The organism is Providencia sp. PROV073, assembly GCF_033688125.1.
Taxonomy (GTDB): Bacteria; Pseudomonadota; Gammaproteobacteria; order Enterobacterales; family Enterobacteriaceae; genus Providencia; species Providencia hangzhouensis.
In genome coordinates, this window is the sequence record NZ_CP096353.1 from 1 (window position 1) to 115,343 (window position 115,343).

Below are 115,343 nucleotides of genomic sequence, written 5' to 3' on the forward strand. Positions count from 1 at the left end.
TCTTCAAGAGATCTAAAAATATTTTTTGATCATACAGAATATTTACCGTAAATCGTCTAAAGTTATCCCCAGCATGTGGAAAAATGACAGCAAATTAAGATAACCCGGTCTATTTCTTCTTTATAACGGGTGCCTTATCACATTTACCTGTGGATAAAAAGCATAAAAACTGTGTAAAAGAATGGAGATCTCTGACTAATTTTGCGGTATGATCGCAGGTCTATTTCTGATCTAACGATCGGCAATATGCAGTAAGTAAGAGTTAATCTAAAACATTTTTGGGTCATGCTACTACATGCTATTAAACTACATGCGATTAAAAGTAAGCCCGAGAAATTTCTTTGTTTACATCCGTACTTCTTGTTCCATTGACCTTGTTTAGGGGAGTCCAACGTGTCACTTTCGCTTTGGCAGCAATGTCTTGCCCGATTGCAGGATGAACTACCTGCCACAGAATTCAGTATGTGGATACGCCCCCTTCAAGCTGAATTAAACGACAATACACTGGCACTTTATGCCCCAAATCGTTTCGTTCTCGACTGGGTTAGAGACAAGTACATCAATAATATCAATGAATTATTGAATGACTTTTGTGGAACTGACGCGCCTGCACTACACTTTGAGGTAGGCAACAAACCGATTACAGTCGCACCGGCAGCAACACAAGCTCGTACTGCTCAACAAGTACCTGCGTTTGCCGTTCCGTCAGCCCCAATTAAACCGAGTTGGGACAACTCAGCCAAAGTACAACCAGAAGTTGCTTATCGTTCAAATGTAAACCCTAAGCACACTTTTGATAACTTTGTTGAAGGTAAATCGAACCAATTGGCTCGCGCCGCAGCGAGGCAAGTGGCAGAAAATCCAGGTGGGGCCTACAACCCATTATTTCTTTATGGTGGGACAGGTTTAGGTAAAACCCACTTATTACATGCTGTCGGCAATAGTATTATGCAGCATAAAGCCAACGCTCGCGTGGTTTATATGCATTCAGAACGTTTTGTTCAAGATATGGTCAAAGCTCTACAGAACAACGCAATTGAAGAATTTAAACGTTATTACCGTTCTGTAGATGCATTGCTTATTGACGATATCCAGTTTTTTGCTAACAAAGAGCGCTCGCAAGAAGAGTTTTTCCATACTTTTAATGCGCTACTTGAAGGTAATCAACAAATTATTTTGACCTCCGACCGTTACCCAAAAGAAATTAACGGTGTGGAAGATCGCTTAAAATCGCGTTTTGGCTGGGGTTTAACCGTGGCAATCGAGCCTCCTGAGTTAGAGACTCGCGTGGCGATTTTAATGAAAAAAGCAGATGAAAATGAGATTCAACTTCCGGGTGAAGTGGCCTTTTTCATCGCCAAGCGCCTTCGTTCGAACGTTCGTGAGTTAGAAGGGGCGTTAAATCGTGTCATTGCCAACGCAAACTTTACTGGCCGCGCGATTACTATCGATTTTGTCAGAGAAGCACTGCGTGACCTATTAGCACTACAAGAAAAACTGGTAACTATTGATAATATTCAAAAAACAGTTGCTGAATATTATAAAATTAAAGTAGCAGATTTACTGTCTAAACGCCGTTCCCGTTCTGTCGCACGTCCGCGTCAAATGGCAATGGCACTGGCGAAAGAGCTGACTAACCATAGTTTACCTGAAATCGGGGATGCCTTTGGCGGCCGTGACCATACCACGGTGTTACATGCTTGTCGTAAAATTGAACAATTACGGGAAGAAAGCCATGACATCAAAGAAGATTTTTCTAATTTAATCAGAACATTATCATCTTAATTGCTATGAAATTTACAATAGAACGCGAGCAGTTATTAAAACCGTTACAACAGGTTAGTGGTCCTTTAGGTGGGCGTCCAACTCTGCCTATTTTAGGTAACCTTTTATTACAGGTAAAAGAAGGTACCCTCCAACTCACTGGAACCGACCTTGAAATGGAGATGATGGCCAATGTTGCCCTAACTGGGGAACATGAAATTGGCGCAACAACCGTGCCCGCACGCAAGTTTTTTGATATCTGGCGTGGGTTACCTGAAGGTTCTGAAATTCATGTAGAGCTGAATGATGACAGACTGCTCGTCCGTTCTGGGCGTAGCCGCTTTTCATTATCCACGTTGCCAGCCGCTGACTTTCCAAACTTGGATGACTGGCAAAGCGAAGTGGAATTTTCTCTTCCGCAATCAATACTGAAACGTTTAATTGAAGCCACTCAGTTTTCAATGGCGCACCAAGATGTCCGCTATTACCTCAACGGCATGCTATTTGAAACCGAAGATCAAATGCTCAGAACCGTTTCAACCGATGGGCACAGGCTCGCCGTGTGCGCGATGGATATTGGTCAATCGCTACCCTCTCATTCAGTGATAGTGCCTCGTAAAGGGGTAATTGAGTTAATGCGTTTGTTAGATGGCGGTGATACTCCTCTACAGCTGCAAATCGGCAGTAATAATATTCGCGCTCACGTGGGGGACTTTATCTTTACCTCTAAATTGGTTGATGGCCGTTTTCCTGATTACCGCCGAGTACTACCGAAAAACCCAGATAAAACCTTAGAAGCACGCTGTGATTTACTTAAACAAGCATTTTCGCGTGCGGCTATTTTATCAAATGAAAAATTCCGTGGTGTCCGTCTATATTTCAGTGAAAACCAATTACGCATCACTGCCAATAACCCAGAGCAAGAAGAAGCTGAAGAAATTGTTGATGTAAGCTACCAAGGTACTGAAATGGAAATTGGCTTTAACGTCAGCTACATCTTAGATGTCTTAAATGCGCTAAAAAGTGAAAATGTGCAACTTCTGTTAACCGACGCCGTTTCCAGTGTGCAGATTGAAGACGCTGATAGTAAAGCAGCCGTGTATGTTGTCATGCCAATGCGCTTGTAATCGGTATTTATGATCCTTTCGCGTTTATTGATCCGTGATTTTCGAAATATTGAAAACGCGGATCTCTCCCTTGCTAATGGGTTCAATTTTTTAATTGGCCCCAATGGGAGCGGAAAAACTAGCATATTGGAAGCCATATATACACTCGGTCATGGTCGTGCATTTCGCAGCATTCAAGCGAACCGGGTTATTCGTCATGAGCAAGAACAATTCATTCTTCATGGTAAACTTAGCCATTTAGATGAACAGCGAAAAGACCTTTCATTAGGTTTAAGCAAAAACCGTGATGGTGACAGTAAAGTTCGAATAGACGGTACTGATGGCCATAAAATTGCAGAACTAGCAAAATTATTGCCAATGCAATTGATTACCCCAGAAGGGTTTACCTTGCTAAACGGTGGCCCTAAATATCGACGGGCTTTTATTGATTGGGGTTGTTTTCACAATGACCCACTGTTTTTTTCAGTATGGTCAGATTTAAAACGGTTATTAAAGCAACGTAATGCCGCTTTACGACAAGTTACCCGTTATGAGCAAATTCGTCATTGGGATAAACAACTGGCACCGCTTTCTGAGCAAATAAGCCAATGGCGCCATGACTATATTGCAGGTATTGCCGAAAATATTGAGCAAACTTGCCAACAATTTTTACCCGAATTTTCACTCTCGGTATCCTTCCAACGTGGTTGGGATAAAGAAATTGATTATTCAGAACAATTAGAGCGCCAATTTGAGCGTGATAGAGCGCTAACCTATACCGCTTCAGGGCCACATAAAGCGGATTTGCGTATACGAGCAAATGGAACCCCTGTTGAAGATATGCTTTCGCGGGGGCAATTGAAGCTACTTATGTGTGCATTAAGGTTAGCGCAGGGTGAATTTTTCACCCATCAGAGCGGGCAACGATGCCTGTATCTACTGGATGATTTTGCTTCTGAACTTGATGCAGGCCGTCGCCAATTGCTGGCAGCCCGCCTCAAAGCTACACAAGCGCAAGTGTTTGTCAGTGCCATTACACCTGAGCAAGTTAATGATATGATAGATGCAAATAGCAAGATGTTTAGTGTAGAACATGGCAAAATAGAAGTTCAACCTCAGGAATAGAAAGAGCAGGAAACGTTGATGTCGAATACATATGACTCCTCAAGTATCAAGGTATTAAAAGGACTGGATGCGGTGCGTAAGCGCCCGGGCATGTATATCGGTGATACAGACGATGGAACAGGTCTTCATCACATGGTTTTCGAGGTTGTCGACAACGCTATCGACGAAGCCCTCGCAGGCTTTTGTGATGATATCGTGATCACTATCCATGCCGATAACTCTATCTCCGTACAGGATGATGGACGTGGTATCCCTACAGGTATCCACGAAGAAGAAGGCGTCTCAGCCGCAGAGGTTATCATGACCGTTCTGCACGCTGGCGGAAAATTTGATGACAACTCCTATAAAGTCTCCGGCGGTTTGCACGGTGTTGGGGTTTCCGTTGTTAACGCCTTATCTGAAAAATTAGAATTAGTTATCCGCCGTGATGGCAAAGTTCATGAGCAAATCTACAAACACGGTGAGCCTCAAGGGCCTCTGACTGTAGTCGGCGAAACCGACCAAACAGGAACACGCGTTCGTTTTTGGCCAAGCATGGACACCTTCAAAGGTGTGACTGAATTTGAATACGACGTCTTAGCAAAACGCTTACGTGAGTTATCATTCCTAAACTCAGGTGTTTCTATTAAGCTCGTCGATAAACGCGATGGCAAAGAAGACCATTTCCATTATGAAGGCGGTATTAAAGCCTTTGTTGAGTATTTAAGCCGTAACAAAACCCCTATCCACCCTTCTGTCTTTTATTTTTCAACTGAAAAAGACGGTATTGGCGTCGAAGTTTCAATGCAGTGGAATGATGGTTTCCAAGAAAACGTATACTGCTTCACCAATAACATTCCTCAGCGTGATGGGGGAACTCACCTCGCTGGTTTCCGTGCAGCAATGACGCGTACATTGAATAACTACATGGAAAAAGAAGGCTACCAGAAGAAAAGCAAAGTCAACGCAACTGGTGACGATGCACGTGAAGGCCTGATTGCCGTTATTTCAGTGAAAGTTCCAGACCCTAAATTCTCATCACAAACCAAAGAAAAATTAGTCTCTTCCGAAGTGAAAACTGCGGTTGAAACGATGATGAATGAGAAATTAGTTGAGTATTTACTGGAAAACCCAAACGACGCGAAAATCGTTGTGGGTAAAATCATCGATGCAGCACGCGCACGTGAAGCAGCACGTAAAGCCCGCGAAATGACTCGCCGTAAAGGCGCGTTAGACTTAGCTGGCTTGCCAGGTAAACTGGCTGACTGCCAAGAACGTGACCCTGCGCTATCTGAACTGTACCTTGTGGAAGGGGACTCCGCGGGCGGCTCTGCAAAACAAGGCCGTAACCGTAAGAACCAAGCCATTTTGCCACTGAAAGGTAAAATTCTAAACGTAGAGAAAGCGCGTTTCGATAAAATGCTTTCTTCACAAGAAGTTGCAACCCTGATTACGGCATTAGGTTGTGGTATTGGTCGCGATGAATATAACCCAGACAAACTGCGTTATCACAGCATCATTATCATGACGGATGCGGACGTCGATGGTTCGCACATTCGTACGTTACTGTTGACCTTCTTCTACCGCCAAATGCCTGAAATTGTTGAACGTGGTCATATCTTTATCGCTCAACCACCTCTGTATAAAGTGAAACGTGGTAAACAAGAGCAATACATTAAAGATGACGATGCGATGGACGATTACCTGATTTCTATCGCCCTTGATGGTGCTGAACTGCATTTAAGTGCCGAAGCTCCAGCAATGAAAGGCGAAGAACTGGAAAAACTGGTTGTCGAATATAATGCCGCACACCGTATTATTCGTCGTCTTGAGCGCCTTTACCCTCAAGCCCTACTTAACAGCTTGGTTTATCAGTCAACCTTGACTGAAGATGATTTAAAAGTCAGCGAAAAAGTGGAAGAATGGGCTAAAACTCTGGTTAAGCGCTTAGAAGATAACGAGCAATTCGGTAGCACATATAGTTATACCATTAACGAAAACCGTGAACGTCAATTATTCGAACCAACTATTCGTATTCGCACCCATGGTGTTGATACCGACTATAATCTCGATTTTGATTTTGTTCATGGCAGTGAATACCGCCGTATCACTCATTTAGGTGACTTAATCAGTGGCTTAATTGAAGAAGGTGCTTACATCAAGCGTGGTGAACGCCGTCAAGATATCAGTAACTTCGAAGAAGCTTTGGCTTGGTTAACACGTGAGTCACGTCGCGGCCTATACGTACAGCGTTATAAAGGTCTTGGTGAAATGAACCCTGAGCAACTTTGGGAAACTACCATGAACCCTGAGACGCGCCGTATGATGCGTGTAACGGTGAAAGATGCAATTGCAACCGACTTACTATTCACCACATTAATGGGTGATGCTGTTGAGCCGCGCCGTGCATTTATCGAAGAGAATGCATTAAAAGCAGCAAATATTGATATTTAACTATTCTGCTAATTAAACGTTATTCAATAACCCCAAACGAAAGTTTGGGGTTATTTTTTATGATTTTTTTTATAGCTATTATTTTATTTTTACCATTTAATCAAACCAATAATAAAATAATAGAAAAACAAAACCAATCAATAAAAAGCCTCTTCGTAAAAAACAAAACAATTAAAAATAAAACTTATCACTTTAATTAATAACGTTTTTTTATTTTTAAAACTGTCATAAAAGATAAATATATTATAAATAAACTCCGCCAAATGAAATTTTTACCAATAGCATCGGCGGAGTTATAATGAGAAAAATTTTTATTTCAGCATCAATGACCTTATTGCCATTCATATTCACCAATACTCTAACAGCAAAAACGAATCTTTTAGAATTAGAGAAAAATATTATCGATACAAGAAATGCATGGCTTGAAGATATAAAGCACAATATTATTAATGATACACCTAAAGAAGGTAGCGAAGTTGCTGAGCGAGATAGGCTGATTAGCAACGAATACATCAGTATTACAGGTGAAAGGAAAAATTTAGCACTCGCGGATAAATCCCAAAACTCAGGTTATTTGTTTAATAGTTATCAAACCATCCTGTTTGGCGAACATGATATTAACCTAAGAAACCATAGCCAATACAAAGAAATCAATTTATTACATGACACAAGTACTCGTGCTTATGATAAAAAAAAGCAGCGTACTCGGTCAGTCGATTTTATTCTTAAAGACCATTTTAAACGCGGTCGCCCTTATCAAGTGCTGAATGATGAAGGCCATTATATTGCGGGCTACTCACAAATACAGGGCTCATCTTACCCTAGTGGCCATACGTGGAATGGTTTTAAACAAGCTGCCGTATTAGCGATGATTTTCCCTGAAAAAGGCAGTGAAACGTTCAACCGAGCGATTGAATACGGTGAAAGCCGCGTGATTGTTGGCGCACACTTCGCCACCGATACCATCGCTTCCCGTGTAGGTAATTATTATTTATTATCACAGCTACTATCCGATGAAAAAAACACCAAATTCATTGTTGAATCGGCAAAAAATATTCGTAATGACATTTCATCATCATGTTCAAATAACATACAAAATTGCCTAACCGTTTCTTCCCCTATTACCAATGACCACATTGGTTATTATGGAAAAAAAGAAATACAAGATACACCAATGATCGCCCCTAAAAATATCCCTAAAACGGCGGGTTATTTACTTCGATTACGTTTCCCTTACTTGAATAATGCACAATGGAATAATATTTTAGCCAGCACGGCATATCCAAGCCAGTCAATTGCGGGTTGGAATATCAAAGAAAATGATCCGAACTCTTATTGGGGATTAATTAACCTACCTACGGCTTATCATGGCCCCGCTTATTTATATGAAAACTTTATCGTCAACCAAAACACTAATGACTTTGATATTGCTAATTTTGGAAAGTTAGATGAATGGACAAACAATATACAAGGCACAGGAAAGTTAACGAAACAGGGCCAAGGAACATTAGTATTATCTGGTAACAATACCTTCGCAGGCTTTACAGTAAACCAAGGCCATTTAGTCTTAACGGGTGAAAATAAATACTCGCAAAAATCCCATATTAATGGCGGAACCGTCACCCTGAAAAAAACCTTAAACTCTTCATTAGATATCAATAAAGGCGCGCTGGTCCTAGATAACGGCAAAATCGGAGCTTCCGTCAATATTAACCACCACGGTTTACTAACGGGCAATGGAAGCATTCATCAATTAACCGCCAACCAAGGCGCTGTTGTTGCACCAGGCCATTCAGTTGGCACAATTAATATTGTTGATTCCGTGAGTTTTGCACCAGATAGCCATTATTTGGTTGAAATCAATCCAGCAGGTAAAAACGATAAGATCATCAGCCAAGGCTCAGCTTCATTAAAGGGCGGGACCGTCAGTGTCACTCTTGAAAATCAAAATAGCCCGCTTTCTAAGCAAGATATCAACCAACTATTTGATACACAATATACGATATTAACTGCTCAAAAAGGGATTGATGGCCAATTTGATGCCGTTGTACCTAATTACCAGTTTATTGGAACGACGCTAAATTACTCCCCCAAAGAAGTCACACTTAAAATAGGGCGTAATAACACGGCATTTTCCAGCACGGCAGCAACACAAAACCAAATCGCAGTGGCTGAAGCCATTGAAACACTTCCTACGCACCATGCGCTTTATGAACAAACGTTGAAAAGCCAAACAAAACAACAAGCTCAAACGATATTTAGCAATGTCACAGGCCAAATATACGCTGACGTATTATCCAATCAAATAAATAATAGCCGTCAGATTAAAGAAACACTACTTGAGCAAGCTCGCTTATCTGAATCATGGGGTAGCGAAAACAAAAGCAATGTGTGGGTCAAAATGCTCTATGATTGGGATAAAACGACCGACGATAACAATGCCACTGGGTATAAATCATCAAATTATGGTTTATTGCTTGGGGCAAATCGACGTTTTATTAATGAAAAAATGACATTAGGTATCGCCGCAGGTTTTAGCCAAAGTGACTTATCTAACCACTTTGACCACGCTAACAGTAATAACTACCATGCCGCCATTTATGGTAGCGCTTTATGGCAACCTATCGCGGTTCGTGCAGGGCTCGGTCACACTTCACATCTCATTCATACCGAACGCTCAATCAGTGATGGTACAAGTCACTCATCGAGCTATTATACCAATACACATCAAGCATTTATGGAGCTGGCCTATCCAATTAACTCAAAAGGGATAAATATTGAGCCATTTACCAATCTCACTTATATCAGCGCAATGAATCATGCTATTAATGAGAACATCAACAGCACATCACTACAGGCACGTAAACAGCGCATCAATACGGTGTTATCAACCCTTGGGCTACGCCTTGATAACCAATGGAAATTGAGTAAAACATCAAATATAGGTTTACACGGTGAGCTTAACTGGCAATGTCAATATGGGAATTTAAATAGAGGAATAAAATTGAATTTTACCGATACCGCGAGCTCATTTACAACACATAGTGTTCCTGCATCACGCCATGGTGTCGCATTAAAAGTCGGTACCGATATCAATATAAAAGAAAATACTAAGCTATCAATTAATTATAATAAATTTTTATCAAAAAATTATCACGATAACAATATTGATGCCAAAATTGCGGTAACTTTCTAACTCAATACTTTACCTCCCCTCGCAACTTGTGGGGGGCAGGTCATGACTAAACATCACGAGATTTTACAGTTTTTTACGCCACTATTTTGATTATCTTATCTTTTTTTATGTTATAAACAAACAACGCCCTAAGTTAATTAGATGTTAATTAACTATTTTTTAATTGTCTCTATAACCTCAGGTAAGGTCAAAAATACGTAAAATAACACTATGATACGCCAACTTATTATTTCAATTTATGCATTATTGATATCTATCACCCCTGTATTTTTCAGTGGAGATGCCAGCATTATGGCTGACATTGCCATCGTCATTTCAGGAGCGCTGATAATACTGTTATGTGCCGGTATTTATCGCTTTTTGCTTGGCAAAATTTTCACGGTGTTTGTTTCACTCCTGTGGGCTCTCAATTTATCTGTTTCATTCTTCTTTTATCAAAAACACGATATCCGCTTTTCTTCTTCGATTGCAGAAACTTTTATCAATACCAATAGCAGTGAAACCGTAGGAATGCTTTCCTATAACATTGGTTATGTTATTTTTTATTTATTTGTTTTTTCTGCTTATTTAGCATGTATTCATCAATGTGCAAAATACATGAATCGTCGTATAACAACGACAAGTATGGCTCTACTTTGTGGCTATCTATTAGCTATTCCAACCTATTACGCCTCATTACTAAGCAAGCCTGATAGCGCGTTATTGATCACAGAAAAATACTTCTTAAATACCCCTTTCTACAATGCGGCGGCTTTAGTCAAAAATTTGTATGAAAACCGGGGCATAAAAAAAATATCATCACAAAAGGTCGCATTTAACTACCAGAAAAAAGCGTCTGAAACTGAAATCTATGTGCTTGTCATTGGTGAGTCATTGCGCCGTGATCATATGGGTTTTTACGGCTATCAGTATGATACAACGCCTAACTTAAATAAGCGCAAATCACAAATATTGGCGTTTCAACAAGCTTATTCCCCTGCACCTGTGACTATCTTGTCAGTCCCTATTTCACTATCTAATATTCGCTTTGAGCAAATGCAGGATAAATCACACTATTCGGACAATATCATTTCATTAGCCAATCATGCGGGCTTTAAAACCTATTGGGTCAGCAACCAGGGAAAAACCAATAAACGTACCAGTATCATTTCTGCTATTGCTTCTATGTCACAAAAGAAAACGTGGAACGAATTTGTCGGCTACGATGAAGAGCTGCAAGATGACTTCAATAACGCGATCAATGACCCTACTGATAAGAAAAAACTCATTGTGTTACATACTTATGGCAGCCATGAACCTGCCTGTAACCGCTTTCCTGAAGATGAGCTAAAAACATTTAGTGGCCAAGACGATGACGATTGCTATGACAGTTCAATTGCTTATACCGATAAATTTATCGAAAGCCTAATGCAACAACTCGAAGGGAAACCTGCGACTTTGATGTACTATTCAGACCACGCATTACAACGCCTAGACAGCGATAACAATATTCACTACCACCATGGCGTTAACAACCCAAGAAAAGAAGCCTATGAAATCCCCTTGCTGATTTGGTACAGTCAAAGCGCCAGTAAACCAAGTATCAGCCCAGAAAATTTACAGTCTCCCTATTCTACTGCGAATAATTATTGGCTAATCAGTGATTGGCTTAATATACAACAAGGTTCACAGCAAGCTTGCTTATCACCTTTACGTGAATGTTATCAACCCAATAAAAATATTCAGGTAATCGATGGCAATCGAAATATTTTATCCATTAGCCAATTACCTTCTGAGACGATAGATCCACAATAAAACTCGATATTTTGCGAATATTTGCCCATAGTTAACAAATATGAATCCTGCTTACCTATCGAGGTTTTAATGTTCGATTTAGTTTTTTTACGTGAATTACTGGTGTCTAGTGTTCACGTACTCCAGTTACTTTTAGAAGCAATTTCAGTCATCTGCGTGGTGATTGGGTTAATCAAGACCCTAATCGTGTGGATGAAAACCCAAAAAGCACGTACCGCTCGCTATTGTTTTGGTGATTGGTTAGCGACTGCATTGGAGTTCCAACTCGCTGCGGATATTTTAGCAACGACCGTCGACCCTGATTTAGATAGCCTCATCAAATTAGGTATTATTGCCGTGATCCGAACATTCTTGAACTACTTCTTGGCAAAAGAGTTAGAACACCAGCCACCGCAGAATGAACCTGATCGTCAGTAATTTAGGTACAAAAAAACCTGCATATTGAATTATGCAGGTTTATCGAATATGACTTATCGCTGTGCCGCGCTTATAATAAAATTCTTAGCATGCGGCGAAGAGGCTCAGCAGCTCCCCACAATAATTGGTCACCAACCGTAAAGGCAGATAAGTATTCAGGGCCCATATTCAGTTTACGCAAGCGACCAACAGGGGTGCTAAGCGTACCAGTGACTGCCGCTGGAGTTAACTCACGCATAGTGATTTCGCGGTCATTAGGAACCACTTTCACCCAATCATTATGTGATGCAAGCAATTGCTCAACTTCATTCAACGGAACATCTTTTTTCAGCTTCAATGTGAAAGCTTGGCTATGACAGCGCAGCGCACCAATACGTACACATAAACCATCAACTGGAATAATGTTATTACCTGTTGCAAGAATTTTGTTCGTTTCCGCTTGGCCTTTCCATTCTTCACGGCTTTGACCGTTTTCTAATGCTTTATCAATCCATGGGATCAGGCTGCCCGCTAATGGTACACCGAACGCATCCGTTGGCATTGTGCCACTACGAGTGAAATCTGTGACTTTTTTCTCAATATCTAAAATAGCAGAAGCTGGGTCTTGGAGTTCTTTAGCGACCTGAGTATGTAAAGACCCCATTTGTGCCAGAAGCTCACGCATATTACGAGCCCCTGCCCCTGATGCCGCTTGATAAGTTGCAACAGATGCCCATTCCACTAAATTATTAGTGAACAACCCACCTAAAGACATCAACATCAGGCTTACCGTACAGTTACCACCAACAAAGGTCTTAATGCCTTTATTTAACCCATCTTGGATATGTTGGTTATTCACTGGGTCAAGAATAATGATCGCGTCATCTTTCATACGTAATGAAGACGCCGCATCAATCCAGTAACCATTCCAACCAGACTCACGAAGTTTAGGATAAACTTCATTAGTGTAATCACCACCTTGGCAGCTAATAATAATATCCAGCGCTTTTAATGCATCAATATCAAAGGCATCCTGTAAAACACCACGATGACCACCGTAAACAGGTGCTTCGGCACCATGTTGTGATGTGGTAAAGAAAACAGGATGAATCGCATCAAAATCACGTTCTTCTACCATTCTCTGCATCAATACTGAGCCGACCATTCCTCGCCAGCCAACAAACCCTACATTTTTCATTTTTACTCACCCTGTTCGTTTAAATTTTTACCAAGAAATTTCTAGTTTCGACTCCACAAAGTAAATACCGTCATTGTTATCATTCATTCAGTATTCACAAAAATTGAAGCTAGAAATTTTTCGGATGTATTAAACCTGACAAAATATGCATCTATGTGCAAGTGAATTTCATCACTAATAATAAGAAGATTAGTAATCATGCTAATAATCGAGGGAATCAGTGGACAAAAAAACAAATAAAAAAAGCCACGGCAGAGAGCAATAATCTGCAATGGCTAAGCAAATAGAATATAAAGCGATACAGGAAATTTTATAATTATATTTAAATTCAATAGTTAACGTTTTTTCTTACAGCCTTGAACCGCTTTAAAGCGCGGGTTTGTTTTACAAATGACATACACCCGCCCACGACGGCGAACAATTTGGCAATCTGGATGACGGGTTTTTGCCGTTTTTAATGAACTCAGTACTTTCATCTTTATTTACCCTCTGACTGTAAAAAACGACCAAAGCGTTTCTGGAACTGTGCCGTTTTACCTTCCTGAGAAATCATTTTCTGTTTACCGGTATAAAACGGATGTGACTGAGAAGAGACATCAAGCGTGACATATGGAAATATTTCACCCTCATACTCGATTGTTTTTTCAGTTTTTATTGTTGAACCTACTTTAAAATAGGCGTCTGCACTTGTGTCATGGAAAACCACGGTGCGGTATTGTGGATGGATCCCCTGTTTCATAATAACCACCTAGATGTAATGTTATAATATAACAATAACGCATTTAAAATAGTGGTGCAATTATTTTTTATTCAAAAAGGTTCAAAAAGGCTAAAAGTTAAGAAAAGGTGCCATATACAAAATAAAAACCAAAACAGTAATTTATCCTCTGATGAACTTTTGTATAATTAGATCAGTAGATTCCATCATTTATTATTTATCAAATAGATACGTTATCTTTTTAATAAATAAACCATTAGGGGAAGATGAAAATGTATTACGGCTTTGACATGGGCGGGACAAAAATTGAGCTTGCCGTCTTTGACAACGAATTAAATCAGGTCTGGCAAAAGCGTGTTCCTACCCCCAAAGATGACTACCAAACGCTCTTAAATACGTTTCTCGAACTCACACTCGAAGCAGATGAAAAATTTAATTGCCAAGGAAAAGTTGGTGTTGGCGTCCCCGGTATCGTAAACCATGCTGAAGGAACCGTATTTACAACCAATGTCCCTACTGCACAATACAAACCTTTAATTCATGATCTTGCTAATATATTACAACGCCCAGTAAAAGTGGAAAATGATGCAAATTGCTTTGCATTATCAGAAGCTTGGGACCCTGATTTCAAACGCTACCCTACCGTCCTTGGTTTAATTTTAGGGACTGGTGTGGGCGGTGGGTTTATTATAAATGGCAAAGTTTTATCCGGTAAAAATGGAATCGCTGGAGAAATTGGCCATATGAACCTCAGCGTTCGTGGAGCCAAGCTGTTAGGGGAAAAAGTTCCTGAAATAACTTGCGGCTGTGGCCAAACTGCTTGTTTTGAAACCTACCTATCAGGCCCAGGCTTTGAGCGTATTTATTCCTCATTCACCAATGAAAAACGTTCCGCTATCGAAATTATCGAACAATATAAACAAGGTGATATTCAAGCAAAAGAACATGTTAACCGCTATATGTCATTACTTGCGATGTTTATGGGGCAAATTGTCACTGTTTTTGACCCCGATTTAGTGGTTATTGGCGGAGGTTTGTCACAGTTTGAAGAAATCTATAAACAACTACCAGAAGTGCTTCCACAATACCTTTATGGCATCGCAACACTACCTGCAATTGAAAAAGCACGTTATGGTGACTCTGGAGGTGCACGAGGTGCGGCATTCCTGAACTTGATAGACTAATCTTACTTTTTTGCGCTTCATAGATGCTTTAAACAGTGAAGCGCAAATTTATCACCTTAATCAACTCTATTCTCCCCATTTTGTACTTTAAACCCCCATTCTTTGTTTGAGAATGATTATCATCAACTTAACGATTAATGGTAAAATTCTCTCCTATCAATGCCCTGTTATTATCAATAAGACTTTAGGAATAACTTCACCAAATAAAACTGGATAAACAACCAGTATTATAAGAAACTCCCAAAAAATAAAAGTGCTTATAGACTAGTCTGATACTGCTATTAATTAAAAAATATATTATTAAGTTAAATTATTTTATGGTGATAAATTAAACAAACGTTACTTTTCACGTAAACTCAATAATGTATTAATAATAAAGAGAAAACCCTATGAGTTTGTTTTTCCATAACAGTTTGATGTTCCCAACAATTATCTTTAGTGGTTTGCTAATCATTGTTTTATTTTATTGGTTATGTGCCGCTTTTGGTTTATTGGATATCGACGTATTTAATATTGATACCGAATTTGATGCCGGTATTGATGCAACCGGTTTTGCTGGCTGGTTAACTAAGCTTGGCTTAGCAGGGATCCCTGTCACCATTATTGTCACGTTATTTACTCTTTTTGGCTGGATAATCAGTTATTTCAGCGTACATATCTTTATTCGCTTCATTGATACTGACTTATTACGCTATCTCGTCAGCTTCGCCGTTTTTGCGATCACCCTATTTATCTCTCTTCATTTAACTGCTTTGTGCTTAAAACCTGTGCGCAAAAAACTAATAAGCCTCAATAAACCAAAAACAGTACAACAGCTTATTGGTAAATACGCCACCGTGCGGTCAGGAGCGGTAACTGAACAAAATGGCGAGGCACTATTAGAAGATGGTGGAGCGGGGTTAATTCTACAAATACGCGCCCCATCCTCAGAACAGTTAAAACGCGGTGATCGTGTTGTCATCATTAGCTATGACGCAGCATCGCACAGTTATCAAGTTGTCAGTGAAAATGAATTTCGCCACGGATAACTTCTCTTTTTAAAAATAAATATCTTGCTTGCATAATCGAAATGACGTCATCGTCAGAACCAATGGAGAATCAATATGGACTTGGCTGCACTAATGCCCTTTTTAACAATTATCGGGGGGATCATCCTAGTTATTTTAGGGTTCTTTGGGTTATTCAAAGCCTTCTATATCAAAGTCCCACAAGGTACTGCTTTGATTGTCAATGACATGTCATCACAGCCTAAAGTGCATTTTACAGGGGCATTAGTTTACCCTGTCATCTACAAAAAAGAATTCATGCGTATTTCTTTGCTAACACTTGAAGTTGATCGCCGCGGTAAAGATGGCTTGATTTGTCATGATAACTTACGTGCTGATATCACCGTTGCTTTCTATTTGCGAGTGAATGAAACGACGGAAGACGTGCTGAAAGTTGCAAAAGCTATCGGTGTTGACCGTGCATCAGACCATCAAGCGGTCAGCACGTTATTCAGTGCAAAATTCTCTGAAGCTTTAAAAACAGTAGGTAAGCAACTGGATTTAGCCACTTTATTTGAAAACCGACAAGACTTCCGTGACCGCATTGTTGATGTGATAGGAAAGGACCTTAACGGCTACGCCCTTGAAGATGTGGCGATTGATTATCTAGAACAAACACCTAAATCAGCCTTAGACCCAAATAATATCTTTGACTCCGAAGGTATTCGTAAAATTACTGAAATCACCGCAATTCACAATATTGAGACCAACCAAAAAGAGCGTGACCAAGAGCTCGCAATTCAAAAGAAAAACGTTGAAACCCGCGAAGCAAGTTTAGCTTTAGAGCGCCAACAAGCCGATGCCGAAGCTCGCCAAAAACGTGAAATTGATAATATTCGTGCCCGTGAACAAGCTGAAACTTTACGTGTTCAAGAAGAAGAACGCCTTAAAGCAGAGCAAGCGCGTATTCAAACCCAGCAAGAAATTGAAATCCGTGAAGAAAACCGCATGCGTGAAGTTGAAGTCGCTCAACAAAACCGTACTCGTGCTGTAGCTATCGAAGAAGAGCGAGTGAGCCGCGCACGTGAGCTTGAAATTGTTGCCCGTGAAAGAGAAGTTGAATTACAGCGCATAGAAAAAGAAAAAGCACTCGAAGAAGAACGCAAAAATATCTCCAATGTTATACGTGAACGTGTAGTAGTTGAAAAAACCGTGGCACAGGAAGAGGAACGAATCAAAGAAGTTCGTGAAGTCTCTGAAGCTGAACGTATGCGCCAAGTCACAGTGATTAATGCACAAGCAGAAGCGGAAGAATCGTTAGTTCGCCAAGTGAAAAAAGCCGAAGCCGATGAAGCCAGTGCTAAGCACCGTGCAGAAGAAATAAGCACCATGGCACAAGCAGAATTAGAAGCATCAGCAAAACAAGCTGAAGCCAAAAAACGCTTAGCTGAAGGGGTTGAAGCCGAACATGCGGCATTAGGTTTAGCAGAAGCTCGAGTTCGCCAAGCAACCGCAGAGGCAGAAGAAAAAGAAGGTCTTGTTCTTGCCAACATTACAGCTGAGAAATTGTTAGCGGAAGCACGTGGGCTGAAAGAAAAAGGCTTAACAGAAGCTCAGGTAATGGAAGCCAAAGCCAAAGCAGAACAACAACAAGGATTTGCTGAAGCGAAAATCCTTGAAGAGAAATTAGCCGCTCAAGCTCGTGGTGAAGAACAACAAGCCAATGCCAAAGAAAAACTAGGCTTGGCTGATGCGAAAGTACTGGAAGAAAAACTGGCAGCACAAGCTCGAGGAGAAGGCCAATTAGGTTCAGCACAAGCAGAAGTTATCCGCCAACGCTTGAAAGCTGAAGCCGATGGTTTAACTGACAAATTTAAATCTATGGATCATCTCAGCGATACCGCTCGCTCTCATGAAGAGTTTCGTATGCGCCTTGAGAAAGAATTTGAACAAGCCATGGCATCTATCGACGCCAATAAAGAAATTGCCCGGGAGCAAGCTGATGTATTGGCTGCAGCGCTTAGCAAAACCAATATTGAAATTGTGGGCGGTGATGGCAGCTTCTTCAACACCTTCTCTAAAGCACTAAGCCTCGGAAAAGCCGTTGATGGTTTTATGGATAAAAGCAGTTTCGCAAAAGAAAATGTTGAAAAACTCATTAATCGTAGCAAAGAAGACAAAAAAGTTGATATTGCCGCATTATTGAAAAACCCCGAAGTTCAAGATCTTATAAACGGTTTTATGGCAGCTAAAGGGGCTAATCAGCCAGCAAAAACGGTTATATCAAAACCGATTCCACCAACAGATGACCAACTGTAAACCTTTAGCACATTGGGGTAGTGAACCTACCCCTATTGTTTTTCATTTTTATTGTCTTAGTTAAGGGAATTCGCTGCGCAATGTCAGATATTCAGGATACGGATCGCGAACAAGAAATACTCGATAGTGCTGTTGCAGAAGGTGGTGCTTATGAAATATTACGCAAACGCCTGACCGACCAAGGGCAACAACTTCATCAAAAAGCCGCTCAACTCAATGAAATGCGGTTGGATGAATTCGGCCAGAGCCAAATGGATATCATTGGCCGCATTCGCATTCGTACTGAAAATAATTGCCAAGCAAGGGACATTGTCCGCGTTGGCGAGTGGCTTTTATTTGGCTATAACGTATTCCTCGGCCTAAAAAAAGAAACGCACCTCGAAGATGTATTTTCACTATATCGGTTAATTGAAAACGACAATGAGTTTGATGTTGAAGCAGTCCCTTATGAAGATACCTTCTTGAGTGATAATCGCTTTGTTCAAGATTTTACTGAACTCTATACCTATTATAAGAACACACAGTTACTGCAACTTGTTGAACGGGACGGCAAACTTCTTGCTAGTTTTCAAATTGGCGATCGCATCACGGACGTGCGAGTTTTTCGCTGGTCAATCTCCAGCGACAAACGCAAAATTGAGTATATTGATAACCGGGGTGAACGCGATATCGCCCTCCCACCAGCCTATGACTTTGAATGGCAAAAAACCACGCGAGAAGACACCGTTAACGGCCGATACCCTCACATCAATATTCTTGACACCGTATTCATTGAAACTATCGGCGGTGATTTAACCATCAAGTGTGAAAATAACACTGAAGATGGTTTGGGGATTTACCGAGAAGCGGTTCTTGATAAAAACCAATCACTAGACGACGCCCAAATTGAATACGCACAAACTGGCAGTTTAATTATCTTAAAAGTTTTACCTTATCGGGAAGAAACTTGGCGTTATTTAGTTTACAACACGCTATCTCAATCTGTACAACGTATTGATGCCATTGGGCAAGCGTGCGTCCAGTTACCAGAAGATCACGGTATTATTTTCCCTGGCGGCTACTACTTACAAAATGGTGATTATAAAACGTTTGAACAGCCTATGGGTGGAATGCGTTTTCGCCGTTTACGTCGTTCCCCAAATGGAGAGGATGTTCTATATGTTTTCTATTCACCAAATCAAGGTCGTATTGCCCTATTCAATTACAATTTAATTGAACGAACACTTTCAATTCCACTCATTGGGCATGGTTATGCCATGCTGGAAGATGGAAAAATGGTGTTATTTGAGGGCGAAGGGGAAGAAGCGACTCGCGTTCACCCAATGCAAGTTTGGCAGACCCCATTTTACTCAGAAGAGTTTGCCGACAAACAGCCTACTCGTAGCGGTTTTTTAGGCCGTATAGGCAATGCAGACTTAGTTCGTGGTATTTCTGAAATATTGCATGTATCCAAAGAAATAGAAGGCAGCCAAATTTCTATTGCTCGCTACGAACAACTCAGCCAACGAGCAAAAAATTTACTGGATATTTATTACTGGTTTGGTGATGAGCAATGCCTTGGTATTGGTAAATTGCTTAAAGAAATCACTCAAACAAGTGAACTCGTCCTTGATGAATATGAAAAGGTCGAAAGCATACGGCAGCAATCTGCCAAATCAATGAATGAAGCCATCAGCCACCAAAAATCACTGCTTTCATTAACATTGCCTGAAAGTTGGGCTGATATTCAACAATTTGTTGATGGCTTAAATGCCCTGAGTGCTCAACGCGGTCACTTGATTTCACTGCGTGAATTTCGCTATATGGATTTAGAAAGACTTAGCGAAATGGAAAGCGAAATAGAGAAAAATCAACAATATGTATCACAAGAAACCGCTGTTTTTCTTGCTAGTGATAAAGCGTTACAGCCCTTTAAAACACAATTAACTGTTTTCGAAGAACAAATAGAAAAAGCCCAAAACAGTGCCCAGCTAGACATTCCCATGAAAGATATGGAAAAAATGTCTGCTGACTTAGATATGCTTTCAAACCTAATGGCATCACTAAGCTTCAACGATGTTACACAACAAACCCACATTATTGATGCTATTTCGCAAATCTATGCTCAGCTAAACCAATCTCGAGCTCGCTTACAACAAAAACGAAAATCACAAAGCAGTGTGGAAACAGTCGCTCAATTTGGCGCACAATTTCGCCTATTCAGCCAAGGCATAACCAATGCACTGTCTCTTGCCACCGACCCTGAACGTTGTGATGATCAGCTATCAAGATTACTCGTTCAGTTAGAAGAGCTCGAAAGCCAATTTAGCAGCCATGATGAATTTCTTGATGATATCTTAGCTAAGCGTGAAGAATTACTCGAAACCTTTGAGTCTCATAAACAAGTTCTTATTGATGACCGCCAGCGCCGCGCACAAAATTTAGTCACTGCTGCAGACCGTCTACTAGACAGCCTGCAACGACGAACAACTCGTTTACAGTCTCAAGATGAACTCAATGCTTTCTTTGCCTCAGACCCTCTGGCGCTTAAAACCCGTGAAATTATTGAAAAATTAAGAGAGATTAACGACAACGTTAAAGCTGATGATATTGACGCACGACTGAAATCTTCTCGGGACCAAGCCATTCGAGTTTTGCGTGATAAAACAGATATTTTTGAAGATGGTGGAAATGTCATTAAGCTCGGTCGTCACCGGTTCAGTGTAAATACCCAAGAGCTCGACCTCACCATTTTACCGAAAAATGAACAACTATGGGTTTATCTCACCGGGACAGATTTCCAAGAACCCATAGAAAATGAACAACTATCACAGCTAAAACCTTATTGGAGCGCCTCATTAGAGTCTGAATCTGATACGGTTTACCGCGCGGAATATCTTGCTTATTCAATTATCTATGCAGCAACAAAACGCCAAGAAGGGCTAAATTTTGATATCCTAAAAAACGCATTAACATCAACGGAAAAACTTGAAAAAATTGTCCGTGATTTTGCGAGCCCACGTTATAAAGAAGGTTATGAAAAAGGTATTCATGACCACGATGCTGTTGCTTTACTGAAAAAACTACTGCCAATCGGTGAAAGTGCTGATCTATTACGGTATAGCCCAACAGCCCGTGCTATCGCAGCTATTTATTGGCAACAAGTTCAAAATGACGATTTTCCTGCACTATGGCCTGAACGTGCAAGAACAGCCATGAATATTCACCAATTATTCCATAATGACAATGCATTACTTGACCTACAAGCCGAAATCGAAGCGGGAATTAGCTTGTTTTTACAAGATAACCCCATTCAATGCCAAGCTTATGAGCAGACTCAAGCCGCCGAATATCTTAGCTTTGCACTTGCAAGAACCCCGATAGAACTCGTCTATAGCAAATATGCAAGAGAATTAGTTTTAGCACTCCAGAGCCGCTTAGAAGAAGCCCATATGTGGGGAGATTTTAATCGCTCACAACAAAATTTAGGGGCTCGCTATGCCCAGCGCTGGTCATTAGTTCAAAACTGGTTACAAGGGCTGTGCTCAACCCCTGAATTTTCTCACCTTGTTCCATACATACCCGGTGCTATTGCCATTATTATCTTAGATAAAGCGGCTTCCGCTCGCTTTAGTGAAGCTGACCTTTACTTTAAAGTTAACGGGTTACTTGGCGAACATGCGACCATTGAAAACCAAACTCTATCACTGAGTTTAGATAACTACTTCAGCCGTATGCGAGGGCAACGGAAACGTTTTATCCCCGAATTTCGTCAGTATCAAGCACTACGCCAACAAATTGTTACTGAAGAGCGTAGCCGTTTAAAACTGCATGAATATAAAGCAAAACCATTAAGCTCTTTTGTGCGTAATAAACTGATAAACGACGTCTATTTGCCTATCATAGGCGACAACATGGCAAAACAAATTGGAGCTTTAGGGGAAGGTAAACGCACTGACCTCATGGGGCTACTCTTAATGATCTCACCACCTGGGTACGGTAAAACTACCTTAATGGAATATGCCGCTGACCGTTTAGGGTTAATTTTTATGAAGGTCAACGGCCCTGCACTTGGCCATGATGTACTTTCTCTAGACCCTGAACAAGCGCCTAATGCAACGGCAAGACAAGAGCTAGAAAAACTCAATTTAGCTTTAGAAATGGGTAATAATGTGATGTTATACGTTGATGATATTCAGCACACTCACCCTGAGTTTTTGCAAAAATTTATTTCCTTATGTGATGGAACAAGACGTATTGAAGGCGTTTGGAAAGGCAAAACCAAAACTTATGATATGCGGGGTAAAAAATTCTGTGTCGTTATGGCAGGTAACCCCTATACCGAGTCAGGGGAAGTTTTCCGAATCCCTGATATGCTTGCAAACCGCGCTGATATTTATAACCTTGGTGAGGTATTAGGTGGTATGGATGAAGCATTTGCCCTGAGCTATATCGAAAACAGCCTGACATCAAACCCAGTATTAGCCCCTCTTGCATTACGAGACCTGAACGACCTGTACTTATTTGCTGATAAAGCGATGGGTAAATCTGTCTCTACCAACACTTTAAGTTACCCGTACTCTGATGCAGAAATTAATGAAATCACATCGGTAATCAGTAAATTAATCAAGTTACGAGATGTTGTATTGAAAGTAAATCAACACTATATCGCCAGTGCAGCACAATCCGATAAATACCGGACAGAACCCGCATTTCGCTTGCAAGGTAGTTACCGTAATATGAATAAGCTCAGCGAAAAAGTCTCTTCCGTTATGAATAATGATGAACTTGAAAGATTACTAGATGACCATTACTTGGGTGAGGCACAGCTACTCACAACCGGCGCAGAAGAAAACTTACTCAAACTCGCTGAACTACGTGGCACATTAACAGAAAAAAATGCTGCTCGTTGGCAACAAATCAAGAAAGACTTTATGCGTAATAAATCTTTAGGTGGTGATAATACAGATATTGGTGATCGGGTTGTTGGTCAGCTAGCGTCGCTTGTTGAAAGTGTACAAGCGCTGGGTAACCACTAATGAACTATTTACAAGGGCATCCTCGCGTTAAACTATTAGCCTGCATTGTCGCAATTTTTATTGCGGTGCAGCTTATTAATAGCTTAATGGCTGGGGGGTTAACTTCATTCGGGATTAAACCTCGCACTATGACCGGGCTCATCGGTATATTCTTTGCCCCATTTATCCATGGTAATTGGGGGCACTTATTCAGTAATTTACCGCCATTTATCATACTAAGTGCCCTATTACTACACCGTACTATTAAGGCATATTTGCTTGCATCACTGTTTATTATTGTTGTTGGGGGTTTTACTGTTTGGTTATTAGGTCGTAATGCTATTCATATCGGTGCCAGTGGTTGGGTTTTTGGTTTATGGGGCTTACTCATCGCCCAAGGTTTTTTCCGCCGAAGCTGGGTTGATATAGCTATCGCGTTATTAGTGCTATTCTATTTTGGCACAATGGCTAGCGGCTTATTACCGACTCACTTGTACATCTCAACTGAATCCCATATAGCAGGGGCTATTGCTGGGGTCATCTATGCATGGCTAAGTCATCGTTTCCATCAAAAAACCCATAATCTCTCACCTTAAATAGTATCCAACACAGTTGTGACTCGTTTTTTTGTAATTTATCTAAATTTATGTATCCTTTTTTGTGATCATGATTCACATATTAACAATTAACTATAAATTAACCATTTATTAACAATACAATAATGCTAGTCTCAAAAAATAATAACAACATGGGACTCAATAAATGAAAAAACATCTCATTTCAATCGCTATTGCTTTTAGTTTAAGCTCGCTATCGCTCTCATCATTTTCTCAGTCAACTCAAATTAAAATTGAACGAGATAACTACGGCGTTCCTCACATCTATGCCAGTGATACTTATAGCCTTTTCTATGGATACGGCTATGCAGTGGCACAAGACCGATTATTCCAAATGGAAATGGCTAAACGCAGTACTCAAGGTACGGTTTCCGAAGTATTAGGTAAAGATTACATTTCTTTTGATAAAGAAATCAGAAATAACTATTGGCCTGATTCCATCCACAAACAAATCACGCAGCTACCCTCTAAAGAACAAGATATTTTAAGAGGTTATGCAGATGGCATGAATGCATGGATTAAACAAATCAATGCTAAACCGGATGACTTAATGCCTAAACAGTTTATTGATTATGATTTTTTACCATCCCAATGGACAAGTTTTGATGTTGCGATGATTATGGTCGGTACAATGGCAAACCGCTTTTCTGATATGAATAGTGAAATTGATAATCTGGCATTACTCACTGCGCTTAAAGATAAGTATGGTGAACAAATGGGAGTAGAGTTCTTTAACCAAATTAATTGGCTTAATAATCCCAATGCACCCACAACAATATCATCAGAAGAATTTACCTATTCAGACTCACAAAAAACAAAAAATATAACGCAGTTGAATCAAATTAGTGATTACCGACTTACTGCTCCAATGTTTGAACGCACGGCAAAAGATGCAACGGGAAAATTAATTGCGCTTTCTTCTCAGGAAAATAATGCGCTAATCGCTCAGCAATATGAGCAAGGTGGTGCTAATGGGCTAGCTGGGTACCCAACCACCAGCAATGTTTGGCTTGTTGGAAAAACAAAAGCTTCTGACGCAAAAGCCATTTTACTTAATGGTCCACAATTTGGTTGGTTTAACCCAGCATATACATACGGTATAGGTTTACATGGAGCAGGGTTTAATCTTGTTGGAAATACACCGTTTGCTTATCCCGCTATTTTATTCGGTCATAACGGGCAAATTTCTTGGGGCTCTACGGCTGGTTTTGGTGATGGCGTTGATATTTTTGCAGAACAGATTTCACCTGAAGACCCAAATAGCTACCTCCACCAAGGGCAGTGGAAACAAATGCTATCGCGCCAAGAGACATTGAATGTAAAAGGTGAAAAACCCATTACTTTTGATGTGTACCGTACTGTTCATGGTAATGTGGTCAAGCGAGATAATACAACTCACACCGCATACAGCAAAGCTCGCGCATGGGATGGCAAAGAGCTTACATCCTTAATGGCTTGGGTGAAGCAAGGGCAAGCGCAAAACTGGCAGCAATGGCTAGACCAAGCACAAAACCAAGCACTGACAATCAATTGGTATTATGCGGATAAAGACGGAAACATTGGCTATGTCCATACCGGGCACTACCCCGAGCGCCAAATAAACCATGACCCTCGTTTACCCGTATCAGGCACGGGAGAATGGGACTGGAAAGGGATACAGCCCTTTGCAAATAATCCTAAAGTCTATAATCCCAAATCCGGCTACATCGCCAACTGGAATAACTCCCCAGCTAAAAATTATCCCGCTAGCGACTTGTTTGCCTTCTTATGGGGAAGTGCAGACAGGGTGACAGAAATCGATAGCCGCATTGAGGCCTATGATAAGTTAACAGCTGATGATATGTGGACGATTTTGCAGCAAACTAGCCGTGTCGACCTCAATCATCGCTTGTTTACCCCTTTTTTAGCTCAAGCGACACAAGGTTTGCCGTCAACTGACAATGCGGTCAAATTAGTGTCTATTCTCCAGCAATGGGATGGTATAAACCAGTTATCAAGTGATGGGAAACACTATATTCACCCTGGGTCTGCTATTCTCGATATCTGGCTAAAAGAAATGCTTAAAGCCACCCTAGGCCAAACCGTCCCCGCACCATTTGATAAATGGTATCTAGCAAGTGGTTATGAAACGACACAAGAAGGCCCTACTGGGTCGTTAAATATCAGTACAGGCGCAAAATTACTGTATGAATCTCTCTTAGAAGATAAATCACCAATACCTCAGCCTATCGATTTATTTTTAGGACAATCGCGGAATGATGTAATTAAAAAAGCACTGAATGCGACCTACCAAAAAATGAGAGTAAAATACGGTGATAACCCAGCTAATTGGCAAACACCAGCCACGGCATTAACCTTCCGTGAAAGTAATTTTTTTGGTGTACCACAAGCCTTACCTCAAGAAAATTTTCATCAAAATGAATATCACAACCGGGGAACGGAAAACGACCTAATCGTATTTACCGAAAAAGGAGTGAATGCATGGGATGTTGTTGCTCCAGGGCAAAGTGGCTTTATTTCCCCGCAAGGAAAACCGTCACCTCACTACCAAGACCAACTCTCATTATACCAACAGTTTGGTAAAAAACCGCTATGGCTTGATAGCGAAGAGCTGGCACCACATGTTGAGTCAACTGAAACACTAATAATTGAGAGATAATACTATTATTAAGCTAAATACCAAGATGTCTCGGTATTTAGCTTTTAACCTTCACACGATACACACAGCGCCCAGCACCATTTAATAAGTACTGTTCGCGCTCAATGCTACCATCATCACCCACAATCTCACTGAACAACGCCAATTCCGAACGACAAAAGTTTTGGCAAGCGGTGGCTGCTGCACAAATTGGACAATGGTTTTCGATAAACAACCAACTGTCATCATCTTGTTCAACCTTCGCCATATACCCTTCTTCGCTACGCACTTCAGCCAGCTCTTCAAGCCGCTCAGCTAATGGTAAATTTTTACAACGGGCAAAATATTTTTCTCGGCTTTCCATTTCCCTTTGGCTAATCAGCTTTTCTAGCCCTTCATCACCAAAAATAGTCCGAACAGAATCAATTAATTGAAGAGCAAGCTGCGCATGAGTATCAGGAAAACGTTGATGCCCTAATTCCGTTAACACCCAATTTTGCCGAGGGCGCCCCGCCCCTGTTTGTGATAAACACTGCGCACCTTCAACTAGCCCCAACGAAGTGAGTTTTTGAATGTGTTGCCTTGCAGCTTCCCCTGTCATATTTAAGTCATTTGCGATCACTGCGGTAGAAATTGGTCCTTTAGTTTTGATACAAAATAGAACCTTATCCACAGCCTGCGTTAGATTTAAATTATCAAAGTAATTACTTGCATTAATCATTATGCGACTCTATTATCCAAGCGATTACTTGTATAATACATCTTTTTCTACTATTCCGTCTAGCGGGTCTCTCTATGAGCAATGAAACATCAACCGTACCTCAAGCCAAGTGGGCTGATTTACTTAGTGGCACCAATGCATTACTCACTATCGCCTTAACTGGTGGTGTTGCGCTACACGCTATCAATATTTATATCGTAACAACCATATTGCCTAGTGTTGTTAATGATATTGGCGGTCTTGAATATTATGCATGGAATACCACTTTATTTGTGGCAACATCAATTGTCGGTTCAGCCCTTTCCAGTAAAGTATTAGACAGCTTTGGGCCTAAATTTTCTTATTTATTCGCACTCATTCTCTTTTCTTTAGGGTCTATTTGGTGTGCAGCTTCCCCATCAATGCTAGTGTTGCTGGGAGGCAGGGCATTACAAGGACTGGGTGGCGGTATTTTATTTGCTCTGAGCTACGCATTAATTCGCATTGTTTTTACTGAAAACTTATGGTCCCGAGCCATGGGTGTCGTTTCGGGTATGTGGGGAATAGCAACACTCTGTGGCCCTGCAATTGGAGGTATTTTTGCTGAAAGTGGCCATTGGCGTTGGGCATTTTGGGCTTTACTACCTGTCGCTATTTTTCTAGCGCTCATTGTCATCAATCAACTCCCCAAAAAACAATCCCAGGCACCAAAAACTAACAAAATCCCATTCTTAGCGATTTCTTTGTTAGTAATATCCGTTCTTGCTATTTCAATTGGAAGTTTGTCTGACAGCTTATTCATGAACCTTATTGGTTTATTAATTGGCCTAGCCATACTGCTGACGATTGCCTTACTCGATGGCAAAAATGAAAAACGTTTATTACCGACGGGAGCCTATTCACTCAAAAGTCCACTTGGCGTCATATTTTTAACCATGTGTTTGTTAGTTGGAGGCATGACAACAGAAATTTATGTCCCTTATTTCTTACAAACCATCCATCTGTTTTCTCCGCTCACAGCAGGTTATTTAACCGCAATAATGGCTGCGGGTTGGACTCTTGGGGCACTCTTTAGTGCCAATAAAACAGGTGCTATTGTTATCCGAATTATTCGAACAGGCCCGGTCATCATATTTATTTCTTTAATTGCGCTTGCTGTTCTAACTCATAATCAAAAACTTATCGAATCATGGCCATTATTCGTTATTTATCTCATCGCCATGGCAGGGGTTGGTCTAGGAATTGGTGTGTGTTGGCCACATCTGGTATTACGTGTTTTTAAGAATGCGCCAGAGGGAGAGGAAAACCTTGCGTCATCTTCTATTATTACCATTCAATTGTATGCAACTGCGCTATCTGCGGCCTTAGTAGGAGTCGTCGTCAATAATAGCGGGCTAATTAACCCTGGGGGGATCGCGGGGGCACAGCAAGCTTCAATCTGGTTATTCGCCCTATTTGCAATTAGCCCATTACTAGCAACGGTATTAATCCGCAAAATAAAATAAAGAGCAAAAGGGAGTAAAAGCTCCCTTTTTGCGGGAAAATCAACCTAATTAATTTACTAATGCCTTTTTGGAACGTAACAAATAAGGCAGAACAATAATACTGATCAGCAGAACAAAAATAGTTGCTACCATCACCCCTAAGAAAGCATGGTCAAAGGCAATATTTGCCTGATTTATCAATGCTGATGCAGTATTTACTGGCAGTGATTCAGAAACTAATAAAGCCTCATCAATACTGCCATAAACTTTATCGCTGACAGTCATGTCTTCAGGTAATGAGAGTTTTAACGTATAGATAGCACTCATTAACCCCCCCATAAAGGTGACACCTAAGACACTGCCAATTTCATAAGCAATTTCTTCAATTGATGCTGCCATACCCGCTTTTTCATCAGGGGCGTTTAACATCACTGTCGTTGATGCTGTCGTGAATATCGCACCAAGACCAAAACCAATAAGAAAAAGAAATGAAAGCAGTAAGATACCCGTTGATGTTTGATAAACGACAGCCAATCCCACAACACCAATTAGCGTACAACTAAACCCTAAAATGGTAAGTTTAATCTCACCCAACTTATGTAAGAACATACCGGCTAAAGGTGCTGCAAATACTGACGCTAAGGGTATTGGGATGATGTACAACGCAGCTTGAAATGGGGTATAGCCCAATACCAGTTGTAAACGTTGGCTTAGTAATAATTCGACACCAACAATAACCACAATGGATAAAATCGCCATCATCAACCCTGCATTGAATTTAGGGTGCTTTAATAGCGTAAAATCAATCATTGGTGATGTTGATTTCACTTGTCGATTTCTAAATGCCACCAAAAAGAAAACCCCAATAACACCTGAAACCAATACCGCCGGCCAGTCGGTATAAGGTTTACCGAGCTCTTTCAACGCATAAATAACTCCAATTAAACCAATTAACACTAGAATGGAACCTAAAATATCGATTTTTTTATCGCTGTTACCACCACATTTGGGGATTAAATAACAAGCGAACGGAATAACCAATAAAACGACGGGTACATTAATTAAAAAAACAGAGCCCCACCAAAAGTGGTTAAGTAAGATACCGCCGATCAAAGGGCCTATTGCCGCCCCACCTGAAGCAACTGCCGACCATATTCCAATTGCTAACGCCCTTTCTTTCGGGTCTAAAAAAACATGCCTTACAATCGCAAGGGTGGCAGGCATACTTACTGCGGCACCTACAGCCAAAAAGCCACGAGACAAAATCAAACTTGTTGCTGTTGGTGAAAATGCAGCACACAACGAGGCTAAACCAAATAACGGCAGCCCCAACAAAAACATTTGTTTGTGACCGACTTTATCACTTAGCATCCCCGCTGCAGGTAATAACCCAGCGACAACCAGTGGGTACGCATTCATTATCCACAGTTTTTCAGATGACGTAGCGCCTAAATCATGGGTTAATTTAGGTAATGCGGTATACAGTACAGTGACATCAATAACGATAAGAAACAGTACACTTGAAACTAATAGAAGCACTATCCAGCGCTTATAATCGGTTAACATAAAATTCTCTCAATGAGTTTATTTGATCATGATTTCTGTGCTGATCGTGCTACAATATAAATCCATACGTACGTATTGAAAAGAGGTTTTTCTAAATGGGACGTCAACGAACAATCGATAGAGAAAAATTACTTGATACTGCTGAAGACATTGTTCTACAGCAAGGCGCTACAGCGCTCACTATCGACGCAGTCGCCAAAGCGATGGGGATATCTAAAGGTGGGGTTCAATATTGTTTTGGCAATTAAGATGCCTTAATCGATGCAATGTTTGAGCGTTGGGGCCAGTCCTATGATGAAATTTTCAATCAAACAATTGAACAAGATAACTCCCCTGAAGGGAAAATTTTTGCGCATATGCAAGCGACCCACCAGCACGACAAAGTCTCGATGGCAAAAGGCGCTTCCTTAATGGCATCCTTATTACAAACCCCTGAATATCTGGAAAGTACGCGTACTTGGTATCGTGAACGGCTTGCGAGACTAGATACTTCAACAGAAAAAGGCAAACAAGCAAGAATTGTTTTTCTAGCCACTGAAGGCGCTTTTATGTTGCGTTATATGGGATTTATGGAAATTGATGATAATGAGTGGCAATCTATATTTAGTGATTTAGAAAATTTATTAAAAGGGTAGACTTAGTCTCTTTTTTTGATATCGATAATAACTCCACTCCAATAAACTAAAAATAAGAAATAAAATGGAGATAATTTAAAATGAAAGTAAATGAATTAAAATTACTTATAGAGACAAATAAAAACAATAATTTTATTAATAATAAGAAACCATTTGTCTATAATATAAAAGAAAAGCCCATTAACACTGACTGTGTAGCTTCATTAAAGAAGAAATTTGAAGAGTTAGATAGAAAAACAGACAGTTTTAAAAAAACACAAACGAATAAACCACAAAGTTACATAAAAAAAGAATTATCAGAATACGATAATTACGCATTTGGAAATGATTTAACGAAAAAAAATCTTTACTTTATTTACAGTTCACCAGACTCAAAAAAAATAGAGCTAATACACAATCATAATAAAAACAAAATAAATAATGACAATGCAATTTTTATCAATATGTTTAGTTTATTAAAAAATGAACCTGATGGTTCCATATATAAAATAAATAATCACACAATCAAAATAGCTAATAAAAATGAAGAACTAACAACAAATGATGATCGATTTACTCACAAAATCACGTTAAAAAATGGGAAAGACATATTAATAGAAAGATACAATGAAAAAAGTAAATTTTCATTTTAATAAAGAAAAACCCGGCAAAAACAGATTGTCGGGTTATTCTTATCATCAGTATATTACGAATTTATTTTCCCAATATATTTATATATTGAATTTAAATAACAAACACTAAATATAATAATTAAGGTGAATTTATGAACAAATAATAATACTTAATTTTATCATTCTTGGTGCTGATATTATTTTAAAATTATCTAGTATGAAAAATGTGTTTTACGTTCCTATGCAGCAAGATTAGGTGATTGAATCATTAAGACATAAAATTATGTGTTAATGATTCAAGAAAACCCCCTTATCATCGTCAGTTATAATTTGTTTTAACGATTTATAAATACCACCATCATCTGTTTGCAAGATAAATACAAATAAAACCTGACAAAGTACCGATTGAGGGCAATGACGAGGCCGATATTTTGAATAGATCGACCATCCATTAGCTAAATATCTTTCATGCATTCGCTTCATTGCATCAACAACAGAGTTCGCAGCTTGCCCTTTGTTGATTTTAGTCGATTTTTTTTGGTGATATATAAAAGCATCGGTAACTGTTTTAGATATAATATAGAAAACTTTCCCTACAGATAAGTTTTCTAATAAACAGGTGATGTTTTTCGTGGTTTTTTCACCAATTTGAAAAGATGTGAAATTATATTCATTCATTTCATGGTTTAAATAAAAAAAACACTCAAATAGATTATTTTTTTTACATAGTTCAATTAGTGATTTTTTATTTTCTTGTAAGTAATATAAATCAGATAATTTCCTCTCCAATAAATCAATAATCGATGATAAGTTATCTGTTTCTTTAACAATAACTTCCCAGCACATAAACTCATCATTAAAATAAACATAATCACCACTAACACTTAAATATTTTAAATTAGTAACTGTACTTATTGCTATCACACCAGAAGCATAAAGCTGTTCTATAATTAATAAATCAAAATTATAACTAGGTGTTAATTTCTCATGTTTCAGATTGTTAAGACTATCTAAATAAATTAGGTTTTCATCCGCACAATACCGTATAAGTGAAAGTAAAAAAACACTATTTTCAAAAGAAAGATCATTAATACTTAATGCATTTTCTTTTTTACAAAATAATAAGTCATTAATGTATTCAATTTTTTCCTGCCTTTCTTTTTCATTCTCTATACGAATACAATCAATACAAACATGTTCAAGACCGTTTAAATGTGAAAAGTGGCTTCTATCTCGTAGACATTCTATTTCACCACATGAAACACATTTTAGTTTTAAACTATAGGCTTTACAGCTTTTAGCAACAATAGTTTTTATTTCCTTAGATTTTAATTGTGTTTTTTCTTCTATCTTAATCATTGAATATGAAAATCGACCATTTCCCTCAACCTGCCAATATAATTGACATAAAAATTCATACTCCTTATCAATAACATCGATAAATATATTTTCCATATGTTTATTTCCTTATTTTTTTATTATGTTATATTAAAAAAAACAAAAAATAGAAATTATATTATGACAAAAAAAATAAAAAGGCTTATTATGATTAAATAATGAACATTTTATTAATCAATTGACCAATTCTAAATAAGGTTAACACTTTCCCAATCCACAATTGGAGAATGTTAGAAACTGCTCACTAAAACACAGTCAACACGATTATTCCCTTGCCTTTAAATTTCAGGTTGTTGACCAAGTTGAAAAAAGCAAACAAACCTATAAATAAGCCCAAGGCTACTACAGTATACAAGGATGCTCCGCTACTTTAAGTCAATAGATATTGATGATAACAAATGGCAAGAAGCATTCCGTGACATGTTACATCTTCTAGATTTCACCTTTCTTGTTAATTATTTGAATAACATATTTATTTCTCTCACTTACAATTGAGAATAAAAAAAAGAATAATTATCATTTACTATTCTTTTATGTGATGCTAACGTTATTAAAATCATCTTTCAAATATTCTTATCTATATCCTCCCTTTAGTGAATATAGATTACAGATGCCGTTAATTGATTCATTTTCGTAGCTTAAGAGGCTGATCATGATAAGTAACCCTATAAAGAAAGTAGCTTTTAACATTAATGAAAAACACTCTAATAATAATGCACTTAGACGTTTAATTCATTGTTTATTTGCTGAGAATCTTATTGATAAAAAGCAAGTTTATTGGGATATAGACCATTGTGGGTATATTTATAAATTTAAGAAAACCCCTTATAAGATTCTTTTTAAGAACATGGAAATATATCCGGTAGATACATTCTTTAATTATGGTGGTATTTATTTAATTAACAACAACAATAAAAAAGAAATTATTCAAACAATATATTATCTTCTAGAAAAATTAGAGGAAGAGTTAAATATAACCTTTAATAATAACAATATTAATAAATTAAAATCAGATATTGAAAACAGTATTAATAATGATATTAACGCTCGCAATTATCGTACCGAATGGTCAGTACTGATTAATACTCAAATGGCAAAATACAATACCAACTATCTGACTGATTGGGTTACCGGACAATATAGTATACGTGATGCGGCTTTATTTCTTGATCAATGGGGCTCATTGGAAGGCCATCCCTATTATCCTACATGGAAAAGTAGGCCAAACATGAGCTTAGAAGATGTTGCAGCTTTATCTCCTGAGTTTAATGCAACGGTAAATTTGACAGTTATGGCGCTACGCCAAGATATGGCCTATGTTGAGTCACTACCTCATGTGGAAAGCATTCATGATTGGTTCCTTCAACGATTCCCTATCGTTGGCCGGCAATGGGTCAAATGGCTTAAACAACAAGGGAAAAATCCATACCAATGGCTGCCTCTTCCCGTTCATGACTGGCATTTAAATCATTGGGTAAAACAACAAGCAACATCACTGATTGACGAAGAAATTTTACTCATTGATGGCCCTCAATTAGAAACAAAACCCACAATGTCATTCAGGACAATGTTACCAACAGATGCAATTAACACCGCATTTATAAAGTTACCTATCGCCGTTTGGATGACCAGTGAAATGCGTAGCTTACAAGCTAAGTCTATCCATATGGGACCTAGAATAAGTCAGCTAATAGATGACATTTTAAACCACGAACATTATTTTAATGGAAAAATGGAGTCTCTGCGTGAAGATGTAGGTATCCATTACCGCCATGCAGTAGAACAAGATGATTCAGCAGGACGCTTTATTTCTGTCGTATTTCGTTGCACCAACGCTTATGAAAAAAACGATCACTTACTGCCAATAACTGTGGCAACTCTATTTACTGATTTACCATATCAACCACGACCAATATTTACTGAATTGATTGAAAAATCAGGTTTAACACCTCAACAATGGTTTAACCAATATGCGACTGTAATTCTAACACCTTGTATTTCGATGTTTTTACTTTATGGAGTTGCTCTGGAAGCCCATCAACAAAACACTCAAGTGCTCTTCACTGTTCAAGGTATTCCTGAGAAATTTTTAATACGTGATTATGGTGATGGTCGAATATTTTTACCTTTATTGAATCAGCGGGGTTATCAGCTGCAAGCTTATCGTTGGCCTGGCATCTTACCTACTATTTTTGAAGAAGATATAGAACCCGTTAGAACATTTCTAATCAGTGCCTGTTTAGTCTGCCATTTACACGAACTTGCCGTACACCTAACTCGATTTTATCGATTGACTGATCACCAGCTTTGGTTAGAACTAAAAACAGTTGTTCATGATGTTTTTAAACAGCTCCAACCACGAGTTGATGATAATTTATGGCGACATGAATACCAAATGTTTATGAATGAGCCTTGGCAAACTCGTTCGCTACTTAGTATGCATATTCAACAATATACTAATTATCGAATACAACATGGGTTAACAAATCCTTTTCTATTATTTCAAAAATAACAAATAGAAATCCATTAACCAAGAAGGCGAGTGTAATACTATTCCCTTCATTTTATTAAAAATCAATTGAATGATAATTTAAATATGAAAAATAATTTAATAGAAAATAAAACTAAACACACAGATAAGAATATAAACATATTCTCTACATGGTTATATATTGTTATTGGGATATCTTGCACAATAACAGCACATGCTCAAACTAATGAGCAAAAAAATAAAGATAGTATTCTAGTTACCACAACAAGTAATAATAATCAGCAACCTAATAACTTTTCATCTAGAATAATGCAAGCAGGATTAATAGGTGATAAGGATATTATGGATATTCCATTTAATATCTCAAATTATAATTCGGCTTATATGCAGTCGCAACAAGCACAGCAAATTTCAGATATTTTATCTCACGATACCTCAATACAAATTAGTAGCTCGAAAGGAGGTCTTCTTGATTCCTTATATATTCGAGGATTTCCTATTACTGAAGGCAATATCAGTGAGTTTGCATTAAATGGAATTTATGGTGTATCTCCTAATTTTCAACTTTTAACGGATTATGCCGAGCGTGTTGATATTTTAAAAGGACCCGCTTCACTGCTATATGGTATGTCTCCTGAAGGTGGAGTTGGTGGAGTTATTAATGTCGTAACTAAACGTGCAAGTGCCCAGCCGATTACACAATTAACCGCTCAGTACCTTAGCGACTCACTATTAGGTGGCAGACTAGATATGGGCCGCCTATATGATCTAGATAATAACCAATACTTTGGTATTCGTGTTAACGGTAGCTACACCAATGGTGATACAGCTGTCGATCATCAAACACGCAGGCAAAGTGTTGGTGCAATTGCGTTAGATTATTCTAATGAACGCTTTCGCTCATCTTTAGATTTAATAATTCAAAACCAAAATATGAATGCTACGAATCGACCATTTTATTTAGGTCCTGATGGTGTTGTCCCTTCGGCCCCGAGTGGGAAAATCAATTTAGCCAGCCCTTGGACATGGTGGAAATCTAATGATGATTCCGCATTACTACATATGGAATATGACATATTAAGCAATACATCGCTATTTATGGATATAGGAGGAGCACTTACTCGTATAGATCGAGTTAATGAGCAAATCTATACAATCCTTAACAATCAAGGCGATATTTCAACCTATATCATGAATTTCCAAACTAAAACTCAACGTTATTCAGTTGGTACTGGGGTTAAAAGTGAATTCATGACGGGTAGAGTATCACATCAACTTGCATTGCAGTGGAATCAATATTTTGATCGCTACCGTATTGGCACTACAGCAGGAACACCTTATACAACCAATTTATTTAATCCTACTTATATTGATAAACAGATCCCTGCTTACGCTAAAATAACTAAACGTTCTGAAAATACACTATCAGGAGTTTCTTTCGTCGATACTATCGGCTTCTTGAATGATTCTTTTATGGTGACTCCAGGCCTTCGCTATCAAAATGTAAAGTCTGACAATTTTACTTTGGGTAAGCTTTCAACTCGTTATGACGAGTCCGCAATCACCCCTCTCGTTAGTGTATTGTTTAAACCTGTAGATAATATTTCTCTATACGCTAATTATGTCGAAGGGCTAAGTAAAGGAAGCACCGCACCAGTTAATGCAAAAAATAGTGGCGAAATGATGAAACCATTTCGTTCAAAACAGTATGAGTTAGGGGTTAAATATGAACAACCATCTGCAATAACCACTTTAAGCCTATTCCAAATTAGTAAACCAAGTGGATCATTAGATCCTAACAGTTTGATTTACTCAGCAAATGATGAACAAAGAAACCGAGGAGTCGAACTAAGTATATCAGGCAAACCTTTTGAATCACTTCGTTTAACGGGTGGTGTTACCTATATTCAAGCCGAGTTGACTAAAACTGCTTCAGGGAAAAACAAAGGGCATGAACCCATCGGTGTATCTCCTTGGGTGGCTAATATTGGAGCCGAATATGATATTCCTTCAGTCTCTGGTTTAAGTATTAATGGCAATGTTAATTATCATACCCGCCAATATGTGAACAAAGAAAATACCCACTCAATTCCTTCATGGACAACCGTTGATGTCGGTTCTGCTTATAAAACAACTGTTTCCAATACCCCTGTAACATTGAGGCTAAACATCAATAATATTTTAAATGAACACTATTGGTCTGGCGTTGCTTCGTACAGCACCTTCGCTCAAGGCTCACCAAGAACTGTAATGGGATCAATTGCTGTGGACTTTTAAGAGGTGAAAATCATGGTGGATCAATCTAACTTAGTCAATATATCAACTGTTGTTCATTTATCAGCTAAAACAATAGCCCCAACAGAGCTTCCTCCTATTATGGATCCTCAGATTCATCAACTGTGTTTTTCTAATAATGAACAGCTTGTCGGATTGATTAAGCGGTATGGTTCACCATTGAACTTAGTTTTTCCTCATACGATGAAACAGAACATCCAAAAACTGAAGGCTGTTTTTCAAGAAAACAACGTGAATGGATGTATTTTATATGGTGTGAAAGTTAATCAATCAAACGTCCTGCTCAGAACAGCTATCGAAGAAAATATTGGAGTTGATGTTTCAAGCCTTCATGAATGGAGAGATGCCAACCAATATGGCATTTCACCTGAAAAAATTTGCGCTACTGGCCCTGCCAAAACAGATGATTTTCTCTGGCAACTGATATTACATAACTCACTAATTGTCGTAGACTCACTTGAAGAATTACAAGATATTCTACATTTATTAGAATTTCAATCACTTAAAGCAAGAGTACTACTGCGATATCAACCGCATTCAAGCCATTCACGATTCGGCATGAAATACCCGGCTTTTGTTAATGCACTTAAATTAGTGAAACAACATGATAAATTACAATGGCAAGGGATCCACTTCCATTTAGGTGGCTATACACTAGCCTCACGGGTACAAGCTTTTCACGAAATATTACCGCTGATTGAATTATCACAACAATTAGGGCTTAACATCCAAACTATCGATATCGGAGGTGGGCTACCTATTCAATATGTCCCAACAGAACATTATCAAGCTTGGGTTAATAATCAATCCACTGAAACTTATCAAAATCACCGTATTCCAGCAGATTTTTATCCTTATGGTAGTGAACAGTCAGCAGAACAATGGCTTAGCACATTACTCACAAGCAAATGTACCGATAATGAAACAATCGCCCAATATATTAATAAGCTAAATGTCACATTAGCGATAGAACCTGGGCGTAGCCTTGTTGATCAAAGCGCCATCACTCTATTTCGAGTTGTACGTACCTGCCAGCAATCCGAACACCCTATTATATTTGTCGAAGGCAGTAGCTTCAGCGCCTGCGAAACGTGGTTTAACTCTGAATTTTTAATCGACCCTTTTCATATTGTTACCAAACAATCAAAACAGCAACCTATCCGAGCATGGATAGCAGGACATAGCTGTTTAGAAGATGATGTTATTACTCACAGACTTATTTTATTTAACAACCTTCCCCAAGCAGGTGACTTATTAGGATTCGTTAATACCGCGGGATATCAAATGGATTTACTTGAGAGTCAATTTCATCGGCACCCAATACCTTGCCGATTATATGTACAGGAAAACAATGTTGGGCAGTTTATCTTTTTCAAAGACACTAAATAGGTAAGCTTATGATCTACAACAAAACCACTGATTTGATAGGTAATACACCCATTTTACGTATTGCAGTTCCCCATAAAAAAAGTGCCTTATTTTTAAAAATAGAAAAGAACAACCCTGGTGGAAGTATGAAGGACAGAATGGCACGCAATATGGTTATTGCAGGGCTAAAATCGGGGAAAATTAAGCCTAAAAGTACCATTATAGAATCATCATCAGGCAATACTGGGATTGGCCTTGCGCTTGCTGCTATTGAATTTGATTTACATTTTATTGCCGTTGTTGATCATCACGCCGCTCCTGACAAAATAGCGATAATGAAAGCACTAGGTGCTGAAATCCGTTATGTTACTGGTAATTATCAGGAAGACGAAGTAGCTGTTGTCGAACGTCAGCGCCTTGCTAGTGAATTAGCCTCCCAACTTCCCAATACAACGTTTATGAATCAATCAGACAATGTAGCAAACTCAGGTGGTTATGCTGCATTAGTTTGTGAACTAATAGAACAAATTGGCAGAATTGATGCATATATAGGCTGTGTTGGCACTGGCGGCTCAATGACTGGTGTTTCTCAAGGCCTAAAGTCCCATAATCCACAAACTATCACTGTTGCCGTTGAACCTGAAGGGTCCATTATTTTTGGATATCCAGGAAAACCTTATTATCAATCAGGTACAGGCACTCCTGAAGGGGACGAAGTTGGATTAGTACTGGACTACAGCTGTATTGACCATAATACACAGGTTTCAGATATTCAAGCATTTGAAACTGCGCGATATATTGCTAGCCAATACGGTTTGTTAATAGGAGGCTCTACCGGAGGAATTGTCTATAAAGCCTTAGAGTATATTAATAACGATACTATTCACGGCAATATCGTTGTTATCGTAGCTGATGGCGGTGAAAAATATCTTAATACCGTATTTAATGAGCAGTGGCTTAGCTCTCGTAATTTGACCTCACCTGATATATCTCATCAACTTAATCATTGGCTTACTAATACTGTTTCTTTAGAGAAAGCTAGCTAAGGAGGAAGTCATGTCGGAAGAAAAACATCTTAATGTTGTGATTTGCGGAGGAGGTCAAACGGGTCACCTTGCTGTAGCTTTATTTAGTCAATATCTAAATATAAAAACATCACTACTGACCCAAAATGCAACAACGGTTGAACGCCATCAACAGCAAAACAATATTCTGTCTGTTCATTACAATAATGGTGAGATAATAAACCATTCTGTTGGATTAATAACCAATTCACCACAACTGGTGATACCTGAAGCTGACATAGTCATTCTTACTGTCCCTTCCCATCATCAAGCAAGTTGGTTACGTTTTATTTCTGCTTATCTATCTTCTTCTAAAACTGTTTTTATCGGTGCTATTCCTGGAATTAATGGTTTTGACTGGCTTGCTGAACAGTTCTTTAAAAACAATCCTAATATCGTGATTTGGGGAATGAAAGATGTTCCTCATATAGCATGGGGATTAGAACCTGGGACTAAAGTCTGTTTCGGTGGAGAAAAGTCGGCACTTTTTATTGCTTTTCATCGTCGAGAAAATGAATCCAATAAAAAGCAGCTTCATAAATTGTTATCAAGGCTATATTCCGCACCTATTAGTATTCTCGATAACTATTTGGAAATTACCCTAACACCAGCAAACCCTATAATGCATAGCTCGGTAATCTACGGGCTAATCGGCCCATACGCTCAATGGCATAATGACTATTTTGAGTCACCTATCTGCTGGTGGAATGATTGTACCGAGCTTAGCGCCTATTATTTACAGCGTTGTGATGAAGAACGACTCTCTATTTGCCGACACTTAATAGACAACTTAGGTATTCCTTTAGTCACAGTAAAGTCCTTAATTGATGAATTACGCGAAGTTTATCCTAAACAAATTAGTGATACAAAAACCCTTTGGTCAATACTTCGTACCAATGAGGCTTACCATGGTATCCAATTACCATTAATAAAACATAAGCAAAGTGGCTGGTCTTTTAATAAACAACATCGAGTATTTCAGGAAGATATTGTTTATGGGCTAAGTTTACTCGTTCATTTAGGTGAGCATCTCAATATTCCACTCCCTTATACGAATGAAATATACACTTGGTGCATGGGGTATCTAGGACTAGACCCTAACATTCCGCATCCTGCCTTCAGCGAGCTAAATCTAACTCAATATCAGGTAAGTTAACCGTGAATTTACTGAAAAGCCATCTGATTATTGGTTTCTTATTTGGTATCCAAATTGTTTCAATGGGAGCGATGGAAATGAGTGGGCCATTTTGGCCTATTCATTTACAACATAATAGCTCGGGTTGGCTACTGTCTTTTTCTTTGACAATGGTTTATGTCGCCCCTATGACTGGTGTCATGTTAACCAGTACATTTTGGGGAAGAATGGGTGATCGAATGGGTAATAAAGCAATGATGATCCGTGCATTGCTTGGCTTAGCAATTACCCAAATTTTATTATCATTTTGTAACGACCCTTGGCTAATTTTATTACTGAGAACTGTGCAAGGAGCTTGCGCAGGGTATATTGCTCCAGCTCAAGCTTATGGCGTTTCAGTCACCGATCCTAAAAAGCGAACACAGCTTTTTGCCTTCCTACAAGTATCTACAAATATCGGATCTTTACTGGGGGCACTTTGTGGTGGGTTAATCTTAGATTATCTCAATTTCTTTTGGATCAATATAATTGCGGGGCTACTCTGTGGTGTTTGCGCAGTCACTGTATTTGTTTTCTTACCTTCAGATAAAAAACATCATCTAGTGATACAAGCAAAAAAAACATCTAACAACAAAAAAAAGTATCGCCCTCAACAAGTTGTGAAACACCTTATGTTATTAATGGGGCTTTTATTAATGAGTAGAATGCTCACCCTCCCCAGTTTTTCATTATACCTCAACCATTCCTACTCAATAGATTTCTGGGTTATTGGGTTAATTTATGGTCTACAAGCAATGGGGGTTATTCTATCTGCTCAGTTATGGGCTAAATGGTTTGAACACCAATCAATAACTGTTTCATTGGTTCGCTTAAAATGGATTATCTTCACCTGTATCATTGTTGTTATCTGTCTTGCATTAACCCCTATAATTTTTTGGTTTGCCTCACTGTACTTGCTTTGGGGAGTTTTACTTGGTGCAACAACGCCAATACTCACGGCATTAATATCTTCAACTACATCCTCTGAACATCAAGGCTATGTACTTGGTCTATCACAAAGTATCAATCAATTCGCTTCTATCGGAGGAATTGCCTTAGGAAGTATATTTATTCTATTTCCTGGAATTGATTGGCTTTTTTATTATGTTTCAGCTGGTTATATCACAAGCCTAATTACAATCATTTTACTGATCAAACATTCATCCAATGAGGAATTATATGAAAGAAAAGCATAAATTATCTATCAAAATAGTATCCCTGTTATTGTTTTCTTTTACTTTGCTATTCTCTACTGCTATTTCAGCAGAGCAGATTGCTGTCACCGACATTCTAGATAGAAAGGTCAAGGTCAACGTTCCAGTGAAAAAAGTCATTTTAGGTGAAGGCCGTATGCTTTACCTAGTCGCCATGCTAGATAAAGAAAACCCTGCAAAACGTATTGTTGCAATGGGGAACGATATGCAAACCTCAGATCCTGCAACATGGCGCCAATATAGTGAGCATTTCCCTGAACTAAAAAAAATTCCAACATTTGGTGGCACAGAAAGACGTTCTTTAAACATAGAGCATGCATTAACTTTACAGCCTGATGTCATCATTATGAATATCGAAGCTAAAACCGCTATTGAAGAGCAAGGTCACGATAAAGCATTACAGAAGGCGGGGATCCCGATTATCTATGTCGATTTTCGCTTTAACCCATCAAAAAATACACCACCAACCATGCGCTTATTCGGTGCTTTATGGGGGAAAGAAAAAACAACTGAGAAATTCATTCAATTTAGAGAAAAACAGCTAAAACGAGTTAGTGATGTACTCACAAAAAATAATCCCCAAAAACCACGCATTTTTATTGAACGCATAGGTGGTTATACCGATGAGTGCTGTCTGACTTTTGGTGATGGTAACTTTGGTCGCTTTGTTTCACTTGCTGGTGGTGACAATATCGGCACAAACAATGCCCCTAACACCTTCTATATGATGAATCCTGAACAAGTGCTTGCCGCTAACCCTGATAAAGTGATTATTACCAGCGCCAACTTTTCAAAATTCATGCCTGAAGGAGATTGGATAGGCTTAGGTCCAAATGAAAACCTCAATGCGGCTAAAATAAAACTAGAAAAATACTTAAAAAAACCCGCCTATACTGGCAGTAATGCCGTTAAGAACCAACAATTTTATGCTATTTGGCATCAATTCTATAACAGCCCTTATGATTTTATTGCTATACAGCAGCTCGCACATTGGATCCACCCAGAACTATTCGCTGATTTAAATGCAGATAAAACATTTAAAACATTCTATGAAAAATTTTTATCTATTCCTTATGAACCTGGATACTTTGTAAGCTTAGATAATAAGTAATTTTTTGATAAAGGTGATGTTATGACTAACGATACCTACCATATTGAATTGAAACCAATACAATTTTTTTGCTCATCAGAAGAAACAGATGAACAGCATGTTGATTATCTTAGCCACAAAATTGCCTGTGATGGGACTTGGACAACACCAATTACATGTGAAATTCACACTGGTATTATTATGGATGGTAACCACCGCTATCAAGTGGCTAAGCAACTAAAACTATCGCTGTTACCTTGTATATTACTGAGTTATCAAGATAATCGAGTCAAAGTCAACTATCAAAACTCAGACCAACCTTATGATGTGAAAAATATTTTTGAAGTTATTTTATATCAAAATAAGCTATTGCCTTATAAAACTACAAAACATCATTTTTCGCCATTATTACCAACAGTTAATTTTAAATTAAGCCTATTAAAAGGCCTGTAAATATAAATAAAAATCCGATTATGCCATTAACAACATAATCGGATTTATTTATATTTCAATCAGCTGAATTACTCAACCGTCACCGACTTCGCCAAGTTACGTGGTTGGTCAACGTCTGTGCCTTTAATCAATGCAACGTGATAAGACAACAGTTGCAGAGGAACAGTGTAGAAAATTGGTGCGATCAGTTCTTCAACATGAGGTAGCGAAACAATTTTCATATTTTCACTGGCTTCAAAGCCTGCATCTTGGTCAGCGAATACATACAGCAAACCACCACGCGCACGGACTTCCTCAATGTTTGATTTCAGTTTTTCTAACAGCTCATTGTTAGGTGCAACGATGATAACAGGCATATCGGCATCAATTAACGCTAATGGGCCGTGCTTTAACTCACCCGCTGCATATGCTTCTGCGTGAATGTAAGAAATCTCTTTTAATTTCAGAGCCCCTTCAACTGCAATAGGGAACTGATCACCGCGACCTAAGAACAATGCGTGATGTTTATCTGAGAAATCTTCTGCCAATGCCTCGATAACTTTATCTTGCGATAACATGCTTTCAATACGAGCCGGTAGCGCATGTAGAGCGTGAGAAATGTTTTCTTCGAGCTCAGGATTAGCACCTTTCAAGCGGCCCATATACGCAACTAACATCAGTAAGACGGTTAACTGTGTGGTAAACGCTTTAGTCGATGCCACACCAATTTCTGCCCCTGCTTTGGTCATTAAAGCAAATTCAGATTCACGTACTAGAGAAGAGCCCGCCACGTTACACACTGCTAAAGAAGTCAGATAACCTAATTCTTTTGATAAACGCAGGGCTGCCAGTGTATCCGCAGTTTCACCTGATTGAGACAACGTAATCATCAGGCTATTTTTACGGTGAGCAGGGTTACGGTAGCGATACTCTGAAGCGATTTCCACATCACAAGGAATACCAGCCAAAGACTCAAACCAATAACGTGCAACCATTCCCGCATTGTAGGATGTCCCGCATGCGACGATTTGGATATGTTCAACTTGAGATAAAATTTCACTTGCACGAGGGCCTAACTCGCTTAAATCGATACCATTGTCTTTGTCAAAACGCCCTTCAAGGGTGTTTTTAATTGCCATTGGTTGTTCGTAAATTTCTTTTTGCATGTAATGGCGATAGACGCCTTTATCGCCTGCATCATATTGAACGTTTGATTCAATTTGCTCGCGATCGACAGCTTCACCACTTTTATCAAAAATACGAACAGTACGACGAGTGACTTCGGCAACATCCCCTTCTTCGAGGTAAATAAAGCGACGAGTCACAGGCAATAATGCTAATTGGTCTGATGCTAAGAAATTTTCACCTACACCTAAACCAATAACCAACGGGCTACCAGAACGTGCAGCAACTAATAATTCAGGAATACGGCTATCCATGATCACGGTACCGTAAGCACCGCGCAATTGTGGGATAACACGTTGAACCACTTCCACCAGCGTGCCACCTTTTTGTTGTTCATGGTGAACAAGGTGAGCAATTACTTCGGTATCAGTTTCTGAACTAAAGATATAACCGAGTTTTTTCAGCTCATCTTTCAATTCTAAATAGTTTTCAATAATGCCATTATGAACAACCGCAATGTAACCAGAGGTATGCGGATGAGCATTACGTTCACTTGGAATCCCATGAGTCGCCCAACGGGTATGTGCAATCCCCGTTCCACCCGATACCGGGTTTTTCTCCGCTTCTTCAGCTAACATTTGCACTTTGCCGACTTCACGTAAGCGTTGCAAATGCCCTTCGTGATCAACCACAGCCATACCGGCTGAATCATAACCACGATACTCAAGACGACGAAGACCTTCTAACAGAATTTCTGCAATATCACGTTGTGCAACAGCACCTACAATTCCACACATATTTTTTTGATTCCTAGACAAAAGGTTCCTTTCTTGAGAAACCTTCATTTGTCGCAACCTAATTGTTGTACAGTTTTCACTGCTCCCCAGCCTTGTAGAAAATGGGGATATTATTTTTATATTGCTACCTTGAGTAGCTATTTTAATTTTCGCGATTAATTCGCATTTATAATAGGAAAGATATTGCTACCTCTCCTCAATATTTACTTATTTTTTCTTAACTGGACGTTGCCAGTTTTTAATATGCATTTGTTTTACACGGCTAACGACAAGTTCGTCTTCATTCACATCACGTGTAACCGTCGTGCCAGCGCCTATTGTTGCACCTTTGGCAACAGAAACTGGCGCAACTAACTGAGTATCAGACCCTACAAACACATCATCACCAATAATGGTTTTATGTTTATTGGCACCATCATAATTACAAGTGATGGTACCTGCGCCAATATTCACATTATCACCAATTTGGGCATCCCCGAGGTAACTTAAATGACCCGCTTTAGAACCTAAACCTAAAGAGGCATTTTTCATTTCGACGAAATTACCGACGTGTGCTTTGGCTGCTAATTTAGCACCTGGACGTAAACGCGCAAAAGGGCCAACCGTACATTCAGCTGACAATTCAGAGTTTTCTATCACTGAATATGGGCTGATAACCGAGTTATCACCAATCACACAGTCTTTCAAAATACAGCCAGATTGAATATGTACGTTATTCCCTAATGTGACATTACCTTCAATAATCACGTTAGTATCAATAATAATATCGCGACCATGAGTCAGCGTTCCGCGCAAATCAAAACGTGCAGGGTCAATCAACATCACGCCGGCTAATAACAGTTTTTCCGCTTGTTCTTTCTGATAAACTCTTTCTAACGCCGCTAGTTGTAGGCGGTTATTCACGCCTTCCATCTCACTTAAATGTTTAGGATGAACGGTTGCAATTTTATTACCTTCTTTATGTGCTAATGCAATAATATCAGTAATATAATATTCGCCTTGTGCGTTATCGTTGTTCAGTTGTGCCAACCAACGTTTAAAATCTTTGCCACTAGCAACCATAATTCCTGTATTGATTTCTTGGATTTTACGTTGCTCTTCACTGGCATCTTTTTGCTCGATAATACCGACAACTTCATTATTTTCACGAATTATACGGCCATACCCTGTTGGGTTATCTAAGATAACCGTCAGTAAACCAATACCGCCTTGTGGTTTGACTTCAATCAGCCTGTCCAAGGTATCTTTAGCGATTAATGGCACGTCACCATAGAGCATGACAATATCTTCATCATCTTGGAAGCTAGGGGCAGCTTGTTGCATCGCATGGCCCGTACCGAGTTGCTCCGCCTGCAATACCCAATTGAGGTTTTGCTCACCCAGTTTTTCTTTCAGTAAATCACCGCCATGTCCGTATACCAGATGAATATCTGATGCACCAATGGATTTTGCTGTATCTATAACATGCTGAACCATTGGTTTGCCTGCAAGCAAATGCAAAACTTTAGGTAGCTCTGAATACATCCGTGTGCCTTTACCGGCAGCTAAAATCACGACACTTTTTCTTTGCACAGTCATTTTTCCTGAAACTCCAACTTAGGGATGAAAGTAAACCTATTTCCTTTATAAATTACTACATATTTCGCTCAAATAAAAAAGCCAGTTAGACTTAACCAACTGGCTTTTTTTACTATACCGCTATCATTACATTAGCTTTTTAGTTAACTCGATGACTCGAAGTTTCGCTATTGCTTTTGCAAGTTCTGCTGATGCCTGAGCATAATCAACATCGCCGTGAGCTTTACGGACGTGTTCTTCCGCTTTGCGTTTAGATTCCACTGCACGAGCTTCGTCTAAATCTTTACCACGGATCGCTGTATCAGCGAGTACGATAACACCATTTGGTTGTACTTCTAAAATACCGCCGGAGAGGTAAATTAGCTCTTCGTCACCAAACTGTTTGGTAATACGTACCATGCCCGGTTTTATGGCAGTCAGCAGCGGGGTATGCTGTGGGTAAATCCCCAGCTCACCTTCACTACCTGTCACCTGAATTTTCTGTACCATGCCTTCAAACATTTGTTTTTCAGCACTCACTACAGTCAGGTGGTATGTCATTGCAGCTACCATATCAACCTCCTGTCAGCTGGATTAAAGCTTTTTAGCTTTTTCCACAGCTTCTTCAATGGTACCAACCATATAGAACGCTTGTTCTGGCAGGTGGTCGTAATCACCGTTCAGGATCCCACTGAAGCCACGGATAGTGTCTTTCAGAGAAACGAACTTACCTGGTGAACCGGTAAATACTTCAGCAACGAAGAATGGTTGAGACAGGAAGCGCTGGATCTTACGAGCACGAGCAACAACCAGTTTGTCTTCTTCAGACAGTTCATCCATACCCAGGATTGCAATGATATCTTTCAGTTCTTGGTAACGTTGCAGAATAGACTGAACGCCACGAGCAACATCATAGTGCTCTTGACCAACAACCAGTGGGTCAAGTTGACGGCTAGTAGAATCCAGAGGGTCAACCGCAGGGTAAATACCCAGTGATGCGATTTGACGGCTCAGAACTACCGTTGCGTCTAAGTGAGCAAAGGTGGTTGCTGGTGATGGGTCAGTCAAGTCATCCGCAGGAACGTAAACCGCTTGAACGGAAGTGATAGAACCTGTTTGAGTTGAGGTAATACGTTCTTGCAGAACACCCATCTCTTCCGCCAGCGTTGGCTGATAACCTACCGCTGAAGGCATACGGCCTAACAGTGCTGATACTTCAGTACCTGCCAGTGTATAACGATAGATGTTGTCAACGAACAGCAGTACGTCACGACCTTCGTCACGGAATTTTTCAGCCATAGTCAGACCAGTCAACGCAACGCGCAGACGGTTTCCTGGTGGCTCGTTCATCTGGCCATAAACCAGTGATACTTTATCCAAAACGTTTGAGTCGGTCATTTCATGATAGAAGTCGTTCCCTTCACGAGTACGCTCACCAACACCTGCGAATACTGAGTAACCTGAGTGCTCAATCGCGATGTTACGGATCAGTTCCATCATGTTTACTGTTTTACCAACACCCGCACCACCGAACAGACCAACTTTACCACCTTTCGCGAATGGACAGATTAAGTCCATTACTTTGATACCGGTTTCCAGCAGTTCTGTTGAGTTAGCTAATTCTTCATAGCTAGGTGCAGCACGGTGAATTGACCAGCGCTCTTCTTCGCCGATATCACCTTTCATATCAATAGGTTGACCCAGAACGTTCATGATACGTCCTAAAGTTGCTTTACCTACTGGTACTTCAATTGGGTGCTCTAAGTTTACAACTTCTAAACCACGGCTCAGACCATCTGATGTACCCATTGCGATACAACGGACAACACCACCGCCTAACTGTTGCTGAACTTCCAACACCAGTTTTTCTTTACCGTTAACAACCTCAAGAGCGTCGTACACTTTTGGTACGTCATCTTGAGGGAACTCGACGTCCACAACGGCGCCGATTACCTGGATAATCTTTCCAGTAGCCATCTTGAATCCTCTACGTAATTCGTAAACCTAGCTGTTAAACCGCGGAAGCACCCGAAACGATTTCGGTAAGCTCCTGAGTAATGCTGGCCTGACGAGCTTTGTTGTAAACCAACTGTAACTCTTTGATCAGGTTTCCACCATTATCAGTAGCGGCTTTCATCGCTACCATTCGTGCGGCCTGCTCACTAGCCAGGTTTTCAACGACGCCCTGATAAACCTGCGACTCGATATAACGACGTAGCAGGGTATCCAGCAACGCCTTAGGATCGGGTTCGTAAATGTAATCCCAAGACTTCTTCTTCAGTGTTTCATCATCACTTGCAGGCAATGGTAACAATTGAAGAATAGTTGGCTCCTGAGACATTGTATTGATGAACTTATTCGTCACCACATACAGTTTATCCAAACGCCCTTCATCATAGGCTTGTAGCATAGTGTTAACTGGACCAATCAAGTCCGAAAGCGTTGGGTTATCCCCCATTCCGGTAACTTGAGTCACGACATTGCCGCCCACAGACCCGAAGAATGATACCGCTTTAGAACCGATTAAAGCCAAATCAACCTGAACGTTTTTCTCAGACCATAACTTCATATCTGCTAACAGTTTTTTGAACAAGTTAATGTTCAAGCCACCACACAGACCACGGTCTGTTGAAACAACCAGATACCCGACACGCTTAACTTCGCGCTCTTCGAGATATGGGTGTTTATATTCCAGATTACCTAACGCTAGGTGACCAATCACACTGCGCATGGTTTCTGCATAAGGACGGCTGGCCGCCATGCGTTCCTGCGTTTTACGCATTTTGGACGCAGCGACCATTTCCATCGCTTTAGTGATCTTTTGTGTATTTTGTACACTTCCGATCTTGGAACGTATCTCTTTTGCGCCGGCCATTTCTGCTTCTCCTTATTAACCAGACGGCCCTAAGAACTGGGCCGAATAGTATTACCAGGACTGAGTTGCTTTAAATGATTCGAGCAGTTTTTTCAACTTGCCTTCGATATCATCGTTATAGCTACCAGCCGGGCCAATTTCGTTCATAAGGTCAGCATGCTCGCGCTGTGCAAAAGAAACTAAAGCAGCTTCAAACGCACCAATTTTCGCTAACTCAACATCATCCAAGAACCCACGTTCTGCCGCGAACAGAGACAGTGCCTGCTCTGCTACTGACATCGGTGCGTACTGTTTCTGTTTCAGCAGTTCAGTTACTTTCTGACCATGACTTAACTGTTTACGAGTCGCGTCATCGAGGTCGGAAGCAAACTGAGCAAACGCTGCCAGTTCACGATACTGAGCAAGTGCGGTACGGATACCACCAGACAGTTTCTTGATAATTTTAGTCTGAGCAGCACCACCAACACGAGATACTGAAATACCTGGGTTAACCGCTGGACGAATACCAGAGTTAAACAGGTTAGATTCCAGGAAGATCTGACCATCTGTAATCGAAATTACGTTTGTTGGTACGAATGCAGAAACGTCACCAGCTTGGGTTTCAATGATAGGCAGAGCTGTCAATGAACCTGTTTTGCCTTTAACTTCACCTTTAGTAAAGTTTTCTACGTATTCAGCGTTAACGCGAGCAGCACGCTCAAGTAAACGTGAGTGCAGATAGAAAACGTCACCAGGGTAAGCTTCACGTCCTGGTGGACGACGTAGCAACAGTGAAATTTGACGGTATGCCACAGCCTGTTTAGACAGGTCATCGTATACGATCAGTGCATCTTCACCGCGGTCACGGAAATATTCACCCATCGCGCAACCAGCATATGGTGCTAAGTATTGCAGAGCAGCTGATTCAGATGCTGTAGCAACAACAACGATAGTATTTTGCAGCGCGCCGTGCTCTTCCAGTTTACGAACTACGTTAGAAACGGTAGACGCTTTCTGGCCGATAGCCACGTACACACATTTGATGCCTGAGTCGCGTTGGTTGATGATTGCATCGATTGCCAAAGCAGTTTTACCTGTTTGACGGTCACCGATAACAAGCTCACGCTGACCACGACCGATTGGAATCATGGCATCGACTGATTTATAACCAGTTTGAACTGGTTGATCAACAGATTGACGGTCGATAACACCTGGAGCAATAACTTCTACAGGAGAGAAGCCATCGTTATCAACAGGACCTTTACCATCAATTGGTTGACCAAGTGTATTCACAACACGTCCTAGCAGGCCACGGCCTACTGGAACTTCAAGAATACGACCAGTACATTTAACTTTCATGCCTTCTGCCAAGTCGGCATAAGGACCCATGACGACCGCACCAACAGAGTCACGCTCTAAGTTCAGTGCGATAGCGTAACGGTTGCCAGGCAGCGCGATCATTTCACCCTGCATGACTTCGGCTAAACCGTGAATACGAATAATACCGTCATTAACGGATACAATCGTACCTTCATTGTGAGCTTCACTCACAACATCGAACTGAGCAATACGCTGTTTGATCAGTTCGCTGATTTCGGTGGAATTCAGTTGCATATGCTCCAGTCCCCTTAAGACTGCAAGACGTCAGTTAAACGCTCTAAGCGACCGCGGATACTCCCGTCAATAACGAGGTCTCCAGCACGAATGATCACTCCAGCAATAACAGACTTATCAATTTTGCAATTCAGCTTAACTTTGCGTGACAGACGTTTTTCCATCGCTGCAGAAATTTTAGCTGACTGCTGTTCACTCAGTTCGTTAGCAGAAATCACATCAACTTCAATGGTTGATTCCAGAGAATCGCGCAATTGGATAAATTGCGTTAACACTTCTGGTAGCGTCGTTAAACGCCCGTTATCCGCCATAACACGAATCAGATTCTGAACATGCTCGTCAATTTCATCTCCACAAACAGAGATAAACGTTTTAGCTAATGTTTCTGGTGCAATAGAACCAGAAAGCAGCTCTCCAACCTGTTCATTGCGCGTCACCTCAGCGGTGAAGGCTAGCATTTCCTGCCATTTAGCAACAGCTTGGTTTTCCACAGCAAAGTCAAAAGCTGCTTTGGCGTAGGGGCGAGCTACAGTAGCAATTTCAGACATGCCCCTCCCTCCTTACAGTTCAGCGACTAGTTTATCAACGATGTCGCTGTTAGCAGCTTCATCCACGGAACGTTCGATGATCTTCTCGGCACCTGCGATAGCAAGCATCGCAACCTGTTTACGTAACTCTTCACGTGCACGTTTGCGCTCAGCATCAATTTCAGCTTGCGCTTGCGCGACGATTTTTGCACGTTCTGCTTCCGCTTCTGCTTTTGCTTCATCAATCATTTGAACGCGCTGTTTATTAGCTTGTTCAATGATGACTTGTGCTTCAGCTTTCGCTTTTTTCAGTCGGTCGGTTGCGTCGGTTTGCGCCAGTTCCAGGTTCTTTTTAGCACGTTCTGCGGAAGATAAACCGTCAGCAATTTCTTTCTGACGTTTTTCAATGGCCGCCATAATCGGTGGCCATACATACTTCATACAGAACCAAACAAACAGGACAAACGCGATAGCCTGGCCGAGGATTGTTGCATTTAGATTCACAGACAATACCTCATATTCATTAGTGAATTAATGTTCTTACAGTGTTCCGTAACGTTAATTAGGCAACAGCGAACATTACATACAAGCCCAGACCAACAGCAATCATCGGAATAGCATCGACCAGACCCATTACGATAAAGAACTGTGTACGCAGCAGAGGAATTAAATCTGGCTGACGAGCAGCACCTTCTAAAAATTTACCACCTAGGATGCCGATACCGATCGCAGCACCGATCGCCGCTAAGCCCATCATCACAGCGGCAGCCATGTACAGCAGATCCATACTCAGGTTTTCCATGACAGTCTCCAGTTTGTTTCAGTTAATACAATTATTGATAAAATTAAATTAGTGTTCTTCAGATGCCATCGACAGATAAACAACCGTCAGAACCATAAAAATAAAGGCTTGTAGCGTAATAATCAGTATGTGGAAGATAGCCCAAGGTAGGCTTAACAACCACTGTGACCACCACGGAAGCAGAGCCGCGATAAGAATAAAGATCAATTCACCTGCATACATGTTACCAAACAGTCGCAGACCGAGTGATACAGGTTTTGACAGCAGGCTTACCCCTTCAAGAATCAAGTTGACTGGAATGAAGACAGGATGGTTAAAAGGCTGCATTGTGAGCTCTTTTGTAAATCCGCCAATTCCTTTCATTTTGATGCTGTAGAAGAGGATTAGGATAAACACACCAATAGCCATCGATAATGTGACACTAACATCTGCGGTTGGTACTGCACGTAATGCAGGTAACCCGAGATAATGCTCAGCAATATACGGAAGGAAATCAATTGGGAGTAAATCCATTAGGTTCATTAAGAATACCCAGACGAACACAGTTAATGCTAAAGGAGCAATAACTTTGCTCTTGCCGTGATACATATCACGGACTGAGTTATCAACGAAACCAATGATCAGTTCTATTGCAGTCTGTAACTTACCGGGTACGCCACTAGTCGCATTGGCTGCAACTCTTCTAAATAGCCACAGGAACAGAGCCCCGAGAACTACCGAGAAAAAAAGCGAGTCAATGTTCAACGTCCAAAATGTTGGACTAGCGTGGGGATCGACCAACTTAAAGGTACTCAGGTCCAACTGAAGGTTTTTCAGATGGTGGCCTATGTAATCCTCTGTAGTCATCACTTCTCCTGATGCAGACATGATGCCTCTTACCCTTTTGTAGTTTAAAAATACTTACCGTTTAAAAACGGCTGGTGCAACAATCTGAACAATTAGCACCGCTAAATAGGTCAAACCCAGTGGTGTTAATGACGCTTTGAACACACCGAAAGCAACAACTAAGACAGCGATAGTTGTAACAACCTTTAGCCCTGCTCCTAATGCTAAGAACCAGGCAATGCGGACAGGTTCATCCTCTCCTTTTGCTTTCTGAAATTGTGCTAGCAGCATAAATACGATATTTGGTAACCAGCATGCTAACCCACCAGCAAGAGCAGAGGCCCCCCATTCTATACTATTTGCACAGAAAGCCCCACTGAGGATCACTAAAGTTATAAACTGAACAGACAACTGCTTTGCAGCGTGTTTGTTGTCATAAAGGGATACAGACATAACTTTTTGTTTACTCCCAGCTCTTCTCAGCCTCAGAAACGCTAAGTGTTGTATAAAACTGCCTTTGCGTAAATGTGTCAAGAGACAAAAACGTGCAAATTATACGGGCAGGCGAAATGAATTCAATCAGTAAGTAGCGAAAAGGTGAATAAATATTTAATTTTTTCGAGTTGGCGCAGAATTGTCGCTGTAATAATTAATAAATAGTTAATGAATTGCTGCATATATTCACATTAATGTGATAAATATCACATTTGACTTTATCCTCTTTATTTATTCTTTCAACTTTACTGACAACAAAAAATAGATTTAATCTGTAAATCAAACAATTAAAGAATTAGTTTTTTAAGTTAAATTTAAACGTGATAAATCAAATATTTCACTGTTAACTATTTACCTAGCTAAATCGATTAAGTAAAAATTGCCAATTAGCCAGCATTTTTTCTATCAACACTTTATTTTTGAAACTTATTCGTTATTTACATGTAAATAACACGTGAAATATAAGTATTTATTCTTTAGCTAAAAATAAAAATAGCCGGTGCTTTTTAACACACCGACTATCGCTCTAAAAGACAAAATATTTTGACAGAAAGCAACTTTATTTTATAGAAACTTTAACTAAATGGCGCTGCTCATCAAGTTCAGGTACTTCAAGCTCTGTAATAGATTCAATCACAAAACCTTCTGGTAGCACCATTTCATCATCACGAATGACACCTTTAAGTGCATAAAAGCGCCCTTCAGATGAAGGTAAATGATGGCACCAACCCAACATATCATTCAGTGAAGCAAATGCGCGGCTAATCACACCATCAAAACCATTTTCAATCCGATATTCTTCAACACGTGATTGAACAGGCTCAATATTAGTTAGCCCTAACTCATGTTGAACCTGTTTTAGAAAGCGTATGCGCTTCCCTAAGCTGTCCAATAAAACAAAATGGGAATCAGGTCGAACAATCGCTAAAGGAACACCAGGCAAACCAGGACCTGTTCCTACATCAATAAATTTTGTTCCGTTGAGTTGACCGTTCACCACTATGCTATCCATGATATGACGGATTAACATCTGCTGTGGGTCACGTACCGATGTCAGGTTATAGGCTTTATTCCATTTCGCTAATAACCCAACATAATCAACTAACTGCTGTTTTTGCTTTTCCGTTAAGTCGATATCGGTTTTTACTAGCAATTGATTAAGTTTCGATAATAAATCCACGTTAAGCGCTCCGGCGTAGCATGCCTTGTTTTTTCAGCCAAACAAGTAAAATAGAGATTGCAGCAGGCGTGATCCCTGAAATTCGTGATGCTTGACCAATAGATGTTGGTTTATGATCGTTTAGTTTCGCCATCACTTCGTTAGACAACCCTTTGACTTGTTTGTAATCAAGGTCAACAGGCAACAAGGTATTTTCATTACGCAGTTGTCTTTCAATTTCTTCTTTTTGACGAGCAATATACCCTTCGTATTTAACTTGGATTTCCACTTGATCCGCAGCTTGAGGATCATCAATACCCGGTGCAAAAAGGTTGAGTGAAGTTAACATTTTATACGTCATTTCTGGGCGACGGAGTAAATCTTCCCCATTTGCTTCTTTAGATAATGGAACGGTTAAAATTCCATCTATTTCTGTGTGGTTATCCGATTTAGGATGAACCCAGATATCTTTTAAGCGCTGACGCTCTTTTTCAATCAATTCGACTTTGTTATTAAAATGCGCCCAGCGAACATCATCAACTAAACCTAACTCTCGGCCTTTTTCTGTCAGACGTAAATCTGCATTGTCTTCACGAAGCATCAAACGGTATTCAGCACGTGAGGTAAACATACGGTAAGGTTCTTTTGTCCCTAAAGTACAAAGGTCGTCAACGAGAACACCAATATAAGCTTGGTCACGACGAGGGAACCAACCTTCTAAACCAAAGGCATGTTGTGCAGCATTAAGGCCGGCTAGTAGTCCTTGAGCCCCTGCTTCTTCATAACCTGTTGTACCGTTAATTTGGCCAGCAAAAAATAAGCCATCAATAAATTTACTTTCAAGCGTTTGTTTTAGATCTCTAGGGTCAAAGAAATCATATTCAATAGCATAACCAGGGCGGATGATCCTTGCATTTTCCATTCCTTTCATGGAATGAACAATTTGCATTTGAACATCAAATGGTAAGCTGGTGGATATCCCGTTAGGGTAAATTTCATTGCTTGTTAAGCCTTCTGGCTCTAAGAAGATCTGATGTGAGTCTTTATCGGCAAAACGCATAACTTTATCTTCGATCGAAGGGCAATAACGTGGGCCGATCCCTTCAATAACCCCTGCATACATAGGGCTACGATCCAAGTTATTTCTGATCACTTCATGGGTTTTTTCATTGGTATAGGTGATATGACAAGGCATCTGCTGTGGATGTTGATCTTGTGAACCTAAAAATGAAAATACCGGCATTGGATCATCACCTAGCTGTTGAGCTAACTGACTGAAATCAATAGTTCTTGCATCAATACGTGGTGGCGTTCCTGTTTTTAAACGATTAACACGTAAAGGCAATTCTCTCAAACGTTGAGAAAGTGAAATTGAAGGGGGATCACCTGCACGACCACCACTGTAATTTTCTAAACCTATATGAATTTTGCCATCAAGGAAAGTACCAACGGTTAATACTACAGCTTTGGCTTTAAATTTTAAGCCCATGCGAGTAATAGCCCCTGTAACTCGATTGTTTTCAACAATTAAGTCTTCTACAGGTTGTTGAAAAATCATCAAATTTGGCTGATTTTCTAAAGCCATTCTAACAGCTTGGCGATAAAGAACACGGTCAGCTTGTGCTCGGGTTGCACGAACTGCAGGCCCTTTGCTGGCATTTAATGTTCTAAATTGAATACCTGCTTTGTCTGTTGCTGTGGCCATTAGACCACCAAGGGCATCAATTTCTCTAACCAGATGCCCCTTACCGATCCCACCGATGGCTGGGTTGCAAGACATCTGGCCCAATGTATCAATATTGTGAGTCAGTAATAGGGTTTGACGCCCCATACGTGCAGCTGCCATTGCTGCTTCAGTACCGGCATGACCACCACCAATTACGATGACGTCAAATTGCTCTGGATAAAACATGTGTGGACCTTAAACGTTAGAAAATGCGGATTGTGCATTTGAGGAGAGAATTCTACTCAAGTTTGAGGAAGAGACCAAGCTTTAGGTTTCTCCCCTATATAATATAAAGATCTTTTTATTTAAAGATCTCTTTATTAGATCTTTTATTAGGATCACTCGTTTCTGTGGATAAGTGGATTTTCACTTTAAAGATCATAAAAGTGTAAAGGATCATATACTGTGAATGATCCGTGATCCATTTGCGTATAAGCTGGGATCAAAAAGGGTACTTATACACAGGGCATGGGGAACCTAAAACTTATACTCTGGATAACTACGGGTTAATACCGGGATCTTCCCTGAGTTATCCACAGTTGATTGCTGTTATTTTAATCAAATTAGAGTTCATTTGCCCAAATTTTAACCCATTCCCCTGCGGGATCTTCGGGTATTTCGTGTTGTTGGACATCAATTTCCAAACATTCACCGATCCTTTTAGCCCCTTGCTTGGTTAACAAGTCATCTATTTTATGGATCGCACCACAAAAAGTGTCATATTCAGAGCTACCGATCCCTACCGAGCCAAATTGAACTTGGCTTAGATCAGGAGCACTTTCTTCTATTGAATCAAAAAGAGGTTGAATATTTTCAGGGAGATCACCTGCACCATGTGTTGAGCTCACCACCAGCCATATGCCTTCAAGTGTTAAGTCATCAAGCTCCGGGCCATGCTGAATTTCGGTTTCATGACCGAGTTCTTCTAAAATCTCAGCCATGTGCTCGGCAACATACTCCGCACTGCCCATTGTACTGCCACTTATTAAGGTTACTTTTGTCATGGTGATTCTCTTTCACAATAATAGGGCGCTATTGTACGCTGTGAATGAGCTGGGATCTACCTGTGGATAATGTGGTTATATCATTTTTTTTCTACGGATTGATTGTTCGTAAGATCGGGTTTTGTAAGGAGATCAGTGTTTCTGTGGATTGTATCTCATCAATGGTCTGAATTTTGTTGATAAGTACGTCTTGTAAAGAATCGATAGAACGGCACATTACTTTAATAAAAATGCTGTATTGCCCTGTTGTATAGTACACCTCGACAACTTCTTCTAAGGCATCTAATTTTTTTAGTGCGGTTGGGTAATCTTTTGCACTTTTTAAAATAATGCCAATAAAGCAGCAAACATCGAACCCTAATTGTTTTGGGTTTATATCAATACGTGTGCCTTTAATAATTCCTGCTTGTTTCATTTTTTCGACACGGACATGAATTGTCCCGGGACTAACAACGAATTTTTTGGCTAATTCAGCATACGGTATGCGTGCATTTGCCATTAATTCGTGAAGTATGTCACGATCGAGATTATCGATTTGATAATTTTCCGGCATTATTTCACCTCTATTTTAACGATTATTCATTTTTATACCTGTTTTTTTATTCAAAATAAACAGTAAAGGCTTTTTTTAATGATGGATATTGAATTTATACCTCATTTTGTTGCTTAATCTATACATCAGCTAATACAGCTAACAAATTATGGGAATAAATTATGGACAAGTCATTTATCGAACATCAGCAACAAATTAGTTTTGTGAAATCATATTTCTCACGTTTACTTGAAAAAGAATTAGGGTTAATTGAAGTTCAAGGGCCAATCCTAAGCCGCTTAGGGGATGGTACTCAAGACAACTTATCTGGCAGCGAAAAAGCCGTTCAAGTGAAAGTGAAATCAATTCCAGGTGCAACCTTTGAAGTGGTTCATTCTTTGGCTAAATGGAAACGTAAAACATTAGGGCGTTTCGGTTTTAGTAAAGGCCAAGGTCTATACACTCATATGAAAGCGTTGCGTCCGGACGAGGATCGCTTAACCCCAATCCACTCCGTCTATGTTGATCAGTGGGATTGGGAAAAAGTGATGGCAGATGAGGAACGTACACTTCCTTATCTGAAGCAGACAGTGGGTAAAATCTATAAGGCAATAAAAGAAACAGAAGCTGCCGTAAGTAAAGAATTTGGGTTGGCACCGTTCCTGCCTGACCAAATCCACTTTATTCACAGTGAAGAGTTGTTACAGCGCTACCCTGATTTAGATGCGAAAGGGCGTGAACGCGCAATCGCAAAAGAATTAGGTGCAGTATTCTTAATTGGTATCGGTGGTAAGCTATCTAGCGGTGAATCACATGATGTTCGTGCGCCAGACTACGATGACTGGACAACAAAAAATGAAGACGGTTTTTGTGGTTTGAACGGCGACATCATTGTGTGGAACCCTGTTTTACAGGACGCATTTGAGCTTTCTTCAATGGGAATTCGCGTAAGTCCTGAGTGTTTAACTCGTCAATTGAGTTTAACTGGCGATGAAAAACGTATGGAATTAGAGTGGCACCAAGCGTTAGTGAAAGGTGAAATGCCACAAACTATCGGTGGTGGTATTGGCCAGTCTCGCTTAGTTATGCTACTTCTTCAACGCCAACACATTGGCCAAGTGCAATGTGGTGTATGGGGTGCTGAAATGCAAAAATCCGTTGAAGGTATGCTGTAATTAGCGGCTAAAGCGGCGTAACAGCCTGCTTTTTAACCCAGTATCAAAACGCCAAATATGGTCAAAGATCTTCATGATACTGGGTTTCCCATAATTTGATACAGATACCGCATGGAAGCGGTATTTACCTTTCTTCTGCATAATCTTTATTTTCTGAATTAACTCATTCGGTAAACGCTGAGCAACAAAATCAGAAATCACCACGGCATCTGCATCAATCCACTGTTTTGATTCCAATTTTATTGCGGTTTCTTGCAAACAAGCCGCAAGGTCAGTCCCACCTTTAAATGTTTGATGTAAAAAACGAATACATTGCTCTAAGCCATCAATAGAAAGTAAATCGTAATGTACAATTTCTGTGGAAAATAACATCACATGGCATGAGCGGTTATCCGCCAGCGCAATTTTCATTAGCGCGAGGCAAAATGCTTTGGCGCAGCGTTCATTTAAACCGCCCATCGAACCCGATGTATCAATACATACAACAAATGGTCCTCTTGGCTGTTCTTCATTATGGTGGTGGGTAATAGGGCGCAGAACTTTTCTTTCTTGCCAGCTATCTCCTTGTAACCGATAAGTTAGAAGCTGTTTTTCGAGTAATTTTCGATAGAACTCAAATTCAATATCTTCAAGGCCTAACATAGCGAGTTCTGCAGGTAATAACCGTAAAATATCATCACTCTGATTTAAGCCATTAACTTGCTCAGGAACCGTTTCTGGCACTTTTTCCATGATAGTCATTGGTTCAAGAAAAACACTATCATCAGGAATGGATTGAGCGGATTGGCTACGGCCTAATAATTGGGCTATTTTTTCTAATTCAGGCTGCTGACGTAAAAATTCACTGTATCGGCTTAATAATTGGTCATTATAAGCGGAAGTCATGTTCACACCTTTGGTTAAATCCCACAGCCGGCCAGCAGCACGATCATTTTCGCCAAGAATATCTTCTAAATTACCACTTAGAGCCAGTCGGCGTTGTAATTCTGCCAATAATTGTTCTTTTTCCTGTTCTAGTAGCTCTTTATGTAGTGTTGTAACTTGTAAAATTAAGCTAATACGCCATCTTTGAACAAACAGTGATTGCCTTGCACTGCGGTTCTCTATTTTCCCACTCTGTAGCTGATATGCCTCACGGTAAAAAGGGGAATCCAGTTGGTGAAGTTTTGCGATGACATTAGGTAATTGGATAAAAAAGGCATCTGTCGAAATCCCAAGGGACTGACGATAAAGTTCAAATTCTTCTGAAAGTTGTGCGGGAACAAGCGCATCTTGCATACGCTGTTTGAGATCCTTTTTCCAACCCGATAAATCTTTGAGTAAAGCTTTTTTTAATCGAGGATGTTTTTCAAAAAATACCGCCAATTGAGGAGTTGCTAGCAAAGATATAATTATCTCTTCAATTAATTGGCCTTCATTAACCGAAAGCAGCATTTCTAATGTGGCTAAACTCATCATCGCTATTCGGCCACTTTACCCATGATTTGGTTACGTAATTGGTTTAGCTTTTCAGTGAGCTTTATGAAACTTTGTTCAATATCCGCAAGCCAGTGTGGTTCAATAAATAAGTTAGGCTGCTGTTTTTCAAACTGATAGCGTGCGGCTTGAATCTCACCTTGAATTTTATCTAGCTTGTCTAGCCACTCTTGGTTATTTGTATTTGGCGCAAGTGACGAGGTTTTATCTTGAATATATAAAGTAGATGATTGATGACTTACATCTAATAACTGTATCTGGTTTAAATTATTTACCTCAGCAGCAATGTCTTGCGCAAAACCAATCCCATTTAGATGAGCGGACAGTGTCGTTCCTTTATTTAAGAAGGTTATTAGTGACTTTTTATCAGTTGTTACAAAGGTAACTTTCATATTATGCAGTTGAAGTGGACGATGTAAAAACAGGGTAATTCGACCGTCACTGATATTTTCGGGCAATACGTAAGACGCTTTACGAGCAAACATCGCATTGTTTTTATTGACTTTAAATGCATCTTGGTTGTTTTGGTCTTGGGTCGATGACATCCATTGCTGATAAATTTGCTCTATTTCGCGAGTTAACTTTCTCTGTTGCCAGCCATCTTCTTGTAATAATGACTGCAATAGTTGCGGTAAAGTATTCATCGATTGCATGTCATGCCAGAGACAATCTTTTAATAACACAAGATCTAGAGGAGATACGCTGTTGCGACCATTAAAGAAAGTACTTGCTTGTAATAGGTAAACTGCTTTTTTCCAGCGCCTATCGGAAACATAAAGTTGTTTATCTGTAGCATCTAACTGCTGGCGTAATTGGTAAATAAGTTCAAAACAGTGATCGGGTAGCGTAATTTTAGGAATTTCTTGTTGCCACTGTTGGTACTCTTCATCACTGATTTTTAAATGCTCTGGCATTTGAGATTCATTCAGCGATGATTTTCCTGTTAACAGTGCGCGAAAATTTTGTTTCTCTTGTACTTTATCCAACCAAATACGTACTAGCATTCTGTCAAATAGCGCCTCGAGGCTATTATCTGCATCGGGTAATTCATTTGATGCAGTTACTAATAACCGCATAGGGATGGATTTTTCTTCATCACCATTACGGAACTTGCGCTCATTTACCGCCGTTAATAAGGTATTTAAAATGGCTGGGCCCGCTTTCCATATTTCATCAAGAAATACGACTTCAGCGTCTGGTAAATAACCTTTGGTTAAACGTTCATATCGTCCTTCATCTTTTAGCGCCTGTATTGAAAGAGGACCAAAGATTTCTTCCGGTGTTGAAAATCGCGTCATTAAGTATTCAAAAGCGTTTGCGTGACGAAAAGCATATTTCATTCTTCGTGCAATTAAGCTTTTGGCAATACCTGGAGGGCCTAATAGAAATACGCTTTCACCGCTTAATGTGGCTAATAAGCACAAACGAATAGCTTGCTGGCGTTCATATAAACCGCTTTCAAGGTAATTGCTTAATTGGGCTATTCGTTCAGCAAGCTGCATATTCATTCCTTTTATTGTAGAAGCGTTGATATTAAAACTATCAATTTCTTTTATTACATACTGCGACCTATTTTTCCATTTTTCTTTGATATGCTCCAAGAAATTAGAAAAAACGATTCAGCTATAAGTGATTCAATAAGTTATTGTTTTTAAACTTTCTCAACACGAACGAAACGTTTCGATATTGATCACAAATATTAATCATCAATATTGAGTTGTGACTTATCTTTACTATTATTACATGAGCGAAACGTTTCGCTTACTGGAATGGCGGTGAAAAATGAAAAAGGGTGTTTTACTTAATGCCAACGTTACCTCTGTAATCGCAAGATTAGGTCATACAGACCAAATAACGCTTGCTGATGCAGGTTTACCCATTTATCAAGGAACGGAACGTATTGATTTAGCCATTACGCAAGGCTTACCAGATTTCATGTCAGTTTTAAGTGTCATCACCCAAGAGATGCAAGTTGAAAAAGCCATTCTAGCAGAGGAAATCAGCACCATTAACCCACAAATGGAAGCCGCTATTTTGGCTCATTTACAACAGTTAGAAGTCACTCAAAACAATACGATTGAAATTATTTATTGCAGTCATGAACGTTTTAAACAACTCACTCATGACAGTAAAGCAGTGATCCGAACAGGGGAATGTTCACCGTTCGCTAACGTTATTCTTTGTTCTGGTGTGACTTTCTGAGGTGACTATGCAACCTTTATTAGAACTTATCGGGATTGATAAATCATTTCCAGGGGTAAAAGCCCTCAGTGGTGCGACATTGAATGTCTATCCAGGGAAAGTCATGGCGCTGGTGGGGGAAAATGGGGCTGGCAAATCAACCATGATGAAAGTGCTGACAGGTATTTATAAAAAAGATGCCGGGCAAATCCGCTATTTAGGCAAAGAGGTGGCGTTCAATGGGCCCAAAAGTTCCCAAGAGGCGGGTATTGGGATTATCCACCAAGAACTCAACCTGATCCCTGAATTAACCATCGCTGAAAATATTTTTCTAGGCCGAGAGTATGTTAATGCATTTGGCAAAATTAACTGGAAAAAAATGTTCAGTGAGTCTGACAAACTGCTTAAACGGCTTAACCTTGATTATGATAGCCATCAAACTATTGCAGAGCTTTCTATTGGCGAACAACAAATGGTGGAAATCGCCAAAGTCCTTAGCTTCCAATCACAAGTGATTATCATGGATGAACCCACTGATGCGCTAACGGACACGGAAACAGAATCCTTATTTAGAGTTATCGAAGACTTAAAAGCTCAAGGCTGTGGCATTGTTTATATTTCTCATCGTTTAAAAGAAATTTTTGAAATTTGCGACGATGTAACGGTGTTTCGCGATGGCCAGTTTATTGGTGAGAAACCCGTGAGTGAATTAGAAGAAGAAAAACTCATTGAAATGATGGTTGGTCGTAAACTTGAAGACCAATATCCAAGGGTTGAGGTAGAAACTGGAAAAATTAGGCTGCAGCTTGAAGATGTATCTGGACCAGGTGTAACAAATGCCAATTTCACCCTAAAGAGTGGGGAAATTTTAGGTGTATCTGGTTTGATGGGCGCGGGGCGTACAGAGTTGATGAAAATCATCTACGGCGCGGCGACAAAAAAATCAGGTACGATAAAACTGGAAGGCAAACCCGTAACACTGAAAACACCACAAGATGGCTTAAACAGTGGCATTGTTTATATTTCAGAAGACCGTAAACGTGATGGATTAGTATTAGGCATGTCAGTGAAAGAAAATATGTCATTGACGGCATTACGTTATTTCAGTCGTGCAGGGGGAAGCCTCAAGCATGGTGAAGAGCAGCAAACCGTTAGCGATTTCATACGATTATTCAATATTAAAACCCCGTCTATGGACCAAATAATTGGCAATCTTTCTGGTGGAAACCAGCAAAAAGTGGCCATTGCGCGCGGTTTGATGACAAGACCAAAAGTACTGATCCTCGATGAGCCAACTCGTGGTGTAGACGTTGGTGCTAAAAAAGAAATCTATCAACTAATTAACCAGTTTAAAAAAGAAGGGCTGAGTATCATTTTAGTTTCTTCAGAAATGCCTGAAGTAATAGGAATGAGTGACCGCATTTTGGTGATGCACGAAGGTCATATCAGCGGCGAATTTTCAGCCAAAGACGCGACTCAGGAAGCCTTAATGGCTGCCGCAGTGGGTAAAAATTATGGCTCAGTTCAGGAGTTATCAGTATGAGTTCAACTACCGCATCATCAAAACGCTGGTTCAGCAAAGCATGGCTGATGGAGCAAAAATCATTAATCGCACTATTAGTTTTGATTGCAATCGTATCAACATTAAGCCCGAATTTTTTTACGGTTAATAACCTATTCAATATATTACAACAAACCTCCGTCAACGCCATTATGGCGGTTGGGATGACATTAGTTATCTTAACGTCAGGAATCGACCTTTCTGTTGGGTCCTTATTGGCCTTAACGGGAGCGGTTGCAGCCTCTATGGTCGGGGCGGAAGTTAATGCATTAGTGGCTGTTGCGGGGGCATTAGCACTCGGTGCTGCTATCGGTGCATGCACCGGGGTGATTGTCGCAAAAGGAAAAGTCCAAGCTTTCATTGCGACTTTAGTCATGATGCTACTACTGCGTGGTGTGACACGAGTTTACACAGACGGCAGCCCTATCAATACAGGATTTAGTGATAACGCAGACTTATTTGGTTGGTTTGGTATTGGCCGCCCATTTGGTATTCCTACCCCAGTCTGGTTAATGATCATCGTTTTTGCTGCGGCATGGTATATGTTGCACCATACTCGCCTTGGTCGTTACATCTACGCACTTGGTGGGAATGAAGCGGCTACCCGTCTTTCTGGTATTAATGTCGATCGCATTAAAATAGTGGTTTATGCCTTATGTGGACTGCTAGCGGCATTGGCGAGTGTCATTGAAGTTGCACGTTTATCATCGGCTCAGCCAATGGCAGGTAATGGGTATGAACTTGATGCTATTGCTGCGGTTGTACTGGGTGGTACCAGTCTTGCTGGTGGTAAAGGGCGCATAGTTGGAACATTGATTGGTGCGCTTATCCTTGGTTTCTTAAACAATGGATTAAACTTATTAGGTATTTCGTCAAACTACCAGATGATTGTTAAAGCTGTCGTCATCTTACTCGCTGTACTTGTTGATAATAAAAAGTAACCCTACAGGAAAATTATTATGAAACTGAACAAACTAGCAACGTTATTATCTGCAGTTGCACTGAGTGCAACCGTTAGTGTCAATGCGATGGCGAAAGATAGCATTGCACTCGTAATTTCTACATTGAATAACCCGTTCTTTGTGACGATGAAAGATAGCGCACAAAAAGAAGCGGATAAATTGGGTTATGAGCTGATTGTTTTAGATTCCCAAGACAATCCAGCTAAAGAATTAGCCAACGTTCAAGATTTAACCGTTCGTGGTACAAAATTAATGTTAATTAACCCAACGGATTCAGATGCGGTGGGTAACTCAATATTAATGGCTAATAAAGCAAATATACCTGTCATCACTTTGGATAGAGCAGCTAACAAAGGTGAAGTTGTCAGCCATGTGGCATCAGATAACCGCATGGGCGGAAAAATGGCTGCCGACTATATTGCACAAAAAACAGGCAATGAAGCGAAAGTGATTCAATTAGAAGGTATTTCAGGTACATCAGCAGCGCGTGAGCGCGGTGAAGGTTTTAATACTGGAGCAAAAGAGCACAAATTCAATTTACTGGCGAGCCAACCTGCTGATTTCGATAGAACAAAAGGCTTGAACGTAATGCAAAACTTGTTAACGGCACATCCCGCTGTTCAAGCGGTATTTGCTCAAAATGATGAAATGGCATTAGGGGCATTAAGAGCTTTACAAACCGCAGGCCGTACTGATGTTCTGGTTGTCGGTTTTGATGGAACAAATGATGGTATCAAAGCCGTTGAAGGTGGAAAATTAGGTGCAACTATTGCACAGCGCCCAGACCAAATTGGGATTGTTGGTGTTCAGATTGCAGATAAAGTCTTAAAAGGCGAAAAAGTGGATTCAACGGTTCCGGTTGAATTGGAATTAGTGGTAAAACAATAAGATAAAAACCGCCGCGGCATACTGCGGCGGTTTATTTTTAGTTTGCAATTCATTGGTCATCAAAAAAGGAAATAAACGTTATGGGTACAGCAAAACTGGTGGTTCTCGGTAGTATCAACGCGGATCATATATTAAATGTTAAGCATTTCCCTCAGCCGGGTGAAACCGTTAGAGGCGATCATTACCAAGTTGCATTTGGCGGGAAAGGCGCCAACCAAGCTGTTGCGGCAGGTCGCAGTGGTGCTGACATAACGTTTATTGCTTGTGTTGGTGATGACGATATTGGTGTGAGTATAAAAAAACAGTTATCTCTCGATAATATTAAAACTGAATGTATTGATGCAATTGAAGGTGAAACGACAGGTGTCGCCCTCATTTATGTGAATCAACAAGGGGAAAATACAATTGGCATCAATGCAGGAGCAAATGCGCAACTAACCAAGGCAAGGTTAGCTCATTATCAGCAAAAAATTGTGGAAGCGGATGCGGTATTGATGCAACTGGAATCCCCCATTGAAACAGTACAAATGGCCGCTGAAATAGCTAAGAAAAACAATACGAAAGTCATTTTGAACCCTGCACCTGCTCAATCATTACCTGATTCATTATTATCATTAGTTGATATCATCACACCAAATGAAACAGAAGCTGAACACTTAACAGGTATTGCGGTTAATGATAATCAAGGTGCTCAGGATGCAGCTGAAGCCTTACATCAAAAAGGTATTAGTAAAGTGATGATAACACTTGGTTCTCGAGGTGTTTGGTATAGTGAAAAAGGTGCAGAAGGTAAAATAATTTCTGCATTTCGCGTAAAAGCAGTGGATACTATTGCCGCAGGTGATACATTCAATGGGGCTTACGTTACTGCACTGCTTGAAGGTAAGGCTGACGAAGAAGCGATTATTTTTGCTCATGCGGCGGCGGCGATAGCTGTGACTCGCCCAGGAGCTCAACCGTCTGTTCCATGGCGTAAAGAAATTGACCAGTTTTTGACTCAACAGGATTAACTTGTGGCAACAATGAAAGATGTGGCACGCCTTGCGGGGGTGTCGACATCCACCGTCTCTCACGTTATTAATCAAAATCGCTATGTCAGCGAGAGCATTACCACTCGCGTTAAAAATGCGATTGAAGAGTTAAACTATGCCCCTTCTGCGTTAGCGCGTAGTTTAAAAATGAATCGTACTAATACGATTGGGATGTTACTGACAACAAGTAATAACCCATTCTACGCAGAAGTAGTGCGGGGGGTAGAGCGGAGTTGTTACGAACGCGGTTATAGTTTGATTTTGTGCAACACTGAAGGTGACCTTCAGCGGATGAATCATAGTTTAGAAACGTTGCTACAAAAGCGTGTTGATGGGCTATTGATTATGTGCACAGAAGTTCAAGGGCCATCAAAAAATGTTTTAGCTCGTTACCCCGCTGTGCCAACGGTTATGATGGACTGGTCACCATTCGAATCAGATGGCGATATCATTCAAGATAACTCTTTTCTGGGTGGGGAAATAGCCACTCGTTACCTTATTGAATCTGGTTTTACCCGTATTGCATGTATTGCAGGACCACAAGACAAATCACCAGCAAGGGCACGTCATCAAGGTTTTATTCAAGCCATGACAGATGGCGGCATTAATATTTATGATGATTATATCATTTTCAGTGATTTTGAATTTGCTGGTGGGTTTGAGTCTATGAATAAACTGCTTAGCTTACCTGTCCCTCCCGAGGCTATTTTTGCCGGTAATGATGCGATGGCGGTGGGAGCTTATCAAGCGATATACCAAAAGGGCTTGAAAGTACCTGATGATATTTCAATTATTGGTTATGATGATATCGATCTTTCACCTTATATGATCCCACCACTAACAACAATTCATCAGCCAAAAGATAAGTTAGGCCAACAGGCTGTTGACCAACTTATTTATCGTATGGATAACCCAGAAGCAAAGGCGAGCGTTTTGGTTCTTACCCCTGAGCTAATTGAGCGCCAATCGGTTAAAAAATATTAATTCTTCGCTTTTTTGGTTTTGTTTTTTATTAAATTATCACCATCTGTCTTACTTAATAATAAGAAGACAAAAGCTGAGATAAGCGTAATGACACCAACGGTAATAAAAGTGTAGTGAAAATTATCGACCGTATTGCTATTAGGTTGTCCACCATAGAAGTTTAAGATTGCAGCACTGACTGCAATACCGAAGCTTATCGATAGTTGCTGAGTCACCGCTAACATACTATTTCCCGCACTCGCATTATTGTCTGTTAAATCAGCCAAGCAAATAGTATTCATTGCGGTGAACTGCACTGACATCACCATTCCTAAAATGAATAAAGGTACGATTAACTGGTAAATCGACATACTTGGTGATTGTAAGGAAAACTGTGCGATCATTAATCCAATAATAATGGTGATAACAAATAATGTATTACGGTAGCCATACTTAGTTAGGACCCGAGTAACTCCCGATTTAGCAGTGATTGACCCTATTGCTAGTGGTGCCATCATCATTCCTGCCACAACGGCTTCGTAACCAAAACCCACCTGCAACATTAGTGGCATTAAAAATGGAATACTGCCTGTTCCTAAGCGTGTCGCGATATTACCGCTGATCCCAATAGAAAATGTACGCGTTTTAAATAAATTCAATGGGATTATTGCGTGCTTAGTGCGTCTTGCATGGAAAATATAAACAAATAAGAAGAGAAAGCCGACTAAGACAATAGTGACTGGAATCGATGTTGAAAGAGATTTATCACTGAATAAGTCTAAGCTGACAGATAGCATGACTAAGCCGGAACCAAACAATAAGAACCCTAAAGTATCAAATTTACGTTTTGGCATTTTAAAGTCAGGCATATGTTTTAAGGCATAAAAAATACCTAAAACACCAATAGGAATATTAATAATAAATATCCAATGCCAAGTTGCATAGGTTACTAAGATACCACCTAATAGAGGCCCCAATATTGGCCCAACTAAACCAGGGATGGTGACGAAATTTAAGATAGGTAATAACTCACTTCGAGGGTAAGCCCTTATTAAGGCTAAGCGGGCGACTGGCATCATCATTGCCCCACCAATTCCTTGAATAACCCTAGAGGTCACTAAGAAATTTAAGGAAGGCGAAAGGGCACAAAGTAATGAACCAAGAGAAAATAAAGAAACCGCTAAAATAAATATACGTCTTGTACCAAATCTATCTGCAAACCAGCCGCTAACAGGAATCAATAGAGCAACAGTAAGCGTATAACTGACTACGGCTGATTGCATCGCAAGCGGCGAGTGATCAAGGCTTCTTGCAATATCAGGTAAAGCCGTATTCAAAATTGTGGCATCAAGCGCTTGCATGAAAAAGGCCATTGCCGCAATCCATGGAAGGCCAGACATATTTTTCGCTGTTTTGAACATCAGTTACCTATACAAATAAATGAAAGCTTTAATGGAATATTGTTTTGTTAGTCTTGCTTTTGGGTAATCGTTAGTAAGTTATAGCAAAGGTCGAGTGCTACTGTACTTTTACCATGAATAATTGCATTGGCAAGTTGTTGATGAATTTCGACCTCTATAACCTCATTATTAGTAATGACATCAAAGTAACGCAGATAAATAGAACGGAATAAATTAGCAAAAGAAATTAAGAAAGGATTGGCACAAGCTTTGTAAATAGTTAAATGGAAATGATAATCAACTTTCACCCAATGCGCTCTGTCAAATTCTTTGGCGAGTAACTGCATTTCACTTGCTAATAATTGTAATGATTGTTTTTGTTCTTTTGTCGCATGTATAGCCGCAAGATAACAAGCTTGAGGTTCTATTGCGAGTCGAACCATTTTAAAGTGTTCCATCACGACCGATTGCTCTTCACTATTGGACCACCATGTTAAGAGATCTTGGTCTAAAAAATTCCAATTTGAGGGAGGCATAACACGGGTACCTATTTTGGGGCGTGCTAATACCATTCCTTTTGCCGCTAATATTTTTATTGCTTCTCTTATTGCTGTTCGACTCGCTTGGAATTGTTCTGATAATTCTAATTCGCTGGGTAAAATGGAATCAGGTAAATAGGCGCTGGTTAAAATCAACTGGCCAAGATTTTCTGCAATAATATAAGAGCGATTTTTTTGTGAGGCTGTTTGTTGCTTACTTAATTCCATAATTCATCTCAAAGCATAATTCTTAGATGCATATATTACGTGAGTAGATGTGTGATTGCTGCTTAAATAGTCAACATATAGACCTAATTTAACTTATAAATATGTTTTTGGCTAAAAAAAACACGAACAAGATAAAAACTCAAAAAAACACTTGCGAGAATTTTTCGACTCCCTATAATGCGCATCCGTTGTCACGACAAACCGGTTAGAAGAAAACTTCATAACCCAGTGATAACAGAGGTGAGAAAGAAAAAAGTTGAAAATAAACGCTTGACTTTCTAAATAAAAAACGTATTATACGACACCTCGCGACAATGACCTGATTCACAAAATCCGGTTCAAAAATCGAAAGATTCAGTCGCAACGCTCTTTAACAATTTATCAGACAATCTGTGTGGGCACTCACAGGACACTATCAAAAAAATATTTGATTTTAAGTCTTGAAGAGTGACTAACACGTTAATTCATATATATGAACTAATAGGTAATATGTTTTCGCAAGAAGACATACGACAGTAAACATTCTTTGAGCATCAAGCTTTTTAATTGAAGAGTTTGATCATGGCTCAGATTGAACGCTGGCGGCAGGCCTAACACATGCAAGTCGAGCGGTAACAGGGGAAGCTTGCTTCCCGCTGACGAGCGGCGGACGGGTGAGTAATGTATGGGGATCTGCCCGATAGAGGGGGATAACTACTGGAAACGGTAGCTAATACCGCATAATCTCTCAGGAGCAAAGCAGGGGAACTTCGGTCCTTGCGCTATCGGATGAACCCATATGGGATTAGCTAGTAGGTGAGGTAATGGCTCACCTAGGCGACGATCCCTAGCTGGTCTGAGAGGATGATCAGCCACACTGGGACTGAGACACGGCCCAGACTCCTACGGGAGGCAGCAGTGGGGAATATTGCACAATGGGCGCAAGCCTGATGCAGCCATGCCGCGTGTATGAAGAAGGCCCTAGGGTTGTAAAGTACTTTCAGTCGGGAGGAAGGCGCTGATGCTAATATCATCAGCGATTGACGTTACCGACAGAAGAAGCACCGGCTAACTCCGTGCCAGCAGCCGCGGTAATACGGAGGGTGCAAGCGTTAATCGGAATTACTGGGCGTAAAGCGCACGCAGGCGGTTGATTAAGTTAGATGTGAAATCCCCGGGCTTAACCTGGGAATGGCATCTAAGACTGGTCAGCTAGAGTCTTGTAGAGGGGGGTAGAATTCCATGTGTAGCGGTGAAATGCGTAGAGATGTGGAGGAATACCGGTGGCGAAGGCGGCCCCCTGGACAAAGACTGACGCTCAGGTGCGAAAGCGTGGGGAGCAAACAGGATTAGATACCCTGGTAGTCCACGCTGTAAACGATGTCGATTTGAAGGTTGTTCTCTAGAGGAGTGGCTTTCGGAGCTAACGCGTTAAATCGACCGCCTGGGGAGTACGGCCGCAAGGTTAAAACTCAAATGAATTGACGGGGGCCCGCACAAGCGGTGGAGCATGTGGTTTAATTCGATGCAACGCGAAGAACCTTACCTACTCTTGACATCCAGAGAATTTAGCAGAGATGCTTTAGTGCCTTCGGGAACTCTGAGACAGGTGCTGCATGGCTGTCGTCAGCTCGTGTTGTGAAATGTTGGGTTAAGTCCCGCAACGAGCGCAACCCTTATCCTTTGTTGCCAGCGATTCGGTCGGGAACTCAAAGGAGACTGCCGGTGATAAACCGGAGGAAGGTGGGGATGACGTCAAGTCATCATGGCCCTTACGAGTAGGGCTACACACGTGCTACAATGGCGTATACAAAGAGAAGCGACCTCGCGAGAGCAAGCGGAACTCATAAAGTACGTCGTAGTCCGGATTGGAGTCTGCAACTCGACTCCATGAAGTCGGAATCGCTAGTAATCGTAGATCAGAATGCTACGGTGAATACGTTCCCGGGCCTTGTACACACCGCCCGTCACACCATGGGAGTGGGTTGCAAAAGAAGTAGGTAGCTTAACCTTCGGGAGGGCGCTTACCACTTTGTGATTCATGACTGGGGTGAAGTCGTAACAAGGTAACCGTAGGGGAACCTGCGGTTGGATCACCTCCTTACCATTGAAGTGTTTTTGTGAAGTGCTCACACAGATTGTCTGATGAAATAGAGTAGCGGTATCGATAGGCTTGTAGCTCAGGTGGTTAGAGCGCACCCCTGATAAGGGTGAGGTCGGTGGTTCAAGTCCACTCAGGCCTACCACTTTTCTCTTATGCTGCGTTATGGCTCAGCTCGTTTACCCAAAAGTAAACTTCGCTAATCCACGCCTTGCCTAAGAAAAAAGACCTCCGAATAAGAAAATCTTATAAAGAGATTCATTGATACCGAAAATACCTTTATGGGGCTATAGCTCAGCTGGGAGAGCGCCTGCCTTGCACGCAGGAGGTCAGCGGTTCGATCCCGCTTAGCTCCACCATAATTTTTCTGATTATTCAGAATAGATTAGTAATAGTCTATTGCGAATAATTATGCTCTTTAACAATCTGGAACAAGCTGAAAATTGAAAACAACGCACATTGTTTATCGCTTAAACAATGTGAGAGTCTCTCAAAATTTCAGACCTGAAATTTTCGGTCACTTTAGCGAGTGGCATGAGCGAGCAGTCAGTCCTTCGCGGCGGCCAGCGCACAGCAAGCGCAGCATGCATAAGTATGTGAGCATTGCGAGCACTGCCCAACAAAGAAGGAATGCACGCACAGCCATGACAGTAAAGTGAACGTTGAAACAATTTCGGGTTGTGAGGTTAAGCGACTAAGCGTACACGGTGGATGCCTAGGCAATCAGAGGCGATGAAGGACGTGCTAATCTGCGATAAGCGTCGGTAAGGTGATATGAACCGTTACAACCGACGATTTCCGAATGGGGAAACCCAGTGCAATCCGTTGCACTATCGTTTGATGAATACATAGTCAAACGAAGCGAACCGGGGGAACTGAAACATCTCAGTACCCCGAGGAAAAGAAATCAACCGAGATTCCCCTAGTAGCGGCGAGCGAACGGGGAGCAGCCCAGAGTCTTAATCAGCATTAGCATCAGGAGAACGGTCTGGAAAGTCCGGCAGTAAAGGGTGATAGCCCCGTATCCGAAGGTGTTAGTGTTGTGAACTCGACGAGTAGGGCGGGACACGTGTTATCCTGTCTGAATATGGGGGGACCATCCTCCAAGGCTAAATACTCCTGATTGACCGATAGTGAACCAGTACCGTGAGGGAAAGGCGAAAAGAACCCCGGCGAGGGGAGTGAAATAGAACCTGAAACCGTGTACGTACAAGCAGTGGGAGCACCTTTAGGGTGTGACTGCGTACCTTTTGTATAATGGGTCAGCGACTTATATTCTGTAGCAAGGTTAACCGTATAGGGGAGCCGTAGGGAAACCGAGTCTTAACTGGGCGAATAAGTTGCAGGGTATAGACCCGAAACCCGGTGATCTAGCCATGGGCAGGTTGAAGGTTGGGTAACACTAACTGGAGGACCGAACCGACTAATGTTGAAAAATTAGCGGATGACTTGTGGCTGGGGGTGAAAGGCCAATCAAACCGGGAGATAGCTGGTTCTCCCCGAAAGCTATTTAGGTAGCGCCTCGTGAACTCATCTTCGGGGGTAGAGCACTGTTTCGACTAGGGGGTCATCCCGACTTACCAACTCGATGCAAACTACGAATACCGAAGAATGTTATCACGGGAGACACACGGCGGGTGCTAACGTTCGTCGTGAAGAGGGAAACAACCCAGACCGCCAGCTAAGGTCCCAAAGTCATAGTTAAGTGGGAAACGAAGTGGGAAGGCTCAGACAGCCAGGATGTTGGCTTAGAAGCAGCCATCATTTAAAGAAAGCGTAATAGCTCACTGGTCGAGTCGGCCTGCGCGGAAGATGTAACGGGGCTAAACTATGCACCGAAGCTGCGGCAGCGATATTTAGATATTGTTGGGTAGGGGAGCGTTCTGTAAGCCTGTGAAGGTGTGCTGTGAGGCATGCTGGAGGTATCAGAAGTGCGAATGCTGACATAAGTAACGATAATGCGGGTGAAAAACCCGCACGCCGGAAGACCAAGGGTTCCTGTCCAACGTTAATCGGGGCAGGGTGAGTCGACCCCTAAGGCGAGGCAGAAATGCGTAGTCGATGGGAAACGGGTTAATATTCCCGTACTGGTGATAATTGCGATGGGGGGACGGAGAAGGCTAGGCTATCCGGGCGACGGTTGTCCCGGTTTAAGGATGTAGGCAGGTGAATTAGGCAAATCCGGTTCACTATATGCTGAGGTCCGATGACGAGTCACTACGGTGATGAAGTAGCTCATGCCCCGCTTCCAGGAAAAGCCTCTAAGCTCTAGATTATCATTAATCGTACCCCAAACCGACACAGGTGGTCAGGTAGAGAATACTCAGGCGCTTGAGAGAACTCGGGTGAAGGAACTAGGCAAAATGGTGCCGTAACTTCGGGAGAAGGCACGCTGGCATTAGGTGAAGTGATTTACTCATGGAGCTGAAGCCAGTCGCAGATACCAGCTGGCTGCAACTGTTTATTAAAAACACAGCACTGTGCAAACACGAAAGTGGACGTATACGGTGTGACGCCTGCCCGGTGCTGGAAGGTTAATTGATGGGGTTATCCGTAAGGAGAAGCTCTTGATCGAAGCCCCAGTAAACGGCGGCCGTAACTATAACGGTCCTAAGGTAGCGAAATTCCTTGTCGGGTAAGTTCCGACCTGCACGAATGGCGTAATGATGGCCAGGCTGTCTCCACCCGAGACTCAGTGAAATTGAACTCGCTGTGAAGATGCAGTGTACCCGCGGCAAGACGGAAAGACCCCGTGAACCTTTACTATAGCTTGACACTGAACATTGAGCCTTGATGTGTAGGATAGGTGGGAGGCTTCGAAGCGTGGACGCCAGTCTGCGTGGAGCCAACCTTGAAATACCACCCTTTAATGTTTGATGTTCTAACGTTGCCCCATTATCTGGGGTGCGGACAGTGTCTGGTGGGTAGTTTGACTGGGGCGGTCTCCTCCCAAAGAGTAACGGAGGAGCACGAAGGTTGGCTAAGCATGGTCGGACATCATGCGGTTAGTGCAAAGGCATAAGCCAGCTTGACTGCGAGAGTGACGGCTCGAGCAGGTACGAAAGTAGGTCTTAGTGATCCGGTGGTTCTGAATGGAAGGGCCATCGCTCAACGGATAAAAGGTACTCCGGGGATAACAGGCTGATACCGCCCAAGAGTTCATATCGACGGCGGTGTTTGGCACCTCGATGTCGGCTCATCACATCCTGGGGCTGAAGTAGGTCCCAAGGGTACGGCTGTTCGCCGTTTAAAGTGGTACGCGAGCTGGGTTTAGAACGTCGTGAGACAGTTCGGTCCCTATCTGCCGTGGGCGTTGGAAGATTGAAAGGGGCTGCTCCTAGTACGAGAGGACCGGAGTGGACGCACCACTGGTGTTCGGGTTGTCATGCCAATGGCATTGCCCGGTAGCTAAGTGCGGAAGAGATAACCGCTGAAAGCATCTAAGCGGGAAACTTGCCTTGAGATGAGTCTTCCCTGACTCTTAAAGAGTCCTAAAGGAACGTTTAAGACTAAGACGTTGATAGGTTGGGTGTGTAAGCGTAGCGATACGTTGAGCTAACCAATACTAATGAACCGTGAGGCTTAACCTGACAACACCGAAGGTGTTTTAGAGAGATAGAGTTTTTTTCGAGAAGTGAGAAGCCGCAAGGTGAAGGACACGCAGCTTGTTTGAGATTGAGGTTCTGGTTTAAGGAAGGTGAAAACCAAATTAAACGGGAACAAAACAGAATTTGTCTGGCGGCAATAGCGCGGTGGTCCCACCTGACCCCATGCCGAACTCAGCAGTGAAACGCCGTAGCGCCGATGGTAGTGTGGGGTCTCCCCATGTGAGAGTAGGGAACTGCCAGACATTAAATTAGTGAGAAAGCCACCCATCGGGTGGCTTTTTTGCGTTTGGAGAAAAAAAGAAAAACAGTGGATGTTGAGGTTAGGTGGGGTGCCTAAGTTTTAGTTCCTCAGTTCCTTAATGCTTTACTCCCTAATTTTAATTCCCTTTTTATCGCTTACTTTCTCATTAGACGATGTATTACACGTCTCTTCATCTTTTTTAGCTACTCTTGGGGCTCCCCTCTATCTATCACCATCATTAATGAGAGTGCGTGATGCAAAGTAGTGAGTAACAGCTCACAGGTTGTTTAGGGTAGCGGAATTTTAATAAAATCAAATAAATATTGTGGATTGGATGTTTGCCCATCACGGTGATGAATGATACCGCTTGAGCCAAAGTAGTCAGTAACAACTCACTTGTTGAAAGGGATGTTGGCTGCTAGTGATGGTGAGATGGCAGGAGTTAGGAGAAGTAATGGAGGGGGAGCGGTTGTATTGGTGCGCTGAATGGATATTGTGAATGCAAAGTAGTGAGTAACAGCTCACAGGTTGTTTAGGGTAGCAGAATTTTAAGAATATCAGGAGAGTACTGTGGATTGGATGTTTGCCCATCACGGTGATGAATGACACCGCTTGAGTCAAAGTAGTAAGTAACAACTCACTTGTTGAAGGAGACGGTGGCTGTTGGTGAAGGTGTGATAACAGGGGGAGGAGAAGTAATGGAGGGGGAGCGGTTGTATTGGTGCGCTGAATGGATATTGTGAATACAAAGTAGTGAGTAACAGCTCACAGGTTGTTTAGGGTAGCGGAATTTTAAGAATATCACGAGAGTACTGTGGATTGGATGTTTGCCCATCACGGTGATGAATGATACCGCTTGAGCCAAAGTAGTCAGTAACAACTCACCTCTCTTTTGACCGGGACGAGGTGGGTAGGAGGAAAAACTCACTTGTTGAAAGGGTGGTGGCTGTTGGCGATGGTGGGATAACAGGGGGTAGGAGAAGTAATGGAGGGGGATCGGTTGTATTGGTGCGCTGAATGGATATTGTGGATGCAAAGTAGTGAGTAACAGCTCACCTCTCTTTTTAGCCGTATAGGGAATGGACGAGGAGGGTAGGAGGAAAACTCAATTCCCTGTATTTAAGTGATAAATGTGATTAAGAAACATAAAGTAGCAAGTAAAAGCTCATAAATTGTGATGACAAAGAATATATATTTAGTGATGACTATATTTCAGGTTTCGTAATTATTGTATTGGGATATTGAGATGGTAAATGTAATTGAAGGGGGCAAAATAGTAAATAACAGCTTTACAGCAAAGGTAGTAGAGGTAGGTTAGATAAGTTTATATCTCCGAGTGCAATTGCTGTGTGATTTGACTCTCTGGTTGATAGATAATCTATGATCTATTAAAAATAATAATGACTTAACGAAATTATCTGACAGGATTATTCTTAACTTGCCCTATAATGTTTATAGTTTTAATGGTTTTTATGGTGTTAATTAAGTAACCCAAGTAAGTCATTATTTGAACAATAAATTCATTAATATCAATAGATAAAAATAAAATAACCAATTTTACTCATAAATAAATTAACTATTTTGTTTGTATATTTTTAATGAATAAGCGCACGATTGTTTATTTTTTTATATAAAAATTGTTAAATTGATGTTTCAATTTCTTACATTTATACTGTGTTAGGTAGTTAATGGTATATCCAGCTATCACGTTACCGATGAAGTTTGCTTATAAGTGAAATTTTCAAAGGAAAGAAACTTACATCCAGATATGAAAGATAGGCCAGCTAAGCAAGTTATACCTTTTAATGAATGGTATTTCGTGTAAACAATATTTGTATAGCAAAGGTGGGTCAGATGAATAAATCAAAAAGCGCTAATCATCGAATTTTCGACCAAATTATTTCTGTAAATAAACAGAAAGAAAATGAATTTAATAATGGGCAAGACGGTGCAACTATTCTTTCTTTATTAGTGATGTTTTTTGTTCCTTTTTTACTGTTAAATACAGTGAGAAATACCCTTGGCATTGACTATAGCTTTGTCACTGTCATTGGAATGCTCGCTATCAGTGGGTTGATTACAGTAGTGCTGTATAAAAAATTAAAACTAGGTTCCCGATTCGCAGATAAAAATATTGTATTAGACCAGTTACTTTCTCGTTATACGCCGAAAAACAAGCAAGAATTTAAAAAATTACAAGAAGAAAGAAAAACAAGTTCAGCAGAGTTTTATTCATTAGTAGAAAATTGGGCTGATGTAGAAAGACAACACTATGCAAGATAGTATCGAATAACGAAAACAAAAATAAGTTTTTCAATATTATCAATATCCTTCTTTTCTCTACGTAGAAAGAAGGATTTTTTTTACATAAAACTTCTGATAAAAGAGTTAAATATACTATCAACTCCTTTATGTGATTTTATATATCATATTGATTTGTAATATAATATAAAGAGAAATAATGATGAGACTAAAAGAGGTTTAAATAAACTATTAATAAAAAACGGCTCGATACACTGAGCCGTTTGGTGTGGCAATAAAGTTAGGTTTAGTGTGATTTACCCTGCTCAATACCGAGTCCAATTTGTGAACGAACAAATTGCTCTTTAAAGCGCTCTCTTTCCATTTTTCCTTGTTCTGAATTATCTGTTACAGAGAATAGCCATGAAGCAACAAATGCAACAATCATGGAGAAGAAGGCTGGGTACTCATATGGATAGATTGGTTTTTCATGGTGAAGAATACTGACCCAGATGGTTGGTCCTAAAATCATTAAAACAACAGCAGTAATTAGCCCTAACCAACCGCCAGCCAATGCACCGCGAGTTGTCAGCTTACGCCAGTACATCGACAGTAAAATGATTGGGAAGTTACAACTAGCCGCAATAGAGAATGCTAAGCCGACCATGAAGGCAATGTTTTGTTTTTCAAACAAAATACCGAGGCCAATTGCAACAAAACCTAAGATAACAACGGTAATTTTAGAGACACGTAATTCATCTTTTTCATCCGCTTTACCATTTTTCATTGCCATCGCATATAGGTCATGAGAAACCGCGGAGGCGCCTGCTAAGGTTAAACCAGCAACAACAGCAAGGATAGTGGCGAATGCAACTGCAGAAATAAAGCCTAAGAAGAAATTGCCACCGACGGCATCTGCAAGGTGAACAGCAGCCATGTTTGTTCCACCGATAAGTGCTCCAGTAGCATCTTTAAATGCAGGATTGGAACTGACTAGAACGATGGCACCAAAACCAATAATAAAGGTTAGTATGTAAAAGTAACCGATAAATCCAGTGGCATAGAACACACTTTTACGAGCTTCTTTAGCGTCACTAACGGTGAAGAATCGCATAATAATGTGAGGGAGGCCAGCGGTACCAAACATCAATGCAAGACCAAGGGATAAGGCGGATATTGGGTCGGAAACCAGTCCTCCTGGGCTCATAATAGCAATACCATTTTTATGAACTTCAACGGCTTCTTTAAATAAGGTATTAAAGTTAAAGCCAACATGCTTCATAACCATAACGGCCATGAATGTTGCACCCGCTAATAACAAGATGGCTTTAATAATTTGCACCCAAGTTGTGGCTAACATTCCACCAAATAGGACATATAGCACCATCAATATACCCACAATAACAACCGCGACGTGGTAATTGAGACCAAATAACAATTCAATTAATTTACCTGCACCAACCATTTGAGCAATAAGATACAGTGCAACAACAACTAGAGAGCCAACCGCAGATAGAATCCGAATGGGTCTTTGTTTTAATCGATAAGAAGCAACATCAGCGAAGGTATAGCGACCTAAATTACGTAAGCGCTCGGCAATTAAGAATAGAATGATCGGCCAGCCAATTAAGAAGCCAATCGAGTAGATTAAGCCATCATAGCCAGAGGTATAAACCAGAGCAGAGATCCCTAAGAAGGAGGCTGCAGACATAAAGTCACCCGCGATAGCCATCCCGTTTTGGAAACCAGTAATTTTCCCGCCCGCAGTGTAGTAATCAGAGCGAGAACGCGTTCTTTTTGACGCCCAGTAGGTAATATACAGAGTGAAGCCGACAAACAGTAAGAACATCACAATCGCCTGAATATTTACAGGCTGGCGTTCAACATCCCCTGTCAATGCATCAGAAAACGCCATTGATGAGGTAAAAAAGAGAATGAGTGAGAGCAATATTTTCATTTTTCTACCTCTTTTAAAATTTCTGCCGTTAAGCGGTCATATTCACCGTTGGCTCGGATGACGTAAAGCCCTGTAAGTAAAAACGAAATGACGATTAGTCCTACACCAACAGGGATCCCTCTTGTTATGTATGAACCTTCGGATATTGGTGTTCCAAGCCAACTTGGGTCAAAAGCGATAAGAAAAATAAAACCCACATACAGCACGAGCGTTATTGCAGATAACAACCATGAAAAGCGACTACGTTTCCTAACCAGTTCTTGAAAGCGAGGGTTATCCTCTACCTTTTCGTAAGCAGTAGCATTCATCAGAGTTCTCCTCTGTTATACTCGTCATACTTCAAGTTGCAGCTTTGTTGACTGCACTCACTCACACGAGTCACATACTTATGTATGCTCCTCGTGTTTCGTTCGCTTGTCGCCTAGCTGCACCTCGAATTATTTAGAGTAAACCATCTTGTTGGGATGTATGTAAGGCCGCCTCTATGAGTTGGCCTTTTGGCGTTATGACATACTCATAGACTGTTTTTCTTCGAGTAGTTTTTCGACAACACCTGGATCAGCCAGAGTGGAGGTATCTCCGAAATTACTGGTGTCTCCTGATGCAATTTTTCGTAGGATGCGACGCATGATTTTACCGGAACGGGTTTTGGGTAGTGAATCCGTCCAGTGAAGTACATCCGGGGTGGCAATAGGGCCGATTTCCTTACGAACCCAGTTGCGAACTTCGGTGTATAGCTCTGGTGATGGCTCAACCCCAGATATTAATGTGACATAAGCATAGATTGCTTGGCCTTTAATATTATGAGGAATACCGACCACGGCAGCTTCAGCCACTTTCGGATGTGCAACGAGCGCTGATTCTATTTCTGCGGTACCTAAACGGTGGCCCGAAATATTCAGTACATCGTCAACACGGCCAGTGATCCAGTAATAACCATCTTCATCACGACGAGCACCATCACCACTAAAGTACATGCCTTTAAAGGTTGAGAAGTAGGTTTGCTCGAAGCGTTCGTGATCGCCGAATAAGGTTCGGGCTTGGCCCGGCCATGAATCAACAATCACTAAGTTACCTTCTGTGGCGCCTTCGATAGGTTCACCAAGGTTATCGACTAATGCAGGGCGAACACCAAAGAATGGCAATGTTGCAGACCCTGGCTTTAACATGGTTGCCCCCGGAAGTGGTGTGATCATGAAACCACCTGTTTCGGTTTGCCACCATGTATCGACAACAGGGCAGCGGCTGTTACCAATTTTTTTATAGAACCATTCCCAAGCTTCAGGGTTAATGGGTTCCCCCACGGAGCCGAGAATTCGTAATGAGTTGCGATCTGTACCTTCAATGGCTTTATCGCCTTCGGCCATTAATGCGCGGATAGCCGTTGGGGCAGTATAAAGGATATTGACTTGGTGTTTATCAACCACTTGGCTCATTCGGTTAACTTCTGGGTAATTAGGTACCCCTTCGAACATTAATGTTTTAGCGCCATTGGATAATGGCCCATATAACAAATAGCTATGGCCTGTTACCCAGCCTACATCTGCAGTACACCAATAGACTTCACCTGGATGGTAGTCGAAGGTGTATTTAAATGTCAGTGTGGCATAGACTAAATAACCGCCAGTGGTATGCAGAACGCCTTTCGGTTTACCTGTAGAGCCAGAGGTATATAGGATGAACAGTGGGTCTTCTGCGTTGATTTCTTCTGGAGGGCAATCTGCACTGACGCCTTTGATGACGTCGTGCCACCAGAGATCACGGCCTTCTATCCAGCTCGGCGCGTTGCCTGTGCGTTGGTAAACAATCACATTAGAAACCGTTGTGACTTGTGGGTTGGCGAGTGCGTCATCCACATTTTTCTTTAATGGAATTGCGCGGCCAGCACGTAAGCCTTCATCTGCAGTGATGATGAGCTTCGCTTTACAGTCGATAACGCGACCAGAGACCGCCTCAGGGGAGAAACCAGCAAAAATGACCGTATGTATAGCACCAATACGAGCACAAGCTAGCATCGCGACAGCAGCTTCGACAACCATCGGCATGTAAATGGCGACGACATCACCTTTACGGATCCCTTGTTGTTTTAGGACATTCGCAAACTGACAAACATCATGGTGCAGTTCGCGGTAAGTGACATTTTTTGACGATGAAGGGTCATCGCCTTCCCAAATAATCGCAGTTTGGTCGCCTTTTTCAGCCAGATGGCGATCCAAACAGTTAGCACTTAAATTTAATGTACCGTCTTCAAACCAGCGGATATCGATGTGCCCGGGGTCAAAAGAGGTGTTTTTAACACGAGTGAACGGTTTAATCCAATCAACGATTTTTCCTTTTTCGCCCCAAAATCCTTCAGGGTCTTGAATCGAGCGTTGGTACTCATCGTTATACTGTTGTTCGTTTATCAGGGCATTTTTTGCAATTTCAGCAGGAACGGGATGTTTAGTTATTTGAGTCATATTATTATCTCCTTGCAGATGTTAATACTATGTCAAAAAATGGTTAACTAAAGCACGATTTTTAAATTTGTTTTTCTTTTGCGCGGAAGATCACGTATTAATTGTAATGAGATTTGCAGGATTATCATTTGATGCTAAATGTCAAATTGATATATAAATCTAAAAATATAATAAAAGGTAGATTTAAAGAAAAATAAATGGCGGGGTTGTTGGTATTAGTTACTGAATAAACAAGTTCTCATAGCGAATATAAATATCCATACATTTCTCATGGGTTTGATAATGATTTTCATTAACAGTAAAATAACTATAATAGATAGTTATTCACAAGGTGCGAAGTTACGCAAGTGTTTACCCTATGAGCCTTGTGGTAAAAATGAGAAACATAGCGGTATTTACGTCACTGGAGACAATAATATGAGTTATACATTACCTGCTTTACCTTATGCTTATGATGCGTTGGAACCACATTTTGACAAGCAAACCATGGAAATCCACCATACTAAGCACCATCAAACCTATGTGACTAACACCAATACAGCGTTAGAAAAACTACCTGAATTAGCAGGTTTAGATATCGATGTTCTGATTCAAAAATTAGACCAAATTCCTGCTGATCAACGTACGTTTGTTCGTAACAACGCAGGTGGCCACTCAAACCATAGTCTGTTCTGGAAAGGTTTGAAATTAGGTACTGAATTAAAAGGCGAATTAAAAGCTGCGATTGAGCGTGATTTCGGTAGCGTTGATGCATTCAAAGAACTGTTTGAAAAAGCAGCTGCAACCCGTTTCGGTTCTGGTTGGGCATGGCTGGTTCTGAAAGATGACGGTAAATTAGCTGTAGTTTCAACAGCGAACCAAGACAGCCCATTAATGGGTGAGGCTATTTCAGGCGCATCTGGTTACCCAATCATCGGTTTAGACGTATGGGAACACGCTTATTATCTGAAATTCCAAAACCGCCGTCCTGATTATATTAAAGCATTCTGGTCAGTTGTGAACTGGGATGAAGCAGCGGCACGTTTTGCAGCGAAAGCTAAATAATCTTATAAGATAACGTAATTTGCTATAAGCGCAGCGTTAATGCTGCGCTTTTTTTATGCCTACAATTTGATATCGATTCCAAAACTTTACTTTTTATTGTTAAATAAAACTCATTATCATTTAAAATATTGGTTATTAATTTATTTCAATAATGATATGGATTTAGTTTGTTGATAAATAAGGAATAAATAAAAATGGATCGTTTAGCAACACACTTAGTCATGGGGATTGACCTTGGGACAAGTAACAGTGCGGTAAGTTTGTGGTTAGATGGCAAATCAGTCCTAATTCCTAATCTACAAGGAAACGTTCTAACACCTTCTGTGGTTGGTTTAGATGATGAAGGCCAGATTATCGTAGGACAAGCTGCTCATGAACGTTTACAAAGTCATCCTAATATAACTAAAGCGAGTTTCAAACGTTATATGGGAACCGATGCCACTATAACACTAGGTAAGCTTGTATTTCGTGCTGAAGAAGTCTCCGCTTTGTTGTTACGTCAACTTAAAGATGATGTTGAAGCATGGTTAGGTTATGCCGTCAAAGACGCCATAATTACAGTTCCTGCTTATTTTAATGACGTCCAGCGCCGCGCAGTTAAAACAGCGGGGCAGCTTGCTGGATTGAATGTTGTAAGGTTATTAAATGAGCCAACAGCCGCTTCACTTGCTTTTGGGTTACTCGAAAATAAAGAACATAAATACCTCACATTTGACCTAGGAGGGGGCACGTTTGACGTATCGATCATCGATATGTTTGAAGGCGTTATCGAAGTTTGTGCTAGTAGTGGTGATGTACGCTTAGGCGGTGATGATTTTCGTGAAGTGATTTATCAATGGATGTTGAAAAAGTACCCCGAATTACACAAAGATAAGTTTCTGATACGGCCTGAATTATTGAAATTGGCGGAACATCTCAAGTTAGCCTTGAGTCAAGCACCAGAATGCTATGTTTCTATGCATTGGAATGAGTCAGATTTTGAATGGAAAATGACAGAACAAGAGCTAGCTACTTGTTGTCAGCCTTTATTAGCTCGTCTTCAACAACCTATTTTACAGGCATTGCATGACTCCCGTTTTTCGCTTAATGATCTTGACGATATATTGCTAGTGGGAGGGGCGACACGTATGCCTCTCGTTAGACAAACCGTAGCTCGTCTTTTCGGGCGATTTCCACGGCATGATTTAAATCCTGATGAGGCAGTTGCTTTAGGGGCTGGTGTCCAAGCAGGTATGGTAATGGCAGATTGCGCTTTGGATGATATCGTTTTAACCGATGTCATGCCATTTTCATTGGGGGTTGATACCACGAAACAGCATGGTGAGCGTTTTGAATTTGGTTACTATCTTCCTATTATTGAACGCAATAATTTCTTGCCTATCAGTAAGATGCAGGAGCTAAGTACAATTGTAGATAACCAAGAGCATATTTTACTCAAGGTATATCAAGGTGAAGCTCGCCTAGTCAAAGATAATGTTTTCCTTGGGGAATTAAAGATAGATATTCCTCCACGACCAGCCGGGGAAGTGACGATTGAAGTTAGGTTTACTTACACGGTTGATGGTTTACTTGAAGTTGAGTGTCATTATCAAGGTAGCCCTAAGGTTTATCGGTTATTGATTGAAAAGGTACCGGGTCAAATGAGTGAGGCTCAAATTTCAGCCAGCTTGGCAAAAATTGCAGGGTTAAAGCAGCATCCAAGGAATATGCCTGAAAATAGAGAATTGTTAGCCCGTTGTTCTCAATTATATGAATTCTTGCTCGGTGATGACAGACTTTGGGTCGATAAGATAACAACTGAGTTTGAGATAGCGTTAAATAGCCAAGATTTACGCTTGATCGCAACATTTCGCCAGCAAGTTGTTCAATTTTTGAAACGATATGAAAGGGATTTGCATTAATGGATATGTGGCAAATATTGGGAATTCCGTTCACTCATGATGAAAAAGAAATCCGTAGGGCTTATGCAAAGCAACTCAAAAAATATCGACCCGATACTCATCCAAAAGAGTATCAGCAGCTAAGAGAAGCATTTGAAAATGCAAAAAACGTATCCTCTTATCAAGTGAGTTCTCAGCCTGAAGTTGCTTCTGAAGACGAAAGTTATGGTGAAGCCGTATTATTAAATGAACACACCAGGTATCAAGATATTTATTTTTCTGATTGGCTATCAAACACATTTGTAGTGGATGAACCTTTACCAGCTATCACTGTGGCTGAAGCTGTTTATACTCAAGATGAAATTGATACTGTCGCGAGCCTGATTGTGGAGAATGAAAGCAAAGGGAAGGCCGCGCTATCTTTTCTTTGGGCTCATGTGATGGAAAAAGGCAATTTACACATTTTTGCTCAGTTTCATAAGGATTTTGCCAAAGCATTATCACAACAGCAGGGCTTAATGGAATCGACCGTAGATTGTGCTTCTGAATTATTGAATTGGCAGTTAAATGATTATAATTCAGACAGTGTGGTTCCAATGTTTATTCAAGAAGGTATTCAAAATCAATTACGTAAAACTGCTGTTGAACGTGCATGGCGAGATTGCGAAATTGAAGCATCACATAAGTACTCGATCTCAGCATTTACAATGCAATTTTTAATTGGAAAGCAGGCAGAAGTGACTGGGTGGATGCGGTTAGTACCTGGGGTGCTGGATTTGTTGATGAAGCAATATCAGCAGTTGATACAAAATTACCCAGAGCTTGCAGATCGAGTTAATCCAGCAGTGGCCGCTTTTTTCAGTCAACCTAGAGTATGTTTTTCTCTTTCTCATTTATTTCTTCTTATGTTTTGGGGAAGTATATTTTGTATTGCGGCGCCGTCTCCGGATATCGATAACCGGGTTATTATCGCAGTTGCGATGATTTTTATTTTCTATTTATATCTTAGCGATGCGTTATTATTTTTCTTTTTAAATAAAAATAAAGACACTTTTGGCGCTATATTTTTATTGGTAGATTTTCTATTTTCGATAATGGTGCTAACAGGGATATATGTATTCATTATGTCTGTCATTGCTGACGTAGTGAATATTACAATTAAAGGTGGTGATAATCAGGTGGGAACTATCATGTTTAGCGGTATGTTCTTGTTAATGATCATCTGGCAAATAGTACCAAAGACAAAAGGGATACCAAAATTGAGGTTACCAGGGATAACCGTATCGCGTATTCTTGGGTTTCCATGGATATTTTTAAAGTGGTTTAATTCTTGGTGGATTACGCTCACTTGGGGGCTATTGATATATATTATTTTAGAGCTGACATTGATAGGAGCCCTGCTAAAAATTAGTGAGGTTATTAACCATGGGTTATGGTAACTTGAACACAGTAACAGTTATTTCATCCTATGTGAGTATTAAGGTGTGATCTTGCATGAAAGTATCTCCCCAAGTTTTTATCGGTAAAGTCCAAGCAACCCAGTTTTGTGGGCACAGCGCTATTCACAAGCAAGCTGCCGATGGGTTATTGATGTTAGGGCAATTGGGACTTGATGGCGATGAACAAGCTGAAAAACGCTTCCATGGCGGGCCTGATAGAGCACTTTGCCATTATCCTCGTGAACATTATGATTTCTGGGTAAATGCGTATCCTGATTTAGCCGATTTATTTGTTGCCTCTGCATTTGGGGAAAATATATCAACATTGGGTATGAGTGAAGAAAATGTATTTATTGGGGATATTTTTGCATGGGGTGATGCGCGTATTCAGGTCACTCAGCCTCGTTCCCCTTGTTATAAGCTCAATGGGTTAACGGGAATTGAAAATTTTGCACAAATGATGCAAGACAATGGGCGCTGTGGTTGGTTGTACCGTGTCATTAAAACAGGCAATGTTAGTGAAAATACGCCATTAACCTTATTAAGCCGCAATAGTGATATTTCAGTACAAGAAGCGATTATGATTGCATTTCACGCCCCTTATGATGAAGAGCTGTATCAGCGGCTTTTAAGTGCTGCAGGGTTATCCGCAAGTTGGAGCTTAACCATGCAGAACCGTTTAGATAACCACCGAATTGAAGAGTTTAAGCACCGGTTGTTTGGTAAGCGTTAATATAAAGCGATGTGCTTATGGCAAAGAGAGTATTTGGCCATAAGCACTTGCTAGCAATATAACGCCTAAGTCTTAGGCATTTGTTGTATAAACTGTTGGTACCACGGTATATTCGCCATTAATTCGAGATGTGTTCCCTGGGCAATAATTTTTCCTTTCTCCATATACACAACATGGTCTGCTTGGCGAGCGAGATTAGGCTGGTGGGTGACGATGATACGTGTTTGTTGTTTTGCTTGAGTAATAAGGTCAATCACGGAGGCTGTATTGATATTATCAAGGCTTGCCGTTGGTTCATCCATTAAAATGATATTAGGATGCTGTAGAATCAGCCTTGCAATACACAGCCGTTGTCTTTGTCCTCCAGAAAGTAACATACCACCGGCACCTACCTCTTTTTCTAAGAACGTATGATTGGCAGTGAAATTAAGTTGTATCAGTAATGCACTGATTGCCCGGTCATCAATATTATCATCATCAAGTACCAAATTTTGGCGTACGCTACCGCTAAATAAACGGCTATCTTGCAGTAAGACTCCCCGGCGAGCACACAACACCTCTTGTGATAGGTTTTTAATATTTTTATTACCGTAGTTCACACTGCCATGTGTTGGGTCTTGTAAGCGGGCGAGTAAGCCTAATAATGTACTTTTTCCTGCTCCTGATGGACCTACAATGACGGTAATTGTATGTTCTTTAAAGTTAAGGTTTATATTTTGTAAAATGCGTTTTTTATTATCACTGTAAAATGATAACTGTTCACAGCTAACGCTATCGATAGTGGGTGTTAATGAACGATAAGGAAAGTTCAACACGGGGGCCTTCAAGGCTTTTTCGATTTGTTGAATTGCTTTTTTCATTTGCCTAATTGATTGGTCTAAATGAGAAAGTAACCACATAGGCTCAATTAAACGAGCTAATAAAACTAACCCGGCTAGCCACATGTTTAGTGGCATCTTTGCATGATCAACTAAATAAATTCCGAATCCAAAGAGCGTAATAAACGCGGTTTGTACCATTAATGAAAATAATAAGTGAAATGGCAAGCTTCTTCGTTGTAGTTGTCTCTGAGTTTGATATTGGGATGCTAAGGCAAGTTTAGGATGCAGGTGCTCATAGTGAGTACTTGAACGACGAATCAATGGCTGGTGGAGAGCATATTGGTTGAGTGCACTCATTGCTTGTTGTTCTGACTCATGAACTGCTCGTTCGAAAAAAGCAATTTTGCTGGCAGACAAGCGTAAAGAAATTAATAACAAAAAGAGTATAAACAGTAAAATAGCGCCAAATGTACTTTGATAGATTAAAACCCCGATCACGATAGTACAAGGTGTAATTAACCCACTAATAATAGGATGCAACAAATGTGCAGGTACAGACATAACCTGTGATACCGGCCCTGAAATTAGTTGGTTGCTGTTTGATATGGGTTGTAATGAAAGAGGTAGATGGTGAATAAGTGCCGTAGCAAGATAGCGCATCACTAACCCCCCAGCAAAATAGCCTTTTTGAGTGGCTATAAATGTTACGGCTAATGTCGTTAAAATAGAAAGAGCGAATAATGTTAATGGCATTGTGGTATCAAGGTGCCAATCTAAAATAACAACAAATAAAAATAACCCGCTAATTCCCTCTAAAACAGCGCTTAGCGTCATCCAAAATATAGCATTACGTACGGTGTACAATAAGCGTTTAAGCACAGTTATCCTCCAAGGCACGTAAAAGTTTCTGATAGGGTTCTGAATGTATTGAAAGGTATTGATGCGAGCCTTGTGCGATTAATTTTCCGTTGTCTAACAATAATATGCGGTCTGCTAGATTCAAACCGCTTAAGTCATGGGTAATTAATACACAGGTTCGCGGCTCGGAGTGTAATAAATTGAGAACCCGTTGTGCATTTTGTGGGTCAAGCGCTGATGTTGGTTCATCAAGCAGCAATAAAGGCGCTGACGATAGGAGTGCACGCGCAATTGCGAGGCGTTGAGCTTCTCCACCGGATAACACCATATCTCGCCCTATTACGGCATCTAGCCCTTTAGGCTGTTGTTTTACAATCGATAATAAGTTTAGTTCATTAAGATAACGGTACATATTATCTTCAGTGGTGTTGGGGGCAAATAGCTGTAGATTTTCACGGATAGAACAAGGAAAAGGAGGGGAGTTTTGCATGACGATGGAAACTGTACGGTTCAAACTTGTCAATGATAGAGATGGTAATGGCGCTGAGTTAAAGAGCACATTTCCTTCAGTTGGGTCTAAATAGCGCGCCATAAGCTGTAATAAAGTACTTTTCCCTGCACCAGATGCCCCGACAATAGCGATAAATTCGTTAGGCTCTACGGTGATATTAATATTTGATAATATTGGATTATCACCTATTTTAACGTCAACTTGGACAAGTTTGAGCTCACCTTGGGATGGGATAACGTCCTTTTCTCCGTAATGCATGTCTGGTTCAGTTAGAAACTGGCGAATACGTTCTGATGCGCTGACGGCAAGGTTTAAGGCGTCTGCGCCATGCCCCATTGCAGCAACCGGTGCGGCGATACTGCTGATTAATAGAATGAACAAAATGATTTGATCGAGAGGCGCGGGCGCTGGCAGCAATGAGACCCCAAAAATAACCCATAATGACAGCAATGTGCTGCTGATACCGACTTGGGTCAGTGAGCTCAAGGCACCTATTTTTCTTATCCATCGTTTAAAGGCGATTTCAAATTGATATAGAGCTTGTGATGCTTTCTTTTGAATGGATTGATTAGGATATTGCCTTGCTTGCAGCGGGTTATCTGCGAGTTCGGCGTATTGTTGATATAGAGAGCCCATTGCTTGGTTACGTGCGGTGTATAGCGCCTGATAACGCACAGAACGCATTTGTCTAAATAAAAAAACAGAGACAATTAACGGTATTAAGCAAAAAACGGTGAGTAGGGCATTTTGCCATAATAGAATGAGAGTTGCTGTTGTGGGGAGGATAATCAATTTTGTAATATCAGCGGGGGCATGAGCGGTTAATTGATGTAACCCTCGCACATCGCGATCTGCAATTTGTAAAAAGCCGTCTCTACCATGTTGGGCAAAGTGGTTTAATGGAAGTTTTTCTACTTTATTCAGAAGTTGTAGTCTGACTTGATGGCAGAGATGGTTATCCGTTTGATGTGTTAAATACAGAGCAAGAGTTTGGCAAATTAGCCAACTTACACCACCGGTACAAGCAATAATAACCCACTCATAATATTGATGAACGGGAGCAACTGCAACTTGGCTAATTGCTATTAATGGAATGAGTGAACAGAGGCCTGCAATAGCTTGTAAAATAAGTGCAAATAATAATGTGAAACGATAGGGGCGAAGTAATTCCCAGAGTGCGCGGTACATGCGAAACCTCCAATAGCGAATCTATCACTTTAATTTATTTTGTTTTGTTATCGTGAATTAGTTGTTTTGCTCGCCAGACTATTTGTTTTGTTTGCAGGCCTTAAGTGGAAGTATTCATTTTTAAAGCGCTTTTTTAGGGTTTTTAGTAAGATGTGATATTACGATTGGGAATATTGGGGGAATGAGATGCAATATGATTTAAATGATCTCTACTATTTTGTGAAAGTTGTCGAATATGGTGGGTTTTCACAAGCGGGTTTGGCTCTGGGTATCCCTAAATCTAAATTGAGCCGACGTATTGCAGACTTAGAAAAAAATCTTAATGTTTCATTGATTTACCGTTCTACTCGCCAGTTTCATGTCACGGAAGTGGGACAAGTTTTTTATCAGCAGTGTAAAAATGTAGTTGATGAAGCTGAAGTTGCTCACGAATTGATTTGTTCCGTTCAGTCACACCCGAAAGGAACGATCAAACTATCGTGTCCAGTTGCACTATTACAAGTATATCTCAATGAACTACTTGTAGATTTTATGATAAAGTACCCTGATATTGATATCCAAATCTTAGCGGTTAACCGCCCTGTTGATGTCATTAGTGAAGGGTTAGATTTAGCTATTCGTGTACGTTCATTGCCCTTAGATGATTCAGGCTTAATGATGAAAGTGTTAGGGTATTCACGGCGTATATTAGTGGCTAGCCCACAATTATTCGTAGAGCAGGGTGAACTTACAGAACCAGAAAAGCTGGTGGATTACCCTATGTTAGCGAATACGGAGCATTCACAAAATTACACGTTAACCCTCAAAAATAGTGACGACCTTAGCTTTACGCAGCATTTTACCCCTAAGTTAGCGACAACAGATATCTTAACGTTATACCGCGCGGCACTAAAAGGTGTCGGGATCGCAAGGCTACCTTATGGTGTGGTAGAAAAAGACATTGAATCAGGGAATTTGATAGAGGTATTACCGCAATGGCAGTTTCCTGAAGATATCATTCATGCAGTATATCCATCACGTAAAGGGTTGTTGCCGTCAATCCAATTACTGTTAAATTATTTAGCAGATAATATTTCGCCGTCAGTGAAATAAATTTCCCCGATAGCGCATTAGGCTATCAGGGAAATATTCGTTATTTATTGTGTTTCAGGAATGCGGCCAAATTTCCCACTGTTGAAATCATTTATGGCTTCATTGATTTCTTGAACAGTATTCATCACAAAGGGGCCGTAGCCAACAACTGGCTCATTAATGGGATCACCACTGAGTAACAGCACTAAGGCATCTTCTGTGGCTTCTAACAGAATATTGCTGTCTGTATCGTCGAGGATCATCAGTTCCCCTTCGTTTAAAGCAGAACGGCCATCAACAAATATTGAACCACGTAGCATGACTAAACCGACATGGCGTCCCGCTTTAGTTGGGATACCCACAGTTTTACCTTTGTTAAGCTGCAAATCCCATACATCCAATGGACTAAAGGTTTGTGCTGCACCCTTATTGCCCAAATAGTCACCGGCAATCACTCGCAATGTACCTGCATCATTGGGTAATGCGACTTTTGGCATGCTTTGGCTTTCTAACAGTTGGTAGCCGGGGGCCGCTGATTTGTCTTTTGCTGGCAAATTGACCCACAGTTGCACCATATCAAGTGTGCCACCTTTTTTCATAAAGGCATCAGACTGATACTCTTGATGCAAAATACCCGATGCTGCAGTCATCCACTGAACATCACCTGGGCCTATCACACCACCTTCACCCGTAGAGTCATGGTGGGCGACTTCGCCATCATACACAATCGTGACTGTTTCAAACCCACGGTGTGGGTGCTCTCCAACGCCTCTGTTTGCTGAATTTGAGCTTGGGAAATCAAAAGGCCCCGCTCTGTCGAGCAAAAGGAATGGGTTGAGGTATTTCCCATGATCGTTATAGCTAAACATTGAACGGACAGGGAAGCCGTCTCCTACCCAATGGCTACGAGGAGATTGATAGATACCAATAATTTTTTTCATGGTTTTGCTCCTAAAATTGTTTTGATGACTGAATAATAAAGGAGCAAATCATTTGGCAGTAGTGGCAAAAATAGGTTTCATTGTTGCAGTGATAGAACAATAAAATAAAGTCTAATTATTCTATTTATAGAACAGTGTTTATCAAAAACTGGACTACTCAGCTTTAAATCGATGAATTAATCTAAATAACACGAAAACGGAGCGGATATCGTTCTATTTTTAAATCAAAAATAGGTTTCATATTTTATCGATTGAGAGGTTTCATCATGAGTAGCCCAGCTAATTTTAATGGTCAACGTCCTGCTATTAACCCAGAAGATGCGGTGATGTTATTAATCGATCACCAGAGTGGTTTATTTCAAACTGTAGGTGATATGCCAATGACGGAATTACGTGCTCGCGCCGCTGTTCTGGCTAAAATGGCTTCACTAGCTAAAATTCCAGTAATAACAACGGCTTCTGTACCTCAAGGTCCAAATGGTCCGTTGATCCCAGAAATTCATCAAAACGCACCACATGCACAATATATTGCACGCCGCGGTGAAATTAATGCATGGGATAACCCAGAGTTTGTGGCGGCCGTGAAAGCAACAGGTAAAAAGCAACTGATTATTGCCGGAACTATTACCAGTGTTTGTATGGCGTTCCCTGCAATTAGTACGGTGATGGATGGCTACCAAGTATTTGTGGTGATTGACGCTTCAGGCACTTACAACAAAATGGCGCAAGAAATTACCTTAGCGCGTGTCGTTCAAGCGGGTGTCGTTCCAATGGATACTGCTGCTGTTGCTTCAGAATTGCAAGGGACTTGGAACCGCGAAGATGCGGCGGAGTGGGCAATGGCTTACACGCAAATTTTCCCTGCCTATCAATTATTAATTGAAAGCTACAGCAAAGCGCAAGATGTTCTGAAAAATAATGAACAATTAGATTCAGAGCGTTAAGGTGAAATAAACAGCATCAATGAATTAATTGGTGAAAATTGATTAGAGTAAAAATGGGGAAAAACCCCATTTTTACTGAGTTAATACAATGATTGTTACTGAGGGCGTTTAACAAAACCAATAGCTTCGTAAACTTTATCTAACGTTTCTTGTGCGCGAGCAGCGGCTTTGGTTGCGCCTTCATCCATAATTTGGTTTAGCAGCGCTTCATCATTACGGAATTCATGATAACGAGTTTGAAGTGTGGTTAACATACCGGAAACGGCTTCTGCCACAGCTCCTTTAAGATGACCGTACATTTGCCCTTCAAATTCGGCTTCAAGTTCAGCAATTTTCTTACCTGTCACACCCGACATGATATCTAATAAGTTAGAAACCCCTGGTTTGTTTTCTAAATCATAACGAATACGAGGTGGCTCTTCGGAGTCAGTCATTGCGCGTTTGATTTTTTTCACGACAGATTTCGGGTCTTCTAATAAGGCGATAACGTTGTTACGGTTATCATCGGACTTAGACATTTTCTTGGTTGGATCTTGCAGAGCCATAACACGGGCACCACCACCAGTCGGAATGAATGGATCGGGTACAGTGAAAATATCACCATAAATGGCATTAAAGCGTTGAGCAATATCACGGCTCAATTCAAGGTGTTGTTTCTGGTCAATACCAACAGGTACTTGATTCGTTTGATAAATCAAAATATCTGCTGCCATTAGTACTGGGTAATCAAAGAGTCCCGCATTGATATTTTCTGCGTGACGGGCAGATTTATCTTTAAACTGAGTCATACGGCTCAACTCACCGAAATAGGTGTAGCAGTTAAGCGCCCAGCTCAGTTGAGCGTGTTGTGGTACGTGTGACTGCACAAAAATGGTGCTTTTTTTCGGGTCAATACCACATGCTAAATAGAGCGCAAGTGTATCGAGGGTTCTTTTACGCAGTTCAACAGGGTCTTGGCGAACGGTGATGGCGTGCTGGTCAACGATACAGTAAATGCAGTCGTAGTCATCTTGCATTTGTACCCACTGACGTAATGCACCCATGTAGTTACCGATGGTTAATTCACCGGAAGGCTGTGCGCCGCTGAATACGATTGGTTTTTGGGGTTGCTTTAATTTTTCAGTGGGAGTGCTCATTTAGTTATGTCCTTGCTTATTTTATTTCAGATAACCCGATTGCAGGTAATAAATCAGAAAAATGTGTTAATACACAGTTCGGTTCACTCAGTGCAATAGATTCACCATAGTTATAACCGTAGGTCAGACCGACACACGGGCATTCAGCGCTTTTCGCTGCAATAATATCATTACGAGAATCGCCGACAAAAAGCAATTCTTCTTTACGTAAACCGAATGTTCCCATCGTTAGGTAGAGGGGAGCAGGATGCGGTTTTAAAGCTTTGACGTCATCGCTACCCAAGACTAGAGAAAAGTAGTGTTCAATACCTAATTTCTTTAATAATGGCGCAATAAATGGGGTCGCTTTATTAGTAACAATCCCCATAGGTAAGCCATGTTTTGTTAATTGCTCTAAAGTGTCTTTTACTTCAGGAAACAGTTGGCTGCCTGTTGTGACGGACGTTGCATAGAATTTATCAAAACTGGCTCGAGCTTTTTTTTGTCGCTCAGGTGTGATTTCGGCACCCGCCCATGAAAGTGCGCGTTCAACTAACACATCAACACCATTGCCTACCCAAATAGAAACGCGTTCTTTACCTGCAGGGGCAAAATTAAATTCTTTGAGCATGTTGTCGATGGCTTCAGCTAAGCCAGCTGCACTGTCTACGAGTGTGCCGTCTAAATCGAAAGCGATCGCTTTGATATTCTCTAATACTACTTCAGTCATTGAGATACCTTTTGTAATTCGTTACGCATCGCGTCGATGACGGTTTTATAGTCCGGTTGGTCGAAAATAGCAGAACCCGCAACGAAGGTATCGGCACCTGCCGCTGCAATCTCTGCGATATTATTCACTTTGACACCGCCGTCGACTTCCAAACGAATATCATAGCCACTTTCATCAATTAATTTACGGACTTGGCGCAATTTATTGAGTGTTTGTGGGATAAACGATTGGCCTCCAAACCCTGGGTTCACAGACATGAGTAGGATCATATCAACTTTATCCATGACGTAATCAAGGTAGCTAAGTGGTGTTGCTGGGTTAAATACTAACCCCGCGGTACAGCCATGTTCGCGAATTAACTGTAGTGAGCGGTCAACATGTTCGCTGGCTTCAGGATGGAAACTAATATGGGTTGCACCGGCCTTAGCAAAATCTGGGATAATGCGGTCAACTGGCTTCACCATTAAATGAACATCGATAGGTGCAGTAATTCCGTAGTCTCGCAGTGCTTTACATATAGGTGCGCCAAACGTTAAGTTGGGTACGTAGTGGTTGTCCATAACGTCAAAATGCACAATATCGGCACCAGCTGCAAGAACATTGGCGGTATCTTCGCCTAAACGTGCAAAGTCAGCAGATAAAATAGATGGGGCAATGAGAAAGTTTTTCATTATTGTCTCCGATTATTAATCGTTATCTGAGAGCCATTCATCGCTAGGTACAAGGCGCTGCGTTTTTTTCTTATCCGTTTTTCTAGGAGAAAGGCTATTAGGTATACCCGGATATAATGCCAGTAACTCATTGACTTTTGTCCGGTTTAATATATTTCTACTAATGGTGCGACGTACTTTTACAATATGCAATTGAGCTTGATAATACCACTCTCTCGTCATCGGGGTATCATGATTTGAGATCAAGACAGGAATTTTACTTTCTGTTGATAACTTTTGAGCCAAAATAGCTAAGTTTTGTTGTTCGAGCGAATTAAATGCATTCGTGTGATACGCCGTGAAGTTAGCTGTATCTGATAAAGGTGCATATGGTGGGTCACAGTAGACAACAGACCCCTCTTTTGCGTTGAGCAAAGTTTCACCATAATGCTGAGTCATAAACGTGGCATTTTGTGATTTTTCAGCAAACCACAGTAATTCTTCTTTAGGAAAATAGGGCTTTTTATAGCGGCCAAAAGGAACGTTAAATTCACCACGAGAATTATAGCGGCATAACCCATTATAGCAGTGGCGATTTAAGTATAAAAAAAGGACACTGCGTTTCTCAGTATCGGTAGATTGGTTAAAGGCTTCACGCATTAAATAATATTGTTCGGAAGTATTATATTCAGGTGTGAAGATTTGCTGGGCTTCTTCAATAAAAGCATCAGCGCGGTCTTTAACCGTATTGTAGAGGTTGATGAGGTCACTGTTGATATCTGCCAGTATGTATGAATCATAACTGGTGTTTAAAAACACTGACCCAGCACCAACAAAAGGCTCAATTAAGCAATCACCTTGTGGAAGGTGTTTTTTGATTTCTTCCACAAGGGGGTATTTACCCCCAGCCCATTTTAAAAAAGCGCGTTTTTTTTTCATGCCGTCTTATTATTACAATCGTTTAGAGTAACTGCATTTATACTCTGTCAGGACAACATAATGCGCCCGGGGAAAAACGTTGTTATTTTTGATCCTGTTTGACTTGTTTCATATTTCTAACCCACGGTTTTTTCGCTTGTACTGCAGCAGGTAAGGTCCCTATTGCATTTTTTGCGTCGGTCACTGAACTATAATTTCCGTGAATAAGAACATACCAAGTTTGCCCATTACGTATGGTTTTATAAACTTTGTAATTGGCCAATTTGTTTTCTTTTGCGAAAGCTTCCAGTGTATCAGAGCGGCTTGCACTGCTGAGTTGCAATGTGTAGCTACCTGCTGGTGCAGACATGATATTGCTACCTTGGCTACTTGCCGTTGATTTTGCTGGCTGTTTAGTTTGCACAGGATGTTTTGGCTCAACGGGTTTTACAGGTGTTTTTTCTGGCGTTACTGGTTTGACTACGGGTTGTTGTTCCACAGGTTTAACGGTTGGTGGCGTTAACGGTGTCGTATTTTGTGGCTGGCTAGTGCCTGGCACAGAAACTTGGCCTTGGTTTAAGGCATCAACTACATCGCCAGGTATTTCGATTCGCTCACCCAGACCATTTGGTTGAGTTTGAGGTTCGCCTTGGGTTGGCGTTGGCGTAATTTGTGAACCAGTGATTTCTTGCGGTTGCCCTGATAGCGTTTGACCTTGTGAATTTGTCAACGATGAGGAACCCGATAAATCGATATTCTGTGAATTATTGGTACCCGTTGTTTGTTGCTTTTCATGCTCTGTAGGGGCTTTCAGCGCTGAGCTGATAGCAATAATGAGCAGCAATAAGACCAGTACACCCACACCAATCATAATATGTTGACGTGAAAGTGCAATTTTAGGTTTTGCAGCAGATGATGATTGGCGTGAGCGCCCTGTCGGTCTATCTGATGTATCAGGCCTAAGATCATTTTGACCTTGAGGCTGGTTATCTGGTTTAAATTCGTCCATTTTCCTCTCCCGAATAAAATTTGCCTATAGTAGAGATAAAATGTCTCTTATCAGTACAACCTCTAACGACCAAGCAGGATATCGCTGCTTATTTAAAGCATATATCCTTTCGTAATACCACGCTAGCCAAAGTGGTATTGATAATACGCTTTTTCAGAGTTTCGTATATAGGCGTAGGCATACCGTATAATTTAACGACTTTAGTGAACATCTACCAGTAACATTTTAAAACGCCAGTAAAAATTCAGCTTTTTCTTCGTTTTATGACATACAGGATGATATTGCCGCAATGACAGTCTGCGTATCAACATCTGAACGCATTTCCGAATGGCCGATAGTGGTAGGCAAAATTAAATGCAGTTTTCCACCCATCACTTTTTTATCTCGCATCATATGTGGGAGATAATCATCGGGCTTCATTTGTGAAGGGCCTTTGACGGGAAGTGATGCACGCTCTAAAAGTGTGACCACCCGCTGAGTTTGTTCAGGAGTAAATTGACCAAGTAATTCTGCTGTTTTTGCTGCCATAACCATGCCAGCCGCGACAGCTTCACCATGCAACCAGACGCCATAGCCCATATGCGCTTCGATAGCATGACCAAAGGTATGGCCTAAGTTCAATAATGCGCGTAACCCACTGGTTTCTTTTTCATCCGCTGCAACCACTTGTGCTTTTAGTTCACAACAACGGCGAATACAGTAAGCCATCGCTTGGTCATCAAGAGAGACGAGGGCATCAATATTCTCTTCTAGCCAGCTAAAAAACTCACTATCGAGGATAATGCCATATTTAATGACTTCTGCTAAGCCGGAGGCAAGTTCTCTTGGTGGGAGAGTTTTTAAGCAGTTGAGATCAACCACAACAGAAGTGGGCTGATAAAATGCGCCGATCATATTTTTCCCTAGTGGGTGATTGACGGCGGTTTTACCACCGACAGAAGAGTCCACTTGAGATAATAAGGTCGTAGGTACTTGAATAAAACGTACTCCACGCTGATAGCTTGCTGCTGCGAAACCTGTTAGGTCACCAATGACGCCCCCACCAAGAGCGATGAGGGTGGTGTCACGGTTATGGTGTTTTTCAAGTAATGCGGTAAATACATCATTCATAATGAATAATGATTTGTATTGTTCACCATCCGGTAGAATGATGGTATCAACTTTTACGCCTGAAGTTTCAAGGGCATTCTTTATCTTATCGAGATAAATAGGGGCAAGAGTTTCATTTGTCACGATCATTGCTCGTTGACCCGCAGTTAATGGCTCAAATGCCCCCGTTTGTTGATATAAGCCGGGTGCAATATTGATTGGATAACTACGTTCGCCTAGAGTGACGGTGACTTTTTCCATCTTGCTTTACCTTGAGTTCATTTTTGAAAATAACACCATGAACAATTAGTTTTTTTCTAATAGTTCAATGATTTGGTTGGCAACAACTTTTGCACTTTGCTCATCAGTATGAATGGTAATATCAGCAATTTCTTCATACATAGGATTACGTTCGTCAGCCAGTTTCTCAAGAACCTCACGTGCGGGTTCGTCAACTTGTAGCAGTGGACGTTTTTTGTCACGTTGTGTACGAGATAATTGTTTCTCAATGGTGGTCTCAAGATAAACAACGACACCGCGAGCGGATAGGCGATTACGGGTCTCTTTGGACTTAACAGAGCCACCACCTGTTGCTAATACAATGCCTTGTTTCTCTGTAAGCTCATTGATGATTTTTTCTTCGCGATCGCGAAAGCCTTCTTCACCTTCAAGGTCGAATACCCAGCCTACATCTGCGCCAGTGCGTTTTTCTATCTCGTGATCAGAGTCGAAAAACTCCATATTAAGCTGTTGAGCCAACTGACGGCCAATAGTACTTTTGCCAGCACCCATTGGTCCAACCAGAAAGATATTGCGTTTCTCTGCCATGTTTTTTGGTATTACTACGATTATTCGTTAATGATTACCCGCCCCGCCAATCAGATTAGCGGCGGGACCTAAACTGAAACCTCATAAGTGATGATGTGAGATCAGATAAGAAAATTATCTCAATACATCAACCTGAATTGCAACTATATAAATATGGCACTAAGCAAGCAAAGTGCCATATTTAAAATTACAGGTTTCGATACTTGAGCCGTCTATGTTGTCTAATGCCTTGTTTATCATGCTTTTTAACAGTTTCTAGCTATTGGTATCAGCAAGTTATTTCTGTTAAGAATAGAGCAACATTAATTGTGGCTGTTTTATAAGCGACTGACAGCTTGTTCTTTAATCTACGGATAGTTAGAACACTCAATGGATAACCTTGTATGCTAAAACGACGCCAGCGTCAAATTTATCCGGTAGGTTTATGCCATAAAAAATATTTTTTTTTGTCATCTTTGACTTATTGTGTATTCAACTATTTGAAGTATATGCGTTATTTTTTCCATGTTAAATATTGATAAGTTTTGGTGTTATAAAAACAATAAGGACACGCTTATCTGTATGCTCTGCCGTATTTGTGAATAATGTACCTAGAAAAGGGATATGAGATAAAAAGGGTAAGCCCATCTCTGTTTTTTCTTGTTTTTGCTGAAAAATTCCCCCAAGGATAAGGGTTTCATTATTTTTGATGGTTACGGTTGTTGCGATTTCTTGTTTATTGATGGCTAAGTGATGATGTTGGCTGCTAGTGAGAGCAGTATCGGGTGAGTTATGACTAATTTTAAGGTTTAATTCAATTTTTTCATCACGCACAATCGAGGGGGTAACATCCATACCCAGAACGGCATCTTTAAATTGTACGTGTGTTTTCTTGTCATTACTGGTGACATAGGGGATCTCTGTACCTTGCTGAATACTTGCGGGTTGTTGATGCGAAGCAACTAAACGAGGACTCGCAATAATAGAAAGCAGATTTTCTTTTTCTAATGCTTTCAGTTTCATTTCAAGTAAACCATCACCAAGACTAAGAACATTGAAGGCAAATTGTCCTGATATTGAAGAGTAACGATTGTAGCGATATAAGTGATTAGCGTTTAGATTTCCACCTGCCATCATTCCCCATTCTAAGCCCAACTCCTGTAATGCAGTTCGGCTGCTACTAATGATATGTGCAGTGATCTGTACTTGTTTATTTGGCTTATCTTGATGTTTTATCCATTCATCAATCAGTGCTAATCGATCTGGATCCTCTTTAATAATGAGGCTGTTTGTCGTGATATCGTGATGGATAGAGGCATTTTTTGATAATAACGAAGTATCTGGATGTTCTAATAGATGACGAACCTCTTGGACATTGGTTGAGATTAATTTAAATATTTTTTGGGTTAATGATGTTTTACTTGGCGTTACCTGCGCTACTGCTGTTTCCGGGGTAGGCTGGTTTTCTGTTACTAAGGGAGGTATCAGTGGTGCAAAGGGATCTCTAACCTCTTCGGCAGAGATTAAAAATGAAGATAAAAAGAAGAGTCCCCCAGCAATCAGCATGAGGATGTTAGTTCGTGAGCTATTCATTGCGGTTTTCATCCTTGATAGCGAGAGTGTCGTTGAACAATGAAAATGAGATGGAGGTGATGATAATTCCTTGTTTTAAATATATTTTTATGTCATGAAAATGCCATCTCTGGGTTTGAGGAAGGGTAAGAAGCTGTTCTATAACGTGATAAATAGGAATGAAGTGACCTTGGAACTCCATAAAATAGGTATTGGTATCTGTTGGTTGCAATTGATTAAGTGTCACAGATGAATGTGAGAGCAAGGTATTTAACTGTGTCAGTAATTCAAGAGGCGCTTCTTTAATATCAACGGATTGCTTTAGTGATTGAGCTTGTTTTTCAAGTTGTTGTAACGAAGGTGAGTGATAGAGAGCTTTCTTTTCTCTTGTAATTGCTTCAATTAAATTCAGGTTCTCAATGGTTAATTCCATGATCTGATTTTGATTTTTTTTCCAGTATAAAAAATACCCCGCAGTGATACAAAGCACAATTAAGAACCAAACAGGTAGGGTTTGTTGCCAAAATGGGCGATACCAAAAAGAATGTATGGACTCATTCATCGAGCACTCCTTGATATTTGGCTGTGAGGTGTAAACGGTTTAATTGATTCACTCGGCTGATTTTTTTCAATTGAATATCACTCAAACCTGGGTGATTTTTAAGCTGTAAGCCAAGCGAATTGATATCTTGAAAATCATAACTGTTAGCTTTGATCTCTATTTTGTTATTCATTAACTGTAGATTTGTTAGCCAACTTTTGGGTGGAGTTAGAGTTGGAAGGTTTTGTAGTAACTTAAGTAAAAATTGGTTATTTACTATGATGCTATCTATCTTTCTTTTTTTGCTCATTAAGCTATTAATCTGTGTTTGTTGAGTCGCGATTTGCAATACTAATTGTTGTATCTGTTCATATTGTAGTTGGTTATTGTGCTTTCTATTTTTTAGGTCTTTCATTTCAATTTGTTGAAAAATAAATAAAAAAACACACGCTATAATCACTGAGCAGCAAACCACAGAACAAAAGAGTAAAAACTCTCGTATCTTCTTTTTTATTTGCTGTTGGCGCCAAGGGAGAAAGTTAACTTGGTATATTTCCATCAATTAAATATCTCCATGACGTAAAGCAAGACCGGCAGCAATCACAAAATCCCCCAGTAACTGTGGTAATTTAATATTATGCTGTTGAAAAGCTTGGCGTAATTCCCAGTGGTGAGCTACCTCATCAGTACGAGAAATCTGTTCATGATCTGTAATGAGGTAAATAGGTGAGGCTTTTTCTTGATCAATAAAGGGCAGCAAGTGGGAAAGTGTCGGTATATCGGTATCTTGTAAATGGTTATAATTAGCTGGTTGGCTAATTGGCCCTGACCAAAGCCATTCACCTTGTCGATAATGAATAACCCAGCATTCATCGGGTAAACCCGCGTTTCTTGCCACATAACGTAAAGCTATGGGGGCGACATCAATAGCAAGCAGATTGAACCCGCTTTCTGTAAATAGATTTTGCCAAAAAGTAATATCTGACTGGCGGGCCCCATTAAAATAAACCTGTTGTTTGATGACGCGATAGTCGATAACCAGCTCTTGGGCGTGCATAGAAAAACGTTTTTCAGCTTGAGATTGTAAATACCACCCTAATTCTGGTTGTGGCAATTTGATTTCACTGGGTAATGAAATTTGTTGTTTTATTGTACGGACAGCGGGTAATGCGAAGGATACGGAACACTTTTTAGGTAATTTCTGACGCCATTGTAATAAAATATTCAGTAAAATTTGATATTGTTCATGGCTAGAATTATCAGTTAGCTCGAATGGTAATTGTTGTTGCCAACATTCACATAAATGCCAGTATTGTCTGCGCCGCTTTGCAGCGACTAGCTGTATTCTATCTCGATAGAGGTCGATCCCAATGTTCCATTTTGATGTATACATAGTTAATTTCCTTATCATTAACAAATAAATTACGATTTCTATTGTGCTGTATAAGCTTTATACTGTGTGTTAGTGATATCTAAACCCTCTTGTTAGCCGAGCATGGGAATTTTCCGGTGAAGTTCGTAAAATATTTTTTTATTCTTGTTTTCTGTTGCATTTTTTTGGGAACCGCCTCGATTTATGGCATGTATAAATATGTGGAAGGTGAGTTACCTGATGTAGCAACAATGAAAGACATTCGTCTGCAAATTCCAATGCAGGTATACAGTGCGGATAACGAATTGATTGCCCAATATGGGGAAAAGCGTCGTATTCCTTTACCTCTGGCAGAAATTCCTCCTTTAATGATCAAAGCGTTTATCGCCACTGAAGATAGCCGTTTTTATGAGCACCATGGGATTGACCCTATTGGTATTTTCCGTGCGGTTACCGTAATGGCGTCTTCTGGCCATGCATCTCAAGGGGCCAGTACAATCACTCAGCAGCTCGCGAGAAATTTTTATTTAAGCCCTGAAAAAACCCTCATGCGTAAAGCTAAAGAGGCATTTTTGGCTATTCGCATTGAGCAGCTTTTTACTAAAGATGAAATTATGGAGTTGTACCTGAATAAAATTTATTTAGGTAACCGTGCTTATGGCGTCGGAGCAGCTGCGTACGTTTATTTTGGTAAGACAGTGGATGAGTTGACGCTTAGTGAAATTGCGATGATTGCAGGTTTACCAAAAGCACCTTCTACATTTAACCCTCTGTACTCTTATGACCGTGCGGTAAGTCGTCGTAATGTGGTTCTTTCTCGCATGTTTGAGGAGAAATACATTACTCAAGACCAGTATGAACAAGCAAAAAATGAAAAAATAGTTGCTTCGTATCATGCGCCGAAAATTGATTTTTCTGCGCCGTATTTAGCCGAAATGGCGCGTCAAACCTTGTTTGATAAATATGGTGAAGATGCGTATACCGATGGGTATAAAGTCTACACTACGGTGATCCGTAAAGATCAGGAAGCTGCAACAACCGCAGTCCGTAATAATTTGATCGACTACGATACTCGCCATGGTTATCGCGGTCCTGCCGAGGTTTTATGGAAACAGAATGAAACGGCTTGGACAGCAGAGCAGATTATCGAAAAATTGAAAAAAATGCCGGTTTATGGGCCTTTAATGCCTGCAGTTGTGACATCTGCAACAGCTTCAGAAGCGCAAGTGATGTTAGCTGATGGTTCGCAAATTCCTATTACAATGACCGGTGTGCGTTGGGCGCGTAAATTTATTTCAGATACTCAACAAGGTGCCGCGCCAAGAGCTGTAAATGCAGTCATGCAAGTGGGTGAACAAATTTGGGTTCGAAAAGTTAAAGATAACTGGTGGTTAGGGCAAGTACCTGATGCGAATGCGGCATTTGTTGCTTTAAATCCAAATGACGGGGCGATTATTGCGCTAGTTGGTGGGTTTGACTTCAATATGAGTGAGTTTAACCGAGTCACCCAATCATTACGCCAAGTTGGTTCGAATATTAAACCTTTCCTATATACAGCGGCAATGGATAAAGGCCTGACATTATCATCATTACTTAATGATGTACCAATTAGCCGTTGGGATGCAGGTGCAGGTTCTGATTGGCGTCCTAAGAATTCACCTCCTCGCTATGATGGGCCTATTCGTTTACGTCAAGGTTTAGGCCAATCAAAAAACGTTGTGATGGTTCGTGCGATGAGAGCCATGGGGGTGGATTATGCGGCTGATTATCTGACTCGCTTTGGTTTTCCAGCGGAAAATATTAACCGCACTGAGGCGTTAGCGCTAGGTGCGCCATCATTCACACCAATGCAAATGGTTCGTGGATATGCTGTCATGTCCAATGGTGGGTATTTGATTGACCCATACTACATTTCGAAGATCGAAAATCATAATGATGAGGTTATTTTCGAAGCCAACCCTAAAATAGCATGCCCTGATTGCACGAATATTCCGGTAATTTATGGTGATACGGAACGCACTATTGTGAGCAAAGGTATTGATGATGAGTCTACCGAAGAAGTGACACAATCAGGCGATAATACCGTCATAAAAGAGCCAACAATGGAATTAACGACGGCAGCTAACTTAGACGGGAACTCTGGTGACCAATATGCACCTCATGTAATTAATACCCCACTTGCATTCTTAATTAGGGATGCGATGATGACCAATATTTATGGCGAGCCTGGTTGGTCAGGTACAGGTTGGCGTGCAGCGAGAGACTTAGGTGGTCGCCGTGATATTGGTGGGAAAACAGGGACAACTAACAGCTCTAAGGATGCTTGGTTCTCTGGCTATGGCCCAGATGTTGTTGCTTCTGCATGGATTGGTTTCGATGATAATAGGCGAACATTAGGTCGTGGTGAAGCCGGGGCTAAAAGTGCACAACCCATGTGGAACGACTTTATGAAGTCTATTTTGGCAGGGGTACCAGTGAAAACAATGAAACCGCCTAAAGGTGTTATTTCGGTCTCCATTGATAGCAGAACAGGTAAATTAGGTTCCTCCCGTCGTGAGTATTTTATTGAAGGAACTGAACCGAAAGAACATGCGGTACAAGAGGTAGGTACGACAATTTCTACGGAAGGCGGGGCCAGCCAAGAGCTATTTTAAAATTATTGTTGGTTAAATACCTATAATTAGCACCCCATTGTTGGTTTAAAACATGGGGTGTTTTCTATAGAGACGTTTAATATATCAGTAGGTTATATACCTATATTAATGATTAGTTATAGAAATAACATACAGCAGATGTAATGTTAAGTGTTATTACCTAACACTTTTTAGGTAACGTTCTAGATAGAAAAGTGCGCTAATATTCCGAGCTTCGTTGAAATCAGGGTGTTCCAGTAATTCCATCATTCGAGATATTGGCCATAGCTCTTGTTGTAGAGGTTCAGGCTCATCTCCTTTGAGTTTTTCCCTGTATAAGTCTTGAGCGATAAGAATATTCATTTTACTTGAAAAGTATGATGGCGACATCGTCAGTTTGGCGAGCTGAACCATGTGATTAGCGCCATAGCCAATTTCTTCTTTGAGTTCACGCTGGGCTGCTTCAATGGCAATTTCACCGGGGTCGATAGCACCTTTGGGAAAGCCTAATTCATAGCTTTCAATCCCGACAGCGTATTCGCGAATGAGGATGAGGTTATCACCCATGATAGGAACAATAAGAACCGCTTCGCGTTTTGCGGGCCGCATTCTTTCATAGACTCGTTTTTCACCATTACTAAATTCGAGGTCAACTGATTGAATGCTGAATAATTTTGATTGAGCAACATCTTGAATATTCAAGATTTTAGGTTTTTTTAACTCTGTCATAACGATTTCCGAACAGGATGAGTGAAATCTATTGCTAAAAGCATATTTCATTGATTTACGAGACGCGTTTTACCTAGCACTGCCCGTATTTCGAAATCATCATACAACTATGACCTATATCAAAATAAAATGATAGATATTATCGAGTAGATAAAATGCTGTTAGTATAATTGACTCAAACAAATAATACGGGTAAACAAATAAAACATTTTTTACAACGTGTTGTAATTTAAAATAAAAACTACAAATAGAATAGGAATCGGCTTATTTTTAGGAAGTGTGAGGGCTGATATGCTTTTCTTATTCATTTTTCATTGGGGAAACAATGCTGAACCATGTCATTATAACGGCTATAATTGTTATTAGCCTGACTATAATGGCTTCCTTCCTATATTTTAGGCGGGGGCGGCATTCTGGCGTCTATCAAATACCTTCTGTAGCGTCACCATCATTTAGGAAAATGATTGATTCAGATTACCAAACCATCTCCCAGTATTTAAATTATTGCGCTGCTATATCAACAAATACATCTCAGCATCCATGGCAAATCAAAAAAAACTCAATCATAGCGACAGTTTGCCATTCATTGACACGTTTTAACTTACGCCAAGAGCAAGGAAATAGTTGGCGCTATTTTATTGATACAATTGAGGTTCAGCTCCCTTCACAGCTTGAGCCTTTTTTGCAACGCCAAAATGTTATGGAAATAGTGGAAACAGACCACTTGCCGTTAATTATTTCAATGAATAGCCATTCTCTGAAAGATTTCAGTAGTGAATGGCAAACGGGTATGCCTATCGATTCAACATGGCCTGATGCGGCAATTCAAGAACGTGGCCAGCATAGTATTGAGCGATTGAAAGTTCGTAAAGAGACGAATGAAGAACATCGGTTACACCATTCTACAGGTTGGCTTGGTGCTGCGATTATCTGCCTGAGTTTTTTATTTGGTTATTTAACCCTTGTTTCGATTCCTTTATTACAGGAATCAGGATTAGTGATCACAACGATTACGTTTATTATTGGGTTACTTATTCTCTTTCGCTCTAGGATGTTCCCCCGACAATATCAAGATATTCAATGTATTCATGGCCAACCAAAGCGCTGGGAACTCTATGGCGAACTGGATAAAAAATATTCCACCAATACGTCTATTGCTGGTATTGACTTGCACTACCCTAATCATTGGACGAATTATTTAAAATACGAAGAAAACCAAGCTGTTAATATTGATTTTTATACGACGGGTGAGGTGGTCAGGCACGGTAAGTATCTTTCTTTGCATGAAGAAGAGCGCTATTACCCGTACAAACGGTTCAAAAAGAATGTATTGATGTTAGTTGGGGCTTTATTAACGATGGCCCTGATATTTGCATATCAACCGATAGATTTGCCAATAAAACTGGGTTTTGCGTGGCTAGGTGGAACAGAGAAAATCAAGGCTGAGAGTCCTAATGAGCTCGCTTCCCGTCAGCTCAAAGTTGGGGATACATTAGTTGCCCAAGGAAAAGGGATGTGTTACCGCTCACCGAATTTGAATAAAGAAAACCAAGCTCAATTTGTGCCGTTTGATTGCTCTGGTATTTATTGGAATGATGTTAGTTTACAGACTGAACCTCAATCAGAGGTTGTTGAACACTCAATATCATTGCTTGATACCGTCAAAAGCCAATTGCATCCAGATAAAAACTCGACAGGAGTTAACCCAAGATTACAGCGGGATATTATGAAATCAGGGATGAATATTATCTTTGATTTTTCGGCTATCATCATGGGGACAGAACAACTGTGCCATAATTCTGATAACTGCCTAAAATTAAAAAATGCACTGACTAACCTAGGGAGTACAGATGATTGGCCTTCTTTAGTAAAGAAAGCGTCTACGGGAAAACTAAAAGGGGCTCATGTTTTATTGCGTGCTGGTAGCGCTGAGGCCTTGGAAAACATCGTGGAAGACACCATATATGATTTTATCAGGACAGAAATAGATAGAGAAGTGCGCAAAATTAATAGTCCGCCTCCTGGTGGTGTTTTATTAATTAGTGATGAAAACAAGCCTTTAGTTGATTCGATACAGGGAGCTTCTTTTAATGAGCTATCGCCATTACAGCGTTGGCAAGAGTTGCAAAGGTTATCAAATCTTCTGATCAATACACCGTTCAATATTGAAGGTGTCATTACGGATTTATCAGTAGATGCCAATGGGACATTGCAAATTGTGTTGCATGAAGAACCCAATGAAAAAGTGGTATCTCAGTATATATGTAGTGCGCTTTTTATCCTATTTTTGTTGGTGTGTGCGTTGTTAAATGGTTCGTTGATTGTGCTACGTGTTTTGAATAATAAGAAGCGTTTGCGTAATATCACAGAATATTATGATAAATGCTTTGAGGCTAATCCCCCTTCCTATCGTCGATAGCATCATCCCGGAAGTAGAGGGAGCCTCTTCTTTAGTTTGATTCAGACTTATGTTGAGGAGGCCCCATGAATCAATCCATTATAGAACCTGTTCGCCTTGATAAGTGGCTGTGGGCTGCGCGATTTTATAAAACGCGTGCGGTCGCCCGTGAAATGATTGAAGGCGGTAAAGTCCATTACAATGGGCAAAGAACTAAGCCAGGGAAAATTGTTGAGCTGCATGGAATCGTTAAGCTTCGGCAAGGTAATGATGAACGAACGGTTGAAATCATGCAAATCAGTAGCCAGCGCAAAGGTGCACCGGAAGCTCAGTTGCTGTACTGTGAAACGATAGAAAGTATTAATCAACGCGAGAAAATGGCACAAGCGCGTAAGATGAATGCACTGACGATGCCACATCCAGAGCGACGCCCGGATAAGAAAGAACGGCGTACCCTGTTAAAGTTTAAACAAACAAATTCTCATGAGTCGTCTTAATGACGGCCTGAGCAACAGCCCGAGCAATAGAGAGATATTATGGCAAACCAAGACTTACTCCACCGTTTTTTATTTGAACAACATTCTGTTCGTGGAGAAATGATCAGTGTTGATGAAACCTTTGAACATATTTTAGAAAACCATGACTACCCAACAGCGGTAAAAGGGTTGTTGGGTGAGTTACTTGTTGCTACCAGTTTATTGACGGCAACGTTGAAGTTCGATGGTGATATTACTGTGCAAATTCAAGGTGATGGGCCTGTTAATTTGGCGGTTATCAACGGTAATAATTTACAACAGATGCGTGGTGTTGCACGTGTAGATGGCCCAGTTGTGGCGGGTAGCACTCTCAAGCAAATGATTGGTAACGGTTTTATGGTTATTACCATCACACCGAACCAAGGTGAACGTTATCAAGGGATTGTGGCGATCGAAGGGGATTCTATCGAAGAAAGCATTGATGCCTATTTCCGCCAATCAGAGCAATTACCAACCCGTTTATTTATCCGTGTGGGTGAAGTAGATGGGAAACCAAGTGCAGGTGGTATGTTATTGCAAGTTTTGCCAGCAGCAAATGAAACAAGCCATGACTTTTTTGACCACTTAGTGCAACTGACTGCCACGATTAAAGGCCAAGAGCTGAGCACATTGGATGTGAAAGAGGTTTTACATCGTCTTTATCATGAAGAAGATGTCACTTTATATGACCCTCAATCTGTCGAGTTTCGTTGTACTTGTTCAAGGGAGCGTTGCGAAAGTACGTTAGCCACCTTACCTAAGGAAGATGTTATCGATATTTTGCACAAAGATGGGAAAATTGATATGGAATGTGAATTTTGTGGCTCACATTATGTATTTATTGAATCCGATCTTCAGGGGTTAAATAATGAGCTAAATCAGCAACTTCACTGATACGATTTAGCAACCTAATTATGTGACAAGGGTGCAATTCTGCACCTTTTTCTTATAATTTTAAAGCATTATTACGTGCTCTAAGTCTCATTATGAATTAAAAAAAATCATACATTTTCAATTCTTTGATAGCAATCGCTGTTAATTAGTCGTAAAGAATTATGATCATCCGCAGATTAGTTATGTTTACCAGGAGCAATATAATGAGCGCTAAAAGCATTACCCTGAAGGAACTTGAAAAGTACGGTATTCATGATGTAACTGAAGTGGTTTATAACCCAAGTTACGAGCTATTATTCACGGAAGAAACTAAGCCTGGACTTGAAGGTTATGAGCGTGGAACAGTAACCACTTTAGGAGCTGTTGCGGTTGATACAGGTATCTTTACTGGTCGTTCACCAAAAGATAAATATATTGTACGTGATGACGTGACTCGCGATACAGTTTGGTGGGCAGACCAAGGTAAAGGTAAAAATGACAACAAACCTATGTCACAAGAAGTTTGGGCGGATCTCAAACATTTAGTGACTGAACAACTGTCAGGTAAACGTTTGTTTATCATTGATGCATTTTGTGGTGCGAACGCTGACACTCGTCTAAAAGTACGTTTTATCACCGAAGTTGCATGGCAGGCGCATTTCGTTAAAAACATGTTCATTCGCCCATCTGATGAAGAATTAGTGGGTTTCGAACCTGATTTCATCGTCATGAATGGCGCAAAATGTACTAACCCGAATTGGAAAGCACAAGGTTTGAATTCAGAAAACTTTGTTGCGTTCAACTTAACCGAACGCATGCAACTGATCGGTGGCTCTTGGTATGGCGGCGAAATGAAGAAAGGTATGTTCTCTATGATGAACTACCTGCTGCCATTAAAAGGCATTGCATCTATGCACTGTTCTGCTAACGTCGGCGAAAAAGGTGATGTAGCCATTTTCTTTGGTTTATCTGGAACAGGTAAAACCACACTCTCTACCGATCCAAAACGTAAGTTAATTGGTGACGATGAACACGGTTGGGATGATGACGGCGTATTCAACTTTGAAGGTGGTTGCTACGCAAAAACTATCAACTTATCTAAAGAAGCTGAGCCAGACATCTATGGCGCAATCAAACGTGATGCGTTATTGGAAAACGTGATGGTGTTGGCAGATGGTTCAGTTGATTTCAATGATGGTTCAAAAACAGAAAACACCCGTGTTTCTTACCCAATCTACCACATTGAAAATATTGTAAAACCTGTTTCTAAAGCGGGCCATGCAACAAAAGTTATCTTCTTAACCGCAGATGCATTTGGTGTGTTACCTCCTGTTTCTCGTTTAACGCCTGAGCAAACGCAGTACCACTTCCTATCAGGTTTTACCGCGAAATTAGCAGGTACAGAGCGTGGTGTCACGGAACCAACTCCAACCTTCTCCGCTTGCTTTGGTGCGGCATTCTTATCACTGCATCCAACACAATACGCTGAAGTATTAGTTAAACGTATGGAAGCAGCGGGCGCGAAAGCTTACTTAGTGAATACAGGCTGGAACGGTACAGGTAAACGTATTTCCATCAAAGATACACGTGCCATCATTGACGCTATTTTAAGTGGTGACATCGAAAAAGCAGACATGATTAAACTGCCAGTGTTCGATTTAGAAATCCCAACAGCATTACCGGGTGTGGATACCAATATCCTTGACCCACGTAATACTTATGCAGACAAAGCACAGTGGGATGAAAAAGCGCAAGACTTAGCGGAACGTTTCGTGAACAACTTTGATAAGTACACGGACACCCCAGCAGGCGCTGCACTGGTGAAAGCAGGGCCAAAACTGTAATTGGTTTTGTGAATCAATAAATAATAAAGGCTCTACCAAAGTAGAGCCTTTATTGTTGTGAAAATGATTATTCTGCGGATGGTAAATCAAACAATAGAATTTCGCTATCTTCACTCGCTTTGATGGAGAGTTCAGTTTCCTGCCAAATGGCTAAACCATCGCTGGTGGTTGCTTTTTGGCCATTCACTTCAACACTCCCTTTAACGACCTGAATCCACACGACACGTTTATCAGCGATCGCATGGGTGTGTGTTTCATTAGCAGGTAATGCCCAGCGCCACAGTTCCATATCTTGATAAATTTTTAATGAGCCATCACGTGCATCCGGTGATAGCACCAATTGCTTGCCGTCTTTGGAGTCGAATCGTTTTTGCTCATAACGTGGCTCAATGCCTGTTCTTTCAGGAATGATCCAAATTTGGTACAGATGTAGCTCTTCTTCATTACTTGGGTTGTACTCAGAGTGACGAATACCCGTACCCGCACTCATTATTTGAAATTCACCCGCAGGGATTTGCTCCATATTGCCCATGCTGTCTTTATGTTCCACAGTACCATTGAGCACGTAGGTTAATATTTCCATATCTTTATGGGGATGTGTTCCAAACCCTTGGCCAGCAGCAATAAAGTCTTCGTTAATCACTCTCAGCGCAGAAAAGCCCATAAATTGCTCATCATAGTAGCTAGAGAATGAAAAAGTATGCCAACTGTCGAGCCACCCATGATTTGCATGACCACGTTCGTTCGCTTTGCGTAAATAGATCATCGTGTTCTCTCCTGTACGGGTTTCAACCTTGGTTGAACTCGCTCTAAATGTATTGATGACAGTTTAACCAATTTATACACAGAGAAAAGTAGCTCCCATTAACCATAGGATCCAAAAAATTTGAATAAGATATAAGGTGATTGCAGAGAATGTGGTGTGAATAAAAAAATAGCCAGCGCAAGGCTGGCTAAAGTAAACACTGGAAGCAATGTGAGCAATGTCGTACTCCCTGCAAAGGGTGACTAAGTAACCCTGTTGAGGAAGTGATGATAATGATAATAATTATCACTATCGTTTGTAAAGCATTATTTTTAACCAAAATAATATATCTTATAATTAAAACTGCAATTAT

Annotated in this window: 86 protein-coding genes, 2 tRNA genes, 3 rRNA genes and 1 pseudogene; 48 read left to right on the forward strand and 44 right to left on the reverse strand. The window is 40.6% G+C overall.

Translation table 11 applies throughout. From position 1 onward, the window contains the following. Positions 1–393: 393 nt before the first annotated feature. The 7 genes from dnaA to M1F17_RS00035 all read left to right on the forward strand — a co-directional run bounded on the left by dnaA (position 394) and on the right by M1F17_RS00035 (position 11,835). Entirely contained in the window at positions 394–1,785 is a 1,392-nt protein-coding gene (gene dnaA, locus M1F17_RS00005) for a chromosomal replication initiator protein DnaA (RefSeq protein ID WP_004906241.1), read from the forward strand. Between the two features lie 5 nt (positions 1,786–1,790). Further along, complete coding sequence (dnaN, locus tag M1F17_RS00010; protein WP_004906243.1) at positions 1,791–2,891, forward strand: DNA polymerase III subunit beta; 1,101 nt, start codon at positions 1,791–1,793, stop codon at positions 2,889–2,891. A 9-nt stretch (positions 2,892–2,900) separates the two neighbouring features. Further along, positions 2,901–3,995: a DNA replication/repair protein RecF gene (recF, locus tag M1F17_RS00015; RefSeq protein ID WP_096863652.1), complete on the forward strand. Its 1,095-nt coding sequence runs from the start codon at positions 2,901–2,903 to the stop codon at positions 3,993–3,995. 18 nt (positions 3,996–4,013) lie between these two features. Beyond that, positions 4,014–6,428, forward strand: coding sequence for a DNA topoisomerase (ATP-hydrolyzing) subunit B (gene gyrB, locus M1F17_RS00020; RefSeq protein ID WP_004906247.1), 2,415 nt, complete (start codon positions 4,014–4,016; stop codon positions 6,426–6,428). Between the two features lie 298 nt (positions 6,429–6,726). Further along, positions 6,727–9,624, forward strand: coding sequence for an autotransporter domain-containing protein (locus tag M1F17_RS00025; protein ID WP_180312262.1), 2,898 nt, complete (start codon positions 6,727–6,729; stop codon positions 9,622–9,624). Between the two features lie 210 nt (positions 9,625–9,834). Next, positions 9,835–11,418, forward strand: a complete 1,584-nt coding sequence (locus tag M1F17_RS00030; RefSeq protein WP_110592765.1) for a phosphoethanolamine transferase — start codon at positions 9,835–9,837, stop codon at positions 11,416–11,418. A 69-nt stretch (positions 11,419–11,487) separates the two neighbouring features. Beyond that, positions 11,488–11,835 (forward strand): DUF1622 domain-containing protein, encoded by a 348-nt coding sequence (locus M1F17_RS00035; RefSeq protein ID WP_140172680.1) that lies wholly within the window; start codon positions 11,488–11,490, stop codon positions 11,833–11,835. Positions 11,836–11,905: 70 nt separating this feature from the next. On the opposite strand, the gene asd is transcribed toward M1F17_RS00035, so the two are convergent. From asd to M1F17_RS00050, 3 genes are all read right to left on the reverse strand, one after another. Continuing rightward, positions 11,906–13,012 carry an aspartate-semialdehyde dehydrogenase gene (gene asd, locus M1F17_RS00040; RefSeq protein ID WP_004906258.1) on the reverse strand — a complete coding sequence of 369 codons (1,107 nt, stop codon included), beginning with the start codon at positions 13,010–13,012 and terminating at the stop codon, positions 11,906–11,908. Between the two features lie 335 nt (positions 13,013–13,347). After that, positions 13,348–13,488, reverse strand: a complete 141-nt coding sequence (gene ykgO / locus M1F17_RS00045; RefSeq protein WP_004906260.1) for a type B 50S ribosomal protein L36 — start codon at positions 13,486–13,488, stop codon at positions 13,348–13,350. Between the two features lie 2 nt (positions 13,489–13,490). Continuing rightward, a complete protein-coding gene (locus M1F17_RS00050) occupies positions 13,491–13,751 on the reverse strand; it encodes a type B 50S ribosomal protein L31 (RefSeq protein ID WP_004906261.1) in 261 nt (86 codons plus the stop codon). A gap of 251 nt (positions 13,752–14,002) precedes the next feature. Here M1F17_RS00050 and nagK point away from each other — a divergent pair, with 251 nt between their 5' ends. From nagK to M1F17_RS00080, 6 genes are all read left to right on the forward strand, one after another. Further along, positions 14,003–14,914, forward strand: coding sequence for an N-acetylglucosamine kinase (gene nagK / locus M1F17_RS00055; RefSeq protein WP_094962017.1), 912 nt, complete (start codon positions 14,003–14,005; stop codon positions 14,912–14,914). A 389-nt stretch (positions 14,915–15,303) separates the two neighbouring features. Continuing rightward, positions 15,304–15,942 (forward strand): OB-fold-containig protein, encoded by a 639-nt coding sequence (locus M1F17_RS00060; RefSeq protein WP_094961988.1) that lies wholly within the window; start codon positions 15,304–15,306, stop codon positions 15,940–15,942. A 75-nt stretch (positions 15,943–16,017) separates the two neighbouring features. Then, positions 16,018–18,219: a hypothetical protein gene (locus M1F17_RS00065; protein ID WP_318837158.1), complete on the forward strand. Its 2,202-nt coding sequence runs from the start codon at positions 16,018–16,020 to the stop codon at positions 18,217–18,219. Positions 18,220–18,299: 80 nt separating this feature from the next. Continuing rightward, the gene (locus M1F17_RS00070) at positions 18,300–23,237 is read left to right on the forward strand and encodes a DNA repair ATPase (RefSeq protein WP_180312263.1); all 4,938 of its coding nucleotides are present in this window, start codon (positions 18,300–18,302) and stop codon (positions 23,235–23,237) included. Then, positions 23,237–23,812 carry a rhomboid family intramembrane serine protease gene (locus M1F17_RS00075; protein WP_094961991.1) on the forward strand — a complete coding sequence of 192 codons (576 nt, stop codon included), beginning with the start codon at positions 23,237–23,239 and terminating at the stop codon, positions 23,810–23,812. Before M1F17_RS00070 ends, M1F17_RS00075 begins: the two co-directional genes overlap by 1 nt. 166 nt (positions 23,813–23,978) lie before the next feature. Next, complete coding sequence (locus tag M1F17_RS00080; RefSeq protein WP_094961992.1) at positions 23,979–26,492, forward strand: penicillin G acylase; 2,514 nt, start codon at positions 23,979–23,981, stop codon at positions 26,490–26,492. A gap of 37 nt (positions 26,493–26,529) precedes the next feature. Here the strand turns inward: M1F17_RS00080 and M1F17_RS00085 are convergent, their stop codons facing one another. Continuing rightward, the gene (locus M1F17_RS00085) at positions 26,530–27,192 is read right to left on the reverse strand and encodes a helix-turn-helix transcriptional regulator (protein ID WP_094961993.1); all 663 of its coding nucleotides are present in this window, start codon (positions 27,190–27,192) and stop codon (positions 26,530–26,532) included. A gap of 74 nt (positions 27,193–27,266) precedes the next feature. Between M1F17_RS00085 and M1F17_RS00090 the strand changes: the two genes are divergently transcribed. Continuing rightward, entirely contained in the window at positions 27,267–28,676 is a 1,410-nt protein-coding gene (locus tag M1F17_RS00090) for an MFS transporter (RefSeq protein ID WP_094961994.1), read from the forward strand. 48 nt (positions 28,677–28,724) lie between these two features. Here the strand turns inward: M1F17_RS00090 and M1F17_RS00095 are convergent, their stop codons facing one another. Next, entirely contained in the window at positions 28,725–30,221 is a 1,497-nt protein-coding gene (locus M1F17_RS00095) for an MFS transporter (RefSeq protein ID WP_094961995.1), read from the reverse strand. A 95-nt stretch (positions 30,222–30,316) separates the two neighbouring features. Here M1F17_RS00095 and M1F17_RS00100 point away from each other — a divergent pair. After that, a pseudogene (locus M1F17_RS00100) lies at positions 30,317–30,856 on the forward strand (TetR family transcriptional regulator). Positions 30,857–30,936: 80 nt separating this feature from the next. Continuing rightward, on the forward strand, positions 30,937–31,488 hold the full coding sequence (locus M1F17_RS00105) for a hypothetical protein (protein WP_094961997.1): 552 nt from the start codon (positions 30,937–30,939) through the stop codon (positions 31,486–31,488). A 267-nt stretch (positions 31,489–31,755) separates the two neighbouring features. Here M1F17_RS00105 and M1F17_RS00110 read toward each other — a convergent pair whose 3' ends face one another. Continuing rightward, positions 31,756–32,922: a hypothetical protein gene (locus M1F17_RS00110; protein WP_318837159.1), complete on the reverse strand. Its 1,167-nt coding sequence runs from the start codon at positions 32,920–32,922 to the stop codon at positions 31,756–31,758. A gap of 595 nt (positions 32,923–33,517) precedes the next feature. Between M1F17_RS00110 and M1F17_RS00115 the strand changes: the two genes are divergently transcribed. The 8 genes from M1F17_RS00115 to M1F17_RS00150 all read left to right on the forward strand — a co-directional run bounded on the left by M1F17_RS00115 (position 33,518) and on the right by M1F17_RS00150 (position 44,014). Continuing rightward, positions 33,518–35,377 (forward strand): IucA/IucC family protein, encoded by a 1,860-nt coding sequence (locus M1F17_RS00115; protein WP_164454771.1) that lies wholly within the window; start codon positions 33,518–33,520, stop codon positions 35,375–35,377. A gap of 84 nt (positions 35,378–35,461) precedes the next feature. Beyond that, the gene (locus M1F17_RS00120; protein ID WP_094961999.1) at positions 35,462–37,633 is read left to right on the forward strand and encodes a TonB-dependent receptor; all 2,172 of its coding nucleotides are present in this window, start codon (positions 35,462–35,464) and stop codon (positions 37,631–37,633) included. 12 nt (positions 37,634–37,645) lie between these two features. Further along, complete coding sequence (locus M1F17_RS00125) at positions 37,646–39,040, forward strand: Y4yA family PLP-dependent enzyme (protein ID WP_094962000.1); 1,395 nt, start codon at positions 37,646–37,648, stop codon at positions 39,038–39,040. 8 nt (positions 39,041–39,048) lie between these two features. After that, on the forward strand, positions 39,049–40,065 hold the full coding sequence (locus tag M1F17_RS00130; protein WP_144141671.1) for a PLP-dependent cysteine synthase family protein: 1,017 nt from the start codon (positions 39,049–39,051) through the stop codon (positions 40,063–40,065). A gap of 10 nt (positions 40,066–40,075) precedes the next feature. Continuing rightward, entirely contained in the window at positions 40,076–41,239 is a 1,164-nt protein-coding gene (locus M1F17_RS00135) for an NAD/NADP octopine/nopaline dehydrogenase family protein (protein ID WP_144141674.1), read from the forward strand. 2 nt (positions 41,240–41,241) lie between these two features. Continuing rightward, a complete protein-coding gene (locus M1F17_RS00140; protein ID WP_144141676.1) occupies positions 41,242–42,453 on the forward strand; it encodes an MFS transporter in 1,212 nt (403 codons plus the stop codon). Beyond that, positions 42,437–43,582, forward strand: coding sequence for an ABC transporter substrate-binding protein (locus M1F17_RS00145; protein WP_094962004.1), 1,146 nt, complete (start codon positions 42,437–42,439; stop codon positions 43,580–43,582). The genes M1F17_RS00140 and M1F17_RS00145 overlap by 17 nt, the downstream gene beginning before the upstream one ends. Before the next feature lie 21 nt (positions 43,583–43,603). Continuing rightward, positions 43,604–44,014, forward strand: a complete 411-nt coding sequence (locus M1F17_RS00150) for a ParB N-terminal domain-containing protein (RefSeq protein WP_094962005.1) — start codon at positions 43,604–43,606, stop codon at positions 44,012–44,014. Positions 44,015–44,082: 68 nt separating this feature from the next. On the opposite strand, the gene glmS is transcribed toward M1F17_RS00150, so the two are convergent. The 15 genes from glmS to asnC all read right to left on the reverse strand — a co-directional run bounded on the left by glmS (position 44,083) and on the right by asnC (position 59,031). Next, complete coding sequence (glmS, locus tag M1F17_RS00155; RefSeq protein WP_094962006.1) at positions 44,083–45,915, reverse strand: glutamine--fructose-6-phosphate transaminase (isomerizing); 1,833 nt, start codon at positions 45,913–45,915, stop codon at positions 44,083–44,085. Between the two features lie 207 nt (positions 45,916–46,122). Next, positions 46,123–47,493 (reverse strand): bifunctional UDP-N-acetylglucosamine diphosphorylase/glucosamine-1-phosphate N-acetyltransferase GlmU, encoded by a 1,371-nt coding sequence (glmU, locus tag M1F17_RS00160; RefSeq protein WP_094962007.1) that lies wholly within the window; start codon positions 47,491–47,493, stop codon positions 46,123–46,125. A gap of 126 nt (positions 47,494–47,619) precedes the next feature. Further along, complete coding sequence (locus tag M1F17_RS00165) at positions 47,620–48,045, reverse strand: F0F1 ATP synthase subunit epsilon (protein WP_094962008.1); 426 nt, start codon at positions 48,043–48,045, stop codon at positions 47,620–47,622. Between the two features lie 21 nt (positions 48,046–48,066). After that, positions 48,067–49,449, reverse strand: coding sequence for a F0F1 ATP synthase subunit beta (gene atpD, locus M1F17_RS00170; RefSeq protein WP_004906293.1), 1,383 nt, complete (start codon positions 49,447–49,449; stop codon positions 48,067–48,069). 34 nt (positions 49,450–49,483) lie between these two features. Next, positions 49,484–50,347, reverse strand: coding sequence for a F0F1 ATP synthase subunit gamma (atpG, locus tag M1F17_RS00175; RefSeq protein WP_004906295.1), 864 nt, complete (start codon positions 50,345–50,347; stop codon positions 49,484–49,486). A 51-nt stretch (positions 50,348–50,398) separates the two neighbouring features. Further along, on the reverse strand, positions 50,399–51,940 hold the full coding sequence (atpA, locus tag M1F17_RS00180) for a F0F1 ATP synthase subunit alpha (RefSeq protein ID WP_004906297.1): 1,542 nt from the start codon (positions 51,938–51,940) through the stop codon (positions 50,399–50,401). 14 nt (positions 51,941–51,954) lie between these two features. Continuing rightward, positions 51,955–52,488, reverse strand: coding sequence for a F0F1 ATP synthase subunit delta (atpH, locus tag M1F17_RS00185; RefSeq protein ID WP_004906300.1), 534 nt, complete (start codon positions 52,486–52,488; stop codon positions 51,955–51,957). Between the two features lie 12 nt (positions 52,489–52,500). After that, a complete protein-coding gene (gene atpF, locus M1F17_RS00190) occupies positions 52,501–52,971 on the reverse strand; it encodes a F0F1 ATP synthase subunit B (RefSeq protein WP_004906301.1) in 471 nt (156 codons plus the stop codon). Between the two features lie 58 nt (positions 52,972–53,029). Then, positions 53,030–53,269, reverse strand: a complete 240-nt coding sequence (gene atpE, locus M1F17_RS00195; RefSeq protein ID WP_004093904.1) for a F0F1 ATP synthase subunit C — start codon at positions 53,267–53,269, stop codon at positions 53,030–53,032. 48 nt (positions 53,270–53,317) lie between these two features. Then, positions 53,318–54,136 carry a F0F1 ATP synthase subunit A gene (gene atpB / locus M1F17_RS00200; RefSeq protein ID WP_004906316.1) on the reverse strand — a complete coding sequence of 273 codons (819 nt, stop codon included), beginning with the start codon at positions 54,134–54,136 and terminating at the stop codon, positions 53,318–53,320. Between the two features lie 33 nt (positions 54,137–54,169). Beyond that, positions 54,170–54,547, reverse strand: a complete 378-nt coding sequence (gene atpI, locus M1F17_RS00205; RefSeq protein ID WP_004906317.1) for a F0F1 ATP synthase subunit I — start codon at positions 54,545–54,547, stop codon at positions 54,170–54,172. Positions 54,548–55,148: 601 nt separating this feature from the next. Next, positions 55,149–55,769 (reverse strand): 16S rRNA (guanine(527)-N(7))-methyltransferase RsmG, encoded by a 621-nt coding sequence (rsmG, locus tag M1F17_RS00210; protein WP_004906320.1) that lies wholly within the window; start codon positions 55,767–55,769, stop codon positions 55,149–55,151. A 1-nt stretch (position 55,770) separates the two neighbouring features. Further along, on the reverse strand, positions 55,771–57,660 hold the full coding sequence (mnmG, locus tag M1F17_RS00215) for a tRNA uridine-5-carboxymethylaminomethyl(34) synthesis enzyme MnmG (RefSeq protein ID WP_004906322.1): 1,890 nt from the start codon (positions 57,658–57,660) through the stop codon (positions 55,771–55,773). 377 nt (positions 57,661–58,037) lie between these two features. After that, positions 58,038–58,478, reverse strand: coding sequence for an FMN-binding protein MioC (mioC, locus tag M1F17_RS00220; protein ID WP_094962009.1), 441 nt, complete (start codon positions 58,476–58,478; stop codon positions 58,038–58,040). 91 nt (positions 58,479–58,569) lie between these two features. Further along, on the reverse strand, positions 58,570–59,031 hold the full coding sequence (gene asnC / locus M1F17_RS00225) for a transcriptional regulator AsnC (RefSeq protein WP_094962010.1): 462 nt from the start codon (positions 59,029–59,031) through the stop codon (positions 58,570–58,572). 161 nt (positions 59,032–59,192) lie between these two features. Between asnC and asnA the strand changes: the two genes are divergently transcribed. Beyond that, on the forward strand, positions 59,193–60,185 hold the full coding sequence (gene asnA / locus M1F17_RS00230; RefSeq protein ID WP_318837160.1) for an aspartate--ammonia ligase: 993 nt from the start codon (positions 59,193–59,195) through the stop codon (positions 60,183–60,185). Here asnA and viaA read toward each other — a convergent pair whose 3' ends face one another. Continuing rightward, positions 60,186–61,643, reverse strand: coding sequence for an ATPase RavA stimulator ViaA (viaA, locus tag M1F17_RS00235; RefSeq protein WP_180312267.1), 1,458 nt, complete (start codon positions 61,641–61,643; stop codon positions 60,186–60,188). Between the two features lie 2 nt (positions 61,644–61,645). Further along, entirely contained in the window at positions 61,646–63,163 is a 1,518-nt protein-coding gene (gene ravA, locus M1F17_RS00240; RefSeq protein ID WP_318837161.1) for an ATPase RavA, read from the reverse strand. A 280-nt stretch (positions 63,164–63,443) separates the two neighbouring features. Between ravA and rbsD the strand changes: the two genes are divergently transcribed. The 6 genes from rbsD (at position 63,444) to rbsR (ending at position 69,268) form a co-directional block, all read left to right on the forward strand. Next, entirely contained in the window at positions 63,444–63,863 is a 420-nt protein-coding gene (rbsD, locus tag M1F17_RS00245) for a D-ribose pyranase (protein ID WP_094962013.1), read from the forward strand. Between the two features lie 7 nt (positions 63,864–63,870). Beyond that, positions 63,871–65,385 carry a ribose ABC transporter ATP-binding protein RbsA gene (gene rbsA / locus M1F17_RS00250; protein WP_096863684.1) on the forward strand — a complete coding sequence of 505 codons (1,515 nt, stop codon included), beginning with the start codon at positions 63,871–63,873 and terminating at the stop codon, positions 65,383–65,385. After that, positions 65,382–66,344, forward strand: a complete 963-nt coding sequence (rbsC, locus tag M1F17_RS00255) for a ribose ABC transporter permease (RefSeq protein ID WP_004906340.1) — start codon at positions 65,382–65,384, stop codon at positions 66,342–66,344. The genes rbsA and rbsC overlap by 4 nt, the downstream gene beginning before the upstream one ends. 18 nt (positions 66,345–66,362) lie before the next feature. Continuing rightward, positions 66,363–67,253, forward strand: coding sequence for a ribose ABC transporter substrate-binding protein RbsB (gene rbsB / locus M1F17_RS00260; protein WP_094962015.1), 891 nt, complete (start codon positions 66,363–66,365; stop codon positions 67,251–67,253). Positions 67,254–67,333: 80 nt separating this feature from the next. Further along, complete coding sequence (gene rbsK, locus M1F17_RS00265) at positions 67,334–68,263, forward strand: ribokinase (protein ID WP_004906346.1); 930 nt, start codon at positions 67,334–67,336, stop codon at positions 68,261–68,263. Positions 68,264–68,266: 3 nt separating this feature from the next. After that, entirely contained in the window at positions 68,267–69,268 is a 1,002-nt protein-coding gene (gene rbsR, locus M1F17_RS00270) for a ribose operon transcriptional repressor RbsR (RefSeq protein ID WP_164564183.1), read from the forward strand. Here rbsR and mdtD read toward each other — a convergent pair. Next, positions 69,265–70,668, reverse strand: coding sequence for a multidrug transporter subunit MdtD (gene mdtD, locus M1F17_RS00275; protein ID WP_318837162.1), 1,404 nt, complete (start codon positions 70,666–70,668; stop codon positions 69,265–69,267). The genes rbsR and mdtD overlap by 4 nt on opposite strands. 47 nt (positions 70,669–70,715) lie before the next feature. Further along, the gene (locus M1F17_RS00280; protein WP_004906351.1) at positions 70,716–71,414 is read right to left on the reverse strand and encodes a FadR/GntR family transcriptional regulator; all 699 of its coding nucleotides are present in this window, start codon (positions 71,412–71,414) and stop codon (positions 70,716–70,718) included. A gap of 543 nt (positions 71,415–71,957) precedes the next feature. Here M1F17_RS00280 and M1F17_RS00285 point away from each other — a divergent pair. The 6 genes from M1F17_RS00285 to M1F17_RS00310 all read left to right on the forward strand — a co-directional run bounded on the left by M1F17_RS00285 (position 71,958) and on the right by M1F17_RS00310 (position 79,626). Beyond that, positions 71,958–73,497 (forward strand): 16S ribosomal RNA (locus M1F17_RS00285). A gap of 65 nt (positions 73,498–73,562) precedes the next feature. Then, a tRNA-Ile gene (locus M1F17_RS00290) sits at positions 73,563–73,639 on the forward strand. 138 nt (positions 73,640–73,777) lie between these two features. Next, positions 73,778–73,853 (forward strand) — tRNA-Ala (locus M1F17_RS00295). 325 nt (positions 73,854–74,178) lie between these two features. After that, positions 74,179–77,084, forward strand: a 23S ribosomal RNA gene (locus M1F17_RS00300). 144 nt (positions 77,085–77,228) lie between these two features. Then, a 5S ribosomal RNA gene (rrf, locus tag M1F17_RS00305) occupies positions 77,229–77,344 on the forward strand. The 16S, 23S and 5S rRNA genes sit together here with 2 tRNA genes alongside, the layout of an rRNA operon. Before the next feature lie 1,853 nt (positions 77,345–79,197). Continuing rightward, the gene (locus M1F17_RS00310; protein WP_036958622.1) at positions 79,198–79,626 is read left to right on the forward strand and encodes a hypothetical protein; all 429 of its coding nucleotides are present in this window, start codon (positions 79,198–79,200) and stop codon (positions 79,624–79,626) included. Positions 79,627–79,891: 265 nt separating this feature from the next. Here M1F17_RS00310 and actP read toward each other — a convergent pair whose 3' ends face one another. From actP to acs, 3 genes are all read right to left on the reverse strand, one after another. Further along, positions 79,892–81,541 carry a cation/acetate symporter ActP gene (gene actP, locus M1F17_RS00315; protein WP_004263246.1) on the reverse strand — a complete coding sequence of 550 codons (1,650 nt, stop codon included), beginning with the start codon at positions 81,539–81,541 and terminating at the stop codon, positions 79,892–79,894. Beyond that, positions 81,538–81,849 (reverse strand): DUF485 domain-containing protein, encoded by a 312-nt coding sequence (locus M1F17_RS00320; protein WP_144141072.1) that lies wholly within the window; start codon positions 81,847–81,849, stop codon positions 81,538–81,540. Before M1F17_RS00320 ends, actP begins: the two co-directional genes overlap by 4 nt. A gap of 195 nt (positions 81,850–82,044) precedes the next feature. Further along, complete coding sequence (gene acs / locus M1F17_RS00325) at positions 82,045–84,000, reverse strand: acetate--CoA ligase (protein ID WP_206277636.1); 1,956 nt, start codon at positions 83,998–84,000, stop codon at positions 82,045–82,047. A 417-nt stretch (positions 84,001–84,417) separates the two neighbouring features. Here acs and sodA point away from each other — a divergent pair, with 417 nt between their 5' ends. From sodA to yiiM, 4 genes are all read left to right on the forward strand, one after another. Then, positions 84,418–85,044 carry a superoxide dismutase [Mn] gene (gene sodA, locus M1F17_RS00330; RefSeq protein ID WP_094962904.1) on the forward strand — a complete coding sequence of 209 codons (627 nt, stop codon included), beginning with the start codon at positions 84,418–84,420 and terminating at the stop codon, positions 85,042–85,044. A gap of 194 nt (positions 85,045–85,238) precedes the next feature. After that, positions 85,239–86,945: an Hsp70 family protein gene (locus M1F17_RS00335; protein ID WP_241098241.1), complete on the forward strand. Its 1,707-nt coding sequence runs from the start codon at positions 85,239–85,241 to the stop codon at positions 86,943–86,945. Continuing rightward, positions 86,945–88,363, forward strand: coding sequence for a J domain-containing protein (locus tag M1F17_RS00340; RefSeq protein WP_180312270.1), 1,419 nt, complete (start codon positions 86,945–86,947; stop codon positions 88,361–88,363). The genes M1F17_RS00335 and M1F17_RS00340 overlap by 1 nt, the downstream gene beginning before the upstream one ends. Before the next feature lie 55 nt (positions 88,364–88,418). After that, positions 88,419–89,096, forward strand: a complete 678-nt coding sequence (gene yiiM / locus M1F17_RS00345; protein ID WP_110592749.1) for a 6-hydroxyaminopurine reductase — start codon at positions 88,419–88,421, stop codon at positions 89,094–89,096. A 65-nt stretch (positions 89,097–89,161) separates the two neighbouring features. Here yiiM and M1F17_RS00350 read toward each other — a convergent pair whose 3' ends face one another. Both M1F17_RS00350 and M1F17_RS00355 read right to left on the reverse strand, forming a co-directional pair. Further along, the gene (locus M1F17_RS00350) at positions 89,162–90,796 is read right to left on the reverse strand and encodes an ABC transporter ATP-binding protein (RefSeq protein WP_206277635.1); all 1,635 of its coding nucleotides are present in this window, start codon (positions 90,794–90,796) and stop codon (positions 89,162–89,164) included. Further along, positions 90,789–92,474 (reverse strand): ABC transporter ATP-binding protein, encoded by a 1,686-nt coding sequence (locus tag M1F17_RS00355; protein WP_318837163.1) that lies wholly within the window; start codon positions 92,472–92,474, stop codon positions 90,789–90,791. Before M1F17_RS00355 ends, M1F17_RS00350 begins: the two co-directional genes overlap by 8 nt. A gap of 186 nt (positions 92,475–92,660) precedes the next feature. On the opposite strand from M1F17_RS00355, the gene M1F17_RS00360 reads away from it, so the two are divergent. Then, entirely contained in the window at positions 92,661–93,566 is a 906-nt protein-coding gene (locus tag M1F17_RS00360) for a LysR substrate-binding domain-containing protein (protein WP_318837164.1), read from the forward strand. A gap of 44 nt (positions 93,567–93,610) precedes the next feature. Here the strand turns inward: M1F17_RS00360 and M1F17_RS00365 are convergent, their stop codons facing one another. Next, positions 93,611–94,486 (reverse strand): pirin family protein, encoded by an 876-nt coding sequence (locus M1F17_RS00365; protein ID WP_004263218.1) that lies wholly within the window; start codon positions 94,484–94,486, stop codon positions 93,611–93,613. A 266-nt stretch (positions 94,487–94,752) separates the two neighbouring features. Between M1F17_RS00365 and M1F17_RS00370 the strand changes: the two genes are divergently transcribed. Further along, positions 94,753–95,430 carry a hydrolase gene (locus M1F17_RS00370; protein ID WP_318837165.1) on the forward strand — a complete coding sequence of 226 codons (678 nt, stop codon included), beginning with the start codon at positions 94,753–94,755 and terminating at the stop codon, positions 95,428–95,430. A 95-nt stretch (positions 95,431–95,525) separates the two neighbouring features. On the opposite strand, the gene trpS is transcribed toward M1F17_RS00370, so the two are convergent. The 11 genes from trpS to M1F17_RS00425 form a co-directional block, all read right to left on the reverse strand. After that, positions 95,526–96,566: a tryptophan--tRNA ligase gene (trpS, locus tag M1F17_RS00375; RefSeq protein ID WP_004263211.1), complete on the reverse strand. Its 1,041-nt coding sequence runs from the start codon at positions 96,564–96,566 to the stop codon at positions 95,526–95,528. Between the two features lie 16 nt (positions 96,567–96,582). Then, on the reverse strand, positions 96,583–97,275 hold the full coding sequence (locus tag M1F17_RS00380; RefSeq protein WP_004263209.1) for a phosphoglycolate phosphatase: 693 nt from the start codon (positions 97,273–97,275) through the stop codon (positions 96,583–96,585). After that, positions 97,272–97,946: a ribulose-phosphate 3-epimerase gene (rpe, locus tag M1F17_RS00385; protein WP_004263207.1), complete on the reverse strand. Its 675-nt coding sequence runs from the start codon at positions 97,944–97,946 to the stop codon at positions 97,272–97,274. The genes M1F17_RS00380 and rpe overlap by 4 nt, the downstream gene beginning before the upstream one ends. 15 nt (positions 97,947–97,961) lie before the next feature. Beyond that, entirely contained in the window at positions 97,962–98,864 is a 903-nt protein-coding gene (gene dam / locus M1F17_RS00390; RefSeq protein WP_004263205.1) for an adenine-specific DNA-methyltransferase, read from the reverse strand. Between the two features lie 82 nt (positions 98,865–98,946). After that, positions 98,947–99,852, reverse strand: a complete 906-nt coding sequence (locus tag M1F17_RS00395) for an SPOR domain-containing protein (protein WP_180312273.1) — start codon at positions 99,850–99,852, stop codon at positions 98,947–98,949. A 261-nt stretch (positions 99,853–100,113) separates the two neighbouring features. After that, positions 100,114–101,202 carry a 3-dehydroquinate synthase gene (aroB, locus tag M1F17_RS00400; RefSeq protein WP_094962887.1) on the reverse strand — a complete coding sequence of 363 codons (1,089 nt, stop codon included), beginning with the start codon at positions 101,200–101,202 and terminating at the stop codon, positions 100,114–100,116. A 45-nt stretch (positions 101,203–101,247) separates the two neighbouring features. Beyond that, positions 101,248–101,769, reverse strand: coding sequence for a shikimate kinase AroK (gene aroK / locus M1F17_RS00405; RefSeq protein WP_004263200.1), 522 nt, complete (start codon positions 101,767–101,769; stop codon positions 101,248–101,250). 507 nt (positions 101,770–102,276) lie between these two features. Beyond that, positions 102,277–103,341, reverse strand: a complete 1,065-nt coding sequence (locus tag M1F17_RS00410; protein ID WP_413242980.1) for a transporter — start codon at positions 103,339–103,341, stop codon at positions 102,277–102,279. Continuing rightward, entirely contained in the window at positions 103,334–103,882 is a 549-nt protein-coding gene (locus tag M1F17_RS00415; RefSeq protein WP_110592746.1) for a hypothetical protein, read from the reverse strand. The genes M1F17_RS00410 and M1F17_RS00415 overlap by 8 nt, the downstream gene beginning before the upstream one ends. Then, positions 103,875–104,420, reverse strand: a complete 546-nt coding sequence (locus M1F17_RS00420) for a PilN domain-containing protein (RefSeq protein WP_004263186.1) — start codon at positions 104,418–104,420, stop codon at positions 103,875–103,877. The genes M1F17_RS00415 and M1F17_RS00420 overlap by 8 nt, the downstream gene beginning before the upstream one ends. 3 nt (positions 104,421–104,423) lie before the next feature. After that, positions 104,424–105,254, reverse strand: a complete 831-nt coding sequence (locus tag M1F17_RS00425; RefSeq protein ID WP_036958620.1) for a hypothetical protein — start codon at positions 105,252–105,254, stop codon at positions 104,424–104,426. A 116-nt stretch (positions 105,255–105,370) separates the two neighbouring features. On the opposite strand from M1F17_RS00425, the gene mrcA reads away from it, so the two are divergent. Then, a complete protein-coding gene (gene mrcA / locus M1F17_RS00430; protein ID WP_318837166.1) occupies positions 105,371–107,887 on the forward strand; it encodes a peptidoglycan glycosyltransferase/peptidoglycan DD-transpeptidase MrcA in 2,517 nt (838 codons plus the stop codon). A gap of 156 nt (positions 107,888–108,043) precedes the next feature. On the opposite strand, the gene nudE is transcribed toward mrcA, so the two are convergent. Then, the gene (gene nudE, locus M1F17_RS00435) at positions 108,044–108,595 is read right to left on the reverse strand and encodes an ADP compounds hydrolase NudE (protein ID WP_094962884.1); all 552 of its coding nucleotides are present in this window, start codon (positions 108,593–108,595) and stop codon (positions 108,044–108,046) included. Between the two features lie 325 nt (positions 108,596–108,920). Here nudE and M1F17_RS00440 point away from each other — a divergent pair, with 325 nt between their 5' ends. The 4 genes from M1F17_RS00440 (at position 108,921) to pckA (ending at position 114,225) form a co-directional block, all read left to right on the forward strand. Then, the gene (locus M1F17_RS00440) at positions 108,921–111,014 is read left to right on the forward strand and encodes an IgaA/UmoB family intracellular growth attenuator (RefSeq protein ID WP_004263171.1); all 2,094 of its coding nucleotides are present in this window, start codon (positions 108,921–108,923) and stop codon (positions 111,012–111,014) included. A 65-nt stretch (positions 111,015–111,079) separates the two neighbouring features. After that, a complete protein-coding gene (gene hslR, locus M1F17_RS00445) occupies positions 111,080–111,490 on the forward strand; it encodes a ribosome-associated heat shock protein Hsp15 (protein WP_004263168.1) in 411 nt (136 codons plus the stop codon). A 39-nt stretch (positions 111,491–111,529) separates the two neighbouring features. Then, positions 111,530–112,402: an Hsp33 family molecular chaperone HslO gene (hslO, locus tag M1F17_RS00450; protein WP_004263166.1), complete on the forward strand. Its 873-nt coding sequence runs from the start codon at positions 111,530–111,532 to the stop codon at positions 112,400–112,402. Between the two features lie 203 nt (positions 112,403–112,605). Further along, positions 112,606–114,225, forward strand: a complete 1,620-nt coding sequence (gene pckA, locus M1F17_RS00455) for a phosphoenolpyruvate carboxykinase (ATP) (protein WP_004263163.1) — start codon at positions 112,606–112,608, stop codon at positions 114,223–114,225. A gap of 67 nt (positions 114,226–114,292) precedes the next feature. Here pckA and M1F17_RS00460 read toward each other — a convergent pair whose 3' ends face one another. Further along, the gene (locus M1F17_RS00460) at positions 114,293–114,991 is read right to left on the reverse strand and encodes a pirin family protein (RefSeq protein WP_144141084.1); all 699 of its coding nucleotides are present in this window, start codon (positions 114,989–114,991) and stop codon (positions 114,293–114,295) included. Positions 114,992–115,343: the final 352 nt, after the last annotated feature.

Excerpts from the sequence above, each read along its gene's own strand:
- dnaN (WP_004906243.1), top strand. The coding sequence starts at position 1,791 with ATGAAATTTACAATAGAACGCGAGCAGTTATTAAAACCGTTACAACAG.
- recF (WP_096863652.1), top strand. The coding sequence starts at position 2,901 with ATGATCCTTTCGCGTTTATTGATCCGTGATTTTCGAAATATTGAAAAC.
- gyrB (WP_004906247.1), top strand. The coding sequence starts at position 4,014 with ATGTCGAATACATATGACTCCTCAAGTATCAAGGTATTAAAAGGACTG.
- M1F17_RS00025 (WP_180312262.1), top strand. The coding sequence starts at position 6,727 with ATGAGAAAAATTTTTATTTCAGCATCAATGACCTTATTGCCATTCATA.
- M1F17_RS00030 (WP_110592765.1), top strand. The coding sequence starts at position 9,835 with ATGATACGCCAACTTATTATTTCAATTTATGCATTATTGATATCTATC.
- M1F17_RS00035 (WP_140172680.1), top strand. The coding sequence starts at position 11,488 with ATGTTCGATTTAGTTTTTTTACGTGAATTACTGGTGTCTAGTGTTCAC.
- asd (WP_004906258.1), bottom strand. The coding sequence starts at position 13,012 with ATGAAAAATGTAGGGTTTGTTGGCTGGCGAGGAATGGTCGGCTCAGTA.
- ykgO (WP_004906260.1), bottom strand. The coding sequence starts at position 13,488 with ATGAAAGTACTGAGTTCATTAAAAACGGCAAAAACCCGTCATCCAGAT.
- M1F17_RS00050 (WP_004906261.1), bottom strand. The coding sequence starts at position 13,751 with ATGAAACAGGGGATCCATCCACAATACCGCACCGTGGTTTTCCATGAC.
- nagK (WP_094962017.1), top strand. The coding sequence starts at position 14,003 with ATGTATTACGGCTTTGACATGGGCGGGACAAAAATTGAGCTTGCCGTC.
- M1F17_RS00060 (WP_094961988.1), top strand. The coding sequence starts at position 15,304 with ATGAGTTTGTTTTTCCATAACAGTTTGATGTTCCCAACAATTATCTTT.
- M1F17_RS00065 (WP_318837158.1), top strand. The coding sequence starts at position 16,018 with ATGGACTTGGCTGCACTAATGCCCTTTTTAACAATTATCGGGGGGATC.
- M1F17_RS00070 (WP_180312263.1), top strand. The coding sequence starts at position 18,300 with ATGTCAGATATTCAGGATACGGATCGCGAACAAGAAATACTCGATAGT.
- M1F17_RS00075 (WP_094961991.1), top strand. The coding sequence starts at position 23,237 with ATGAACTATTTACAAGGGCATCCTCGCGTTAAACTATTAGCCTGCATT.
- M1F17_RS00080 (WP_094961992.1), top strand. The coding sequence starts at position 23,979 with ATGAAAAAACATCTCATTTCAATCGCTATTGCTTTTAGTTTAAGCTCG.
- M1F17_RS00085 (WP_094961993.1), bottom strand. The coding sequence starts at position 27,192 with ATGATTAATGCAAGTAATTACTTTGATAATTTAAATCTAACGCAGGCT.
- M1F17_RS00090 (WP_094961994.1), top strand. The coding sequence starts at position 27,267 with ATGAGCAATGAAACATCAACCGTACCTCAAGCCAAGTGGGCTGATTTA.
- M1F17_RS00095 (WP_094961995.1), bottom strand. The coding sequence starts at position 30,221 with ATGTTAACCGATTATAAGCGCTGGATAGTGCTTCTATTAGTTTCAAGT.
- M1F17_RS00105 (WP_094961997.1), top strand. The coding sequence starts at position 30,937 with ATGAAAGTAAATGAATTAAAATTACTTATAGAGACAAATAAAAACAAT.
- M1F17_RS00110 (WP_318837159.1), bottom strand. The coding sequence starts at position 32,922 with ATGGAAAATATATTTATCGATGTTATTGATAAGGAGTATGAATTTTTA.
- M1F17_RS00115 (WP_164454771.1), top strand. The coding sequence starts at position 33,518 with ATGATAAGTAACCCTATAAAGAAAGTAGCTTTTAACATTAATGAAAAA.
- M1F17_RS00120 (WP_094961999.1), top strand. The coding sequence starts at position 35,462 with ATGAAAAATAATTTAATAGAAAATAAAACTAAACACACAGATAAGAAT.
- M1F17_RS00125 (WP_094962000.1), top strand. The coding sequence starts at position 37,646 with ATGGTGGATCAATCTAACTTAGTCAATATATCAACTGTTGTTCATTTA.
- M1F17_RS00130 (WP_144141671.1), top strand. The coding sequence starts at position 39,049 with ATGATCTACAACAAAACCACTGATTTGATAGGTAATACACCCATTTTA.
- M1F17_RS00135 (WP_144141674.1), top strand. The coding sequence starts at position 40,076 with ATGTCGGAAGAAAAACATCTTAATGTTGTGATTTGCGGAGGAGGTCAA.
- M1F17_RS00145 (WP_094962004.1), top strand. The coding sequence starts at position 42,437 with ATGAAAGAAAAGCATAAATTATCTATCAAAATAGTATCCCTGTTATTG.
- M1F17_RS00150 (WP_094962005.1), top strand. The coding sequence starts at position 43,604 with ATGACTAACGATACCTACCATATTGAATTGAAACCAATACAATTTTTT.
- glmS (WP_094962006.1), bottom strand. The coding sequence starts at position 45,915 with ATGTGTGGAATTGTAGGTGCTGTTGCACAACGTGATATTGCAGAAATT.
- glmU (WP_094962007.1), bottom strand. The coding sequence starts at position 47,493 with ATGACTGTGCAAAGAAAAAGTGTCGTGATTTTAGCTGCCGGTAAAGGC.
- M1F17_RS00165 (WP_094962008.1), bottom strand. The coding sequence starts at position 48,045 with ATGGTAGCTGCAATGACATACCACCTGACTGTAGTGAGTGCTGAAAAA.
- atpD (WP_004906293.1), bottom strand. The coding sequence starts at position 49,449 with ATGGCTACTGGAAAGATTATCCAGGTAATCGGCGCCGTTGTGGACGTC.
- atpG (WP_004906295.1), bottom strand. The coding sequence starts at position 50,347 with ATGGCCGGCGCAAAAGAGATACGTTCCAAGATCGGAAGTGTACAAAAT.
- atpA (WP_004906297.1), bottom strand. The coding sequence starts at position 51,940 with ATGCAACTGAATTCCACCGAAATCAGCGAACTGATCAAACAGCGTATT.
- atpH (WP_004906300.1), bottom strand. The coding sequence starts at position 52,488 with ATGTCTGAAATTGCTACTGTAGCTCGCCCCTACGCCAAAGCAGCTTTT.
- atpE (WP_004093904.1), bottom strand. The coding sequence starts at position 53,269 with ATGGAAAACCTGAGTATGGATCTGCTGTACATGGCTGCCGCTGTGATG.
- atpB (WP_004906316.1), bottom strand. The coding sequence starts at position 54,136 with ATGTCTGCATCAGGAGAAGTGATGACTACAGAGGATTACATAGGCCAC.
- atpI (WP_004906317.1), bottom strand. The coding sequence starts at position 54,547 with ATGTCTGTATCCCTTTATGACAACAAACACGCTGCAAAGCAGTTGTCT.
- mnmG (WP_004906322.1), bottom strand. The coding sequence starts at position 57,660 with ATGTTTTATCCAGAGCAATTTGACGTCATCGTAATTGGTGGTGGTCAT.
- mioC (WP_094962009.1), bottom strand. The coding sequence starts at position 58,478 with ATGACAAAAGTAACCTTAATAAGTGGCAGTACAATGGGCAGTGCGGAG.
- asnC (WP_094962010.1), bottom strand. The coding sequence starts at position 59,031 with ATGCCGGAAAATTATCAAATCGATAATCTCGATCGTGACATACTTCAC.
- asnA (WP_318837160.1), top strand. The coding sequence starts at position 59,193 with ATGGACAAGTCATTTATCGAACATCAGCAACAAATTAGTTTTGTGAAA.
- viaA (WP_180312267.1), bottom strand. The coding sequence starts at position 61,643 with ATGATGAGTTTAGCCACATTAGAAATGCTGCTTTCGGTTAATGAAGGC.
- ravA (WP_318837161.1), bottom strand. The coding sequence starts at position 63,163 with ATGCAGCTTGCTGAACGAATAGCCCAATTAAGCAATTACCTTGAAAGC.
- rbsD (WP_094962013.1), top strand. The coding sequence starts at position 63,444 with ATGAAAAAGGGTGTTTTACTTAATGCCAACGTTACCTCTGTAATCGCA.
- rbsA (WP_096863684.1), top strand. The coding sequence starts at position 63,871 with ATGCAACCTTTATTAGAACTTATCGGGATTGATAAATCATTTCCAGGG.
- rbsC (WP_004906340.1), top strand. The coding sequence starts at position 65,382 with ATGAGTTCAACTACCGCATCATCAAAACGCTGGTTCAGCAAAGCATGG.
- rbsB (WP_094962015.1), top strand. The coding sequence starts at position 66,363 with ATGAAACTGAACAAACTAGCAACGTTATTATCTGCAGTTGCACTGAGT.
- rbsK (WP_004906346.1), top strand. The coding sequence starts at position 67,334 with ATGGGTACAGCAAAACTGGTGGTTCTCGGTAGTATCAACGCGGATCAT.
- mdtD (WP_318837162.1), bottom strand. The coding sequence starts at position 70,668 with ATGTTCAAAACAGCGAAAAATATGTCTGGCCTTCCATGGATTGCGGCA.
- M1F17_RS00280 (WP_004906351.1), bottom strand. The coding sequence starts at position 71,414 with ATGGAATTAAGTAAGCAACAAACAGCCTCACAAAAAAATCGCTCTTAT.
- M1F17_RS00310 (WP_036958622.1), top strand. The coding sequence starts at position 79,198 with ATGAATAAATCAAAAAGCGCTAATCATCGAATTTTCGACCAAATTATT.
- actP (WP_004263246.1), bottom strand. The coding sequence starts at position 81,541 with ATGAAAATATTGCTCTCACTCATTCTCTTTTTTACCTCATCAATGGCG.
- M1F17_RS00320 (WP_144141072.1), bottom strand. The coding sequence starts at position 81,849 with ATGAATGCTACTGCTTACGAAAAGGTAGAGGATAACCCTCGCTTTCAA.
- acs (WP_206277636.1), bottom strand. The coding sequence starts at position 84,000 with ATGACTCAAATAACTAAACATCCCGTTCCTGCTGAAATTGCAAAAAAT.
- sodA (WP_094962904.1), top strand. The coding sequence starts at position 84,418 with ATGAGTTATACATTACCTGCTTTACCTTATGCTTATGATGCGTTGGAA.
- M1F17_RS00335 (WP_241098241.1), top strand. The coding sequence starts at position 85,239 with ATGGATCGTTTAGCAACACACTTAGTCATGGGGATTGACCTTGGGACA.
- M1F17_RS00340 (WP_180312270.1), top strand. The coding sequence starts at position 86,945 with ATGGATATGTGGCAAATATTGGGAATTCCGTTCACTCATGATGAAAAA.
- yiiM (WP_110592749.1), top strand. The coding sequence starts at position 88,419 with ATGAAAGTATCTCCCCAAGTTTTTATCGGTAAAGTCCAAGCAACCCAG.
- M1F17_RS00355 (WP_318837163.1), bottom strand. The coding sequence starts at position 92,474 with ATGTACCGCGCACTCTGGGAATTACTTCGCCCCTATCGTTTCACATTA.
- M1F17_RS00360 (WP_318837164.1), top strand. The coding sequence starts at position 92,661 with ATGCAATATGATTTAAATGATCTCTACTATTTTGTGAAAGTTGTCGAA.
- M1F17_RS00365 (WP_004263218.1), bottom strand. The coding sequence starts at position 94,486 with ATGAAAAAAATTATTGGTATCTATCAATCTCCTCGTAGCCATTGGGTA.
- M1F17_RS00370 (WP_318837165.1), top strand. The coding sequence starts at position 94,753 with ATGAGTAGCCCAGCTAATTTTAATGGTCAACGTCCTGCTATTAACCCA.
- trpS (WP_004263211.1), bottom strand. The coding sequence starts at position 96,566 with ATGAGCACTCCCACTGAAAAATTAAAGCAACCCCAAAAACCAATCGTA.
- M1F17_RS00380 (WP_004263209.1), bottom strand. The coding sequence starts at position 97,275 with ATGACTGAAGTAGTATTAGAGAATATCAAAGCGATCGCTTTCGATTTA.
- rpe (WP_004263207.1), bottom strand. The coding sequence starts at position 97,946 with ATGAAAAACTTTCTCATTGCCCCATCTATTTTATCTGCTGACTTTGCA.
- dam (WP_004263205.1), bottom strand. The coding sequence starts at position 98,864 with ATGAAAAAAAAACGCGCTTTTTTAAAATGGGCTGGGGGTAAATACCCC.
- M1F17_RS00395 (WP_180312273.1), bottom strand. The coding sequence starts at position 99,852 with ATGGACGAATTTAAACCAGATAACCAGCCTCAAGGTCAAAATGATCTT.
- aroB (WP_094962887.1), bottom strand. The coding sequence starts at position 101,202 with ATGGAAAAAGTCACCGTCACTCTAGGCGAACGTAGTTATCCAATCAAT.
- aroK (WP_004263200.1), bottom strand. The coding sequence starts at position 101,769 with ATGGCAGAGAAACGCAATATCTTTCTGGTTGGACCAATGGGTGCTGGC.
- M1F17_RS00410 (WP_413242980.1), bottom strand. The coding sequence starts at position 103,341 with ATGAATAGCTCACGAACTAACATCCTCATGCTGATTGCTGGGGGACTC.
- M1F17_RS00415 (WP_110592746.1), bottom strand. The coding sequence starts at position 103,882 with ATGAATGAGTCCATACATTCTTTTTGGTATCGCCCATTTTGGCAACAA.
- M1F17_RS00420 (WP_004263186.1), bottom strand. The coding sequence starts at position 104,420 with ATGGAAATATACCAAGTTAACTTTCTCCCTTGGCGCCAACAGCAAATA.
- M1F17_RS00425 (WP_036958620.1), bottom strand. The coding sequence starts at position 105,254 with ATGTATACATCAAAATGGAACATTGGGATCGACCTCTATCGAGATAGA.
- nudE (WP_094962884.1), bottom strand. The coding sequence starts at position 108,595 with ATGACAGAGTTAAAAAAACCTAAAATCTTGAATATTCAAGATGTTGCT.
- M1F17_RS00440 (WP_004263171.1), top strand. The coding sequence starts at position 108,921 with ATGCTGAACCATGTCATTATAACGGCTATAATTGTTATTAGCCTGACT.
- hslR (WP_004263168.1), top strand. The coding sequence starts at position 111,080 with ATGAATCAATCCATTATAGAACCTGTTCGCCTTGATAAGTGGCTGTGG.
- hslO (WP_004263166.1), top strand. The coding sequence starts at position 111,530 with ATGGCAAACCAAGACTTACTCCACCGTTTTTTATTTGAACAACATTCT.
- pckA (WP_004263163.1), top strand. The coding sequence starts at position 112,606 with ATGAGCGCTAAAAGCATTACCCTGAAGGAACTTGAAAAGTACGGTATT.
- M1F17_RS00460 (WP_144141084.1), bottom strand. The coding sequence starts at position 114,991 with ATGATCTATTTACGCAAAGCGAACGAACGTGGTCATGCAAATCATGGG.